This window comes from Streptantibioticus rubrisoli (genome assembly GCF_024436055.1).
Classification (GTDB): Bacteria; Actinomycetota; Actinomycetes; order Streptomycetales; family Streptomycetaceae; genus Streptantibioticus_A; species Streptantibioticus_A rubrisoli.
The window spans coordinates 57,672-173,014 of the sequence record NZ_JANFNH010000003.1 but is presented as its reverse complement, the minus strand read 5'-3'; the positions used below and the strand labels follow the sequence as shown (position 1 = coordinate 173,014).

At 70.5% G+C, this 115,343-nt stretch carries 96 protein-coding genes and 3 pseudogenes (2 of these 99 cut by a window edge); 36 read left to right on the top strand and 63 right to left on the bottom strand.

Annotated features, from left to right (window positions below; genetic code table 11):
* Positions 1–159, top strand: partial view of a hypothetical protein gene (locus tag NON19_RS05695; protein WP_255925517.1) — the 3' portion only. The gene continues 1,173 nt to the left of window position 1, outside the view; only the last 159 of its 1,332 coding nucleotides appear in the window; the start codon falls outside the window, past its left edge; its stop codon occupies positions 157–159.
* A gap of 38 nt (positions 160–197) precedes the next feature.
* On the opposite strand, the gene NON19_RS05690 is transcribed toward NON19_RS05695, so the two are convergent.
* The 10 genes from NON19_RS05690 to NON19_RS05645 form a co-directional block, all read right to left on the bottom strand.
* Entirely contained in the window at positions 198–1,601 is a 1,404-nt protein-coding gene (locus tag NON19_RS05690) for a M14 family zinc carboxypeptidase (protein WP_255925516.1), read from the bottom strand.
* Positions 1,602–1,776: 175 nt separating this feature from the next.
* The gene (locus NON19_RS05685; protein ID WP_255925515.1) at positions 1,777–2,460 is read right to left on the bottom strand and encodes a ScbR family autoregulator-binding transcription factor; all 684 of its coding nucleotides are present in this window, start codon (positions 2,458–2,460) and stop codon (positions 1,777–1,779) included.
* Between the two features lie 171 nt (positions 2,461–2,631).
* Positions 2,632–3,426, bottom strand: coding sequence for a GDSL-type esterase/lipase family protein (locus tag NON19_RS05680; protein WP_255925514.1), 795 nt, complete (start codon positions 3,424–3,426; stop codon positions 2,632–2,634).
* A 1-nt stretch (position 3,427) separates the two neighbouring features.
* Positions 3,428–4,549 (bottom strand): acyltransferase family protein, encoded by a 1,122-nt coding sequence (locus NON19_RS05675; RefSeq protein WP_255925513.1) that lies wholly within the window; start codon positions 4,547–4,549, stop codon positions 3,428–3,430.
* Positions 4,550–4,863: 314 nt separating this feature from the next.
* Positions 4,864–5,268, bottom strand: coding sequence for a hypothetical protein (locus NON19_RS05670; RefSeq protein WP_255925512.1), 405 nt, complete (start codon positions 5,266–5,268; stop codon positions 4,864–4,866).
* 118 nt (positions 5,269–5,386) lie between these two features.
* On the bottom strand, positions 5,387–7,108 hold the full coding sequence (locus tag NON19_RS05665; RefSeq protein ID WP_255925511.1) for an acyl-CoA dehydrogenase family protein: 1,722 nt from the start codon (positions 7,106–7,108) through the stop codon (positions 5,387–5,389).
* Between the two features lie 32 nt (positions 7,109–7,140).
* Positions 7,141–7,701, bottom strand: a complete 561-nt coding sequence (locus NON19_RS05660) for a PadR family transcriptional regulator (protein WP_255925510.1) — start codon at positions 7,699–7,701, stop codon at positions 7,141–7,143.
* Between the two features lie 190 nt (positions 7,702–7,891).
* The gene (locus NON19_RS05655) at positions 7,892–11,359 is read right to left on the bottom strand and encodes a S8 family serine peptidase (protein WP_255925509.1); all 3,468 of its coding nucleotides are present in this window, start codon (positions 11,357–11,359) and stop codon (positions 7,892–7,894) included.
* A 294-nt stretch (positions 11,360–11,653) separates the two neighbouring features.
* Entirely contained in the window at positions 11,654–12,277 is a 624-nt protein-coding gene (locus NON19_RS05650) for a hypothetical protein (RefSeq protein ID WP_255925508.1), read from the bottom strand.
* Positions 12,278–12,282: 5 nt separating this feature from the next.
* Entirely contained in the window at positions 12,283–12,930 is a 648-nt protein-coding gene (locus NON19_RS05645; RefSeq protein WP_255925507.1) for a TetR/AcrR family transcriptional regulator, read from the bottom strand.
* Positions 12,931–13,096: 166 nt separating this feature from the next.
* Here NON19_RS05645 and NON19_RS05640 point away from each other — a divergent pair, with 166 nt between their 5' ends.
* The 9 genes from NON19_RS05640 (at position 13,097) to NON19_RS05600 (ending at position 28,312) form a co-directional block, all read left to right on the top strand.
* Positions 13,097–13,351, top strand: coding sequence for a ferredoxin (locus NON19_RS05640; RefSeq protein WP_255925506.1), 255 nt, complete (start codon positions 13,097–13,099; stop codon positions 13,349–13,351).
* Positions 13,348–14,712, top strand: coding sequence for an NAD(P)/FAD-dependent oxidoreductase (locus tag NON19_RS05635; RefSeq protein WP_255925505.1), 1,365 nt, complete (start codon positions 13,348–13,350; stop codon positions 14,710–14,712). Before NON19_RS05640 ends, NON19_RS05635 begins: the two co-directional genes overlap by 4 nt.
* A gap of 12 nt (positions 14,713–14,724) precedes the next feature.
* The gene (locus NON19_RS05630) at positions 14,725–15,930 is read left to right on the top strand and encodes a cytochrome P450 (RefSeq protein WP_255925504.1); all 1,206 of its coding nucleotides are present in this window, start codon (positions 14,725–14,727) and stop codon (positions 15,928–15,930) included.
* 84 nt (positions 15,931–16,014) lie between these two features.
* Positions 16,015–21,252, top strand: coding sequence for a caspase family protein (locus NON19_RS05625; protein ID WP_255925503.1), 5,238 nt, complete (start codon positions 16,015–16,017; stop codon positions 21,250–21,252).
* A complete protein-coding gene (locus tag NON19_RS05620) occupies positions 21,249–22,097 on the top strand; it encodes a GPI inositol-deacylase (protein WP_255925502.1) in 849 nt (282 codons plus the stop codon). Before NON19_RS05625 ends, NON19_RS05620 begins: the two co-directional genes overlap by 4 nt.
* Before the next feature lie 371 nt (positions 22,098–22,468).
* Entirely contained in the window at positions 22,469–24,043 is a 1,575-nt protein-coding gene (locus NON19_RS05615; protein ID WP_255925501.1) for a SulP family inorganic anion transporter, read from the top strand.
* A gap of 150 nt (positions 24,044–24,193) precedes the next feature.
* A complete protein-coding gene (locus NON19_RS05610) occupies positions 24,194–24,859 on the top strand; it encodes a maltokinase N-terminal cap-like domain-containing protein (protein ID WP_255925500.1) in 666 nt (221 codons plus the stop codon).
* A 396-nt stretch (positions 24,860–25,255) separates the two neighbouring features.
* Entirely contained in the window at positions 25,256–26,404 is a 1,149-nt protein-coding gene (locus tag NON19_RS05605) for an ABC transporter substrate-binding protein (protein WP_255925499.1), read from the top strand.
* A 135-nt stretch (positions 26,405–26,539) separates the two neighbouring features.
* Positions 26,540–28,312: a CDP-glycerol glycerophosphotransferase family protein gene (locus NON19_RS05600; RefSeq protein WP_255925498.1), complete on the top strand. Its 1,773-nt coding sequence runs from the start codon at positions 26,540–26,542 to the stop codon at positions 28,310–28,312.
* Here NON19_RS05600 and NON19_RS05595 read toward each other — a convergent pair.
* The 4 genes from NON19_RS05595 to NON19_RS05580 form a co-directional block, all read right to left on the bottom strand.
* Positions 28,287–30,416 carry a tetratricopeptide repeat protein gene (locus NON19_RS05595; RefSeq protein WP_255925497.1) on the bottom strand — a complete coding sequence of 710 codons (2,130 nt, stop codon included), beginning with the start codon at positions 30,414–30,416 and terminating at the stop codon, positions 28,287–28,289. The genes NON19_RS05600 and NON19_RS05595 overlap by 26 nt on opposite strands.
* Before the next feature lie 126 nt (positions 30,417–30,542).
* Complete coding sequence (locus NON19_RS05590; RefSeq protein ID WP_255925496.1) at positions 30,543–31,793, bottom strand: MFS transporter; 1,251 nt, start codon at positions 31,791–31,793, stop codon at positions 30,543–30,545.
* A gap of 165 nt (positions 31,794–31,958) precedes the next feature.
* Positions 31,959–33,434, bottom strand: coding sequence for a uridine transporter UriT (uriT, locus tag NON19_RS05585; RefSeq protein ID WP_255925495.1), 1,476 nt, complete (start codon positions 33,432–33,434; stop codon positions 31,959–31,961).
* Positions 33,435–33,709: 275 nt separating this feature from the next.
* Entirely contained in the window at positions 33,710–34,114 is a 405-nt protein-coding gene (locus tag NON19_RS05580) for a DUF5997 family protein (RefSeq protein WP_255925494.1), read from the bottom strand.
* 58 nt (positions 34,115–34,172) lie between these two features.
* Here NON19_RS05580 and NON19_RS05575 point away from each other — a divergent pair, with 58 nt between their 5' ends.
* Together NON19_RS05575 and NON19_RS05570 are read left to right on the top strand one after the other, a co-directional pair.
* A complete protein-coding gene (locus NON19_RS05575) occupies positions 34,173–34,931 on the top strand; it encodes a LysR family substrate-binding domain-containing protein (protein ID WP_255925493.1) in 759 nt (252 codons plus the stop codon).
* A 38-nt stretch (positions 34,932–34,969) separates the two neighbouring features.
* Positions 34,970–35,158 (top strand): hypothetical protein, encoded by a 189-nt coding sequence (locus tag NON19_RS05570; RefSeq protein WP_255925492.1) that lies wholly within the window; start codon positions 34,970–34,972, stop codon positions 35,156–35,158.
* 187 nt (positions 35,159–35,345) lie between these two features.
* On the opposite strand, the gene NON19_RS05565 is transcribed toward NON19_RS05570, so the two are convergent.
* The 4 genes from NON19_RS05565 to NON19_RS05550 all read right to left on the bottom strand — a co-directional run bounded on the left by NON19_RS05565 (position 35,346) and on the right by NON19_RS05550 (position 39,326).
* Positions 35,346–35,948: a hypothetical protein gene (locus NON19_RS05565; protein WP_255925491.1), complete on the bottom strand. Its 603-nt coding sequence runs from the start codon at positions 35,946–35,948 to the stop codon at positions 35,346–35,348.
* A gap of 230 nt (positions 35,949–36,178) precedes the next feature.
* The gene (locus NON19_RS05560; RefSeq protein ID WP_255925490.1) at positions 36,179–37,600 is read right to left on the bottom strand and encodes an amidase; all 1,422 of its coding nucleotides are present in this window, start codon (positions 37,598–37,600) and stop codon (positions 36,179–36,181) included.
* Positions 37,572–38,807, bottom strand: coding sequence for an MAB_1171c family putative transporter (locus NON19_RS05555; RefSeq protein ID WP_255925489.1), 1,236 nt, complete (start codon positions 38,805–38,807; stop codon positions 37,572–37,574). Before NON19_RS05555 ends, NON19_RS05560 begins: the two co-directional genes overlap by 29 nt.
* Positions 38,808–38,813: 6 nt before the next feature.
* Entirely contained in the window at positions 38,814–39,326 is a 513-nt protein-coding gene (locus tag NON19_RS05550) for an ImmA/IrrE family metallo-endopeptidase (RefSeq protein ID WP_255925488.1), read from the bottom strand.
* Positions 39,327–39,709: 383 nt separating this feature from the next.
* Here NON19_RS05550 and NON19_RS05545 point away from each other — a divergent pair, with 383 nt between their 5' ends.
* The 3 genes from NON19_RS05545 to NON19_RS05535 are packed head-to-tail and all read left to right on the top strand — an operon-like array spanning position 39,710 to position 42,968.
* The gene (locus NON19_RS05545; protein WP_255925487.1) at positions 39,710–40,573 is read left to right on the top strand and encodes a hypothetical protein; all 864 of its coding nucleotides are present in this window, start codon (positions 39,710–39,712) and stop codon (positions 40,571–40,573) included.
* Between the two features lie 39 nt (positions 40,574–40,612).
* Positions 40,613–41,722: an alpha/beta hydrolase gene (locus tag NON19_RS05540; RefSeq protein ID WP_255925486.1), complete on the top strand. Its 1,110-nt coding sequence runs from the start codon at positions 40,613–40,615 to the stop codon at positions 41,720–41,722.
* Positions 41,723–41,765: 43 nt separating this feature from the next.
* On the top strand, positions 41,766–42,968 hold the full coding sequence (locus NON19_RS05535; protein WP_255925485.1) for a glycoside hydrolase family 183 protein: 1,203 nt from the start codon (positions 41,766–41,768) through the stop codon (positions 42,966–42,968).
* Positions 42,969–43,091: 123 nt separating this feature from the next.
* Here NON19_RS05535 and NON19_RS05530 read toward each other — a convergent pair whose 3' ends face one another.
* From NON19_RS05530 to NON19_RS05480, 11 genes are all read right to left on the bottom strand, one after another.
* Positions 43,092–43,637 carry a hypothetical protein gene (locus NON19_RS05530; RefSeq protein ID WP_255925484.1) on the bottom strand — a complete coding sequence of 182 codons (546 nt, stop codon included), beginning with the start codon at positions 43,635–43,637 and terminating at the stop codon, positions 43,092–43,094.
* A 94-nt stretch (positions 43,638–43,731) separates the two neighbouring features.
* On the bottom strand, positions 43,732–45,204 hold the full coding sequence (locus NON19_RS05525) for an FAD/NAD(P)-binding protein (RefSeq protein WP_255925483.1): 1,473 nt from the start codon (positions 45,202–45,204) through the stop codon (positions 43,732–43,734).
* Between the two features lie 5 nt (positions 45,205–45,209).
* Positions 45,210–45,662 carry a PPC domain-containing DNA-binding protein gene (locus tag NON19_RS05520; protein WP_255925482.1) on the bottom strand — a complete coding sequence of 151 codons (453 nt, stop codon included), beginning with the start codon at positions 45,660–45,662 and terminating at the stop codon, positions 45,210–45,212.
* A 6-nt stretch (positions 45,663–45,668) separates the two neighbouring features.
* Entirely contained in the window at positions 45,669–46,619 is a 951-nt protein-coding gene (locus NON19_RS05515; protein ID WP_255925481.1) for an EamA family transporter, read from the bottom strand.
* Between the two features lie 61 nt (positions 46,620–46,680).
* Complete coding sequence (locus NON19_RS05510; RefSeq protein WP_255925480.1) at positions 46,681–47,397, bottom strand: PIG-L deacetylase family protein; 717 nt, start codon at positions 47,395–47,397, stop codon at positions 46,681–46,683.
* Positions 47,394–48,251: a class I SAM-dependent methyltransferase gene (locus tag NON19_RS05505; RefSeq protein WP_255925479.1), complete on the bottom strand. Its 858-nt coding sequence runs from the start codon at positions 48,249–48,251 to the stop codon at positions 47,394–47,396. The genes NON19_RS05510 and NON19_RS05505 overlap by 4 nt, the downstream gene beginning before the upstream one ends.
* A gap of 56 nt (positions 48,252–48,307) precedes the next feature.
* Positions 48,308–48,751 (bottom strand): MaoC family dehydratase, encoded by a 444-nt coding sequence (locus tag NON19_RS05500; RefSeq protein ID WP_255925478.1) that lies wholly within the window; start codon positions 48,749–48,751, stop codon positions 48,308–48,310.
* A 27-nt stretch (positions 48,752–48,778) separates the two neighbouring features.
* Positions 48,779–49,426 (bottom strand): maleylpyruvate isomerase family mycothiol-dependent enzyme, encoded by a 648-nt coding sequence (locus NON19_RS05495; RefSeq protein ID WP_255925477.1) that lies wholly within the window; start codon positions 49,424–49,426, stop codon positions 48,779–48,781.
* Positions 49,423–49,668: an acyl carrier protein gene (locus NON19_RS05490; RefSeq protein ID WP_255925476.1), complete on the bottom strand. Its 246-nt coding sequence runs from the start codon at positions 49,666–49,668 to the stop codon at positions 49,423–49,425. The genes NON19_RS05495 and NON19_RS05490 overlap by 4 nt, the downstream gene beginning before the upstream one ends.
* Positions 49,665–50,516, bottom strand: coding sequence for a class-II aminoacyl-tRNA synthetase family protein (locus tag NON19_RS05485; RefSeq protein WP_255925475.1), 852 nt, complete (start codon positions 50,514–50,516; stop codon positions 49,665–49,667). Before NON19_RS05485 ends, NON19_RS05490 begins: the two co-directional genes overlap by 4 nt.
* A gap of 18 nt (positions 50,517–50,534) precedes the next feature.
* The gene (locus NON19_RS05480) at positions 50,535–51,410 is read right to left on the bottom strand and encodes a diiron oxygenase (RefSeq protein WP_372513996.1); all 876 of its coding nucleotides are present in this window, start codon (positions 51,408–51,410) and stop codon (positions 50,535–50,537) included.
* Between the two features lie 842 nt (positions 51,411–52,252).
* Here NON19_RS05480 and NON19_RS33315 point away from each other — a divergent pair.
* Positions 52,253–52,945: a transcriptional regulator gene (locus NON19_RS33315; protein WP_255925474.1), complete on the top strand. Its 693-nt coding sequence runs from the start codon at positions 52,253–52,255 to the stop codon at positions 52,943–52,945.
* A gap of 94 nt (positions 52,946–53,039) precedes the next feature.
* Here the strand turns inward: NON19_RS33315 and NON19_RS05470 are convergent, their stop codons facing one another.
* The 11 genes from NON19_RS05470 to NON19_RS05420 form a co-directional block, all read right to left on the bottom strand.
* Entirely contained in the window at positions 53,040–54,287 is a 1,248-nt protein-coding gene (locus NON19_RS05470; RefSeq protein ID WP_255925473.1) for an MAB_1171c family putative transporter, read from the bottom strand.
* Positions 54,280–54,801, bottom strand: a complete 522-nt coding sequence (locus NON19_RS05465; protein ID WP_255925472.1) for a hypothetical protein — start codon at positions 54,799–54,801, stop codon at positions 54,280–54,282. Before NON19_RS05465 ends, NON19_RS05470 begins: the two co-directional genes overlap by 8 nt.
* Positions 54,802–54,948: 147 nt before the next feature.
* Complete coding sequence (locus tag NON19_RS05460; RefSeq protein ID WP_255925470.1) at positions 54,949–55,989, bottom strand: CobW family GTP-binding protein; 1,041 nt, start codon at positions 55,987–55,989, stop codon at positions 54,949–54,951.
* 58 nt (positions 55,990–56,047) lie between these two features.
* Positions 56,048–56,785 carry a DsbA family oxidoreductase gene (locus NON19_RS05455; protein ID WP_255925469.1) on the bottom strand — a complete coding sequence of 246 codons (738 nt, stop codon included), beginning with the start codon at positions 56,783–56,785 and terminating at the stop codon, positions 56,048–56,050.
* A 111-nt stretch (positions 56,786–56,896) separates the two neighbouring features.
* The gene (locus tag NON19_RS05450; protein WP_255925468.1) at positions 56,897–60,709 is read right to left on the bottom strand and encodes a multicopper oxidase domain-containing protein; all 3,813 of its coding nucleotides are present in this window, start codon (positions 60,707–60,709) and stop codon (positions 56,897–56,899) included.
* A 62-nt stretch (positions 60,710–60,771) separates the two neighbouring features.
* The gene (locus NON19_RS05445) at positions 60,772–61,827 is read right to left on the bottom strand and encodes a methyltransferase domain-containing protein (protein ID WP_255925467.1); all 1,056 of its coding nucleotides are present in this window, start codon (positions 61,825–61,827) and stop codon (positions 60,772–60,774) included.
* Complete coding sequence (locus NON19_RS05440) at positions 61,824–62,114, bottom strand: Rieske (2Fe-2S) protein (protein ID WP_255925466.1); 291 nt, start codon at positions 62,112–62,114, stop codon at positions 61,824–61,826. Before NON19_RS05440 ends, NON19_RS05445 begins: the two co-directional genes overlap by 4 nt.
* On the bottom strand, positions 62,111–62,944 hold the full coding sequence (locus NON19_RS05435; RefSeq protein ID WP_255925465.1) for an iron-containing redox enzyme family protein: 834 nt from the start codon (positions 62,942–62,944) through the stop codon (positions 62,111–62,113). Before NON19_RS05435 ends, NON19_RS05440 begins: the two co-directional genes overlap by 4 nt.
* The gene (locus NON19_RS05430; RefSeq protein WP_255925464.1) at positions 62,941–63,738 is read right to left on the bottom strand and encodes a dihydrodipicolinate synthase family protein; all 798 of its coding nucleotides are present in this window, start codon (positions 63,736–63,738) and stop codon (positions 62,941–62,943) included. Before NON19_RS05430 ends, NON19_RS05435 begins: the two co-directional genes overlap by 4 nt.
* A 17-nt stretch (positions 63,739–63,755) precedes the next feature.
* The gene (locus NON19_RS05425) at positions 63,756–64,259 is read right to left on the bottom strand and encodes a DUF6190 family protein (RefSeq protein WP_255925463.1); all 504 of its coding nucleotides are present in this window, start codon (positions 64,257–64,259) and stop codon (positions 63,756–63,758) included.
* Positions 64,249–65,439: a pyridoxal phosphate-dependent aminotransferase gene (locus tag NON19_RS05420; protein WP_255925462.1), complete on the bottom strand. Its 1,191-nt coding sequence runs from the start codon at positions 65,437–65,439 to the stop codon at positions 64,249–64,251. Before NON19_RS05420 ends, NON19_RS05425 begins: the two co-directional genes overlap by 11 nt.
* Positions 65,440–65,886: 447 nt before the next feature.
* Here NON19_RS05420 and NON19_RS05415 point away from each other — a divergent pair, with 447 nt between their 5' ends.
* Positions 65,887–66,552, top strand: coding sequence for a TetR/AcrR family transcriptional regulator (locus NON19_RS05415; RefSeq protein ID WP_255925461.1), 666 nt, complete (start codon positions 65,887–65,889; stop codon positions 66,550–66,552).
* Positions 66,553–66,660: 108 nt separating this feature from the next.
* Here the strand turns inward: NON19_RS05415 and NON19_RS05410 are convergent, their stop codons facing one another.
* Together NON19_RS05410 and NON19_RS05405 are read right to left on the bottom strand one after the other, a co-directional pair.
* Positions 66,661–67,236, bottom strand: coding sequence for a YceI family protein (locus NON19_RS05410; RefSeq protein ID WP_255925460.1), 576 nt, complete (start codon positions 67,234–67,236; stop codon positions 66,661–66,663).
* Positions 67,237–67,254: 18 nt separating this feature from the next.
* Complete coding sequence (locus NON19_RS05405) at positions 67,255–67,593, bottom strand: rhodanese-like domain-containing protein (protein WP_255925459.1); 339 nt, start codon at positions 67,591–67,593, stop codon at positions 67,255–67,257.
* A 107-nt stretch (positions 67,594–67,700) separates the two neighbouring features.
* Between NON19_RS05405 and NON19_RS05400 the strand changes: the two genes are divergently transcribed.
* Positions 67,701–68,159, top strand: coding sequence for a MarR family winged helix-turn-helix transcriptional regulator (locus NON19_RS05400; protein WP_255925458.1), 459 nt, complete (start codon positions 67,701–67,703; stop codon positions 68,157–68,159).
* 78 nt (positions 68,160–68,237) lie between these two features.
* Here the strand turns inward: NON19_RS05400 and NON19_RS05395 are convergent, their stop codons facing one another.
* The gene (locus NON19_RS05395) at positions 68,238–69,050 is read right to left on the bottom strand and encodes a maleylpyruvate isomerase family mycothiol-dependent enzyme (protein WP_255925457.1); all 813 of its coding nucleotides are present in this window, start codon (positions 69,048–69,050) and stop codon (positions 68,238–68,240) included.
* A 43-nt stretch (positions 69,051–69,093) separates the two neighbouring features.
* Positions 69,094–70,980 carry an FUSC family protein gene (locus NON19_RS05390; RefSeq protein WP_255925456.1) on the bottom strand — a complete coding sequence of 629 codons (1,887 nt, stop codon included), beginning with the start codon at positions 70,978–70,980 and terminating at the stop codon, positions 69,094–69,096.
* 647 nt (positions 70,981–71,627) lie between these two features.
* Between NON19_RS05390 and NON19_RS05385 the strand changes: the two genes are divergently transcribed.
* The 9 genes from NON19_RS05385 (at position 71,628) to NON19_RS05345 (ending at position 81,541) form a co-directional block, all read left to right on the top strand.
* A complete protein-coding gene (locus NON19_RS05385; RefSeq protein WP_255925455.1) occupies positions 71,628–73,169 on the top strand; it encodes a sodium:solute symporter family protein in 1,542 nt (513 codons plus the stop codon).
* A 32-nt stretch (positions 73,170–73,201) separates the two neighbouring features.
* Positions 73,202–73,834: an RNA polymerase sigma factor gene (locus tag NON19_RS05380; protein ID WP_255925454.1), complete on the top strand. Its 633-nt coding sequence runs from the start codon at positions 73,202–73,204 to the stop codon at positions 73,832–73,834.
* Positions 73,831–74,046, top strand: a complete 216-nt coding sequence (locus NON19_RS05375; RefSeq protein ID WP_255925453.1) for a hypothetical protein — start codon at positions 73,831–73,833, stop codon at positions 74,044–74,046. Before NON19_RS05380 ends, NON19_RS05375 begins: the two co-directional genes overlap by 4 nt.
* Positions 74,047–74,362: 316 nt before the next feature.
* Positions 74,363–75,499 carry a pyruvate dehydrogenase (acetyl-transferring) E1 component subunit alpha gene (gene pdhA / locus NON19_RS05370; RefSeq protein WP_255925452.1) on the top strand — a complete coding sequence of 379 codons (1,137 nt, stop codon included), beginning with the start codon at positions 74,363–74,365 and terminating at the stop codon, positions 75,497–75,499.
* Positions 75,490–76,485 carry an alpha-ketoacid dehydrogenase subunit beta gene (locus NON19_RS05365; RefSeq protein ID WP_255925451.1) on the top strand — a complete coding sequence of 332 codons (996 nt, stop codon included), beginning with the start codon at positions 75,490–75,492 and terminating at the stop codon, positions 76,483–76,485. Before pdhA ends, NON19_RS05365 begins: the two co-directional genes overlap by 10 nt.
* Positions 76,486–76,494: 9 nt before the next feature.
* The gene (locus tag NON19_RS05360; protein ID WP_255925450.1) at positions 76,495–77,763 is read left to right on the top strand and encodes a dihydrolipoamide acetyltransferase family protein; all 1,269 of its coding nucleotides are present in this window, start codon (positions 76,495–76,497) and stop codon (positions 77,761–77,763) included.
* Positions 77,764–77,995: 232 nt separating this feature from the next.
* On the top strand, positions 77,996–79,012 hold the full coding sequence (locus NON19_RS05355; RefSeq protein WP_255925449.1) for an AfsR/SARP family transcriptional regulator: 1,017 nt from the start codon (positions 77,996–77,998) through the stop codon (positions 79,010–79,012).
* Between the two features lie 117 nt (positions 79,013–79,129).
* The gene (locus NON19_RS05350; protein WP_255925448.1) at positions 79,130–80,596 is read left to right on the top strand and encodes an FAD/NAD(P)-binding protein; all 1,467 of its coding nucleotides are present in this window, start codon (positions 79,130–79,132) and stop codon (positions 80,594–80,596) included.
* Positions 80,597–80,638: 42 nt separating this feature from the next.
* Positions 80,639–81,541, top strand: coding sequence for a LysR family transcriptional regulator (locus NON19_RS05345; RefSeq protein WP_255925447.1), 903 nt, complete (start codon positions 80,639–80,641; stop codon positions 81,539–81,541).
* 90 nt (positions 81,542–81,631) lie between these two features.
* Here the strand turns inward: NON19_RS05345 and NON19_RS33310 are convergent, their stop codons facing one another.
* Both NON19_RS33310 and NON19_RS05335 read right to left on the bottom strand, forming a co-directional pair.
* Positions 81,632–83,155, bottom strand: coding sequence for a CopD family protein (locus NON19_RS33310; RefSeq protein ID WP_255925446.1), 1,524 nt, complete (start codon positions 83,153–83,155; stop codon positions 81,632–81,634).
* A complete protein-coding gene (locus NON19_RS05335; RefSeq protein WP_255925445.1) occupies positions 83,152–83,682 on the bottom strand; it encodes a copper resistance CopC family protein in 531 nt (176 codons plus the stop codon). The genes NON19_RS33310 and NON19_RS05335 overlap by 4 nt, the downstream gene beginning before the upstream one ends.
* Before the next feature lie 223 nt (positions 83,683–83,905).
* Between NON19_RS05335 and NON19_RS05330 the strand changes: the two genes are divergently transcribed.
* Both NON19_RS05330 and NON19_RS05325 read left to right on the top strand, forming a co-directional pair.
* Positions 83,906–84,253: a tyrosinase family oxidase copper chaperone gene (locus tag NON19_RS05330; protein ID WP_255925444.1), complete on the top strand. Its 348-nt coding sequence runs from the start codon at positions 83,906–83,908 to the stop codon at positions 84,251–84,253.
* Between the two features lie 31 nt (positions 84,254–84,284).
* The gene (locus NON19_RS05325; RefSeq protein ID WP_308213652.1) at positions 84,285–85,433 is read left to right on the top strand and encodes a tyrosinase family protein; all 1,149 of its coding nucleotides are present in this window, start codon (positions 84,285–84,287) and stop codon (positions 85,431–85,433) included.
* 285 nt (positions 85,434–85,718) lie between these two features.
* Here NON19_RS05325 and NON19_RS05320 read toward each other — a convergent pair whose 3' ends face one another.
* Entirely contained in the window at positions 85,719–87,059 is a 1,341-nt protein-coding gene (locus tag NON19_RS05320; RefSeq protein ID WP_255925443.1) for an aspartate kinase, read from the bottom strand.
* A 174-nt stretch (positions 87,060–87,233) separates the two neighbouring features.
* Between NON19_RS05320 and NON19_RS05315 the strand changes: the two genes are divergently transcribed.
* Both NON19_RS05315 and NON19_RS05310 read left to right on the top strand, forming a co-directional pair.
* Complete coding sequence (locus tag NON19_RS05315) at positions 87,234–88,058, top strand: 2-amino-3,7-dideoxy-D-threo-hept-6-ulosonate synthase (protein WP_255925442.1); 825 nt, start codon at positions 87,234–87,236, stop codon at positions 88,056–88,058.
* Positions 88,055–89,231, top strand: a pseudogene (locus NON19_RS05310) (3-dehydroquinate synthase II family protein). The gene NON19_RS05315 and the pseudogene NON19_RS05310 overlap by 4 nt, the downstream one beginning before the upstream one ends.
* 202 nt (positions 89,232–89,433) lie before the next feature.
* Here the strand turns inward: NON19_RS05310 and NON19_RS05305 are convergent.
* From NON19_RS05305 to NON19_RS05265, 9 genes are all read right to left on the bottom strand, one after another.
* Entirely contained in the window at positions 89,434–90,768 is a 1,335-nt protein-coding gene (locus NON19_RS05305; protein ID WP_255925440.1) for an alpha/beta hydrolase family protein, read from the bottom strand.
* Positions 90,769–90,941: 173 nt separating this feature from the next.
* Entirely contained in the window at positions 90,942–92,846 is a 1,905-nt protein-coding gene (locus tag NON19_RS05300) for an ArnT family glycosyltransferase (protein ID WP_255925439.1), read from the bottom strand.
* A 54-nt stretch (positions 92,847–92,900) separates the two neighbouring features.
* On the bottom strand, positions 92,901–93,887 hold the full coding sequence (locus NON19_RS05295) for an NlpC/P60 family protein (protein ID WP_255925438.1): 987 nt from the start codon (positions 93,885–93,887) through the stop codon (positions 92,901–92,903).
* Positions 93,888–93,981: 94 nt separating this feature from the next.
* Positions 93,982–94,464 carry a poly-gamma-glutamate biosynthesis protein PgsC/CapC gene (locus NON19_RS05290; protein WP_255925437.1) on the bottom strand — a complete coding sequence of 161 codons (483 nt, stop codon included), beginning with the start codon at positions 94,462–94,464 and terminating at the stop codon, positions 93,982–93,984.
* On the bottom strand, positions 94,465–95,907 hold the full coding sequence (gene pgsB / locus NON19_RS05285) for a poly-gamma-glutamate synthase PgsB (protein WP_255925436.1): 1,443 nt from the start codon (positions 95,905–95,907) through the stop codon (positions 94,465–94,467).
* A 15-nt stretch (positions 95,908–95,922) separates the two neighbouring features.
* The gene (locus tag NON19_RS05280; protein WP_255925435.1) at positions 95,923–98,274 is read right to left on the bottom strand and encodes a HAMP domain-containing protein; all 2,352 of its coding nucleotides are present in this window, start codon (positions 98,272–98,274) and stop codon (positions 95,923–95,925) included.
* Positions 98,275–98,816: 542 nt separating this feature from the next.
* The gene (locus NON19_RS05275) at positions 98,817–99,617 is read right to left on the bottom strand and encodes a class I SAM-dependent methyltransferase (protein ID WP_255925434.1); all 801 of its coding nucleotides are present in this window, start codon (positions 99,615–99,617) and stop codon (positions 98,817–98,819) included.
* Positions 99,618–99,654: 37 nt separating this feature from the next.
* Positions 99,655–99,846 (bottom strand): hypothetical protein, encoded by a 192-nt coding sequence (locus NON19_RS05270; RefSeq protein ID WP_255925433.1) that lies wholly within the window; start codon positions 99,844–99,846, stop codon positions 99,655–99,657.
* A 72-nt stretch (positions 99,847–99,918) separates the two neighbouring features.
* Complete coding sequence (locus tag NON19_RS05265) at positions 99,919–100,752, bottom strand: SDR family NAD(P)-dependent oxidoreductase (RefSeq protein WP_255925432.1); 834 nt, start codon at positions 100,750–100,752, stop codon at positions 99,919–99,921.
* Positions 100,753–100,796: 44 nt separating this feature from the next.
* Here NON19_RS05265 and NON19_RS05260 point away from each other — a divergent pair, with 44 nt between their 5' ends.
* The 4 genes from NON19_RS05260 (at position 100,797) to NON19_RS33305 (ending at position 105,945) form a co-directional block, all read left to right on the top strand.
* Entirely contained in the window at positions 100,797–101,405 is a 609-nt protein-coding gene (locus tag NON19_RS05260) for a TetR/AcrR family transcriptional regulator (RefSeq protein WP_303653361.1), read from the top strand.
* 269 nt (positions 101,406–101,674) lie between these two features.
* Entirely contained in the window at positions 101,675–102,070 is a 396-nt protein-coding gene (locus tag NON19_RS05255) for a hypothetical protein (RefSeq protein WP_255925431.1), read from the top strand.
* Between the two features lie 6 nt (positions 102,071–102,076).
* Entirely contained in the window at positions 102,077–103,018 is a 942-nt protein-coding gene (locus NON19_RS05250; RefSeq protein ID WP_255925430.1) for a hypothetical protein, read from the top strand.
* Positions 103,015–105,945, top strand: a complete 2,931-nt coding sequence (locus NON19_RS33305) for a CHAT domain-containing protein (RefSeq protein ID WP_255925429.1) — start codon at positions 103,015–103,017, stop codon at positions 105,943–105,945. The genes NON19_RS05250 and NON19_RS33305 overlap by 4 nt, the downstream gene beginning before the upstream one ends.
* Before the next feature lie 303 nt (positions 105,946–106,248).
* Here the strand turns inward: NON19_RS33305 and NON19_RS05240 are convergent, their stop codons facing one another.
* The 6 genes and pseudogenes from NON19_RS05240 to NON19_RS05215 all read right to left on the bottom strand — a co-directional run bounded on the left by NON19_RS05240 (position 106,249) and on the right by NON19_RS05215 (position 112,324).
* Positions 106,249–108,087 (bottom strand): chloride channel protein, encoded by a 1,839-nt coding sequence (locus tag NON19_RS05240; RefSeq protein WP_255925428.1) that lies wholly within the window; start codon positions 108,085–108,087, stop codon positions 106,249–106,251.
* Between the two features lie 208 nt (positions 108,088–108,295).
* Positions 108,296–108,790: a DUF488 domain-containing protein gene (locus NON19_RS05235; protein ID WP_255925427.1), complete on the bottom strand. Its 495-nt coding sequence runs from the start codon at positions 108,788–108,790 to the stop codon at positions 108,296–108,298.
* Positions 108,791–108,870: 80 nt separating this feature from the next.
* Positions 108,871–109,062: pseudogene (locus NON19_RS05230) on the bottom strand (respiratory nitrate reductase subunit gamma); the annotation flags it as partial.
* 165 nt (positions 109,063–109,227) lie between these two features.
* Complete coding sequence (locus NON19_RS05225) at positions 109,228–110,280, bottom strand: sulfite oxidase (RefSeq protein WP_255925425.1); 1,053 nt, start codon at positions 110,278–110,280, stop codon at positions 109,228–109,230.
* 80 nt (positions 110,281–110,360) lie between these two features.
* Positions 110,361–111,485: an MFS transporter gene (locus NON19_RS05220; RefSeq protein ID WP_255925664.1), complete on the bottom strand. Its 1,125-nt coding sequence runs from the start codon at positions 111,483–111,485 to the stop codon at positions 110,361–110,363.
* A gap of 389 nt (positions 111,486–111,874) precedes the next feature.
* Positions 111,875–112,324, bottom strand: a complete 450-nt coding sequence (locus NON19_RS05215; RefSeq protein WP_255925424.1) for a hypothetical protein — start codon at positions 112,322–112,324, stop codon at positions 111,875–111,877.
* A 671-nt stretch (positions 112,325–112,995) separates the two neighbouring features.
* Between NON19_RS05215 and NON19_RS05210 the strand changes: the two genes are divergently transcribed.
* Entirely contained in the window at positions 112,996–114,012 is a 1,017-nt protein-coding gene (locus tag NON19_RS05210) for a helix-turn-helix domain-containing protein (RefSeq protein WP_255925423.1), read from the top strand.
* A 139-nt stretch (positions 114,013–114,151) separates the two neighbouring features.
* On the opposite strand, the pseudogene NON19_RS05205 reads toward NON19_RS05210, so the two are convergent.
* Positions 114,152–115,343: pseudogene (locus tag NON19_RS05205) on the bottom strand (purine-cytosine permease family protein) (it continues 347 nt past the right edge of the window).

Below are 115,343 nucleotides of genomic sequence, written 5' to 3'. Positions count from 1 at the left end.
AACGACGGCAGGCCCGGTTGGGCGCTGTACGCGGGTTACGACCTGAGCACCCAACTCACGCTACGGCTGCGGATCTTCGGCGTCGAACTGGTCGATCTGCACACCACGCCGTTCGCCCTGCACGACGAACGGAAGCTGTGCGGCGAGGGCAAGCCGTAGCGGGGTTCCCGGGGTTCGCCCCGGGAACCCCAACGGCGCTACCGCCGGGCCCGCGGCGCCGTCTGGTACGGCGCCGCGGCGTGCTGCGCGGCGTACATCAACGCGGGCTTCATCTTGGGCCAGAAGTAGCTGTCCTGGCAGGAGAACGGCGGGGTGAACCCGTCGCAGCCGCGGTTGTCGACATCGCCGATCTCGATGGTGAAGCTGGCCAGACCGAGCTTGTCGTACGTCCAGTCGTCGGTGCCGCCGGAGGCGTTGTAGAGGATCTCACCGGCCTGGCCCGACTGGTAGCCGGTGATCGACCCCATCTGTCCGGCCAGGGCGCGCAGCGCGGCGTCGTTGCCGGTGTGGACGCTGCTGTCGTACTCCCAGGGGAAGAGCACCATGCTGGCGTCGCTGTGCAGGGTGATCATCATGCCCCGGGTGTCGGCGGGCGACGGGTCCGAGTCGCCGGTGCCGGTGCGCACCGCCGGGTAGAGCTGGCGGAACAGCCCTTCCAGCGCGGTGTTCTCCACCTCCGAGTCGGCGGCCGGGCCGAGGTAGACCTCGTCGCACGGCTGGTCCGAGGTGCCGGTGGTGCCCCAGTGGGTGCCCGCGTTGCGGTTGAGGTCGACGCCGATCTGGCCGCCCTGGCCGCACGAGGAACCGTCTGAGTCATCGGCGTTCTTGCGCTGCAGGACGGGGTTGTCGCCGCCTTGTGCGACCATGTCGACGCCGTCCGGGTTGGCGATCGGCACCACCCACATCTCGGTGGTGTCCATCAGCTTGGTGATGTCCGGGTCCTTGCCGTAGTCGTTGGTCAGCTCGTCGATCCAGCGCCAGGAGACCTCTCCGGTGGTGATCTCCCGGGCGTGGATCTGGCTCATCAGGAAGAACCGCGGCTTGGGCGAGCCGGGGTTGAGCTGGCAGTCGCCCTGCTGCCGCTTGGTGACGCAGATCGCCTTCAGGTCATGGCCGCCCATGCCGTTCTGCTTGAGCCAGGACTGGCCGTAGGTGACGACCGTGGCCAGGTCCGGGTGCTGCGAGGCGACCTGGTCCATGTGCGCGTAGTGGGCGTCCACGGTGTGGTATCCGCCGTCGTACGTGCCACTGGTGTCCGCGGGTACGGCACGGGGGGTCGGGCGCTTCGCCGCCTTGACGACGGTGGGGGCGAAGCCGAGGTGTCTGAGCTGCTCGCCGGTCGTGCGGTCGCCGAGCACGAACAGGTCGTTGCCCTGGCGGCGTTCCATGAGGTCGTATCCGGCACGCATCAACGTCTGGGCGTCCTGCGGACGGTGGGTGCGGACGCGGTAGACGACGGCCGTGTCCTGGGTGGCCGCGTGCGGGGCTTGCGGGGAGTTGGTGCGGGCGATGGCTAACGATGCCTGCGGGAGCGTGGCCGCGGCGACCGCGACCACCGCTCCGGCGGCTATGCCCGCCAGGCGTTTCCGGGACAGGGACATGCGATTGGCCTTCCGTGGGGGGATGGCTGCGCGTGCACGACGGCCTTGCATTGTTGCCGCGTACACGTCAGAACCATGGGCATGATGGCATGCTCACAGCCCACACAGAAGAGGCGAGTTCGAATCCCACCGGTCAGCCCCCGGGTTCGCCGCGGGGCAGCCGCGTCAAATCCGGCTAGGCCCGGGTCGGAAGGCTGCCGTAAGCGCTGCCGACCAAGTCCTCATGGGGTGCCGGATCCGAGGCGCCGCCCTTGCCGCGTACCGGGTCGGCGCTGAGGTAGGGGAGCAACTCGGGGACCGCGAGGGAGGGGAGCAGATACTTCCACAGCATCGAGATCCGGCCCGGCAGCGCCTGCCGCCGCTCGTACACCTGGGACATGATCTGGATTCCGGTGAAAGCACCCACCAGTATTCCGGCGACCTCCTCCACGTTCACTCCGGGCAGCAGTTCGCCGCGGTCCCTGGCTTCCGCCAGCAGATCCTCGACGAGGTTGATGGGCTCCTGGTACGGCGCCCGGTTCGGGTTCTTCCTGGACGCCTGGTCGACGCCGAGCCGAACCGCCGCCCGTAGCACCACATCGGTGCGCAGCCGTTCGGCGAAAAGCAGCGTGAGGTCGATGACGGCCTGCAGCCTGACTTTCCGCACCGGCGGTACGAGCGCCTCGGACTGGGCCGCCATCACCGCTTCGGCGAGCGCTTCCTTGGAGGGGAAGTGGAAATACAGCGCGCCCCTGGTGAAGCCGCCACGGGCGATGATCTCCGTCGTACTGGCGCCCTCGTAACCGAACTCGTCGAAGACCTCGGCCGCGGCCTGGAGAATCATCCGCTTGGTCCGGACCGCCCGCGCCTGCTGCGCCATTTCCGTCTCCCGACTCCCGCGAACTGGCACCGCATCACCCTAACCCAATGCCCGAAGTCCCAAGTCCGGCCGTTCCCGCACTTCATTCGGCGCACCCGTCACGGTCGGCGCCTGCTCCCCCGCCCATCGCCTTCCCCGTCGGACGGGTAACTCGGCGGCGGCACCCGGCAGTTACCGACCGGCGCGGGACCAGATCACGCCCACCGGCACCGCACGGGCCATCGCCCGTTGGCCCGCGTCGTCGGGGTGCAGATGGTCGCCGGAGTCGTAGTCGGGCCGCATCCGGTCGGGCTGGCTCGGGTCCCTGACGACGGCGTCGAAGTCCAGCACGCCGTCGAACAGCCGACTGCGCAGGATGAACGCGTTGACCGCGCGCCGGGTCCGCTCCCCCGCCGGCTGGTAGGCGGGGAATCCGCCGTACGGCGCGATGGTGCCCGCGACGACACGGACATGGTGGGCGTGCGCGCTGGCCACGAACCGGCTCAGACCGGCCTCGATCTTCCGCGGGTCGTACACGTGCGGGGTCTGCTGGATGTCGTTGATCAGGTCGACCAGCACCAGGGTGCGCACGCCGGGCACGGCCAGCGCCGGTCCCTCGCGGTGCAGGGCGCTGGTACAGGGGTGGCCGGGGCTGTCGGTCAGCAGGCGGGCGGCACTGACGCTGTCGTTGACGATCGCCACCGGCACATGGTCGTGTCGCAGCCGGGCGGCGAGCAGGCGCGGCCACGCGGTGCGCTCCCCTCCCGAGGTGTGGTACCCGGCCGCGATCGAGGCGCCGACCACCACCGTGCTGCCCCCGGCCGGAACCCTCGGTGGCGGTGGCACGGCCGGGCAGTGGGCGAAGGCGGCGGCGCGCGCGGCGGTGGGCTGCGCGGTGGGCTGCGCCGCGCCGCCGCTGGCCAGCGGCAGCAGCAGGGCGACGATCGCCGCCGACACCGCACCGGCCCGTACACCCGCTCTACCCACCTCAGACCTCCGCGGCTCCAGCGCGGGCACCGGACGGCGAGGTCAGCGGCCTGAGCAGCAGCCGCCGACACGGGCGCTCCACGCCTTCGTACAGTACCCAGGCCAGCGCGAGCGACACCGCGAACGCCAGGCCCGCGGCGGGCACCGCCTCCACCGCCGGGAGGTGCGGCGAAGCGGCGAACAGCCGGGCACCGGCGTAGAGCACCAGCAGATGGATCATGTAGAAGGCGAACGACAGTTCACCCAGTCGTACCAGCACGCGGTGCCGCCACATCGACGGCTCGCCGTTCATGTCGGCGCGGGCCGCGGCGGGCATCAGCAGCGCGAAGCCGATGATGGTCCCGGCCGCGTGCTCGGTGGCACCGCCGAGCCGGGGCGCCAGGAAGTAGCCGATCAGGGTGACCGCCAGCGACGCCTCCAGCCCGGGGCCGCGCCACCGGCCGAGCAGCAGCAGGCGGGCGCTGGCCGCGCCGAGGATGAACTCCGGCACCCGGGCGAGCGGGAACGAGTAGATGTGCCAGCCCAGCTGGAACTGGGTGTTCGCCCAGGGCAGTGCCATCACGGTGATGACGCTGGCGACCACCAGCAGGGTGAGGCCGCGCACCGACAGTCGGCGCAACGCCCACGCCAGGGCGGGGAACAGCAGGTAGAAGAAGGCCTCGCAGGCCAGCGACCAGCTGACCGGGTCGAGTGTCTGCCACCACGCGTACGTCCAGGAGTGCACCAGCAGCAGGTTCGCGGCGGCCTCCTCGCCGGTCGGCCGCATCGTCGGCGCCACCGTGTACGCCATCACCAGCGCGACCAGCACGGTCACCAGGTGCACCGGGTAGATGCGGGCGAAGCGCCGCCGCCAGAAGCCGACGGCCCGGTCCCGGGGCCGGGCCGACCACATCAGCACGAAGCCGGAGAGCACGAAGAAGAAGGAGACCCCGGTGTCGCCCGCGTCGAACCCCCAGGAGACGAAGCCCTGTCCCTCACCCCCGAAGTAGCCGAAGTTGTGGACGTGCAGCCCGAAGACGAGCAACGCGGCCATCCACCGCATGCCGGTGAGGGACGGCAGGGTGGTCCTCGGGGGGCGCGAGTCGAGCTGTGGGGAGTGGTCGGCGGGGCTCGGCCGCGTCATCACCGCGATCAAAGCCGTACCTGCCGATCCGAGCGAGCGAGAAACATGGCGAAACCAATCGATCTTCTGCGTGGGGGGAGTTCGCGACCGCGACCACCAGAGAACGACGTGGGGTAACGCCAATACCGCGCGTAAGGGTTCCAGGCACAGCTCGGCATGGCGCGTGGCCTTACGGGGGCCGACAAGCGCATGTCATTACCTAGCGTTACGCATCGGGGTCGCTGCCTGGCGCCACCGGTTTCCCAGGTGGCGGCCGGGCATCATGTTGTCAGTTCGAACCGCCCTCGACAACCGACGGTGTTCACCCGCGGTACTCAACCGGTGGCGCGCCCCGGCTCAACATTCGAACTGGGGAGCGGGGAAATCTTGGTCGGCGGGTCGAAGGGGCCACGCGTGGTGGTGGTCGCCGAACTGGCGGAACCGGAGGACCACTGAGCTGCCGGTTCGGTGGGCGCGCTGGAGGCCAGGGCCATCCGGGAGGACGTCGACGTGGTCTCGGTACGGTCCTTCGACGATGTCGTGGAGGTGGTGGTGCGCCGGGCGCTCAGCTTCTGGCTGGCCGCCTCGTCCAGGCTGACCGGGCGCTGGAGCTGGGCGGCCAGCCGGGCCGCCTCACGGCCGAGTGCGGCCACGTCCTCCCAGCGCAGATGGAGTACGACGGGGAGTTCGGCGCCGCCATCGGGGTGGGTGGCGATCGGAAGGCTGTGCTGCTCGCTCATCGGTGGTCCTCCGCGGTGTCCGGCCGGTGCGGGGCGTGCTGCGTGGAAGGTGCGACCTTGCGAACAGTGGTACGGGTGCCGGTGCCACCCGGTTCACCGGGTGGCACCGGCCGCGGCGTTACGGCCGCATCTCGTAGGCGCCGGCCAGCGCCTCGACCCGGGACCAGACACGGGCGGTGCGCTCGGCGTCGGCGACCGGGCGGCGGACCGCGTCCAGCGCCCACCGCTGCTGGGCCTCGGTGGCGGACTCCTTGCCGTGCAGCTCGACCGCGTGCCCGGAGAAGTCACGCACCAGCACGCCGAACAGCTCGTCCAGCACGTCCCGGTCCAGGCCGGTCAACTCGGCCTGCTCCAGGATCAACTGGCCGTGCACCACCAGGGCGAACAACTGGCCGACGGCGAGCAGCAGGTCGAGGTCCTTGCGCTGTGCCTCGTCGGGCGCGGCGGTGGTGACGAACTCGCACAGCGCGTCGGCCTGTTCGCGCAGCCGCGCCACGTTGGGCAGCTCCGCGTACGCGTCGTAGGCGGTGCGCCAGTCGTGGAAGCGGATGGCGCCCAGGCCCCGGGCCGGTCCCTGGCGGAACAGGAAGTCGTCGTCGGCCGGGTCCAGCCGACTGGGCACCGGCGGGTACTCGGCGGGCGCCAGCAGGTAGTTGCCCATGAACTTCAGGATCAGGGCCAGGTTGACGTGGACCGTGCCCTCCAGCTTCGGCAGGCCGCGGATCTCGGTGGCGGCCTGCGCGAAGTAGGTGTCCTTCTCGAAGCCCTTGGCGGCGATCACGTCCCACATCAGGTCGATGACCTTCTCGCCCTCGGTGGTGACCTTCATCTTGGTCATGGGGTTGAACAACAGGTACCTGCGGTCGTCCGGCGCCGCGGTGCGGAAGTAGTCGACGGCGCGGTCGCTGAACAGCTTCATGCCGACGAGCCGTACGTACGCGTCGGTCAACTCCCGCCGCACGTGCGGGAATTCGGTGACCCGGCGGCCGTAGAGGATCCGGTTGTGAGCGTGGGTGACGGCCTCGTACATCGCGTGCTCGCAGATGCCTATCGAGGCGGTGCACAGGTTGAACTTGCCGACGTTGACGGTGTTCAGCGCCGCGTCGAAGGCGGCGCTGCCGGTGTGCAGCACGTCCTCGGGGCGCACCGGGTAGCGCTCCAGGCGGAACTCGCTGACGTACTTCGAGGAGTCCACGACGTTCTTGACCAGGTGGTACGCCGGGTGGCCCGGGTCGGCGGCGAAGAAGACGTAGCCGTCCGGGCCCTCTATGTCGCTGCGGCGGCCGAAGACGGAGACCAGTCCGGCGGCGTTGCCGTTGCCGATGTAGTACTTGGAGCCGGTGGCGTGGAAACCGCCGTCGGCGTTCGGGGTGAGCACCATGTCGGTGGAGTAGATGTCCGCGCCGTGCGCCTTCTCCGACAGGCCGAACGCGAACACCTCGCCCTGGTCGAGCAGTTGGGCGGCGCGGGCGCGGACGGTGGCGTTGTCGCTCTGCCAGACCGGGCCGAGGCCCAGGATGGTGACCTGCCAGGCGTACCAGTAGTCGAGGCCGTAGAAGCCGAAGATCTCGTTGAGGGCGGCGATGCGCGCGGTGTCCCAGCGCTTGTCCTGACTGCCCGCGGCCTCCGCGGCCGGGGTGAGGAAGGTGGCGAACAGCCCTTCCTTGGCGGAGAAGGCCAGGAAGTCGTCCAGCCAGGCACGGCTGCGGTAGTCCTCGATGAGCCTGCGCTTGCCGCGCTCCTCGAACCAGTCGACCGTGGCGCGCAGCAGTCGGCGCGTCTCGGGGTCGAAGTGGACCGGGTCGTAGGTGTGCGGGTTGAACAGCGGGGCGTCGGCCATGGGCTGGGCACCTTTCTGTGCCGAGGGCGTCCTCAGTGCGGGTCGGGGTGCGCGCCGCCGAGGCGGCGCAGGGTGGCGAGCACGTCGTCCAGCCAGTCGAGGGTCATCCGCTCGTAGGCGATGCCGCCGCGCAGTACCACGTGCTGGAGCTGCGCTCCGGCGTCCAGTTCCGCGGATTCCGGGAAGTCCCGTTGCTCTCCGGCGAGATAGCGGGCCAGCCGCTCGGCGTGCACCGCGCGGTGGCGTTCGGTCTCGGCGATCAGCCCGGCGGGGTCACCGAAGGCGGCGCCGCGGACCTTGACCGCCAGGCTGTGCCGGACGCTCTCCGGTTCCACCGGCTCGGCCAGCCAGTCGGACAGCGCGCCGCGGCCGGGCGGGGCCACGGAGTACACCTTCTTGTCCGGTCGGCCGTCCTGGGCCACGTCGCGGACCTCGACCCATCCGTCCCGCTCCATGCGCCGCAGCACGCGGTAGATCTGCTGGTGGGTGGCGGTCCAGAAGTACCCGATGGAACGGTCGAAGCGCCGGGCCAGCTCATAGCCCGACCCGGGCTGTTCCAGCAGGGAGACGAGGATGGCGTGCTCAAGTGCCATGCGCCGCATCCTGCTATGCAACTCGTTGCATAGGCAAGGGCGCCCGCCCCCGGTGAGACACGGCTCACCCCCGTACCGCTACCGGCGGCACCCCGCCGGGCTGATTCACCGCGCTGACCGTGCGACCCTGAACAGCAGCCGAGGCCGCCCCACGATGGAGCGGCCTCGGCCTGGGTCTGACCGACGGGTGTCAGTCGACGGTGTAGCTGTACGGGATCGCCGCCAGAACCGAACCGGTGGTGCCGATCTGGTTGTTGGCGGTGGCCACACCGCCCGGAGCGGTCACCAGGTACAGCACGCCGTGCACGGTGCTGCCCTGCGTGCCGCGCGGGGTGATGGTGACGTCCAGCGAGCCGGTGGCGCCGGGCTTGACGGCGACCGGGTTGACGGCCGGGGCCGAGGCGTTCACCGCGAGCGCGAACGGGTCGTTGGTGCTGGAGGTCACCGCCGGGTCGAACGCCTGGGTGTGGGCGCTGGCGGTGATGGTCGACGTACCGGTCGGCGCACCGGCGGCCGGGAACGGGCCGATCTGCTGGACGTAGCTGCTCCAGAAGCCCGGAACCACCGGCTGCTTGGCGCTGCCGAAGTCCTTGACGACCGAGACGGTCGAACCGTCCTGCGCCTGCTTGAGGTCACCGAAGGAGTCCGGCGAACCGGCGGTGGCGCTCAACTCCAGTTGCGCGGGCGTCGAGGAGGCCGCGACGGAGGTCAACCGGTCGGTGCCCGGGGGCACCAGGAAGCCCGGGGTCGTCGAGGTCGGGTGCAGCGGCAGCGCGACGGTGGCCGAGGTGCCCTGCGGCACCAGCGGGACGTCCACCATCGTGGTCAGCCGACCGTCGGCCTGGATCATCTGGGTGGCCGCGGTGTTGTTGGTGTACGTCACGTGCACCGTGGTGGACTTGTTCGCCGCCAGCTTGGCGCTGACGTTGTCCGGCAGGCCGGTGGCGGTCGCCTGGTCCTGGTCAAGGCCGACGGTGCCATGGAACGGCTCGTTCAGCTCGGCGCCGCTGACCGGGTTGACGACGGTCAGCACGAACCGCCAGCGACCGGCCGCCGGGTTGACCGCGGTGGCCGACACGCCGCGCGCGGTACCGGTCAGCGCGCCGGAGGCGTTGAGCAGCGCGTTGCTCTCGATGTCAACGGGCGTGCCGTTCGGGCTGATCAGCGAGCCCTGCACCAGCACGTCGGGGTCGCTCAGCGTCACACCGGCGCGGATGTCGCGGTGGCCGGAGGGGACGTCGAAGGCGTAGCTGAAGGACTGCGCGGGCGAGTAGTCACGGGCGTTGCCGCCGGTGATCGTGCCGGTGAAGTCGCCGCCCTTGCCGGAGATCGGGATCAGGCTGCGCAGGATCACCGGGACGCTGGTGGTGTGGCCGTCCGACCCGGCGACGGTGATCGACTCGGCGCTGTCACCGCTGGTCGTCGGGGTGGTGAGGTGGACGCGCAAGGTGGTGCTCTGCCCCGGCGCGAGCCTGGTCACCTCCGGGCTGACCGAACCGTCCGGCACCGCGCGCTGGGTTGCGGTGTCCAGCAGCACCGGACCGGTGAAGCCGTTACTGCCCGCGGGGGTGTAGAAGATCGCCGTCCACTGGCCCGCGACCGGCTGCGGTACGTCAACGATGCCGAAGTTGGCCGATACCGGGCCGCCCTGCGGACGGGTGTTGGTCTCCAACCTGCCCGAGGGGTCCAGCAGCGTCATCCGGACCACCGGGGTCACGGTGTTGGCGCCCGACTTCTGCGGCTTGCCCTGCCAGGCGATCGACGCGGCGAGCCGGTCGGCACCCGGCGGCACGGTGAACTTCACCTCGTGGTGCACCCAGCTCGCGCCGTTGGTGGCGTAGGCGAACTTCGGGTCGGTGGAGGAGTTCAGCCGCACGGTCTGCCGGGAGTTCGCCAGCGGCGCGAAGGTACGGGTGGCGCCGGTCACCGTCTGGGTGGTGTGGCCGGTGTTGACGACGGTGACGTTGGCGGTGTGGCTGGAGCCCGGAGTGCCGGTGATGTCCTGCTGGCCGGTGGTGACGGCGAGGGTGTCGCTCTGCTTGGCGCCCGAGGGGCTGTGGTAGCCGCGGGCGGCCTCCACCGCGCCGCGTACGTTCAGCAGACCGGCGCCCTGCTCCTGGGCGGGCAGGCCGAGGTCGCTGGCGGTGCCGGTGAGGAGCTGCTTGACCAGCGCGGGAGTCGGCGACTGGCCGTGGTGGCTGTCCCGGTAGGCCTGGATCACCAGGGCGGCCGCACCCGCGGTCAGCGGGGCGGACTGGCTGGTGCCGCCGAACGGCTGGATCGCGCTGCCGGTGCCGTTGAAGTTGGTGCACTCGGTGTACTCGCTGATCTTCGGCGAGCACAGCGCCCAGTCCGCCTCACCCGGCGCGACCAGGTCCACGGTGCGTCCGGCCTGGGTGAAGCCACCGGAGGACAGCGCGGAGATGCGGTTGTCGGCCCAGGTGCCGTTGGAGAACTGGGCGGCGGCGTAACCGGTTTGCAGATACGTCTGGTTGTCCGTCGAGGCACCCGTGGAGATCACGTGCGGGTCGGTGGACGGGGTGCCGATGGTGCTGTTGATTCCGGCGTCGCCGCTGGAGACGGTCACCGTCACACCGGCGGCCACCGCCGCGTCGTTGAACAGCGAGATGGTGTCGTGCGCACCGCTGTCCGGGGTGACGTTGCTGCCGAACGACTCGTTGAGCACGTCGACGTGGGCGACCGAGACGGCGTAGTCGATGGACTGCAGGATCGCCGAGTTGGGGAACGTGGAGCCACCGGCCTTGAGGGCCACCAGTGACGCGTCGGGCGCGAAACCTTCGATACGGATGTTGCATCCGGCGGGCAGCGGGTGGGTGGGGTTGACGAACTTCGACAGGTCGTAGCTCTCCCGGCCCTGCGCGATCATCGCGGAGGCGTCGCCGAACGCCTCCGCGGCGCCGCTCGGCGCGTCCCAGCCGTCGCCCGAGAAGTCCTGGTGGTCGACGACCGCGTGCGTGCCGTCGGGGCGTATGAAGTCCGGGGCGTCGGGGTCGAGGCCGTCCGCGATGTAGGCGACCTTGACGCCCTTGCCGGTGGCGATCTGGTGGGCGCCGGGCGAGCCGGGGGTGCCCTCGACATGCGTCGAGTACAGCGCCTCGGGCTCCAGCAGCGGCTTGGACGGGTCGCTGGGGCAGATGGCGTACGGGTTCTTCCCGTTGCCGTTCGCCCTGGCGTTGGGGGTGACGGCCGTCGGCCCCTTCGCGCCGCCCTGGGGTCCCGGTGCGGCGGCGCTCGGCGGGGTCACCTTCACCGTCTCGTCCGGGACGACCGAGGCGACGGCGGGGTCGGCCGCCAGGGCGGCGCGCAGCGCCGGGCTGACGGCCGCCGAGAAGGCGTTGCCGACCACGAAGGTCTTGATGTGCGTGCCGCCGTTCGCCTTGACCTTCGCCAGCAGCGGGGCCTGGGCGGCGGCCGCCTCCTTGGCCCGGGTCTTCAAGTGCCCTGAGTCGGCGGGGGCGTTGGGGATCTGGTCCTTGAGGATAACGATCACAGGTGTGGGCGCTCTGTTGTCCGAGAGCGCCTGTGCGTTCGGTGCAGAAGTCAACGGAGCGCCGTTCGCGGTGGTCCCGAAGGTGAGGACCATGGACGCGGCGGCCAAGGTGACGCCTGCCAGCTGCGGTTTCCGCCAGCCGAACATCGACATCCTTTCGTCTGGAAAGACGTCAGGGGGTGTGCCAGGCCCACGCGTTCGGTTGTCGGACGCGTGCGTGCTGCTGGAACACCCGTCCCGACAAGCTCACGCATTCCAGCGCATCGGCGCCTTCCCGACAAGGGGTAATCGCGCAGATGTGCCCGACCAGTTCCACCACGCGGCTCAGGTCCAACTCGGCGTCGGCCGACGGGACTTGCGATGAGTGGCTGGCGGCCGACTGGCCGTCCCACCGCCAACGTCCTCACCCGGCAGGAGCGTTGCGGCGCACGTGGTTCGCGGTCAGGCGGCGGACTGCGCCGGTCGCCGGTCCCTGGCGGTCCGGTCGACCAGCAGGTGGGCGTGGACCCGTGGGCCGAGCGCGGTCACCACGACGGCTATCGCCACCGCGACGACGGCGTCGGGAGACGGGACGTACGGGCTGAGCAGCAACTGGGCGAGGAGGGCGGCGATGACCAGGGTCAGTTTCGCGGCGATCAGGCGTGCGGCCGAGAAGGCGGGCCGGGTCGCCGGGTGCGCCGCGCCCGCTCGTCCCCGGTAGGCGTTTCGGACCTGCAACGGGATCGCCGCGACGGCGAGCGAAACCGCCACCCCCGGAATGACGAGCGAGTGGCTGGCCCGAGGATCCAGCACGGCCCCCAGAAGGTGGCTCACCCCGAAGGCGGCGACCAGCACCAGGAGCCTGGCGGCGATCAGTTGGGCCACGAACCGGCCGGGGTGCTCGCACTCGTAGATCTTCGAGGCGAGGCGGCGCTGGGCGCGCAGCAGCAACGGCGGGACCATCAGCAGCATGACGCCCGTGCGCAGGGCGTGTTCCCACGCTGGCTCACTGCCCTCGCTCAGCCAGACGACGGCCATGCACATGCCCATGGCGGCGTAGCGGGCCCGCGTTCGGTCCAGTGCCACGGCGCTCAGCCTTCGTCCGAGGCCGCGTTGATGCCCGTGAACAGCCAGTTGAGGGCCTGGCCGAAGAGTTCCTCCGACACACAGTCGGGGTCGATGCGCCGCTGGCGGACCAGCCCGATGAACAGCGCAGCCACCACCGTGGACACCTCCTCGACGCAGACCCCGTCGGGCGCGCCGCGCCGGGCCATGGCCGCGCCGACCAGGCCCTCCAGCGCCTGGTGCGACTCGCGCACCGAGGCCGCCAAGGCGTCCATCACCCGCGGGTTGCGGATCGCGTAGAGCCAGAACTCGGCCTGGAGCGCGGCGAATTCGATGTCCTTGTCGGCGACGTCGACCAGCAGCCGCCCCAGTTCCGCGACCGCCTCCCCGGTGCCCGCTCCATGGGCGTCCAGGGCCTGGGCGGCCGCCGCCAGACGGTCCCGCCTGCGGTCCGAGAGCAGCTCCAGGAACAGCGCTTCCTTGCTGCTGAAGTTCGAGTACAGCGCGCCCGTGGAGAAGCCCGCGGCCTCGGCGATCTCCTCCACCGAGGCACCGGTGAAGCCCTTGCGGGCGAAGGTGCGCGCCGCCGCGTCCAGCAGTAGTGCGCGAGTCCGTGCCTTGGTCTCGGCCCTGGTCAGCCGCCGCCGCACCGGTTCCTCAGGCTGTGCATCCATGTCATGGAGGCTATTCAGATAGTGACCGCTATGTCAAAGCCTCGATAGCGTGTACAGTCCGAATAGCGACCACTATTTGAGTTGCGCCCGCGATGCCGAGCCCGGGCACGACCGGGCCGCAGGCCCTGGTCAGCGGGCGGACGCCGCCCCGCGGAAAGGGAGAGAGATGACCAAGCAGTCCCCACCGGACACGCTCCGGCTTGTGGTGGACCTGAACCGTTGCCAGAACTACGGCCAGTGCGTCTACGCCGCACCGACGGTCTTCCGGTTCCACGGCGAGGAGTCGCTGGAGTACGACTACGCGCCCGGCGAGGCCGCACGTCGCGAGGTCGAGCGGGCCGCCGCCGCGTGCCCGGTACAGGCCATAGCGCTGGGCGCGGCCAACGAGCCGTCGCCGCTGAGCGCGGGGAGTGACCGATGAGGGCCGACCGCACCGTGGTGGTCGGTGCCTCGCTGGCCGGGCTGCGCGCCGCGGAGGCGCTGCGGGACGAGGGGTTCACCGGCGAGCTGACCCTGATCGGCGACGAGCCGCATGAGCCGTACGACCGTCCCCCGCTGTCGAAGGCGGTGCTGTCCGGCTGGCTGCCCGCCGACCACACCACGCTGCCCCGGCTGCGCGACATCGACGCCCACTGGCTGCTGGGCACCGCCGCGACCGGCCTTGACGTGCCCGGCCGCCAGGTGGTGCTGGCCGACGGGCGCCGGATCCGGTACGACCGGCTGCTGATCGCCACCGGAACCCGCGCCCGCCCATGGCCCGAGCAGGCCGGAGGCGGCCTGCGGGGCGTCCACGTACTGCGCGGCCGGGAGGACGCCGAGCGGCTGCGCGCGGCGCTGCTCGCCGGTCCGCACCGGGTGCTGGTGATCGGCGCGGGCTTCACCGGCGGCGAGGTCGCCTCGTCCTGCCGGGACCTCGGCCTCGCGGTGACGGTGACCCAGCGCGGCGCGGCCCCGCTGGCGAGCGCGCTGGGCGGGGTGGTCGGCCGGGCCGCCGCCGACTGGTACCGCGACGCCGGAGTCGACCTGCGGCTGAACACCACGGTCCGCACCCTGGAGGGCGACTCGCACGGCCGGTTGCGGCGCGCGGTGCTGTCCGACGGCAGCACGGTGGAGGCCGAGGTGGCCGTCGTGGCGACCGGCGCGGTCGCCAACACCGGCTGGCTGGCCGGATCCGGCCTGGCCGTCGACGACCACGGCGTGACCTGCGACGCCACCTGCCGGGTGCTGACTCCCGACGGCGCCGTCGTACCGGAGGTCTTCGCCGCGGGCGACATCGCCCGCTGGCCGCACCCCCGCTACCCCGGGCAGTTGCTGCGGCTCGACCACTGGGACAACGCCGTCCGCCAGGCCCGCACCGCGGCGCACAACATGGCCCACGGCGGCCACCGGGTCCACCAGCCGCTACCGGCCTTCTGGTCCAACCAGTTCGGGGTCAACTGCAAGTCCGTGGGCCTGCCCGCCATCGCCGACCAGGTGGTCATCACCCAGGGCACCCTGGCCCAGCGCCGCTTCGTCGCCGCATACGGGCGCGACGGGCGGCTGGTGGCCGCCGTGGCCGTCAACTCCCCCCGGGTACTGGGCGGTTACGCCGCCCTCATCGAGGCCGGGGCACCCTTCCCACCCGTGCTCAACGCCCCCGACGGCCCACCCCAACCCACCGCCGTGGACGCCGAGTTCCCGCGCCGATCAACAGCCGCGACAGCCGCAGCAACCGCAGCAACCGCAGCAACCGCAGCAACCGCGACAGCCCAACGCCGACCCGTCATGACCGCACACCCGTAAGGGAGCACGTTGATGACCACCACACAACTTTCGCCCACCGACCTGTTCGCCCAGGTCATGCGGTACGACAACCGCGCCGACCCGTACCCGTGCTACGCGCTGATGCGCGAGCGGCCGGTGGCGCGCATGGAGAACGGGACCTGGCTGGTCAGCGGCTACCACGAGATCGCCCAGCTACTGCACGATCCGCGGATCAGCGCCGACCGGCTCAACCCGCAGGCCCCCGAGCCCGCCCTCCGCAGTCTGCTGGTCCAGGACCCGCCGCGGCACGACCGGCTGCGCCGCCTGGTCACCGGGGAGTTCATCCCCCGGATCATGGGCATGCGCGACCACATAGCCGAACTGGTGGACCAACTCCTCGACGCCCACACCGGTTCGGGGCCGGGCCAGCTCGACGTGGTGACCGACCTCGCCTATCCGCTGCCGGTCACCGTGATCTGCGAACTGCTCGGCGTACCGCGCGAGGACGAGCCGGTCTTCGGCGCCCTCTCACGTCGGCTCACCCTCGCCCTGGACCCCGTCGACTCGCCGACCGAGGAGCAGATCCGCGACGCCCAGCAGGCCCGCGACCAACTGCTCCAGTACCTGGAGGGTCTCATCCAGCAGCGCCGGGCCGAGCCCGGTGACGACCTGCTGTCCGCCCTGATGGCCAGCGGCGACGACGAGGGCCCGATGGGCCCGGTGGACCTGCGCGTCACCCTCGTGCTGCTGCTCATCGCCGGTCACGAGACCACCGTCAACCTGATCGCCAACGGCACCCTCGCGCTGCTGCGCGACCCGAACGTGCTCGCCCGGCTGCGCAGCGACCCCGACCTGGCCACCCCGCTGGTGGAGGAGGTGCTGCGCTACGACCCTCCGGTGCAGATGTCCGGCCGCAGCACGCTCGCCGACATCGACATCGCGGGCACCACCATCCCCAAGGGCTCAAGGCTGCGCATCATGCTCGCCGCGGGCAACCGCGACCCGCGCCGCTTCCCCGACCCGGACCGCTTCGTCCCCGACCGCGCGGACAACGCCCACCTCGGCTTCGGCGGCGGCATCCACTACTGCGTGGGCGCCGCACTGGCCCGCGCCGAAGCCCAGTTGGCACTCACCGCCCTGGCCAACCGCCTGACCGCCCCCCGCCTGGTCGCCGACCCACCCCCCTACCGGCGAAACGCCGCCCTGCGCGGCCCGGAACACCTTTTGGTCGCCTACGACCGGCTGACCAACCGGTAAGGCCCACAGGGCAGTTGACCGGCTGACCGGTACCGCCCGCCGCCGTCCCGCTACAGTTTCCGGTGAGGCTGTGGGGAGACGGCGGTGGGGCAACAGGTGGGGCGTCGGTTCTTTGTCGCGTTGGGCAGCGGTCGCTACTGCCACCTGCCGGAGGAAGAACAACTGCGCCACGTTCCCGCCGACATCCGCGCGATGGCCGAGTTGTTCACCGGCTTCGGATACCAGCCGGTGCTCCCCGGACTCGGTGAGTACGACAGTGCGGAACAGGTCCGGCAGAAGCTGCGCCACTGGTCCGACGACGCCGACCTCACGCCGGACGACGTGGTGGTGACGTACTTCGCCGGGCACGGCGTCGTGGCGGACCGCGACCGGCACTACCTGATGTGCTGGGACTCGCACGACGAGGACCCGGCGACCACCGCGCTGGCCACCGAGGACCTGGTGCGCATCCTGTGCCGTGGCCGACTGCGCAACCTCCTGCTCATACTCGACACGTGTTCAGGCGGCGCGGGCGGTGCGGAGGCCGCCTCGCTCGCACTGCACACGATCGCCTACCGGTACGGCTCCGGGGACTCCACCGGCCTGTGGTTCCTGGCCTCCGCCCGTCGCAAGGACGTCGCCGAGGACGGTGTCTTCGTCTCCGCCCTCGCCGACGCGGTGCGGACCACCACCAGCCGTACCGGGCAGCGCCAGCGGTACCTGGACCTCACCGAACTGGTGAAGGCGGTCAACGAACGCTGGGAGGCGGAACGGCGCGGTCAGCGCGCCGAGTTGGCCAGCGGCCTGGTCACGGGGCTGGCACCGTTCCTGCCCAACTCCGGCTACCGGGAGGAACTCCCGCCCATCGGGACCGACCTCGAAGTGCAGCGCCGGGTCGCCGAGCAGGACCTGGCCGAGCACTTCGGCCCGCGGTCGCGCGGGGTGGAGTTCGAGTCCGAGCAGGGGCTGTACTTCAGCGGACGCGTCCGCGTGCTGTCCGAGCTGGTGAGCTGGCTGACCGCCGACAACGGTGACGGCAAGGGCAGGGTGGTCACCGGCAGTCCCGGCTGCGGCAAGTCGGCGGTACTGGGCAGGATCGTCGCGCTCTCCGCCAGCCAGTACCGGACCAGGATCGATCTGACGGACGTCGATCCGGCGACCGTCGTGCCCGAGGGATGTGTGACGGCCGCCGTCCACGCCCGGCACAAGCGCCTGGAGGACGTGGTCGACCGGATCGCCTGCGCACTGGGCGTCGCGGCGGAGGGCACGGCCTCCCTGCTACAGGAACTCACCCGGCGCGGACGCCAGTCACCACCATTGGTCATCGTCGTGGACGCGGTGGACGAGGCCGGGTCCGACACCGCGGCCGACGCCGGAGGCCACGGCGAACCACGGCGCATCACCCGGGAGTTGCTGCGCCCGATGTCGGAGATCCGGGGCGTACGGCTGCTGGTAGGCACCCGGCACGAGCTGGTGACCCCGCTGGGACCGACGTTCGTCTGCCTCGACCTGGACCAGCCGGGCTACCGCGCCAACACCAGCGATGTCACCGGTTACGTCACCAGGGTGCTGCTCGCCCCGGACGAGCCCGAGGTCCCCACTCCGTACCGCGGCCGACCGGAGCTGGCCACAACGGTCGCCCAGAGCGTGGCCGCGAAGGCCGCGGGCGTCTACCTCTACGCCAGGACCACCGCCCGGACCCTGCGCTCGGACCGGGCCGTGGTCGACGTCTCCCGCCCCGGTTGGCACGAGGAGTTGCCGAGCGAGGTCGGGGAGGCGTTCGACGACTACCTCGCCCGCTTCGGTCCCGATGAGCCCCGGGTGCGCAGGATGCTGCTCGCCCTCGCCTTCTCCGAGGGCAAGGGGCTGCCGCGCGGCCGGGTGTGGACGACGCTGAGCACGGTCATCTCCGGGGTGCCGTGCACAGAAGAGGACGTCTCCTGGGCGCTGGACGTGGCGGAGGCGTACATCGCCGAGGTCATCGACGACGACCACCGCTCCGTCTACCGGCTCTACCACAAGGCCCTGGCCGAGCACCTGCGGGCGACCACCGACCGGCCGCCGGAGGAGGTCCAGCACCTCGTCGTCCAGGCGCTGCTCTCCCTCGTTCCGGCGACGGCCGACGGCAGGCGGGACTGGTTCGCGGCCGCTCCCTACGTACGTCAGCACCTGGCCACCCACGCGAGCGCGGGCGGCAGGCTCAGCGAGCTCATAACGGACCCCGGATTCCTGCTCGCCTGCGAACCGCTCGCCCTGCTGACGGCGTTCGCCTCCGTGGACGGCGACGCCGCGCGGCGGATCCGCAGCTCCTACGAGCAGATCGCCCACCGGCTCACCCCGGACCGGCCGCTGGGCGGCCGGGCCGCCGATCTGCAACTGTCCGCACGTCGCTGCGAGGCGAACGAGCTCGCCGACCGCGTGGATGACCTCGGCATCTGCCTTCCGTGGAGCGCGCGTTGGGCCTGGTGGTCGGCGAGCGGGGTGCACCGGTTGTTGAGCGGGCACACCAAGCCGATCAGATGTGTGGCCGTTGGGAAGCTGGACGGACGGCCCATCGCCGTGACCGGCTCCATGGACACCACCGCAAGGATCTGGGACCTGACCACACAGCGGCAGATCGGTGAACCGCTGCGGGTCGGCGTCTCGGTGCGGGCCGTGGCCATCGGTGAACTGGGCCACTACACCGTGGCGTTGACCGGTGGGGTGGACGGCACGGTCCGGGTCTGGGACCTGTCGGCGGGGCAGGAGTACGGCTCGCCGCTGACCGGACACACCAACAGTATCGAGTCCATCGTCATCGGCTCGCTCGCCGATCAGCCCGTGGCGCTCACCACGAGCAGCGACGGCACGGCCCGGATCTGGGACCTCACGAGCAGAAGACAGCTCGGCTGTGATCTGGCCGCGCACCGACGCACGGTGCGCAGCGCCGCACTCGGTGAGCTGGACGGGTTGCCCCTCGCGGCCACCGGAGGGGACGACAAGGCCGTCCACGTCTGGAACTTCGGCCCGCTGTCCACCGGAGCTGACCCGCTCCTCCACGGCGCTCCCCTCATCGGAGCGGCGGAGGCGGTCACCGCGGTGTCGGTGGGATCGATGGACGCGCGAACCGTGGCACTGGTCGGCGACAAGGCGGGCATGCTGAGCCTGTGGGACCTGGCCCAAGGCCGCCAGATCGGCGAACCGGTAAGGGCGCACGTCTACTTCACGCGCAGCGGGGTCGCCTCTGTGGAGATCGGAGAGTTCGACGGCCGTCCCGTCGCCCTCACCAGCGGAAGACTCGAAGCCCGGCTGTGGGACCTGCGTTCGCTGCGGCAGATAGGGCAACCACTGCGCGGGCACGTGGACGACATCAACGCCGCCGCCTTCGCCGACGGCGTCTCCCTCGCGGTCACCGTCAGCGACGACCGCACCGCGCGGATCTGGGACCTGGCGACAGACCAACCCGCCGAAGGCCATGCCGGTGCGGTGACGTCCGTCGCGTACTGCGATGCCCAGGGGCACCCCTTGGCCGTCACCGGTGGCGAGGACGGCACCGCCCGGGTGTGGGACCTGCGCACCCGCAAGCAGGCCGGTCCTCCTTTGGAAGGCCACTCGGGACAGGTACTGGCCGTGGCCGTCGCGCAGTTCGGTGGGCGGATGGTGGCCGTGACGGGCGGCTCCGACACCATGGTGCGGACGTGGGGCGTACTCCACGGCACTCCGGTGAGCCGGTCCCTGGAGGGGCACACCAACGCCGTGCGGTGCGTGGCGCTCGGGACGTTGGAGGGCGCGCCGGTCGTCATCAGCGGCAGCGAGGACGGAACCGTCCGTGTCTGGGACATGTTCACCGGGGAGCTCGTCGTCCCGCCGCTGACGGGACACATCGGTGGGATCCGGCACCTGGCCGTCCGGGCGACCGGCCAGGCGCTGGAAATCGTCATCGCCACATCGCTGGCCCACACATACGCATGGCGGTTGAGCGGGCGTGGGCTGCTGCCCCCCACCCATCCGTACGCGCACTTCAATGTCGAGGACCTCGCGCTCACCGCCAGTTCGCTGGCGGTCGCGTTCGAAGCGGACCGGCCGGTGGTGCTGGTCACCCGTGAGGGCAACGGCGTCTATGTGTACGACATCGTGACGCGCTCCGCCGTGGGCCAGCCCATGCTTGGTCACACCTCGCGCGTTGTGGTCGGCAGCCTCGGCCGCCTCGGCGGGAGGACCGTGGTCGCATCCGTGTCCTTCGACAGCACCGTGCGCCTCTGGGACTTGGAGACGGGCAGAGCCATGGGTCCTCCACTGGAGGGCGACACCGCCGTCGGATTGCTGGAGTACCACCCCGCGCCGGTACTGGGGGAGGTGGACGGGGTGCCAGTGGTGGTGGTCCGGTACTCGTACGAGGTGCGGGTCTGCGACCTTGACTCCATGCGTCCCGTCGGCGAGCCGTTGTGCGGTGCGGAACAACGCCTGATCTCGGCGAGCATCATCCGTACCACTGACGGCAGTACGGCCGTCGTCACCGGCGGCCTGAACGGAACGGTACGGACCCACGATCTGGACGACGGGCGGCAGATCGCGGCTCACATCATCTCAGCCAATCAGGCCGCCTACGAAGTGTCGGCCACCGAAATGAACGGGGCCGTTCTGCTGCTGCGCACCACGGTGTTGGGGGCCGAAGTCTGGGACCTCGGTAGCCGAAAGCGGCTGGGCAGGCGCTCAGGCGTGACCTTCGCAGGCTGCCTGTGCTCCCTCGACAACCGTCCCGTCGCCGTGTCGGTGGCACGGGACTACACCCTGCACGCCTGGGACGTCCACACCCAGGCACCGGTGTGTCGTCCCATGGCCGGACACACCTCGGACGTCCTGGCCGTGCGTGCCGCGACAGTCAACGGTACGCCCGTGGTCGCCAGCGCCGCCTTCGACGGGACGGTACGGCTGTGGGACCTGAGCACCGGCCAGCCGTTCCGGCCTCCACTCGGCCACCACGACAGGGGCGCCTACTGCGTTGACTTCGCCCATCTCGACCGGGAGCTGGTCGTCTCCGGTGCGGGTGACGGGCGGGTGCGCGTCTGGGACGTGGCCGACGGGACCGACGTCAGCCCGGACCTGAAGCCGTTCGCCTCCGCGATACGGGCCGTCCGCGTGGCACGACTGCAGGGCACCCCAACGGTGATCGCAGCCGACCAATACGGCCAACTGCGGGTCTGGGACATGAAGTCCCCCACCTGGACCGCCGAACTCGACATCGGCAGCGGCATCAACGACATCGCTTCCGACGACACCGGCCGCATCTGTGTCGCCACCGACATGGGCGCGGTCGCCCTGCGCCTCAACCTCACGCCGCCTCCCGCGAAGGGATTTGCATGAGCCGGATCGTCCTCGTCCACGGCATCGCGCAGCAGGTCAAGGGAGCGGAATCACTGCTGACCGACTGGTTTCCAGCACTGTCGGACGGCCTTGCCCTCGCCGGTGGGCAGGTGGACCGCGACGATGTCGCCATGGCGTTCTACGGGGACCTGTTCCGCCCCGCGGGCCATCGTGGCCTGGCGGTACCGGAGTTGGACGCCTCCGATGTCGAGGACGGTATCGAACGCGAACTGCTCCTGCTCTGGTGGGAGTCGGCCGCCCGCCAGGAAACGGCGGTCACCGGTCCGGAGGCCGCCGTACGGCTGCGCGCCCCCAACGTCGTGCAGCGGGCGCTGGACGCGCTCAGCCACTCGTCGTTCTTCGCCGGGTTGAGCGAACGCCTGATGATCTCCAGCGCACGGCAGGTCCGCCGCTACTTCACCGAGCCGGAAACACGGGCACGGGTAAAGGAACGCCTGGTGCGGGAGGTGACCTACGAGACCCGGGTGATCGTCGCCCACTCACTGGGCAGCGTGGTCGCGTACGAGGCGCTGTGCGCCCATCCCGAGTGGCCTGACCTCACGTTGGTCACGTTGGGCTCACCACTCGGCGTGTCCAACGTCGTCTTCGACCGTCTGACACCGGCACCGGCCAACGGACGCGCCCGCTGGCCGGTGCCGGTCAAGCGCTGGACCAACGTGGCCGACCAGGGCGACGCGGTCGCCCTGGTGAAGGCCCTCGCGCCCGCGTTCGGCGAGCGGGTCACCGATCTCCTCGTCCACAACGGTGCCAAGGCGCACGATGTGCGGCCGTACCTCACGGCGGTGGAGACGGGACGGGCGGTCACCGCCGGACTGGGTGCGTGATCTCGCCGCCGACCACCGTGAACGCCGGGGCGCTTCGAGCAGTTTCGCCGGTGAGCAGGTCCGCCACCGTCCCGTCGTTCCCCAGCCCTCCGATTCACCGGAAAATCCGAGTATTCCGGACTTTATTGCAGCGGCCATGTAGCCCGTGCCATCGTCGAATACACCACGCCGTTGGATTCGCACGATGTTGTCAAAGTGGGCTGGCTCCTATTCCGCCGCCCGAAATCCCCTTTTCCCCTTGCCGGTTGTCTTCCTGACGCGACGCACCACCAGTTAGGAGGGAATGTGTTCCAGTGATCACCGGCAGCGACAGGGGAAGCGCCCGGACTCGGTTGCGCGGTCTACTGCCCAGCCGGGACGACCTCGTTGCCATGCGACGCTGCCCGCGCAAGGACGTGCTGGCCGGGCTCATGGTCGCCGTCACCGCGCTTCCGCTCGCCCTCGGACTGGGTGCCGCGTCGGGCCTCGGCCCGCAGGCGGGGTTGGCCAGTGCGGTGGTGGCCGGTGGTCTGGCCGCGCTGTTGGGCGGTTCCGACCTTCAGGTGTCCGGTCCCACAGGGGTGTTGACGGTGGTGATCGCACCCGTCGCTCACCGCTTCGGTGTCCGTGGTGCGCTGACCGTCGGGCTGATGGCCGGGTTGCTGACCATGGCTTTGGCGCTGCTGCGGGTGAGCGGATGCCTTCGCTACCTTCCGGCGCCCGTGGTCAGGGGATTCACCATCGGCAGCGCCGCCGTGATCGCCCTTCAGCAGATCCCGCCCGGCGTGGGAACCGCCGTACGTCCGCGCGGCACCGTCATCGAGGCCGCGATCAGGTCCGCCGCCCACCCCAACTGGGTCGCGCTGGCGCTGTGTTCAGCGGTGGTGTTCGCCCAGCTGGCCGGTGGCCGACTGCTGCCGAACCTGCCGTCGGCCCTGGTAGCCGTGGTCGGCGCCACCGCCGTGGTACGGGTGTCGCGGCTGCCGTTGCCGTCCATCGGGCATGTGCCGTCCAGTCTTCCGCGTCCGTCGCTGGGCTTCGTGGAACCGCGCTGTGTGCCGATGCTACTGCCGTCGGCGGTGACCGTCGCGGCGGTGGTGGCACTGGAGGCGCTGATCACGGCCGCGGCGGCGGACGCGATGAGCGGCGGTGAACCACACGACGGGGACCGGGAGTTGTTCGGGCAGGGCGTGGCCAACCTGGCCGCGTCGCTGTTCGGCGGACTGGCGGCGACCGGGACCGTGGTCCGTACCGCCAACAACGTGCGGCAGGGGGCGTGTTCACGGCTGGCCGCCCTGGTGCACGCGGTGGCGTTGGCGGCGCTGTCGTTCGCCGCCGCGCCGCTGGTGGCGACGGTGCCGCTGTGCGCGCTGGCCGGGGTGCTGATCGCCACCGCGGTACGGATGGTGGACGTCCGCTCGCTGCGGGCGCTGGTGAGGGCGGACCGGGGGCAACTGGTGGTGGTCGCGGTGACGGCGACGGTCACGTTGGGGTGCGGTCTGGTCGCCGCAGTGGGCGCCGGGGTTGTGCTGGCCGCGGGCCTGGCGCTGCGCGCGGTGGCGCGTTCCGCCTGTGTGCGACGGGAGGCCGATGGCCAGCCGCTCGCCGTCTACCGGATCGAGGGGCCGCTGCTGTTCGCCTCGGCCGCGCGACTGCTGCGGCCGGTGCTGCGGTGCCGGGCGTCCGTCGTCGTGCTGCGCCTGTCGCGGGTCACCGCGGTCGACACGACCGGGATCCTGGCACTTCGGGACGCGGTCGCCGCGTTGGCCGGACGCGGAACCCTGGTGCTGGTGTGCGGCGTCCGCGACGAGCATCTGCGGCCCATGGAGGCGCTCGGCGCCCTGGCCGGACTGCGCGCCACCGGGCGGCTGTTCGCCACCGACGCGGAAGCCGACGCCTACGCACGGGCGAAGCTGGGCCTGCCGCGCGGCGTCATGCCCAGCCAGGCCGAACCCCGCTACCGGTGATGCGACGGCGGGATGGTGTCGAGGCCCGGTGCCGGTTCCGGCAAGGCGAGCAGCACGGGACACGGCGCGTGGTCGGCCAACCCCGCAACTCCCCTTCCGGGTAACGGGAATGGCAGGATGGCCGCTACCAACGGGAGGGGTTTTCGAGGCATGTCCATCATCCACCGCACCACGTTGACGCCGAGCAAGCTGGAGCTGCTCTCGGCATGGCTGCCCGCGCAGCCCTGGCACCTCGGCGCCGCCGGGCGCACGCCGGAGCTGAGCAAGGTGGGCGGTTTCCGACTCGACGATCCGCGGGGCGAGGTCGGGATCGAGTTCATGGCGGCCACCGACGGGTCCGGTGACTCGCCGGTCACGTACCACGCGCCGCTCACCTACCGCGGGGCTCCGCTCGACAAGGCCGAGCACGCGCTCCTCGGCACCACGGAGCACGGGGTGCTGGGGCGCCGGTGGGTCTACGACGGCGTCCACGACCCGGTGCTCGTCACCCAACTGCTCGCCCTGATCGCGGGCCGGGCCGAGCCGCAGGCGCAGAGCGTGCACGACACCCCCGACCCGACCGTCACCAGCCACTTCGCCGAGAGCGGCCGGCTGGCGCCGGACGCGTCCTGGACCGTGGCCGACGGGCCGCACGGCACCGACCTCCTGGTACGCACCGGTGATCGGCAGCTGCGAGTCAGGGTGAATCGGGTACTCCGTCCCGAACAGGGCGAACCCCAGTCGCTATTGGGGCATGTCACCGCGAACTGGCGGCTAGCAGACGGCAGCCAGGCGCGCGGACTGTTCGCCGCCGTCCACGAGGCGTCGACCGAGTAACCGGCCGCCACCCCGCACCACGGATCGTCCGCGCGCCCATTTGGGGCTGTGCGACCGATCCGTACCCATCACCAGCGATCCGCTCCGGATCCCCCACTCTCCACCAACTCGCGGTCACACATCCCTTTCGCATCGCTTCCACACCACTACTCACGAGTACCACACCGCCTTCACCGATGCGGCGACGCTCCGAACGCGCGATCGGGTATCAAACGCGCCGCAATCTGGCAAAGATCCGTCACACAGTGCCTACCCCCTCTCGACGTTCTGCTTCTTTCCGATTACCGTCAGCGCTTCTCAGCCACTTGTTCACTTTTCAGCCACGAAACTGCTACGTACTGAGCCGGTCATGTTGCACCACAGGCTGGCCCCCTCAGACCCCCGCAAGGAGTACCCGTGAACGTGCCCCGTAATCGGGCGATCGGCGCCACCGGCGTCCTGGCCGCGGCGGCGCTCACCCTGAGCGCCTGTGGTTCCACGCCCGCCGCGAGCACCACGGCGAACGACAAGAACGCTTCAACCGCCACCTCGGCGGCCGACCTCGGCGGTATGGACGCCCTGGTGGCCGCCGCCAAGAAGGAGGGCACACTCAACGTCATCGCCCTGCCCCGCGACTGGGCCAACTACGGCGCGATCATCGACGGCTTCAGCAAGAAGTACGGCATCAAGGTGCAGGACGACAACCCGACGGGTTCCAGCCAGGACGAGATAACCGCCGTCACGTCCCGCAAGGGCCAGTCGAACGCGCCCGACGTGCTGGACCTGGGTTCGCAGTTCGCGCTCAGCGGCACCCAGCAGGGCCTGTTCGCCCCCTACAAGGTGGCCAACTTCGACCAGATACCCGCCGCCCAGAAGGACAGCAACGCCGACTGGTACAACGACTACGGCGGCTACATCTCGATCGGCTGCGACGCCAAGCGCGTCAAGGAGTGCCCGAAGACCTTCGCCGACCTGGTCAAGCCCGAGTACCGGGGCCAGGTCTCGCTCAACGGCGACCCCACCAAGTCCGGCGCGGCGTTCGGCGCGGTGTACGCGGCGTCCATGGCGAACGGCGGGTCGTTCGTGCAGATCCAGCCCGGCCTTGACTTCTTCGCCAAGCTCAAGCGCCTCGGCAACTACAACCCGGCGTTCGCCACCCCGGCCTCGATCGTGAAGGGCCAGACGCCGATCACCATCGACTGGGACTACCTGAACGTCGCCTACGCGGACACCTTCAAGAACAAGGGCGTCAACTGGCAGGTGAACGTCCCCACCGACGGCGTCTACGCCCAGTACTACTCGCAGGCGATCAACGCCAACGCCCCGCACCCGGCCGCCGCCCGGCTGTGGGAGGAGTACCTGTACAGCAACGACGGCCAGAACCTGTTCCTCAAGGGGTACGCCCGCCCGGCGATGATGGACGCCATGGAGGTCAACGGCAGCCTCGACCCCGTCGCCGCGGGCAAGCTCCCCGCGGTCTCCGGCTCGCCTGCCTTCCCCACCGAGGACCAGCTGACGACCGCCAAGCAGACTGTCGCCCAGAAGTGGGCGCAGACCATCTCATAGCAGGCGATCGACACGACCTCTCCGGGCGCCGGTCCAACAGGACCGGCGCCCGGGGTACTGTCCGGGGTGACGACACGGAAGTGGCGCGAGTGCCACGAGGGAGGCCCCCACGGGTGACGGACGCGCCACGGGCAGATGAAGGAGATCGGGTTGACCGAGGTCGGGGCGGGATGGATACGCGTACCGGTCGGTCCCGACTCGGCGCGCTGGGCCACCCGGGGGCGGTGCCACAAGGTCCTCCTCGTCATCCACAACGTGACGTCGGCGACCCGGCTGCTCGATGTGCTGCCCTTGTTCCGCGATGACTTGCGGGTGCAACTGCTGGCGACGTGTACGGGATCGTCGCCGTTCCAGGCTGGGGTGGCCGAGTTGTTGTCAACGCTCGGCATACCGGTACTGCCCTGGGAGCAGGCACTGGCGACACCGGTGGACCTGGCGGTCTCGGCGAGCTTCGGAGGTGAACTGCGGTCTCTGCAAGGGAAGTTGGCGGTCCTGTCGCATGGCGTTGGATACAATAAGAAACTCGCCACGCCGAACGCCGAACGCCGAACGCCGAACGCCGAACGCCGAACGCCGAACGCCGAACTGCCTGCGCCTGTCTTCGGGCTTTCCCCCGAGTGGCTGTTGGCCGACGGCGTTCCCGTCGCGGACGCACTCGTCCTGTCCCACCACGAACAGGCGGACCGGCTACGCGCCGCCTGCCCGGAAGCGGCGCCGACCGCCGTACTCGCCGGAGACCCCTGCTTCGACCGGATGCTGGCCGCCCGGCCCTACCGGGAACGCTTCCGCAGGGCGCTGGGTGTGCGGCGCGGACAGCGCCTCGTACTGCTGAACTCGACGTGGAATCCCGACTCCCTGTTCGGCGACGGCGGCGACGATGACCTACTGCCGTTCCTGCTGCCGAGGTTGACCGCGGAGCTGCCCGCCGACGAATACCGTATCGCCGCGGTGCTGCATCCCAACATCTGGTACGGCCACGGCCCCGGGCAGCTACGGAGCTGGCTCGACAGGGCACGTCGTTCGGGGCTCACCCTCGTTGATCCGGTGGAGGGTTGGCGCCAGGCGTTGATCGCGGCCGACGCGGTGCTGGGTGACTTCGGTTCCGTTTCCTACTACGCCGCCGCCCTGGGCACGCCCGTCCTGCTCGGCGCGGCATCGCTGGCGTCGCTCGGCGCGGACACCCCGGTCGCCGACTTCGTACGGAAGGCACCGCGGCTGTGCCCGTACTCTCCGCTTGGGCCGCAGTTGGCGGGGCTGATGGCCGAACACCATCCGCTGCCCGGCCCCGGGGAGCTGACGACCTCCGTTCCCGGTGCGGCGGCGGCTTTGCTGCGCCGTACCTTCTACCAACTGATGTCGGTCCCGGAGCCCGCGACACCCGCACTGCTCGATCCGCTGCCGCTGCCGCCCTACGAACCACCGTCGCGCACCGCCCCGTTGCGAGTGCTGACGCGCCTGCTGGGTACCGCGGAGGTGGCCGTCACCCGCTTCGCCGACCCCCGGTACGAGCCGGACGGCGAAGGGGAGGCACACACCGCGGTGCACGAGGACACCCTGGATCCGGGCCTGTTGTCGTGCGCGGACGTGATCTTCCGGTACGGCGCCGCGGACGATCCACGGCTCGGCCCGCCGGAGCACTGGGCCATGGACGTACTGGAGCGCCATCGGTTCTGTGCCGTGGCGGCGTATGTCACGGACGCCGGGAGCTGCACGGTGCGCACCCGGGCAGGCGAGACGTTCCGTCTTGTCGCCGACCCGCGCTCCGCGGACCCGGCGGCCTACGCCTCGGCCCTGCACGCATGGCTGGCCGCTGGCAAGGAACCGGCCGACCTGGCAGGCGGGTTGACGGTGTGGACCGGCGGGACCGCCCACCAGGTCTCGGTCATGGCGACCGGTTCGGCTCGCTGACGCAGCTTTCGCGCAGCGCGCGCAGATGGGCCACGTGGTAGTGGGCGTTCTCGTTCACCAGCGCGTCGATCGCCTCGTCGATCAGCGGCAACGCGTCCGGTCGGCGTCCGGCGAGCACGTACGTCTCGGCGAGGTCGGTGAGCGTACGGGCGGTGTTGTATGGCTCCTGGGTCTCCCGGAAGAAGCCCAGGGCCGCCGTCAACTCCTCCTCGGACTCCGCCCAGTTGTCCAGTCCGCGCAGCGCACGGCCCCGGTGCCGCCGCAGCAGCGCACGGGCGCGGGGAACGTCGGCGAAGCCGAGGTCGTCCTCGCCGATGCCGTCCAGGATGCGGTCCGCCTCGGTGAACAGCTCGTAGGCGTCGTGGAAACGCCACTGCGCCAGCCGTACCAGCCCCAGGGTTTCGGTCGCGGTCGCCGCACCGCGTAGGTGGTCGGCCTGCCGTTCGGCCTCGGCGGCGGCCCGCGCCGCGGTTTCGGCCTCGGCGAACCGGCGGGACGGGATCAACGCCATGGCGAGCAGCGTGTGCATGCGCCCCGCCATCAGGCCGCCGGGAGGCAGCTGCCCGGCCACGTCCACCGCCGCCCGCAGGGCGGGCAGCACCTCTTCGTGCCGTCCGTCCTTGAGCTGCGCCGCCCACAGCGCCTCGCACAGCTGACACGCGGTGTCGCCCAGTTCGAACTCCTTGGCGGCGAGGACCGCCTGAACGAGGTTGTCCAGCTCGCCCACGAGGGCGGCGAGCGCCTCGCCCGGCGACGGGTAGTCGCCCGGCGCCAGTTCGTTGGCGGCCCGGCCGACGCGCCAGCTCTGCCGCAGCGCGGCGCGGCCAGCCCGTACCGCGAAGTCGAGATACCACTCCACGGTGCGCCGCACGGCCTTCCGGCAGTCCGCGATGCCGTCCTCGCGCGCGGCCGTCTCTTCGGCGTGGCGGCGCACGGCCGGGCGGTAGCGGAAGCGGCCGGAGCCGACTGGCTCCAACAGCCGTAGGGCCTCCAGTTCTTCGAGCAGCCCGGCGGCCGCCGACTCCGTGACTTCGGCCGCCGCCGCGGCTGCCGCGGGGCTCAGGGCGGGCCACGGCCACAGCGCCGCCCGCCGGTACACCAGGGCCGCGTCCGGTGAAAGCCGTGAGTAGACGTCCTCGGCGTGGGTACGGACGGGGTCGTGCACGGCCATGGTGGAGCCTGCTTCCTCGTGGGGCGGCGCGGTCAGTCGCGGTGCGACCGCCCACAGGGCGTACGGTGAACCAGCGCAGCGGGCCAGCACGGACGGCAACGTGCCGCGGGCGCGGTCGACCGCCTTGCGGCCCGCGATGTCCGTGAGCAGTTGCACGGCGTACTTCCTGGACAGCGGCTCCACTTCGATCGGTACGGCGTCCAGACCAGGCAGGCGGCGGTGGGCGACGACGATGGTGAAGACGCCGGGCTCGGAGGCGAGCAGCGGTCCGACCTGCGCGGCGGAATGCGCGTGGTCCAGCACGACGAGCAGCCGTAGGTCCGTCACGAGGTCGCGGAAGAGGTTGGTGCGGTCCTCCAGTCCGGGCGGAACCTCCTCGTCGGACAAGCCCAGTTCACTCAGCGCCCGGTGCACGGCCACGGCCGCGTCCAGCGCACGGCCGCCGAGGTCGACGTACAACTGCCCGTCCGGAAAGCGCCGCAGCTCACGCCAGCCCCACTGCACGGCCAGCGCACTGCTGCCGATGCCCTCGGGACCGTGCAACAGCACTCTTCGCGGTCGGCCGTCGAACTTCCGGGAGGCCTCACGGTCGAGCTGCCGCATCGGCTCCTGGCGGTCGCTGAACAAGGTGACGGCACCGGGGAGTTGCGGCTGACGGCGAACCGCGGGATGGCTCAGCGTGCCGTGCACCAGGGCCGCCAACTCGGCCAGTGCGCGGGCGTGCTGGTCGTCGCCCCGCGCCCCCTCGAACAACTGCCGTGCGAGCCCCTCACGTTCCGACACCGTCTGCGGCGCGGTGACTTCCCGCCCTACGATCCGCCGAGCGAGACCGCCGATCAACTGCGTCGCCCGCTTGCCCGCCTCGTTGCCCATCCCGGCGTACGCGGCGCCGAGCATCGCCGAAACGGCCCCCAGCGATACGGGTTCCACCATGCCGCCACTCCCCCTGGCTCCACGCCCACCGGCTCCAACCTCAAGGCCAACGGTAGCGGGAGCCCGCGGGGACGGGCACAGCCCGCACCGAAGCGCCAACTGCGAACCCCGCGCGGGGTGCAACGATCAGTCGGGGCTGGCCGGTTGAGGCTCCGCGTTGGGGAACCGGCGCAGCCCCGGTGTGTTGACCCCGATCAGTAGGACCGCCACGACGCACATCAGACCCCCGCTGACCAGGGCGGTCACCCCCGAGGTCGCACTGGCGACCAAACCGCCGCGCAGGTTGCCGAGGTCGGGGCCCGCCTGCCCGACCATCTGCTCGGCCGCGCTGACCCGCCCGAGCAGATCACCGGGCGTGTACGTCTGCACGATCGTGCTGCGGGACACCACGGCCACGGTGTCAGCGGCACCGGCAACCACCAGCAACGCCAACCCGGCCCACGGGTCGGGCGCCAGGCCGAACAGCGCGAGGGCCGCTCCCCACGCCGCCGATCCGCCGAGCATCACCACACCGGGACGCGGCAGCCGGGTGAAGGTCCCGGAAAAGACGGACGCCATGACCCCGCCAACGGCGACGGCGGACAGGAACAGTCCGAGGGTGCGCGGGTCGTCGCCGAACCGCTCGGCGTTGACCAGCGGAAACAGGCTCATCGGCATCGACAGTACGGTGGCCGCCAGATCCGTGAGCAACGCCCCGCGCACCAGGGGCGCACGCATCAGGAACGCCAGGCCGTCCAGCACACCGCGCAGTCCCGGCCGGGAGGGTTCCCCGCACGGTCGCATCGGCGGCAGCCCGAACGCACCGTAGAACGCCATCGTGAACGTGATCGCGTCGACGGCATAACAGCCTGCGACGCCCCACCAGCCCAGCACCACCCCGCCCAACGCGGGTCCCAGCAGCATCGCCGCCTGCCCTGCGATCCGGTTGAGCGCCAGTCCAGGGGCGAGTTGGTCCTTCGGCAGCAGGGAGGGGAGGAAGGTGCGGGACGCCGGGCCACCACCAGCGACGAAGCAGGACTGCCCCGCGACCAGCGCCAACACCCCCATCACCGGCAGGTTCCCGAGGAAGCCCTGGGCGGCCAGCAGGAGCGAGCAGACGGCCTGACCGGTGGTGGTCACCAGGTAGAACCCGCGTCGATCGACACGATCGACGACCGAGCCCGCGAACAGTCCGAACGCCAGCAGCGGTACCGCCTGGGCCAGGCCAACCGCCCCGCTCCAGGCGGTACTTCCGGTCATCCGCCAGACCTGGAACATCACGGCGACCGCCGTCATCCGACCGCCGAACGCGGAGAGCGTCTGCCCGATCCACAACCGACGGAACCGCGGTGAGGAACGCAGCGGGGTGGTGTCGATCAGCGCATGTCCCACGCCCACTCGACACTCCCCCGCCGGTTTCCCGCGATCCGGTCACGAAGGCTCGACCTTACCGACCGCGGCCGGGCGCGCGGACCACCACGGTGGGCGCCAACTCCCGGACAGCGACACACGGCAGGGCCCCGGTCCGCTGACCGGGGCCCTGCCGGGTGGGTGCCGCACCGCTCAGGCGCCCGCCTCCGCGGAGACCGGCTTGGGGATCAGGAACGATGTCGCGATGGCCGCGGCCAGGATGGTGACACCGGCGATCATGCTGGCCGTGTAACCGGCGGATGACGTCGCGTCAGTGGGCAGCGCCGCCGTGTTCACCGCGTACAGCACCGCGAAGCTGAGCCCCGCGCCGAGGTTGAACGCGCCCGCGTTGAGGCCGGGCAGGAAGCCGGGGTTCTCGCTCGGGGAGAGCACGATGCCCAGTCCGTTGAGCACGATGTTCGCCACACCGGCGTAGGTGATGCCCACCAGGATCGACCCGGCCAGCAGCATGAGTTGCGAGTGCGCGGGGAGCGTGACGATCATCAAGGCGATCGACGCCACGGCCCCGACCAGCCCCAGCCGCAGTACGCGCCCGTACCCGAAGGTCGCGGCGAGCCGACCGGCGAGCGGCCCCATGGCCAGACCGGCCAGCGCGTACGGAGTGAGCGTCCACCACGCCGACTGCTCGGCGGACATCCCCAGGCCCGCCTTCGCGTCCTGCGCGAAGGCGGGAATCAGCCCGTTCATGACGGCGAACACACCGGTCATGGTGAGCACGGTGGTCAGCAGGATCGCCCAGGTGGACCGCACCTTTAGGTGCCGGGTCGCCACCAGCGGATGCGAACTGCGGCCCTCGGTGCGCCAGAACAGCCCGAAGGCGATGGCGGCGACGACCGTGAGCCCGGCCACAAGGGGCCAGTTGGCCGCGGCCAGTTTCCCTGCCTCGTTCAACGCGATGAGCAGTGAACCGACCGACACCACGAGCAGTCCGACACCCGGCCAGTCCATCCGCTTCGCGTCGGCGACCTTGCTCTCCGGCGTCATGGTGGCCGCCATGACCGTGGCGATCGCCGCCACCGCGGCCATCGCCCAGAAGACCGCCTGGAAGCCGTGCTTGTCCGCCAGGAACCCACCACCGACGGAGTCGACACCGGCGACGCCACCGTTGACCGCGGTGATCACGCCGAGCAGGGTCCCGTACCGCTTCGGCTCGGTGACCTCGACCCGCAGCATGATCAGGCAGAGCGGTACGGCGGGCCCGGACGCGCCCTGCAGGATCCGGCCCACGAACAGCATCGGGACGCTCGTCGCCAGCGCGGCCACCACACACCCGACGGCCATCAGGGCCAGCATCCCCACCAGCACCTTGCGGCGGCCGATCACATCACCGAGCCGCGGCAGGAACAGCGAGAACAGCGCCGCCGAGGTGAAGAAGGCGGTCTGGGTGAGCCCCACCTCGGCGGCTGTGGCGTGCAGGCTGTCCTGGATGTTCTTCAGCGCTGGGCTGAGCATGCTCGCGTTGAGCTGGAAGGCGATACACGCCGTGAGCAGCGCGGTGACGAGGACGCCGATGCGAACGGTCCGGTTGCCGGACGCGTCGGCGCCCCGGGCTGTGTCGAGGCCGTCGGCACGGTCGAGGGTGATGTTTTCGGCCAAGGAGGGTCCCATGCTCAGCTGATCGGTGGTGCGGTGATCCCCGGGAGCGCGGCACAGCGCGGTGCCTTCAGGGTGCGCGCGGGTGAGTCTCCGGCGAGGCGAATGCCGTTCCCGGCACGCCAGTAGTCCGTCGACAAAGGTACCTTCTGGTGTCAAATCGCCGGATCCAGGCGTATCGGTGCCCACACCGTCCGTATACGGACACCGGGCACCGCATCACGCGGCGACGGCGCGCGGGGCGCAGGTCACAGCCGCCCGTGGCGGCCCGGCCGCCGCCTGCGTGAGCGTCAGGAACGCGGACGCCGGGGCTCGGCGCTCTTCGCCGCCTGCTGCTCCTTGAGGCGCGCCGTCTCCTTGCGGACCTCGGCCTGGGTGGCGCGCTCCTTTTGCAGCCACTCGGGCAGGTCCCGCTTCAGTGCGTCGATCTGCTCGGTGGTGAGCGGCTCGGTGACGCCGCCGCGGGCGAGGCCCGAGATGGAGACGCCCAGCTTCGCCGCGACGACCGGCCGGGGGTGCGGGCCGTTGCGCCGCAGCTCGCGCAGCCACTCCGGCGGGTCAGCCTGCAGGGCGTTGAGCTCGTCGCGCGTGACGACACCCTCCCGGAACTGCGCGGGGGTGGCTTCGAGGTACACACCCAGCTTCTTCGCCGCCGTGGCGGGCTTCATGGTCTGGGTGCTGTTGCGCGACGTCATGCCGTCAAGGATATCGAGCGCGTGCACCCGCTTTGACCACGCCCGGTAACCTGGCCATGTGACAGGCTCGGAAGTACCCCCCTCGTTCCGGCTGGCGTACGTACCGGGCGTGATCCCCGCCAAGTGGGTTCGGATCTGGCACGAGCGGCTGCCCGACATCCCACTTGAGCTCATCCAGGTGCCCGCCGCCGAGGCGCCCGACGTGCTACGTCGCCGTGACGCCGACGCGGGCTTCGTGCGGTTGCCGTTCGACCGGACGGACCTGAGCGCCATCCCGCTCTACACCGAGACGACGGTGGTCGTGGTCCCGAAGGACCACATCGTGGCCGCGGTGGACGAGGTGTCCGCCGAGGAGCTGGCCGACGAGGTGGTGTTCCATCCGCTGGACGAGACGCTGGAGTGGGAACGTCGGCCGGGCCAGCCCGCGATCGAGCGCCCGGCCACCACGGCGGACGCCGTCGAACTGGTGGCGGCGGGGGTGGGACTGCTCGTCGTCCCGCAGTCCCTCGCCCGGCTGCACCACCGTAGGGACCTCACCTACCGGCCGGTGACGGACGCCCCGCGGTCCCGGGTGGCGCTGTCCTGGCGCGAGGACGCCACCACCGACATGGTGGACGACTTCATCGGGATCGTCCGCGGCCGGACGGTCAACAGCACCCGGGGGCGCCGCCCGGCGCCCGGGCAGCCGCAGCAGAACAAGCGCACCGAAACCGGCGGCGGCGCGCGGCACAAGCCCGCGCCCGGCAAGTCAACCGGCCGGAACCCGCGCCGGGGTTCGAGCGGCGCCAAGCGCGGAAAACCCCGCCGCCGGTCGTAGCCGCGGCCACGCTCCGCGCCGCGAAGGAGGACGGGACAGTGGCACCACGCTTCGGGACCCTGATCGTCCCGGTCCCCGGCCTGTCCGGCACCACCTATCCGCCCGGCACCAAGGTCGCCATCCGCGGCCGTGGAGCGACGGTCGACGCTTTCGTCCACGGCGACTGGCTGCCGCTCGCCTGGTGGGAGTTCACCGAGGGGATCACCGAGGACGCGGCGGAGGACTGAGCCCCACTCGTGACGTGACGCCCCGAAGCGCATACGGTCCGCGACCGGCGGGCGATCACATCTGGTGGCTTCGGCGCGCTGGTAGCGGATGACCAGGAGACGATCCGGAACGCCTGGGCGGAGGACGGCACAAGCGGTAGGGCCCGCACGCCTCGCGGGGGTGCGGGCCCTACCCATGGCCGTCGCGTCAGCGGGTGTGCCGCGCCGGGGCGGTGATCTGCAGCTTGTAGGTGGCGGCGGTGATCGCCGTGCACTTGTGCTGCGCGTCCTGGTAGAAACCGGCGCCGAGGGTCATCGCCTTGCCCACCGGGGCGCTCTTCTTGACGTTGATGCGCATCGGCACGTTGATGTGGGTGTGCGGGCCGAGCCAACCCTGGCCGAAGTAGCCGTCAGTGTGTCCCGCGGTGTCGGTGACGTCCTCCCACCGCTTGGTCTTGGGGAAGTACGCCTGCAGCGAGACCTGGCTGGTCGGGAACGCCTTGAAGCCGACGTAGGTCGAGCTGACGCCCGCGAACAGACGGATGTTGGAGAACCGGGACTGCGAGGGGTTGTCGATGGTCAGCGTGAAGTTGTGCCAACCACTGCCTGCGGCGATCTTGTTGGGCAGGCCCTTGAGAGCGGTGTGCAGAACAGGCCGGTACGACGGTTTGCCGGTCATGCACAGACCGGACGCGGCGGACGGGGCCGAGGGCGCGGCGCTGGCGGCGAAGGCCGAGGGGGCGGCCATCAGCGCGGCGGGGGCGATGGCCGCGGTCGTGGCGACCGTGACCAGGGCGCGGCGGAACTTCATGGAGACCTCTTTCTGGGTCGGAAAAGCAGAATGAGAGGCCGTCGCGGTGGTGGGGGGAGGCTCGCGGTGCGGCAAGCCAAGATCGTAAAGGCAAAGTGAAGACGGTGTGACGGGTTTTTCCGTCGCGCCCGATCCGGGCCGCCCGGGCGGAAAGACGGCAAACCCGGGCGGTTGCCCACATCTCACTGACTGCCGGTGATCAAGGTCACAGGCGGGCGGGCGTCATGCCATCAACGTCCCTCGGTCAGCAGACTCGCCATGTGAAGGACGGTGCGGTCTGCCAGGTGGGGACCGATGAGTTGGACACTCAGCGGCAGGCCTTCGGCCGTGTGTCCCAACGGGACGGTCGCGGCCGGGAGATGGACGAGGCTGGCCAGGTTGAGCCAGGTGGTCTGCTGCCAGTACGGACGGCGCTCGCCGTCCACGGTGATGTGGCGCTCGGGGACCGGTACGCCGGTCTGGTCGGGCACCGCGGCCGTCGGGGCGGCGGGGGTGATGAGGATGTCGATGTCGTCGAAGTAGGCCGCCCACCGCTTGCGCAGCCGTTGGCGTTCCTCGTTCGCCAGGAGCCAGTCCCGGTGCCGCATGGTGCGGGCTCGTGGGTAGAGCGTCCGCGCGGACCGGTCTTCGGGAGCCAGTGTGTCGGCGAGTTGGACTTCGGCCGCGAACGCCTCCGGAGTGGCACTGGCGGAGGAGCCCGCGAACATCAGGGACTGGAAGAGGCGGTCGGAGTCGGCCATGCTGACGGGCCGTGTGGTGTCGTCCGTGTAGGTGCCCGCGTCGAGCAGTTCCTTGGCGAGCCGCTCAAGGAGGGCTCCGGTCTCCGCGTCCACAGCGCAGTACGGGTCGTCGGCCCAGATGCCGATGCGGTGTTCGGGTAGCCGTTCGTGCCGCGGGGCGGGCAACTCCAGCCGCCATGCCGGGCTGTCGTCAGGTGCGGGGCCGGCCAGCACGCTCAGGGCGAGTTCGAGGTCGGCCGCACTGCGTGCGAGGGGGCCGATGGTGAGCATGTCCGATGTCGAAAGCCAGCCGGGCGGGCGGGGAAGGTGGCCTCGGGTCGGAACGATGCCGTAGCTGGGGCGCAGGCCGTGAACCCCGCAGTAGTGTGCGGGCAGCCGCAGCGATCCCGCGAGGTCGCTGCCGATGTCCAAGGGGCTCAGACGGCTTGCCACCGCGACGGCCGGGCCGCCGGATGAACCTCCGGCCGTGCGCTGCGGATCGTGTGGGTTGGGTGTGCCGCCGAACAGCGGGTTGCTGGTTTGGATGTCCTGGCACAGCGGCGGGGTGTTGGTCTTGCCGAGGACGACCGCGCCCGCGGCGCGCAACCGCGCAACCGCGTCGGCGTCCCGCTCCGGTACGTGCCCGGCCAACTCCTGCGCGCCGCAGGTGGTACGCAGTCCTTCGGTCTCCAGCGAGTCCTTGATGGTGACCGGCAGCCCGAGCAGTGCTCCACCGGCCTGGCCACTGGCGCGCCGCTGGTCCGAGGCGTCCGCCGCCGCCAGCGCGCGGTCACCGTCGACGGTGACGACCGCGTTGTGTTCCGGGTGCCGGGCGATGCGCTCCAGATGCGCGGTGGTCAGTTCGCGGCTGGAGACTTCTCCTCGCTCCAGGGCGCGCAGTTGCTCACGGGCGGACAGACGCGTCAGATCCATGCGTCGCGGACTCCTGTTCTGTGGCCGGGGTTTGGAAGTGCGCCGCGACAAGGAGCAGCGCGCGGATGTCGTCCTGTGGCGTACGCACGTCCTCGCGGGTACCGGCGTCCGCGTATTCGGCCGGGGTCTCGGGGGTCTCCCCGCGACGATGGGCGATGAGCGCGGCCCGCAGCTGTTCAGCGGTTACGGCCGCGGCCAGTTCGGTTCCGGTGAGACCGGCGGCACGGTGGCGCCGCTCGGCCGCGGTTCGTACCGACTCCTCAAGGTGGGGTCCCAGGGCGCACTGCCCGTCGCGGATCTCCACGGCGCGACGGTACAGATGCCAACCGGGGTTCCACAGGCGTATGCGGTTGGTGACGGTGGTACGGGCGGGCTGGAGCGCGACGGTGGGCACGGCGCGGTGCAGTGCCTCCCACAGTGGCGCCAGGTTCCGGTAGTCGTTGTTCGCCCGCACCCAGGTGCGGATGCGGGGGATGGCGTGCACGGCCATGGTCGGTACGAAGAAACCGGCCAGGGTCAGGGTGGTGCCGCCATCCGCACACAGCCAGGCGAGGTTCTCGACCGCCGCGGACGGCGGGCTCACGTCGGCCAGCGCGGCGCCGACATCGGCGAGCCGGACGGCGCTGTAGCCCAGGGTCAGCAGCGCCCCAATCCCGACTACGCGCAGTCCACGGGCGATCCACACCTGGTCCGTGCGCCTGGCGGCCTGCCAACAACCCAGCGCCAGAACGGCTTCACCGACGGCGTAGACGACGACATAGACGGTCAGATACGTCTGGTACGCGGCGGTGTGGATGTAGTTGGCGGTGAAGCCCTGTGGGGTGGTCCGGCCGGCAGGGGTGAGTTGGAAGAACAGCAGCGTCAGGGCCAGGACGACCAGCACTCCGGCAGTGGTGCACAGGCGGGCCCGCTTGCGGGCCTCGTCCGGCGGAAGCGCCCAGTGGGCGAGGACGACCGGTTGCAGGGCCAGCAGGGTCACCACGGAGCAGAACGCCACCAGGATGCCGGTGGACGGACGACCGGTGACGTCGTCCAGCAGTCTCCAGACCGGTTCCAGGGACACCAGGAACGACAGCGCCGAGCACCCGTAGATCCCGGCGAGCGCGGCCAGCGCGCGGTCCTGGCGCAGGTGTCCCGGGGGCCACAGCAGCAGGAGGAATCCTGCGACGGCCAGGGTCAGGCAGAGCGGGTGAAGGAGCTGCTGCACGGCTTCCTACCTTCCGATCCGCAGCAACGTCTCGGCCACACGATCACCGTCACCGGCATGACGGCGGGGCCGGTGAACGTGACGCTGGAGGTAGGAGCCGATCAGCTCGGCCTCCCGCTCGTCCTGGTACTCGTAGTCGCTGCGGCCCAGCATCATCTTGACGGCCGCTGGTTCGAGGGTGGAGATCAGCCGACTGCCCACCGGCTTCGCGGGTGAAAGGGCCGAACCGCCTTGGTGGTTGCGCAGGATGTGCGCCAACTCGTGCGCGATGATGTGGTCCTGGTGGGCGCGGCTGGTCTTCTCGTGGACGAATATGTAGTCAACGCCGTCCGTCGTCCGTATCCACATTCCGCACAGGCCCAACTTGCCGCCCAGCGCGGGGGCGGGCGCGATGTGGATCGCATGCCCCGTCCGTTGCTCCACCGCGGGCAGCAGCTCCCGGATGTTGCCGACCGGCGGCAGGCCCAGCTCCCGCACGAAGCGGCGACTGTCACGCCGCGTGGTGTCCCAGCGCCTCACGACGGATTGCCTCGGCTCACACCGGTCGGGCCGGATGGCGACCCTGCTCGCCTGTTCGGACGTTCGCCGAACGCGTCCACTGGCAGGACCTCCCTGGCGGTCTGATCGAACTGTGGTGACGCTGCTACCGAGAGTGTGTCAAAGGCACCGCCCGCGGGGCCAGCCGAGATCACCGCGGGCTCGACGGAGGCTGGCCGCCGCCCGGTGCGCTGGAGCTGACCGCGGTTTTGGCCCCTGGTGTGTTGGAGGACGCGCGCGGGTCCCTCCCCCCGGGGTGAGGTGGCCGTACCCGGCGTCGCGGATTTCATTTCTCTTTCATTCCTCCCTGCGACGGTCTGGCCATGTCTGCCCCCAACCCTCCAAGCCGTTGGAAGGAAACGCGCGTGCGCAAACGACGAGTTGTCGGCGTCCTCGCCGGAGTCCTGGGCGTTCTGCTGGCCATGATCGGCGTCACGGGCGCGTCCGCCGCCCAGGCCGGGTCCGGGAAGCGGGTCTTCAACGCCATGCAGATCGTGTTCAGCCCGAACACGCCGAACGCCTTCTGCACGATCGGTGCGGTCGGCGACGACAGATACGGACGCAGGATCGCCATATCGGCGGGACACTGCCTGCTCCCCCACAAGAGGTACTCCGACCGTGACATCCCCGAGGACATCCAGCCCGTCTACGATCGAAGCGACACCGCGTTCGGACCCATCGGGTACGTGCGGTATTTCAAGGACCCCGAGGGCTCCACGGTCGGGCACCCCACCAAGGACTACATGATCATCGAGCTGGTGCCGACGGTGACGCTCTCCTCGCAGGGCCCGTACCTTAAGGAGACGGGTGAGGTGGAGGTCGCCGACGGGAAGCCCAGCCCCAACGCCCTCACTCCGCCGCTGAACGACGAACGCCTGCTCGGCGCGGGCTTGTTGGACGACAACGAGCTGGTGGTCTCCGGTCAGCTCGGCGTCTTCTACGGGCGCATCACCAACAACTCGGGCGGGGTCTACCAGTCCTGGGCCGCACACAAGGCTGGCGACTCGGGAGGTCCGGCGATCTGGCACGTGCCCGGCAGCGCCTACCCCTCGGCCCAGAACGGCTTCCAGGCTGCCGGACCGTGGGCCGGTATCACCAAGGCCGTCGTCGCCGGAGTGCCGCCCTTCGTCTACACCAGCTCGGCGAACATCCTCGCCGACCTGCGCGCCCGGGACACCGCCCAACCCGGCGTGTACGGCGCGGGCTTCCACGTCACCGACAACCCGTAACCACCAGACACCACACCCGACTTGGCAGGAGACCGTCTCATGAGACCACCGTCGTCCGCCGCGCGAAGCCGCGCCACGGTACGCGCCAAGGTGGCCGCGGCCGCCACCGCGGCGACTGCCGCGCTGACCGTGTTCGCCGGTCCCGCCGCACCCGCCGCCACCCCCGCGATCCCCGGGTTCACCGACGGCTACGGCCTTACCCGGGTCGACGGCGCCACCGAGGTGCACTCCGACACCGACTTCACCATCACCGTGACCACCAAACAACTCTCCGGCCAGCACAAGATCCGCGTCTTCCTGCCCCGTGACTACGCGGCCGACCCCGGCAGGCGGTGGCCGGTGGTGTACTTCCTGCACGGCGGTGGCGGCACGGTGGACGACGCCGCGGCGGCCCCCGCCCTGCACTCCGACTCGGCCATCACCGTGGTGCCGGACGGCGGGCTGAAGGGCTGGTATGCCGACTGGCTGATGCAGAACACCGCTGAGGGCGCGGCGAACTGGGAGACGTTCCACATCGACCAGGTCGTCCCGTTCATCGACGCCAACCTGCGCACGATTCCCGACCGGGCCCACCGGGCCGTGGTCGGTGTGTCGATGGGTGGCTACGGCGCACTGCACTACGCCGAGTTCCACTCCGACCTGTTCGGGCACGTCGCCTCGCTGTCCGGCGGTGTCGACTTCGGCATGGCCGCGGTGCGCGGCGCGGTTCTGGCCACCGAACTCAACGCCACCGGCGCGTGGTGTGCCGTCAGCACCTCCAGCGCCTCCGGCTCCGGCCGGTGCACCGGTTACGGCCCATACGTCGACAGCGATGCCATCTTCGGCTCCCCGTACCCGGTGTTCAACGCGGATCGCGTCTGGAACGAAGTCAACCCGGCCGCGGCGGGCAACCTGGCCAGGCTCGCCGGAGTCGATGTGACGCTCTACACCGGCAACCGGGGTCCCATCGACCACTTCACCGAGATCGCCAGCAAGAACGTCAAGTCCGGCCTGGACAAGCTCGGTTACCCCAGCCGCCTGGTCGACTACGGCGACGGCTCGACGCTCGCCTCCTCCTGCGACGGCGGCCACAACTACGGGTGCTGGGCTCCGGCCGTCGCCGACTACATGACCCATCTGCGCACCGCGTTCGGCACCACCAGCAGCTGACCCCGGCAACGGCAGGCAGCCCGCACATCTGGAGGATCGATCGATGACCAACACCTCGCGGCCGGACCGCCCATCGGCCAGCCGCCGATCGCTGCTCAAAGCCGGGGCGGGCGTTGCGCTGGGCGCGAGCGTGCTCGGCACCGCGCCCGCCGCCGCGGCCTCTCGCGCGCGCGTGGCGCCGCTGGCGCAAGGCGGTACACCGCTGTGCGACCGGCCAGGTGACTCGGCGAGCGGCCAGGGGCTCGGCTCGGGTGACCTGGCCATTCCGTACTACCGCGAGCACGATGGCAGTTGGGGCTATGTCTTCGGTGACTCCTGGACGGGATCCGGGCAGAGCGGTGAGTACCTCGGGTCACCGGTGATGCTGTGCCAGGACCGCTTCGACTCCTCCGGCGGGGCACCGATCTCGTTCACCTGGGCCATGCCCACCGGCGGCGGTGCGCGTCAGTTGTTCGACTACCGGCACAACGCGGACAACGGGTACGGCTTCGAGGTCAGCCGGATTCCGAACGACTGCATCGAGTTCGGCGGCCGCACCTACATCCAGTACACGTCCGTGGCCGTCTGGGGGCCGCCCGCCGGCTACGACGGTTCGCTGATGTCCGGTGTGGCCTACTCCGACGACTACGGCGTGACCTGGAACGACTACCCCTACCACTGGGCCGGTGACACTCAGGGGGTGAACCAGTCCATGTACGGCATGTGGTCGTTCGCGGGCATCGACCCCGACGGCTGGCTGTACGTCTTCTCCAAGCGGTGGAACGGAAGTCACCGGAACACGGCCGACGGCGGGGCGATCCAACTGTTCCGCATCCAGCCGGACGAGTTCCGCGACGGCAACTTCGGCGCCCAGCAGAACTGGGCCTATGTGAACGGCTCCTGGCAGTGGACCACCTCGGCCGCGCCATCGCCGATCCTGACGGGGAACACCATCGGCGAGTTCTCCGTCAAGCGCATCGGTGACACCTACTGCATGAGCTACTTCGACGTGACCGACTACTCGATCCGCACCCGCACCGCACCGCGCCCCGACGCCGTGTGGACCGCGCCCAAGGTGCAGATCACCGGCAACAACACCTGGCCCGCGACCCACTGGGGCAAGCCCCAACTCCCCTACCTCTACGGCGGTTACATCCACCCGGGCAGCGCCAGCGCCACATCGCTGACCCTGATCGTCTCCCAGTGGAACGGCCAGCAGGGCCAGTCGCCGTACCGGGTGCTCCAGTACGACGGCATCAACCCGTAGCGTTCTGACCGCAACGGTTCGGGCACCGCAACCCTGCCAGCACCGCCGGGTTCGACTCGCGGTAGTACGGCAACGCGATCAGCGCCTGGGAGATCGTCCTGGCCCAGCCGCGCCGGTGACTTGTCACGGCTCGCCTTCGAGTGCGTGGCGCGCGGCGGCGACGAAGTCGCCACTGGTGGTGAAGCGAACGCGGAGCGCCTGCGGTCTGGCCGAGGGGTCGAGTTCGGCGGCGCAGTCCGCAGCCTGCGGGTGAGCAGCCACGATCCGCGCGTGCGAGCGGAACTCTTCCCCTATCCCCCGCACCACCCGGGCCCCCTGTTCCGCGACATCCTCCGGACCCACCAGCCGCACCCGAACGTAGGCCTCATCGAGCGCCCGACGTGCGGCAAACCCCGCCTCCCAGCGTGGCGACTCGGCGAACGGTCGCGCGAACCACCCCTCGTCCAGCACCCGGTAGGCCGCGTCAGCCTGACTCAGAAAGCGCTCATAGGCCTCACGGCGCAGCTGCCTGAACGCTGTCGCACGCTGCTCGGCGCGCTCCTCGCGAGCCAGTCGGGCCTGGTGCGACAGTTGCCGTCTGGTGGTCCAGGCCGCGACCGAACCTGCCAAGCCCGCGGCGGACAGCGTGGACAAAGAGGTGATCAGGGCGACCGCGACCGTGTCGTTCACGGCCGCCATTGTTTCGCAGCGCAGTGGCGGGTGGGCCGGTACGAAGTGAACGACCTTGCCGCGAAGTCGCATTGGGCGCGGGGCCCGACCTGGTTCACTCGTCGTGCGAGGCGGAGTCGGCCAGTGCTCGGCTGATCACATCTGCCCGGACGTTGATCATGTACATGCTTCCGGCGTAGAACAGGTCGCCGGAGGTGATGTCGCCGAGGGCGTAGCAGCGGGTGACTTCGCCCGGAACCGGCGAGTGGAGCGCGTTGGTGGCCGTGTCGACGCGCAGGCCGCCGTACGGATTGCGCATCGCCAGGCCCGAGTTGACCAGGGATTCCAGCAGCGGCTCGGCCTTGGTGCCCGTGGTGGCCAGCCCGGACCGGGTCGCGTCCACCACCCCGTCCACCCTTCGGCGCCCACGCCCGCTGTCCAGCCAGAACCCGCCGCCGGTCGCTGGGACCACTGCCGTCAGGTCCGAGCGGACCTCCAACTGTCCGCTGTCCATGGCGGCGAGCAGGGCGCGCGCCGTCGACGGCGGCATCGGGTTGAACAGCGGTTTGGCATACGGGTGGACGCGCCGCAGAAAGCGCCGACGGTCGGCGTCACCGAAGCCGGACCACACGCTTTCGCGCACCTGGTGCAGCGCGCTGGTGGCGATCGTCTGGTACGGGTTGTCGTCCAGCCGCGCGAGGTCCGCGCGTAGCCACTCGTGCGCCGCGCGGCGTGCGGTCGCCTCGGCGATGTCCGCCCCGGCCTCGGTGAGTTCCGCGCGCAGCAGGTCGAGGAAGTCCCGTAACCGCAGCGAGCCGTGCTCCGCCACCCGTCGACCCACGGTCCGCGGGGTCAACCGCCGTAACTGGTAGGCGCGTTGCACGGCCCGCACGCCGGGCAGCACGCCGTGCCGGGAGGCCATGGTGACCGGTCCGCGGTGACCGGTGCGTAGCAGGCCGAGGGCGACGTCGACCCCCGAAAGGCCGGTGCCGAGCACCAGTACCCGGGCGTCCTGTCCGATCCGGGGCAGCACCGTGCGCAGCGGGTACGGGTCGGGGTGGAAGCCCGGCGCGCCCACCAGGCGGTACGGGTCGGCGGGGGAGCCCGCGCCCAGGCAGAGGACGAGGCGGTCGGCGTAGCGGACGCCATCGGCGGTGCGGATCAGGATCTCCGAGTCGGACGCCTTCGCCTCCAAGGCGAACTCACGGACCACCGACACCGTCCAGCCGCGCCGCTCCGCCTCGCCACGGCACCTGGCGAGCTGACTGACCAGGTACTCGCCGTAGATCCGCCGCGGCACGAAGGCGTCGACCGGCAGTGCGGCGTGCTGGGTGTGCCGGTAGCGCGGCTCGGCACGCAGCCAGCGAAGGAAGTGGTCGCGTTCGTGGCAGCGTATGGACATGTACCCGGCCTCGCGGTTCACCAGGGCGCAGTCGAGGTCCGGTCGGTAGGCGCGGCCGGTCGCGAGGTCGGGCGCCCCCTCGTACAAGGTGATGTCCCACCGCGTCCGCCCGTCATCCACGGTGCGCAGCATGCTGTCCAGCAGGCTGACGGCCGCGGCCCCGCCACCGATCACCGCCACGCGCATACCGGCTACGCCTCCGTCTCCGGCACGATGACCGGAAGGCCGAGGGTGGCGTCGAGCCGCCTGGTCAACGTGGCGGGAAAGGCGGTGACCATCACCTCCAGAGTGGGGCGGACAACCGCCCCCTGGACGTGTCCGCCGATCGTCGTACCGTCCCGGCGGCCCAGCACGGCGTGCATATGGACCGAGGGGCGCCCGTCCCGCAGCGCGATGTTCCCGGTCAGGGCCAGTACCTCGGTGTGCTCGGTGACCGGGATCGGCACATGGCTCTTGCCGTCCGGGTCGAACAGCGACAACGAGGCCGAAGCGAACGCGCCGATCCCGGTGAACGACGCGGCGGTCACCTTGTGCTCCTCGGCGAACCTCTCCAGCGCGGGGAGCACCTCCTCGCCCACCTCCAGCACGACGGCGAACCGCCGCGGCGCCGTACTGTTCTCGTCATGCAGGGCCTGGTAACGCATGGCAGGTCAGCTCCCTTTCACTGGGCTCGGGGCCGGTCCGGTATCTGACACCTCGTCTGGGATGGGTATGGCCTTGCGCCGCGCCCACCTGGCCTGGAGTCTGCCCAGGGGGTCGAACTGGTTGACCCCAAGCCCCAGGAGCACCAGCACGATCGCCGCCACCTTCAGCGCCCCCAGCCGCTCGCCGAGCAGCAGCACGGAGCTGGCCATGCCGAAGATCGGTACCAGCAGGGTGAGCGGAGCCACCCGCGAGGTGCGGTAGTTGCGCAGCAGGTAGCCCCAGAGCGAGAAGCCGAAGAGCATGCTCGGGTAGACCATGAACGCCAGGGATCCGACAGCCCCCCATGTCATGCCGGTGAACGACTGCACCACGGTGTGCCAGCCACCCATGCCGAGGGAGATGAGGAAAAGCGGTACCGGCGGGATGAGGCTGGCCCACACCGTGAAGGCGAGGGCGTCACCGGGCTGTGCCTTCTTGATGACGATGTTGGCCAGCGCCCACGAGATGGACGCGCCGACCACCAGCACCGTGCCGATCGCCGTGACCGAGCCGTCCTTGACCCCCGCGACCAGCGCGACGCCGACCGCGGCCACCGCGACACCGAGTAGCTGACGCGGAATGATCCGCTCGCCCAGCATCGCCGCCGCGAAGCCGATCGTCCAGAACGCCTGAAGCTGCATCACCGTCGAGGCCAGACCGGCGGAGAAGCCCAAGTGCATACCGGCGAAGAGCAGACCGAACTGGCCGACGCCGAAGAAGAGGCCATACAGCACGATGTACCGCCACGGCACCTGCGGGCGTTTGAAGACGAAGGCCCAGGGCAGAGCGGCGAGCACGAACCGCAGCGAGGCCAGCAGATACGGATCGAACGATTTCAACCCGATGTCAGTGGTGGCGAAGTTGACTCCCCAGATCGCCATCACCAGGACGCCGCCGAGCAGTTTTAACGGTGGCAATGGGTCCTCCTCAGCGGACGGTGCGAAACGGGGCCGTGGACGGCCACCGCTTGGGAGCGGGTCAGATCACCTGGAACGCCTCGGCCAGCCTGCCCTCCCCCAGTCCGCCCGTGGCTGCCTGCTGGGCGAGTTGGGAGCGGACCTCGTCAGCCAGGCGGCTCCGGTGGGCCGTCTGGGAGACGTGCGCGCGCAGAGCGGCCAGTTTGCGGTCGAAGGTGCCGGTCACGTCGATGTACGTGTTGGGTCGGGGCCCAGCCACCACCCATATCTCCGAGACGGTCCACGGCCGCAGGCCTTCGTCGAGCATCAGCTCGGGGAAGGCCCGTGGGTTGCGGGCATCAGGATAGAGAGCGGCCAGCGCCGCCTCACCGGCGGCGCGGTGATCGGGATGCAGGTCCGGCAGGAACCCCCAGTTGATTTCCGGGCTCTGGATGACCGCGCGGTGCGGGCGGACCTGTCTGATCACCCGCGTGATGTCCCGCCGCAACGCTTCGTCGACGCTCAACTGCCCGTCCAGGCGCCCGAGGAAGTGCACGTCCCGCACGCCGAGGGCCGCCGCGGCGGCCCGCTGTTCCCGCTGCCGTACGGCGGCGAGCCGCTCGCGCGGCGCCGCCGGATCCTCCCCGCCCGCCGAGCCGTCGGTCAGCACCAGGTAGCTGACCTGGGCGCCCGCGCCGGTCCACAACGCGATGGTGCCGCCCGCCTTGAAGTCCGCGTCGTCGGGGTGAGCGACGATGGCCAGGACGCGTGTTCCCGGACCGGTCGCCTCGTCGCTCACCCCGGCACCACCTCGGCGGTGAACAGGAAGGAGCGCGGCACGTTGGGCACGGAACGCGGCTGCACCGGATGCGGCCAGCGCCCGAAGTCGGCACCGTCCTCGCCCGGTTGCTTCAGATCGTTGACCGCCCACCCGCAGGAGGACAGGAACTCCTCGGGTCCGTCGGTGCCGAAGAGCCAGGGGTTCCCGTCGTCCTCCAGCACCCGCAGGAAGCCGCGGGCCAGCGGGTTGGTCAAGGTGGCCCGGCTCGTCATGTCGCCGATCAGCACGGAGCCGGGAGCGGACAACTCCCGCAGGCCGGTCAGCAGGCGGCGCACCACGTCCTCGGGCAGGAAGAAGAAGAGCCCCTCGGCCACCCACAGGGTCGGCTGACCGGGCACGAACCCTTCCGCCAGTAGCTGGTCCTGCCACCCGGCGGCCAGGTCCACCGGCACGGTACGGCGGTCGCAGTGGCCGACGGCGGTTGGTGCCGACGGGTGGTCGGCGAGCAGTGCGGCTTTGGCGTCCAGCAGCGCGGGGCGGTCCATCTCGTAAAGCGTGACACCCGGCGGCCAGGAAAGCCGCACGGCGCGCATGTCCATTCCGGCCGCCACCAGTACCACTTGCCGGATGCCGCGCTCCCGCACGGTGGCGGTCACGGCGTCGTCCATGTACCGGGTGCGCACGAGGACGAACGGCACCACCGCGGAGCCGCGGTAGCGTTCCAGGAGATCGAACCCGGTGTCCCCGGCGACCGTCCGCGCGTACGGGTCGTCGAATATCCGGTCCGCCCGCTCGGACTCCAGTGCGCGGGCAGCCGCCGTCCACTGCGCGGTCCTGGAGACCGGTTCCATTGTCTGCCGCACTGATTCCATGCGCGGCCGCTCCTTCCTCTGGTCTGTGGATTCGCCGAACTGCCTTGACTCAGCGCTCAACTGGCGCGGCGCCGGAACACGCTGTGCAGGACCATGCTGAAGACGACGGCTCCTGAGCCGTCCACGAGCTCGCACCTGGGCCGGACCAGCCCGGATCCCGGGCGGCCCAGCATCGGGGCCACGCCCAGTACGGTCAGCCGGGCTTGTAGGACGTCCCCGGGCCGAACAGGCCGGTGGAACCTCATCTCGTCCACGCCAGGCGAGCCCTCTCCGGCCGAGCGGTTGAGGATCTCCTCGACGTAGCGCCGCATGAACAGCGAGGCGGTGTGCCATCCGCTGGCCACCAGGCCGCCGAACGACGACTCCTTGGCCCGTTCCAGGTCGGTGTGGAACACCTGCGGGTCGTAGGCGCGTCCAAAGCTGATGATCTCGTCCTCGGTGACCTTGACCTCACCCAGTTCGAAGACATCGCCGACGTGAAAGTCCTCCAGGTACAGCATGTTTTCCCCCGTTACGAGTCGGTTGCCCTACCATTCCGCGCTGACCAGTTCGGCTGGCCGGGCACCGATCAGGCGGTAGCTGTCGGCAGCCACCGGCCGACCGGTGTACAGCCGCACCAGCGCGGCGACATCGGCGGTCAGCCGGGCCGGCGGCCGGTCGGCGACGGGGCTGCCGAGCACCAGCGTCCGGTCCGGAAGCGTGGCGTGCACCTGTGGGGTACGGACCACCCGCTCGCACCGGGCGAGCAGTTCGACCGCGTCGTCGGCGCCTTCACTGCGGTAGGCGCCCTCCCAGCCCAGTGCCGCCCGCACGTCCCCGCCGTGCACCCAGGTGCCGAGCGCGGCCAGGTCCTTGGCGCCGCCCGCGGCGCGGATGGCCGGCGCCGCCTCGGTCAGGCCGCGCTCGAACTCGTCGAGCACGTCGCGTACCGGCCAGCCGCGGCGCTCCTCCACGTCGAGGCGGTTCTGCTCGTGGGTCGCCCGGTACGCCGGACCGGCCGTCAGCCCCATCAGGGCCGCTCCGCAGTGGGCGATCACGTCCCGCACCGACCAGCCCGTGCAGACGGTGGGCCGGTCCAACTCGCCTTCCGGCAGCGCCCGCAGCGGCACCAGCAGCGATGTGCGCTCGGCCAGCAGCAGCCGTTCGGCGTGGGTCAGGTCGCGTACCGTGCTCACAACACCCCTGCCCGGAAGTACCGTTCCTCGATCCGGTGCAGGGTGCGGAAGTCGTCGATGTCGATGTCCTCCATGTCGATGTCCTCACCGCTGAGGCGGGAGACCAGGAGCATGAACTCGACGAAGGCGAGCGAATCGATGAGCCGGTTCTCCAGCAGGTCGAAGTCCGGCTCGATGTCGGGCACTTCGGGGTGCCGGTCGAGGATCCACTTCTTGAGCTGTTCGGGAGCGGAGCCACTCATGCTGACGTCCTTTCAACAGTCTTGTCGATGGCCTGCTCGGCGGCGTCGATGGCGTCCATCGCCGCCTCCCAGGTGCGGTGGCGGTCGTGCAGTACGGAAAGCCATCGTTCGAGGCCGAAGGCGGCACAACTGGTGAAAACAGGTTCGTCGGTGTCCGCGTACCGGATCGCGCACCGCTCCCCGAAGAAGTTGCGGTGCCTGTTCACCGACCCGATGGCGAGGTCTCCCGACAGGAACTCGTACTTGACCGGCGAGAGCGTCTGGAACAGCGCCCGCGGGCCTTCCCCGTCGTAGAAGGGGTCCGAGGCGACCTCCTTGCGCAGCGGCAGGTCCAGTGCCTCGGCGAAGGCGAGAACTCGACCGGAGTAGCGGTCGATGTGTTCCTCGACGAACTCCCGTGAGCCGAGGGCGACGACCTCCCGCATATGGAAGCCGAGCAGTCGGCGCAGCCCGGAGTACCGCGTCTCCTTCCGGAAGCACCGGCCGACCAGGGTCACCAGTGTGTTCCCCGCGATGGCCGTCCCCTCAAGTCCGAGGTAGACCGCGTAGCAGGCCGCGGACGGCAGCGCCACATCGGCTTCCGCCAGCCGCTCGGGCGGAAAGGCCCCGATGGTGGTGGTGTCCTCCCCTTCGGGGCGGCGCTCCAGGTCGAGCGGGGTGGCCAGCAGCGCCTGGTGCGGGAAGTTCTGGTAGTAGTCGAGCTTCGCCAGGGCGGCCACCGGCAGCAGCGGGGGACCGATGACCGGCTCGGCGCCGTCGCCGAGACCCCATCCTTCGAAGACCCGGTCGAGTCGGGCGAGGGTGCCTGCCTCACCGGAGCGCAGGAAGGCAAGTCCGTTGGATTGCACGCGAAGCACTCCCGGCGGTCAGGCGGTGGGCAACAGGTCGTCGGCGAAGATTCCAGCCTTCAACATGAAGGCCATGGGCTTGCGCACCGACTTGCGCTCCGCGTCGCGGCGGGCCGGATCGGCCAGCAGCCGCTCCCGGAAGCCGAGCGGATCGTTGATTCCGGCGTCCCGGTAGACCTGCGGATTGTAGAAGGACCGCAGGCTGAAGACGATGTAGCGCTTCAGGTACTCCTCGATATCCCGGCGCTGTTCGGCGCTCGCGTCGACGGCGAGTTGGGAGTACAGCAGCCCGACGAGTTCCCGGCCGAACGCTATGTGCCGGGACTCGTCCTCGTGATGGACCCGGTTCACCTTGCGGATCGTTTCGTGCAGCGTGTCGTCCGCGGCCATCCGCATGTTGTAGTAGTCGACGATCTCCTCGAACAGGAGGATCTTCGAGAACACCAGGAAGTTCTCCACCCGGGGGTCCTTATGACCGATGGAGTTCAACTTCGGTCCGCTGTAGATCTTCCCACCGTAGCGGAGGCAGAACTCGGCGAAGAACCACATGTGTTCGTTCTCTTCGCCGATGAAGTGGTGGAAGAAGTCGGACGGTACCTCGAACCCACGGGAGTGTATCCGCCGCATCACCTCGATGATGAGTTCGCGGATTCCCTCCACGTTCATGCTGTAGAAGTTGATGCTCTCCCAGCGGGACAGTCGACATCGCTCCGCCGGGCTTAACTCCGCCTCCACCTCGGTTCCATAGGTCGAGGTCAAATCCTCGCTCATCCACATACGGTCGTCCGGCAACGAGTCCGGCCAGGTGAACTCACGGTATGGGTTGTAGTAGCCATCGACTGACTTGTCGACCAGTCGTTGGAGAATTTCCACGAAACGCTTGTCCTGCTCCAAGCCAGGCATGCTGAGCACAGGCTCGAACCCCCTTCTACCGGTCGGACTTTGGGTGCGGAACGCAAGACCGCCGCCGGTGGTTGACCGTAGATCATCCAACGGATCCCTGGCCATTGTTTCCGTCGGCCACATCTGGAGCAAAATCCTCCGGTTTCACGGAGAGTGCACGTCGCCGCAGGGACGGACCGCAGCACAGTCCGAAGGATTGCAGAAATATTGCGGCTACATTAAGTGAGCTGACGGCATCAAACGTGAGATAAAACTCGGCAGTTGGTGAACCGGCCAGTTCGGCGGGTCGCGTTACCGCAGGTCACTGGCCAGACCGCGCACTGGAACGCAGATCAACGCGGGTTCGGACGACCGGCAAGGTTGGCGTGATTCCACCGAAAGACCGCTCGCGGGGTTCACCGGGCGGGGACGGCCTCCTCGGCCGTCGCGGCCGCGGCCCGCGCCAGCTCGTTCGGGCCGCTCAACGGAAAAGGGATCCGGCGCCCACCACCCCCGTGGGCCGGCGCCGGATCCCTTGAGCCCCTGGTGTCCGGCGTCCGGGTGGACGCCGCGCTCGGCGGGGCATGTGCCGTAACAGCTTGCGCCACCGTCTCGCGGGACGAACGGTGACCGGGTTCTGATCCTGGCGATCACGCCAGCGGATGTCAACTATTGTTCTGCTTCGAAGCCCCGGGAAGGGCAGAGCCCCGAGGGCAGGGCAGACTTGGGCCACGGATGAGCCGAACGATAGTTGGCACTTGGGGCTGTGATGCGTAGACTCCTGGCGGAGTTCGGCAAGACGGTTTCCGTGGCGTGCCCCGGCGCGGAGACCACTCCGGGAGAGAGGCATCCGAGTGAGCGGCAGTGCTGAGGCTGCGGAGTTCCTGGATGCGGAGGACCTGGCCGCGCGGGTGGCGCACCGTCTCAACGCCCTGTTCCAATGGATCCAGCACCCGGACGCCCGTCGTCCCTGGCTGGACGGCGAGGTCGCCGAGGCGACGGGTGTCCCCCGGGACAGCATCGAGGGCTTCCGTACGGGCAGGCCACTGGAACCGATCCACCAGGACCCGCCGAAGGAAACGCTGCTGGCGCGCCTGACGAACCGTTTGACTTTCTACGTCGACCGTGACGGCAGGACCAAGAGAGCCATCGCTCTGGCGGCCGGGATCACTCCCGAGTACCTCTCCAAGCTTCTGAAGGGCCAATGCCTGCCCACCGTGGGCAAGTTGGAGGACCTCGCGGCGACACTGGGCGTCGAGCCCTCGGAGTTGGCCACTGACTCACTGGGCGCACTGGCCCGGCACTTCGAGCAGAGCAGCACCTGCCAGATCCCGCGCCGGTACCTGACGTACGCGGACGACCACCCGGATGTCCAGCGAGTGAGCCTTCACCTGGCGGATGTGGAGGCCTACCAGCGGTTGGAGAGGAATCTCATCGGAGTCAACTTCCGTAGCACCAGCCGCCTGGGCCCTGGTGCGCTGGCCGAGATCGCGGCGATCGTGGAACGCCGAGTCAAGATGCTGCCCCAGGACGGCTCCGCCGAGTGAGGAAGCACGAGGTGTGCTTGGCAGCCAACTGGGCGTGCGGTATGTGCCGTCGGGTGCGGACCATCGTGGACGCGACAGGGGGAGCGGGCGCTGGTCAGCGAGTGGCAGGGCGCCCCGGCGCCGTACGACCGCGCGGCTGCGGAGGGTGCGCGGACGCGGACCGCAGCACCGGGGCGTCCAGCGCTCGGGCCATGCGCACCAAGCGCTCGCGCTCCATGGTGGGGGCCACGTGCGGCAGCGGCGGCTGCGCGGCGGCGGCCTGCTGGGCGGGCTCGGCGCGCCGTTTGCGGTGGACGGCGTCCACCACCACGGCCACCGCCGCCGCGGCTTCCGTCTCGTCCTCGGTCAGCCCTCGGCGCGCGGCGGCCGCGCGGACACGCTCGGCGGGCGCGGCGTCCATCCACGGGCGGAGAAGGACGAGGGCGTCCGAAATCTCGATGACACGTCGGAACAGATGGAAGCGCACCCCCACCCCGAAGGTCTCGGCGAACACACCCGGCCGCGCCAGGTGAACCGCGTTCTCGGGCACGACCAGGTTCCACAACGGGCGCAGCGCCCGCAGGTCCCGGCGTTCGCGCAGCCAGGCGCTGATGGCGGGGCCCAGGTATCCGGCCTGGTTGAACAGCGCTCCGAAGCTGCCGATCAGCGGACTCGTGGTGTCAAGGGCGTCCAGCTCGCGGTGTCCTGCCGCGGCGGCCAGGAATCCGATGGCCTTGGGCACGAAGGACAGCCAGATGAACACGGTGCCGATGCTCAACCACCGCAGGCCGCGGATGGTTTCCACGCTCTGCGAGCCGTTGTCCAGGAGATGGTCCGCGCACTTCGCGCACTCACGCGCCGCGTTCCACAACGCGAAGAGGCAACCGCCCGCGTAGAGGCAGAGGAACGCGAGGATTCCCGGGTCGTGGGCGAGGTCGACGTCGAACGACCAGGGTCTGGCGGGGCCGGTGTGCGCCGTCAGGAAGCACACCGTCATGCCGCTGGCGATCAGCGCGTAGCCGACTCCGAGCACCCGGGTCTTGCGGGACAGTCGCGAGGCGGTGATCGCGCCGCTGTCCCGGCCCCACATGAGCACCAGGATGTGGTGGAAGGCGGCGTAGCCGAAGATGCTCAGGTAGGCGGTGAAGCTGCCCAGCGCCGGAACGCCCGACAGCCTGCCCAACGGGTGCCATACGACCGGTGACATCGACAGGAAGGCGGTCACGCCCATGTACGAGGAAATGGTGATGACCAGCAGGTAGTCCCTGAACCCCCGCAGCAGCTCCCGGAGTTTGCTGCACCCGATCACCGCGGAGATGAACGCGATCGGGACGTATACCAGGTTGAGGGTTGCCTCAGACACCCGTTCTCCGGTGGGCCAGTGACGAGGTGATGCGGGTGACCGCGCGGTCCTGGGGCGACAGCATGAGCAGGTCGGCGAGGTAGGTGGCGGCGATCTCCGCCTCGCGTTCCTGCCGGTCGGCGTAGTGGTCGTCATGAAGGCTCCGCTTCATGACTATTGCTCGAACGGGGTCATCGGCCTGCGGGAACAGCGACCGGGCGGTACGCCTGTCGAGCAGGCCCTCCTCGGACGGCCGGTGGTCGAGCCACAGGTGGGCGACCTCGTGACAGCCGATCAGTACCTTCAGCAGATCCGGCGCGCTGTCGTCGATGACGATCAAGTCGGCGCTCGCGCCCTGCACGCAGACGCAGATTCCGGTACAGCCGGGCGGCAGGGGCTCGTAGGCGATGACGATCTGCCTACGCCGCCGGGCGGCCACCGCGTCGACCAGGTCCTGCAGGGTGGGGAGCTCAGGCAGCCGCAGCTCACCGCGGATACGGCGCACGATCTCGCGACGCTCCCGTCCGATCCCCACGACGTCCCCTTCTCACGTTGGCCACCGGTCGGTTCCTCGGGTCAAGGATGCCGTGGGCGTCGCGATGACACTAGCGCATGCCCTTACCTACCGGAACGACGGATTCATACCCGCGGCCTCTCCGGCGCCTGGCACCGCGCGGCGCCGTCAGGCCTCGACGTAACGCAGCACGGGCATCATCCGCAGGTCGTCCGCGGTGGAGGGCGTACCGGTCTCGACACAGCGGTTGAGCTCCTCGGTGAGCGACCGCGCGTCCAGCCCTGCGCCGATGACGACGAGCCGGGTGCCACGCGGCTCGCCGTCCGCCCAGCGCCCCCGGCGGAAACGCAGGTATCTGCCGACGGTGTGCACGGCGTACTTCTGCCTGGCTCCAGGTTCCCCGAAGTCGACGAAGCCCTTGATGCGGTAGACACCGGCCGGGCCGCCGTCCAGGAAGTCCATCATCCGGCGCGGATCCATCGGCCGCTCGGAGACGAAGGTGACGGTCTGGTAGGCGGAATGCAGGTGTTCGCAACCGCCGGTGTGGTCGTGGTCGTCGGTGCGCAGGTCGTCGAAGGTCAACTGCCGCACCCGGGACTCGCGTTCGGCCCGTGCGCTCCGGTCGAACAGCAGCTCCGGATCGATCCGTCCGTAGGCCGTCGGTACGACCGGGGTTCCGGGGGTGATGCGGGCGACGCGGGCCAGCAGTTCGTCGCGTCGCGGCTCGCTGAGGCGGTCGCTCTTGTTGAGCACGATCAAGTCGGCGCACCTGAGGTGGAGTTCGACATGTGGATGCCGGGCGAGGGTCTGTTCAAACTCCACGCCGTCGACCACTTCCACCAGGCCCCCGTAGCTGATCCGCTGGTTGTCACTGGCCAGGACCATGCGGATCACCTCCTGGGGTTCGGCGAGCCCGCTCGCCTCGATGACGATGACGTCGATGCCCGCGCTCGGCCGGGTGAGCCGGTGGAGCATCTCGTCCATGTCACTGGTGTCGACCGCGCAGCACAGACAGCCGTTGCCCAGCGAGATCATCGAATCGACCTGACCGGCGACGCTGAGGGCGTCCACGTTGATGCTGCCGAAGTCATTGACGACCACCCCGATGCGCGCCCCCGCGCTGTTGCGCAGCAGGTGGTTGAGCAACGTGGTCTTACCCGACCCCAGGAACCCCGCGAGGATGACGACGGGAATCCGGTGCTTCGACAACGTGGGTCCTCTTCACAACGGCGGCGCGGCGCCCTTGAGGCTACTACCCGAGGTGAGGTCAGAGCAGCCCGGCCGCGTGGGTGAGGAGTTCCTCGTACACGTCGGGACGGTCGGTGTCGATCACCGGGTAGCCGGTGCCGAAGCCCCCGTTGATCCAGTGGGCGCTGATGCCCGGATTGGCGCTGTCAGTGCCGTCCTTGAGGAAGATGTGCGGGCTGCAGTTGACGCGGCCGTCGCACGCGGCCCGGTACTGCGCCATCACGGCGGGGCGGGCGGAGCCGGTGTCCAGTGCGTCGGCCAGCTGCGGCACGTCCACCGCACCGGTCGCCTCGGCCACCTCAAGGATCACGTGCCGCATGGAGATGCACCGCCCCTCGGCCCAAAAGGCCCGGCGCAGCGCCCGGTCCAGCTGTTCGCTGGCCCGCCAGCTCTGCGACTTGGCCGCGTGCACCGCCTCCAGGGCGGGCAGGGTGGTGACCGGATAGGTCCAGTCCGGCCCCTGCCAAAGGCGCCAGCCCGCGTCGGGTTCGAGGGAGCCGAGCACCGAGATCTCGGAGTCCACACCGGGGCGGGCGTTGACCTCGCGGTTGAACAACTCCAGGGGGAAGGCCCGGAAGTCGAACCAGAGCACGCCGTCAAGGCCCAGCCGCCGCCGGGTCTCATGCAGCCGGTGCACCGCGACATGAGCGAAGGAGCAGTTCAGGTCGGTGAACACGGCGATGGTGTCGGGGGTGAGCGGAAGCCGCGGATCGGTTTCGACGGCCACCGGCTCGGCGGTGCTCGGCTCGACGGACATGGTGGTTCCCCTTCCTCGGGCGGCCCGGAGCGGGCACTCGGCCCGCTCCGGGCACTACTGCCGGTTGCGGTCAAACCGTCGCACGGCCGCCGCGCCCGGCGGCCGTGTCGGTCACGAGCGTTCGTCCACTCGGATCAGCCCCCACCAGCCCTCGCTGACGCCCCAGTGCAGATTCCCCGTGCGATACACGTAGTCACCCGGGAAGTTGGCCCGGAACCGGATGCTGCGGGTGGATCCGGCGGCCAGTGCTCCGATGGTGGACAGCCACGGTCCCTCGCCGACCCCCGAGGAGTCCCACACCTGGCCGTGCACGGTGAACATCTGGTTGCGGCTGCGCGCGCCGCCGATCACCAGGTGGACGGCGACCTGGTCGCCCGCCCGGCAGTGCAGCAGCGGGGTGGGCGGTTGCGGGTCGGCGAGCACCGGGTGCAGCGGATGCAGCGCCGCGGTGCGGTAGTTGTACGCCTTCTGACCGTTGTCGTCCCGGCTGTCCGAGAACAGGTCGGTGACCGGCTGGGTCAGGTCGCCGTCGTGGTAGAGCCGCAGTCCGTCCTGCGGGACGAGCACCAGTTCGTGCACCGGTTCGGCGTCGAGCCTGCGCACCACGGCCTGCTCGCCGACCCACCGCTCCCGCCCGCTGTCCGGGTCGTACGGCGTGGCGTCGGCCTCCTCCACCACCAGCGCGCCGACCAGGCCGCGCCGCATGTGGGTGACCACGTCGGCCTGGTCCCGCAGCAGCGCCACGCCTGGCTCCCCGGCGTACCAGGAGTAGGTGTAGCTGCCACCGGGCTTGACCGTGCTGTCGGCGTTCTGCCCGACACAGGCGCCGTCGTCGGCCCGTACGTCGTAGCTCAGCCGGTTGGGGTGGAGGGACACCCGGCCGGAGATCGTCCGCGAACCCGGGTCGTCCTTGGCGAGCAGCGTCGGGTCCAGCGGGCTGGCCGGAGGCGGTCCGTCCAACTCGTTCACCAGGGTGACCTCGACCCACTCCCCGGCGCGGCAGCGCAGCACCAGCGGCCCGTCGACCGGCTCGCCGTCCACCTCGTACACCAGGCCGTACGGGTCGATCCGGGAGGCGCTGTAGTCGATCTCGCGCGCGCGGGCGTACACCGTGTAGCGGCGCACCCGCTCCCTGGGCGGCAGCGGCTGCAGGCCGGGTACGGCGGAGGGCAGCGGCGGCAGGTCGGGGCGGATCCGGTCGTGCAGCCGGACCAGGCCCCAGGCGCCGAGCCACAGGTCGTCGGTGGCGCCGAACGACCACAGGTAGTCGCCCGCGCCCCGGGCCGGGTCGAGTTCAAGGTCGGCGGCGTTGGAGATGCCGAAGGTCCGCTGGTACTGCCAGGGGGCGCCGCTGCCGGCGCCCTGGTCGCGCCAGCGCAGACCGTTGATGTTGAAGCTGTGCTGCAGATCGTGCGATCCCTGGACGATGTGCAACCGGATCCGCTCGCCCGGGTAGGCGCGCAGCAGCGGAGTGCCGGGGTCGCCGTGGACCGTGCTGGAGAACCAGTCCGCCGGGTCGCCGCCCCGGCTGACCAGCGGCTCACAGCGGTAGTTGACGCCGAACACGCCCTGGTCGTCCGGACCGCCGGGCACCGGCGGCGGATTGATCGGCGCTCCGGGCTGGCCGCCCATGTGCTCGACCAGCGGGACGAAGTCGGCGACGGTCAGCACGAACTCGCGCAGCCGCTCGCCGTCCGGCAGCCGCAGCACCGCCTCACTGCCGCGCCGCAGTTCGGTCGTCCCGTCGGCGGGCGACAGCCACTCGGTGCCCTCCGCCTCGGCCACCATCACGCCGAACAGGCCATGTCGCTGGCGGTAGTTGGCCAGCAGGTGGTCGTGGAACAGGATCGTGCCCAGCTCCTCGTCCAGGTACCAGCGGTAGGTCCACGAGTTGTACTGGTCGTAGGCCTGCTCGCCCTGGTCGGCGGTGGTGGTGCCGGAGATGTAGTTCCAGCCGATGGCGGAGCCGTCCGAGATCAGCGGATCGTACTTGACCAGATGGGTGTGGAGGCTGCATTCGGGCTGGAACGGCAGCGCCGGGTCGAAGGCCGTCTGCGCCTGTTTGCCGGTCGGCAGCATGTTGGTGAGGGTGAGCTCCAGCACCTCGCCCCGGTGGCCGCGGATGACCAGCGGTTCGAGGCGGCGCTCCCCCGCCTCCAACTGCCGCTGGAATTCCGGCAGTCCACCGGCCTGTTCGATCTCCTCGGCCAGCGCGAAGAAGTGGCCGCGGTGGTCGTGCCAGGTCATCGCCTGCTCGTCGGCCGGGTCACCGTGGTAGTAGACCGTGCCCTCGGCGACCACCAGGTGGTACCGGCGCACCGGTGCGTCGCGCGGGCCGATCCGGGTGAACGCCTCGCCGGGGCGCGGGTCGTCGATGAACGCGGCCGCCTCAAGCGGCGTGGGCTCGCGGCCCATGCCGAGCGGCTGCTGCGGGGTGCGCGGCGGACGGGGGTTCTTCTGCGGGTACTTGGCCGTGTCCCGCAGGAAGGCCGGGAAGCCGGGACGCTCGGGTGTCGGCAGTGCGGGAAGCGGCCGGTGCGGCAGCGGGCGCAGCGCGGCGATGGGCGTGCCGTCGGGATAGGTGCCGGAGCCATCCTGCAGGGTGTCGAAGATCCGGAACATGCCCCACATGCCCATGTGGAAGTGGACGTACATGTGGCAGTGCCACAGCGAGTCGCCGACCGCGCCCTGTACCGAGCCCAGGCCGCCGATCAGTTCCAGGGTCATGCCCTCCTGCGGGCTGATGCTGACCGAGTCCACGATCCTGGAGCCGCCGTCGCCGGTGTCCACCCGCCACTGGTGCAGATGAGTGTGGAAGACATGGGTGTCGCGCATGCCGCCGTGGACGAGGCGGATCACCGTGGGGTCGTTCTGGTAGCCGCGCAGTACCGGCGTGTACGGGTCGCCGAACATCCAGGAGCTGTGGTGCAGTTCCTCGCCGGTCTGCGCGTCCCGCACCGGGTCGAGCACCCCGTCGCGCATCATCCGCATGTACTCGTACATGCGCCATTCCATCGGCTCGATGCGGAGGTTGACCGGAAGCATGGCGTTGTTGGGCGGGGTGAGGTCGGCAAGCGTGTCGGCGGCGTCGGGCGCCCGGCCCGCGGCGGCGACCGCCTCCGAAGCCCCGTCGGGGAGCGCGGCGGCCCGCCCGGCGGTGGGCAGCGCGGACGGCGCGGCGGCCATGGGCATGGCGCCCATGTCGCCCATCCCGCCGGTGCCCCCCGTCCCGCCTGTGCCACTCATGCCGCCCATGCCACCCGCGGCGAGGGCGCCGGCGATGTCGGCCGGGTTGTCGTTGCTCGGGTACTCCATCATGAAGATGACGAACTCGCGGAAGCTGCGGTCGGGCAGATGGACGTCCGCGTACAGTCCGGAGGCGAGGTCGGAGCCGGTCTCCGGCTCGGTCCAGGTCGCCTCGGGCGGCTCGACCACCAGTGCCCCGATCAGGCCGTGGCTCTGCGCGCCCTCACCGCGGGCGTCCGCCATGTCGCCGAAGTGGAAGACGCCCTCGTGCTCGCACACCCACTCGTACTCGCGGGTCCCGCCCGGGGCGACCGAGGTGTCGGGGTTGGCACCGGCGGCCAGGCCGTCCTGGGTGCGGGCGTCGTACTGGACGCCCTGCATGGTCATACCGGTCGGCCGGGACAGCTCGTTGGTCAGCCGGACCCGCAGCCGCTCGCCCCTGCGTACCCGCAGTACCAGCGGGCGGGCGAGCGGATGCGGCTTGGGAACCAGGTCGGGGTCCTTGAGGTAGTCCGGGAAGGGCGAGGGCCAGCGCTCGGCCACCTCCCGCAGCACTTCCGCGTCCTGGGCCAGCGTGTACAGCGCGCCGTGGACGTCGTGGTCGCCGAACCCGTTGTAGGCGATCGGTACGTTGAGCGCGACGACCTCGTACGTTCTGGTCGGCCGTTCCCCGGGCATGACAGGTTGATCCATTGAGCTGTATCCCCCGTTTTGTGGTGTAGGACAGTGAAGGACGTTGACTACGCGGTGCGTTGGGCGAAGCGGGCCACCGTCTGGTTGCCGGAGATCACCTGCCCCTCCCATCGGTAGCCCTGGCGGAAGGTGTGGTTGGCGTCGTCCGGGGCGACCCGGCTGAACGTGACCGCGATCCGGTCGCCCTGGCGGACGTCGATGGGGTGCTCGATCGGCAGGTAGCAGTGCTTCCAGCTGTCCGAGGTGGTCCGCTCGGCGATCCGGTCCCCGGAGATGTCGAGCGCCACCGTCTTGGAGAGCGTGGCGACGAAATACCCCTTGAGGCCCGTCAACCGCCCCGCGCGGTGCGCGGTGAAGACCAGCGGAACCTGGTAACTGGCGCCGACCGAGGCGCAGTCGTGCTCCAGGTCGAAACTGCGCACGATCCGGGGAGCCGCCAGGTGGCCGGAGATCGGCACGATGGTGTCGTAGTACAGGTCGAACGCCGAGCGGGCACCCCGGCCCCGCAGCAGTTCGGCGAACTCCTCGGGGCCGCCGCCCTGTTGGGGCTCACCGCGGCTGATCTCGGCGTGTGCCCGCTCGGCCGCCACCGGCACCAGATAGCTCTCCACCCGCTGGGGCAGCATGGTGCCGCCGGGGCGCAGGAAGCGTCGGCGTGCGTCGTCCAGGATCACCGGGGCGTTCTCGTTGTCGGCGAGGTTCCCGAGGATCTCGGAGACGATCACGTCGACCCGCTCGGGCAGTCGCAGGTCGAAGGAGAGCCCGAGCAGCGGATGGAACCGGTCGGCGAAACCGGCCGCGGCCAGCCGTTCGGTCGCGGTGGCCAGTACGGTCTCGTTGAGGTCGATCCCGTACACCCGGGCCGCACCGGACTCCAGCGCCCATCGGGCCAGGATGCCGGTGCCGGTGCCCAGGTCGAGGACGGTGTCGCCGGGGCGTACCGTCTCGGTGATGGCCGCGTGGTAGGCGGTCATCCGCAACTCGTCGCCGAGCATGAGGTCGTGGAAGTCGCCTTGCCACTGCAGGAGTTGCTCGGATGCGGGCAGCCAGACCTGCTCCGGTTCGTAGTCGGGAGCGGGTGTGGTGGCCGGAGAGCGGCTCATCCGCCGGTCACCTCCGCTCGGCGGGAACCGGCCGGGCCGGTCCGGTGGACGGTCAGTGGATCGGTGCCGGGCCCGGCCACCGGGCAGCCGGTGGCCAGGTCGAAGGTGGTGCGGTGCAGCGGGCAGGTGATCCGCAGGGTCCGGGGGTTGACGTAGCCGTGCACCAGCCTGCCCAGCCGGTGCGGGCAGGCCGCGTCGATGACGAACTCCTGCCCGGCCACCGTGACGCGGACCGAGTCGCCGTCGATCTCCTCCAGTACCGGTTCGTCAGCCCTCGGCCCGCTCATCGCACCTCCTCGCGCGCCCGCCGCACCGCCGCCTCGAAGGCCGCGCCGATCAGCTCCGACAGCAGCAGCGCGCCCACCCACACCTTCGCCGGATCCAGGCCGCGGGCCGCCTCCAGCTCGCGGATGGCGACCTGCATCTCCTGCCGGTGGAAGGTGTCGATGTGCAGGTGCTCGGTGTAGTACCGGCCGTTGGCCAGACCCAGCCGTTCGCAGGCGCGGGCCTGCACGGTGAAGGCGTCCGGGATGCTGGCCTCCAGGTAGGCCAGTGCACCGAGGAAGTACTCGATGTCGGGGGCGCGTTGGGTCATCCAGTAGAAGGAGTTCAAGAACGCGAAGTTCTCTTCGCTGGTGGTGTCGAAGTAGCTGTCGAGGTCCTGCGGCAGGTCGAGTTCGGCCAGCAGGTTGAGGTAGAGCTGGGAGTGCGCCTGGCGCAGGTTGCCGCAGCCGAACTCGTCGATGAGCACCCGCATCACGGCCATCTGCGACCTGATCGGCAGCCGTGGGATGGCCGGGAAGAAGTTCTGCGCCTCGGTCAGACCGTCCAGGGCGAACTCCCGCACGACGAGGCGGAACTCCTCCCGGTCGGCCTTCTCGGCCACGTACTCCCCGGCCGGTGTGCCGGACCGCTCCTCGGCCAGCAGGCCGTCGAGCGCCTCGACCCACTGCGCCCGCGAGGTGACGGGTGCGGCCCGCTCGGCGAGCCCCGCCACCTTGGGCACGATCCACTGCCGTTCCAGTTCGAGGATCTCGGTCAGCACGGGGACGTCGGGCAGTGAGCGGTTGAGGATGAACAGCCGCTTCATGCCGCTGTCCGACGCGGTGGTCCTCATACCCGATCACCGCCGTCCGCCACGGTCCGGTCGGTGGTCAGCACACCGCGGCGGCGCAGTTCCACCTTCAGCGCCCGGTACCAGTCGTCGCGGTCCAACCCGTAGCGGTCGCAGTGGGCGGCCAGTTCGTCGGCCCTGGCGGGCGCCGGGTCGGCGAACAGCCGGGCGCAGAAGGCGGGTTCGACATTGGCCAGCGACACCACGTAGCCGTCGACCGGGCCGGAGTCCAGCAGCAGGCGCTCCATGCCCTGGAAGACCGGCACACCGGGATCGGCGGCGATCAGCCGCTTGATGGACTCCACACTGTTCGAGGAGTCCTTGATCCCCACGATGCCCGGCACCCGGCAGACGCGCAGCAGGGTGTCGAGCTCGATGGTGTTGCCGGACAGCGCACTCTCGTTGTATACGATCACCGCCAGCCCGGATTCAGCGACCAGCCGCTCGTAGTGCCGGAACATCTCCTGCTGGCCGACCCGCGGCCCGTACGGGGTGGTCGCCACCACCGCTGTCGCGCCCAACTCCTTTGCCTGCCGGGCGCGTTCGAGCACCAGGTCGGTCGTCGGCACCTCGATGCCGGCGAGCACGGGCAGACCACCGGCGTGGCGGACGGTGGCGGCCACCATGGCCCGCCACTGCCGGTCGGTCAGCGCCCATCCCTCACCGGTGCTCAAGGCGGGCAACAGCGCGTCCACATGGTCGCGCACCGAGGCGACCAGCCGCGCCACGTCCGCCTCGGCCACCTCTCCGGAGTCGGTCAGCGGCGTCACCAGGGCCGCCGTCACTCCACGGAACACTTCTGAATCGCCGCCCTTCATAGCTCGTTGACCGGAAGCCGGAGCCGTAGCGACTGCTGGTACAGCCGCTCCAGCGGTTCGGGGAACGCCAACTCCGGTCCCTCCTCGGGCGCCCGTACCGGCAGCCCTGGCCGGTCCAGCAGCCGGGAGCTGACCGAGCGCAGCGTTCCGCCGCGGTTGAGCACCATGCCCAGCAGCAACCGCTCATGGGTCGGCAGTCCGCCCGGCGGTTCCGCGGCGGGCGCGCTGCGCAGGTCCGCGTCGTCGTAGCCGATCCGGTCGATCGACATGATGGTGTGCAGGTTGTCCATGAACGGGTAGTAGGCGTCCTGTACCTCGCGCGGGAACTGCCACACCAGGTCGTCGCACCGGCCCACCTGCTCCAGGCTCATCACCACCCGGTCGGCGAGCCGGGCGGCGAAGTAGGACTTGCAGGCGATGCGGACGCTCTCCTGGGCGCAGTTCATGCCGAGGAAGAGCGTCGCGTCCACATACTCCTCGGTACCCGCGTCAGCGAGCATGACGGTCGAGCACCCTTCGGGTGAGCGCCATCGCGTCGGCGAACATCTCCGGTTCGCGGGCCAGCGCGATCCGTATGTAGGACTCGCCCTTGCCCGGCTCGCTCCAGTAGAAGTAGCGGCCCGGCAGCACGTAGACGCCCTCCGCGTAGAGCAGGCGCTGCAGTTCGGTGGCGGTCAGCTCGGGGTGGTCGATCCTGGCCCAGGCCACGCTGACCTTGGCCACCGGCTCCTGGTACTCGAGGATGGTGCCGTCGAGCGTTTTGCGGACCAGTTCGCGGTTGCGGGTCAACAGGTCGCGCACCGAGGCGAGTTGGTCCTCGGCGGAGTCCTCCAGGTACTGCGTCAGCATGTTCAGGGTGAACGGCGAGACGTTCAGCAGCACACTGGTGTGGATGTTGTAGACGGTCTCCCGGATGTCGTCGCTCGCCGTGATCATCGCGCACTTGGCGTCCTGCACCGGCCAGGTCTTGCCGGTGTCCTCGATCGCCAGGTACGTGACACCCGAGCTCTCCAGCAGCTCGTATACGTCGAACCGGGTGACCTCCGGGTCGAAGAGCGTGAAGGAGGCGAAGCAGAAGTCGATGACCAGCAGCTTGTTGTGATCCTTGCAGTACCGCACGACCTCCTCGAAGCCGCGTCGGCCGTACTGCAGCAGCGTGAAACCGGTGGGGTTGTTGGGGTCGACCAGGAACAGGGCGTCCGTGCGTACCCGGCGGCGCAGTTCCTCATAGATCCGGTCCGGGTCGTGCAGCGCCTCCTCGTCGATCGGGTGCGCGGCCACGCCCATGTTGGCCAGCACGTCGTGGAGGTTGTCGAAGCACGGCTCGATCAACGTCACGGCCATCCGCTGCTGCTTGAGGAACATGCCGGCCACCATGGTCGATATGGAAGCGGCATAGGACAGTAGCGTCTTGTTGGCGGCCAGCGCGGTCGGCTGCCGGTGAAGGCGAAAGAAAGCCTCGGTGAACCGCTGTTCGTAGGTGGCCTGCAGGCCCTCCTCCGCTTCGTACCAGAGCTCGGGAAGCCGGGAGACGATCTTTTGCTGACGGTCCGACTGCCGCTGGTGGGTGTGGGCGTCGGCGAGGTTGAACCTTGTGCGTAGCGCCTCGATCTCATGCTGTGTGAGGTCGAGCAACGACGTTGTCTGCGGTGGTACTTCACGACTGAGGTGCTGGCTCATTGAGGCCTCCAGACACTCGAGAGAGTGGTGGTGAGCTACCAGATATGCGCGCGCCAGGGAGCGGGTCCGAGGCGCGGATTTGCCGGGACTTCAGGCACGGACCAGCGTGATCCGGCGGGGACCTCACCAGGTCAGGGTGGATCCGCCTCCGGGTATTGGAATGTCAGCTACCGCTGAGAACAGGACAGTTGATGATGAAACGCTGCGGCGAACAGTCGAAGTGGCGTTACTGTCGGCGGCGCATCGGCGTACTCAGCCGAGAATCGCAGCATCGAGCCTCCCCCGTAACCGGACCACGGTCCGATAGAGCGCACTATAGCCACACCCGAGGACGGGAAACAAGGATGTAATTCCGGAGGCATATGAAGCTCTTGCGCATGGCGTAAGATCGCCGCGGCCCGGTGCTTCCACGGGCTGTACGGCAAGTAAGCGAAACGGGGCGGGCGGGTGAACGATCACGACCGCGACAGCCTGATCAAGATAGGCTCACGGCCGCCCGCGGGGCGGATCAGGGAGCGCTCCGACGCCGCCCGCAACCGGAGCCGGATCCTCAGCGTCGCCGCCCGCCTGTTCGCCGAGCACGGGGTGGGCGAGGTCTCGCTGGACGCCATCGCGGGTGCGGCGGGAGTCGGCAAGGGCACGTTGTTCCGCAGGTTCGGCAGCAAGGCCGGGCTGGCCGCCGCGCTGCTCGACGCCCAGGACAGCGCGCTGCAGGAACGGATCATGTTCGGGCCGCCACCACTCGGCCCCGGCGCCGCCGCCTCGGGCCGGATCACCGCCTTCTTCGACGCCTACCTAGAACTGCTCGAAGACAACCTGGAGTTGATCCGGCTCTCGGAGACCGCCGCTCCCGGCGCCCGGTACCGGGTCGGCTCCTACCAGTTCTGGCGACGCCATCTGGCGGTGCTGCTGGCCGAGGCCTGTCCCGAACTCGACGCGGAGGTCACCGCCCATCTGCTATTGGCACCGGTGACCGCCGACCTCCACCACGCGCTGCGCGCGGCCGAGTTCACCCCGCAGCGGATCAGGGCGAGCGTCACCGCGTTGATCCACCGTTTCGTCGGCGCCACCGACTCACCGGGCGCGCTCGGCGGGAGCGGCACCCGGACGTGACCGGTGGGTCCGCCGTCTAGGACAACGGACCCACCGGTCAGGGATCACCGCGCTGTTCGGCCATGTCTTCGGCGGCCGGTGTCGCGCGGCTCCCGGCCCCCAGCCCCCTCAGGCCTGCCGGATGGCTTCGAACTCCAGCACCAGCTCTATCTCCTTGGAGACCATCAGGCCTCCCGACTCCAGGACCATGTTCCAGGTCAGCCCCCACTCCTCGCGGTTGACCTTGCCCTTGGCGGAGAACACGATCCGGTCGTTGTCCCAGGGGTCCCTGGCGTATCCGAGGTAGTCGATCTGCAGGGTGACCGGCCGGGTCACGTCCTTGATCGTCAGATCGCCGACCGCCGACCCGCTGGTGCCCTGCCAGGTCACCGAGGTCGAGGTGAACGTCGCCTTGGGGAACTTCTCCACGTCGAAGAAGTCGGCGGACTTCAGGTGGTCGTCACGGGACTTGTCGCCGGTGTCCAGGGAGGCGATGTCGATGACCGCGGTCACCTTGCTGTCCTCGGGGCGCTCCCCCACCAGGATGGTCGAGTCGACACCGTGGAACCGCCCACGGACCTTGGTCATCATGAAGTGCCGCCCGACGAAGCCCACTTCGGCGTGGCCGGGGTCGAGCTTCCACTCACCGGCGGCGGGCAGCTCCACCCCGCCGAGCGTACGGGTGGCCGCGCTTGCACTGCTCATCGCAGTCGATTCCCTTCGTCAGGCCTTGGCAGCCGGGCCGGACTCGGTCGGCAGTCCGGCCGCGATCCAGTCCGACTTGCCCGCGGCGTACTTGTGAACGTTGGTGTAACCGAGCTCCTCCAGCCGCGTGGCCGCGATCCCGGAGTTGTTGCACGTGGTGTCGGTGCAGTACACGACGATCTCCGCGGACTTGTCCTGCAGCAGCTCGCCGGCGAGCTTGTCCACGTCGTCCAGCGGGAAGTTGAGCGCACCGGGCAGGTGCTTGTCCTCGTAGTACGAGGCCGGCAGCGCCTCCAGCACGGTGGCACCGGCCTCGATCTTCTTCTGGACCTCATCGCGTCCGATGTTCTTGGGCATGGCTGATCCCCCTTTGGATCGGCTCTCTCACGGCTTGGAATCCGTGCGGGCGCACACACTCTAACAAGTGCGTGCGCTCGCACACAAGTGCCGATAGACTGGGTCCCGTGAGTAATGGCGATGTGCGACTAGAGGCCTGGCGGGCGCTGCTGCTCGCGCACAACACGGCTGTGCGAGCCATCGAGGCCGATGTACAGCGAGCCGGTACCGTGCCCCTCACCTGGTACGACGTGCTCCTGGAACTACGGGCCGCCGGGACCGGCGGGCTGCGCATGCAGGAGCTGTCCGACCGGGTGGTGCTCAGCCGCACCCGGGTCAGCCGCCTGGTCGACGAGATGGCCAAGAGCGGTCTGGTCCGCAAATGCCAGGACGCCACCGACAAACGCGTGGTCTGGGCCACCATCACCGAGGCTGGCCAGGACGCGCTGCGCGAGACCGCTCCCGCGTATCTGCGCGGCATCCACCGCCACTTCTCCGCCTACCTCACCGAGGAGGAGACGCACGTCCTCGCCTCCGCACTGCTGAAGGTGGCCCAGGGCGACCGCGCGGAGATCCGCTGGAGCTGAAACGATCGTTCCCTGAGGGCCAGCAACTCACCGCGCCGGGTGGGACGTTGTGCGCAGGCGGTGTCGCCGTCGCCGCGTTCAGAAGGCCGTGTGGGTGAACCAGTGGTCGAGCACCGTCAGGTCGCCCGAGATGCCGAAGGCGGTCTCCTTGTACGACCGCCGTCCGTAGAGCAGTAGCAGGAGGTCCGCCGCCTGCCCGCGTACCACTGCCTGTGCCTCGGTCGGCCCCTCGTCGGGTCCCGCTGGCGGCAGCAGGTGGAAACCGGTCGGCTCCAGCCGCATCCGCCACTCCTCGCTGACGCTGCCCGCGGGGTCCGCGCAGCGGAAGGCGATGGTCTCGCCGGTACCGCGCAGTTGCGCCACGGCGGGGGCGAACAGGCCCGCGTAGCGCAGGTTGACGAGGAACTCGTCCACGCCGTCCGCCGCCAGCACCGGGTCGATGTCCGACTCCCGGCCGACGGCACGTTCGGCGTCCACCCGGTGCACCAGCGTCTCGAACAGCATCCTGCGGGCCCAGAACCGCGCGTACTGGTCCTCACCCCAGGCCCACATCGCCGCATGGGGATCCGTTGCCCGCAGCACGGCGACCACCCCCGGAACGCCCGCGGCCACCCAGTCGGCGTACTCCTCCACACGTTCCGGCAGCCCCAGATCCACATCGCGGCTGCGCGGCGGCTCCTGCACCAGTTGGGTCAGCAGCGTGCAGAACCAGCGCTGCAGCGCTCCAACATGCCGGGTGAGATCGGCCAGCGTCCAGTCCGGGCACGAGGGCACGACGGTCGCGGGGTCGGCTGCTCCAACCACCTCGGCGAAGCGCAGCGTCTCCCGTTCGACGGCCTCCCGGTAGGTGTCGTACGGCAGGGGGTGCCCTGCCCGGCTCGTCGTCTCCATCAGCTGTCGCCTTTCTGGCCCCCGGCACGGATGCTGTCCGGGATCAGTGTGGAGGTTGGAGTCCACTCGAAGGCAAATCCGCGGCCGCCGACACCTGGCGCTCTTCCGTTGGTGTAGCGGTTTGCCTGGGATGGCCCGTGACCATGACGGGCAGGTCGGCCGTCGAGCCCGCGTCGGTGGTGGCCACGACCGATTCCGTCGGGGTAGGGCGGGACAGGTGAATGCGGTGGCGGGCGAGTGCCGCCAGGGTCAGATGGCCCTCGTATTCGGCGTCCGCCACGTGTCGGCGCGACAGATGCGGTTGCCACCACTCGCCCCCCGCGGCGTCCGCGGCTTGGCGCAGGTCCATCAGCGCTCCCACCAGACGGTGGCGGGCGCGGCCGAGTTCATGATGGGTGGCGGTGCGGTGGTCCGGTGGTGCGCAGCCGCGCCGGGTGGTGTCGGTTTCCAGCAGCCGCAGTGCCTCGGTGGTCGCTTCGGCCACCTTGGCAATGGCCGAGTGCACCCGATGGGTCGCCCGGCGGTTGGTGATCAGCAGACAGCACAGCACGCCGATCACGGCGCCGATGCAGGTGTCCTCCCACCGGTCGATGGCCAGTTCACGCGCGGGCTGCACCTTGGCGAGCTGCGCGACGATCAGTGCCAGCGGGGTGATGAAGGTGGTACCCAGCCAGTAGCTCCGGGCGATCGTCGCTTCCATACCGAGAAGACAGACGAGCGCGGCGGCCACCATGGCGGGGTGCCCCATCTCGACCACCGGAATCAACGCGGTGAAGAGCAGCACACCGAGGAAGGTGCCGAGGACGCGGTTGACCGCGCGGTGCCAGGACAGCGCGGCGTTCGCCTGGAACAACGACGCGGCGGTGACCACCGCCCAGTACGGTCGTCCCACGCCGATCGCCATGGACAGCCAGCCGCCCACGGCGCAGCCGACGAGGGTGCGCAGCCCCACGGGAAGCAGCGGTGAGCCGGGTTTGAGCGCGCCCAGCAGAGCGCGCCACGCCGGTCGTATGTGGGGCGTGGGGTGCGGCTGGCCACTGCTTGTCGCGGCGCTCGGGAGCTCGTCGGGGAGCGGCCGGTTCTGCCGCAACTTGCGTGCCCAGGAGGTGAGTCTGCGGGGTGCCGGACCGTCGGTCGGCATCGCCTCGGCCTGCAGCAGGGCGTGTTCCAGCTGGTGGCGGATGCGTGCGGCGGATGATCTCCGGTTGGACATCCGGGCCAGGGTGCGCCACGCGGCGTCCAGCATGGCCGTCGCCTCGTGCCGGGTGCGGGCCGGTGGGTCCTGGCCCGCCAGGGCCAGCCGGGCGGCCGCCTCCAGTGCACGCGCGCTGGCGATGCGTTCCGGCCCGTGCGGGCGGACCACGGCGGGGGCCATGCAGACCAGCCAGCCGAGGGTGGCGCCAAGGCAGGCGAGGCCCAAGTGGAAGGGAATGTCGGCGAGTTGCTGCGGGGCGAAGGAGAGGGCCGCGGTGAGGAAGGTGGGCACGATGTTGCCGGGCGGCCCGATGTGCGAGGCGTCGCAGGCGACCTTCTGCACCGCGGCCAGGACCGAGGCGACGGCCACCCGCACGGCGATCGAGTGGGTGAGCGCCGAGGTGGCCATGGCGACCCCCGCTCCGGCGATCATTCCGACCGCCAGGCCGAGGATGGTGCGGGCGCGCGCCGGGTAGGGCAGGCCATGGCCGTACAGGGCGCAGAAGGCGCCCGCGAGGCAGTAGACGGCCAGGTCCAGGCGGCCCAGTGCGAGGAGGGTCACCAGTACCGTGCCGATGGTGACCACGGCGCTCACCGCCGCCTTGTACCAGATGTCGGGCGCGTGCCCGATCCGGAAGAGGCCGCGCAGCGGGAGCCGCTGGATCGGGCTGCTGGGAGCGGACTTGGCGGCGTGCGCGGCGGGCACGCCATGGCGGGCGGCCGAGCTCTCAGCCATGCGTCGGACCGCTTCGCTCCGGGTGGCGTATGGCTGCTGCCCGTGCCGCACTGGTGCGTTCCGCGGGTATCCGCGGTCCGCGTGGTCTACGTGACGTTTCCATCGAACCCCCCCGCCGGGCAGCGGAGGTTGGTCGTCCGTCCGCTGCGCGGTTGATGTGGTGTCTGCGCTGTGTCTTCGTGCTGTGTCTTCGGGCTGTGTGTGTTCGGATCTGTCTTCGTGCTGTGTCTTCGTGCTGACTGTTGTGTGTTGCCTGCTGTGCGCTGGCTGCTTGTTGCTTGCTCGGTCGCTGTTGGGTGTTGGTTGCGTTGGCTGTTGCGTGTTGGCTGCTCGTGCGGATGCGGCGGCGGCCCTGCCCGGCCGCCGTGCCCCTCGATCCCATCACCAGGCCCGTGCCGGAGGGAAAGACCATCCGAGTCTGGTGCGATACCCGAGAGGTATCGCCGAAGCCGTGTTGAGGGCAGGTTGCCCAATGAGCCCAAAACCACCAAACGGCGCGCAACGACCGAGGATATGACGTTACGCAAAGGCAGTTGCATGCCACGGACCGGCGGTTTACGGTCCGCTGGCCGCCACTTCCGGGCGCGCAGAGGACTGGACCTACCCCCGAGGCCCCAAGCCGATGGAGCTGAGCACTGTCTGCCCCAGTGTTAGTTGTGTCGTTCGCCCTGCCGGTGGCCGTGGCCTGCGCGGTCGCGGTGTTCGCCGCCTGGTACCCGCGCGACGCTGGTGGATTGCCCAGCTCGTCGAGTTGGGCACTCGCCGACCGCTCGCTCGGGCCTTCGGCTACGTGCCTGCTCTTAACGGGGGTCGTCTACACCGCGTACACCTATCTCGCCATTCCCGGACTGGCCTCCACGGAAGGCGGCATGGCGTGCTACGCCATCGACTACACGGCGCTGCTGGGGCCGCTGGCCCTGACGATCCTGCCGCGGCTGCGCTCCTTGGCCGCTCGTCACTCGCTGGTGACCAGCGCCGATCTGGTCCGCGCCCGGTACGGCTCGCCGCTTCTGGCCACCGCGGCGGCGGCCACCGGACTGCTCGCCTCCATGCCCTATCTGGCGTTGCAGATGGTGGGGTCGCGCGCGCTGCTGGCCGCCGCGGGCCTGGGCCGACGGGGTGCCGCTGAGATCCTGTTCCTCGGGGCTCTGTGTCTGCTCTCGTCGATCGGCTCGCACCGGGCGGGCCTGCGGGCGCTCGCGAAGGTGGCCCCGGTCAAGGTCGTCTTCGTCGGTGTGGCACTGCTGCTCATCGTGGTCCTGGTGGCCACCAGGGAACACGGCGCCGCACGTCTGTTCCAGGGTGCCGCCGTCCAACTCGCCGGGCACGGCGGCAGTCTCGTGCCGTCCCCGCGGCACGCCAGCGCGTATGCGACGCTCGCCCTCGGTTCGGCTCTGGCGCTGCCGATGTATCCACAGGTGTTCACGGTGGTGCTGGCCGCCAGGGACTCCCGTGCACTCCGTGTGACCAGTGTCTTCCTTCCGTTGTGGGCCCTGTGGCTGGGGCTGTTCGCGATGGTGGGCCTGGCAGCCGTCGCCGAGGGGATTCACGTCACCCGGCTCAATGACGTGATGGCCGTCCCGCTCCTGATACGGCGGTTGGCGCCGGACTGGCTCGCCGGGCTGATCTTCGGGTCGCTCGCGGTGGGCGCCCTGCTTCCGGCCGCCGCGATGGCGATCGGCATGTCCCAACTGTTCGTGCGCAACGTCTACACCGAGTTCATCAACCCCGCCGCCACCCCCAAACACGAGGTCAAGGTCGCGCGTTGGACCGCTCTGGCGCTCAAGGTCGGTGCCGTGGCCTTCGCGCTGCTGGTCCGGCCGCAGGCCGCGGTGGACATGCACCTCCTCGGCGGGGTCTGGATCCTGCAGACCTTTCCGATGGTGATCGCCTCGTTGTTCACCGCCTGGTTCCATCCCGTGGCGCTGCTCGCCGGATGGGCCGCGGGGATGGGCGTCGGTACCGTGGCCTCCGACTTGCACGGCTTCCACTCCATCATCGTCCTCCACATATGGACGATTCGCCTCCCCTTGTATACGGCGTTACTGGGATTCATAGTCAATGTCGGCATCGCGCTGTCGCTCACCCCGATCCTGCGGTGGGCGGGGGTTCCCCGCGGCGCGGACGCCATAGCGGGCGGGGCCGTCGTTCCACGGCGGGAGCGTTTCCGGTTCATGCGCGTCACCTGACACCCACTCCGTTTCGAAGGGCGCACCACAGCATGGGAATCTTCGCTCCACGACCTGCCCACCAGGCCGGGCACGCCGCGCCCCGGATGCTGTACGGCGTCGCCACCGGCGAACGGGCCACCCCCGATGTCCGCGGGGGCAGAGCGTCGTCGGAGCCCGGTCGGTTACCGCGTGTCGACGAGCGCGAAGCGGCGCTCGCCGTCCTGTTCGAGCAGCACTACGAACGGCTTCTGCGGCTCGCCGTGCTCCTCGGAGCCGAGGGTGACGCGGAGGACATGGTCGCGGAGGCGTTCTGTGAACTCCACCGGCGGTGGTCCAAACTGCGCACCCCGGACGCGGCCGGAGGCTACCTGCGGACCACCGTGGTGAACCTGACCCGGATGCGCATCCGCCGCCGCCAGATCATGCGGCGCCATCTGGAGCCGCCGGACGAGGTCCAGTCGGCGGAACACTCGGTGCTGTTGCGGGACGACCAGCAAGCCGTCGTCAAGGCACTGAAGAAGTTACCGGTGCGGCAACGGGAAGCACTGGTTCTGCGATACTGGCTCGATCTCAAAGAGGCGGAGATCGCCACGGCGATGGGAATCTCCGCCGGTGCGGTCAAGTCGCACACCTCACGGGGGATGGCAGCACTGAAGAACGTCCTGAGAGGTGACAGCTCGTGAGCACGGACGAGGAAGTACGACTGCGTGACGCCCTGACGGGACTGGCCGACACTGTCCGCCCCGCCCCCGACGCCTTCCAGTTGGTCGAAGCACGGTGGCGGTGGCGGGAGTTGCGGCGCCGAGTGGTGCTCTCGGCGGTGGTGATCCTGATGGTCGCCGCCGTCACCCTGGCTGGTTTGTGGGCGCTCTCCCGTGGTGGTCAGGGCATCTGACCGGGAGTCGTCCGTCGAAGGCTGTGTGTTCCAACCCTTTCGTTTGACACGTTTCCGGCCACGCCCTTCACGCGTGTGCCAGAATGAGGACCACGTACGACGGTGACCGCGCTGCGGATCGTCCCGATCCAGCGAGCGCGCACGGCGCTTGAGCCACTGCCCTGGCCGCGCCCCTTCATCATCTGCTTCGCCGTCGTCGTCAGGGTTCGCGCGTGCGGCGCGCCCGTCCAAGGAGACATTCACCACCTCAACTCCCCGGTGGAAACCGCCCATAGGCCCCCACCGCCGCGCTGAGGTACGCACGAAAGGCACAGCCATGGCCGAAAGCCCCGTGCCCGGAACAACGGCCGAAGCCGAACCCGGACCGATCCCGGACCTTCCCCGCAAACGACGTCCCCGCTCCAGGAAGCCGAAGGCCATCGACGGGACGGAGCCGGAGCAACTGCTGGAGTACCTGCGCCTGATGCTGCTCATCCGTCGGTTCGAGGAGCGCGCGGCCCAGGCGTACACCCAGGCGAGGATCGGCGGTTACTGCCATCTCAACCTCGGTGAGGAGGCCACCGTCGTCGGTGTCACCCAGGCCATGGAGCCCACCGACTACCTCTTCACCAACTACCGTGAGCACGGCTACGCCCTCGGCCGCGGCATCGACCCGGGCCGTGCGATGGCCGAGCTCTACGGCCGCACCACCGGGGTCTCCAAAGGGTGGGGCGGTTCCATGCACATGTTCGACGCCCAGGCGCGGCTGATGGGCGGATACGGCATCGTCGGGGGGCAACTGCCGCTCGCCGTCGGCGCCGCGCTCGCCGTCTCCTACCGCGGATCCGCGGAGGCCGTGGTCTGCCACATGGGCGACGGCACGACCAACATCGGGGCGTTCCACGAGTCGCTCAACCTGGCCTCGCTGTGGGACCTGCCCGTGGTGTTCGTGGTCGTCAACAACCAGCTGGGGATGGGCACTTCGGTCGAGCAGTCCTGCGCCGAGCCCGAACTGCACCGGCGGGCCGCCGCGTACCGGATGGCCGGTGTGCGGGTCGACGGGACCGATGTGCTGGCGGTGCGCGACGCCGTACGGGAGGCGCTGTGCGTGGCCCGGCGGGAGCAGCGGCCGACGCTCGTGGAGGCGGTGAGCAGTCGGCTGCGCGGCCATTCGGTGGTGGACCCGGCGCGGTACCGCACCCCGCAGGAGGCCGACGCGGCACAGCGCGAGGACCCGCTACCGCGCTTCCAGCACCGGCTGCGGGAGGCCGGAGTGCTCGACGACCGCACGCTCGCCGATCTGCAGTCCGCCGTCGCCGCGGAGGTGACCCGGGCCGCGGCGTTCGCCGAGGAGAGCCCGCACCCCCAGGTGGCATCGCTGTTCGACCATACCTATGCCACCGCGGTGGCGAACGAGTCCCGTCGGCTGCCCGCCGACGCCCTCTTCGACGTGGAGGCACCGGCATGCCAGTGATGACCTACCGCCAGGCGCTGCGCGAGACGCTCCGCGAGGAGCTCCAGCGGGACCCGGACGTCCTGCTGATCGGCGAGGAGATCGGGGCCTTCGAGGGCTCCTACAAGATCACCGAGGGGCTGCTGAAGGAGTTCGGTCCGCGCCGGGTGCGGGACACTCCCATCGCCGAGGAGGGGTTCGTGGGTGCCGCGATCGGCGCCGCCATGTTGGGCCTGCGCCCCATCGTGGAGATCATGACGATCAACTTCTCGTTGCTCGCGCTCGACCAGATCGTCAACCACGCGGCCAAGATCTACGGCATGTTCGGCGGACAGACCAGCGTGCCCCTGGTCATCAGGACGCCGGGCGGCGGCGGCCAGCAGTTGGGGGCCACGCACTCGCAGAACATCGAGCTGTACTACTCCTTCGTCCCGGGTCTGAAGGTGCTGGCCCCCAGCACCCCGGCGGAGGCGGCGGCCATGCTCCGGGCCGCGGTGCGGGACGACGATCCGGTACTGCTGCTGGAGAACCTCGGGCTGTACAACTCCCGTGGCCAGGTCCCGGACACCGCGGAGGTCGCCGAGATCGGCCGGGCGGCCGTGGTCCGTCCGGGGCGCGACCTGACCCTGATCGGCTACTCCCGGATGGTCTCGGTGGCGCTGCAGGTCGCCGAGCGGTTCGCCGAGTCGGGTGTGGAGATCGAGGTGGTCGACCTGCGCAGCCTGCGTCCGCTGGACCGGGCGACGCTGGTGGAGTCGGTGCGTCGCACCGGCTGTGCCGTGGTGGCCGAGGACGACTGGCTCACCTACGGCATCGGTGCGGAGATCGCCGCGACGATCCAGGAGGGCGCCTTCGACCACCTGGACGCGCCGGTGCGCCGGGTGGCCATGGCCGAGGTCCCGCTGCCGTACGCCAAGCCGCTTGAGCTCGCCGCCCTCCCCAACGTCACCGACCTGGCCACCGTCGTCGAGCAGACCCTGCGCGCCACCCGGCGCGTAGGCGCGTAGGAGCCCGCCATGACCGAGATTCTGATGCCGCGTCTGTCCGACACCATGGAGGAGGGCGTGATCGCCACCTGGCACAAGCGGCCAGGTGACGAAGTGGCCGTCGGTGACGTCCTGGTGGACATCGAGACCGACAAGGCGCTGATGGAGCACACCTCCTACGAGGCCGGGACCCTGGTCAGGATCCTCGCCGAGGAGGGGGCCACCGTGTCGATCGGCGCGCCGATCGGCATCCTGCGTACCGGGGACGACGGTGACGACGCCTCAGGCGAGCCGACGGCCGACGCGGCCACGGCTGCCGACGCGCCCGAGCCCGCTGCTGTGGCGCCCGAGCCCGCGCCCGCCCCTGTGACGGCGCCTGAGCCCGTGCCGGTTGGGATCCGCAGTTCGCCGCTGGCCCGCCGACTGGCTCGGGAACACGGGCTCGACATCGCGGCCGTCTCCGGTACCGGACCCGGTGGGCGGGTCGTCCGAGCCGACATCGAGCGGGCGATCAAGACGGCGGCCGCTGCCGCGCGGGCCGCCGAGCCGACCGTGCCGTCGGCCCCGCCCGCCGCGACGCCGCCGACCGCGCCCGCCCCGCAGGACGTACGCCGGCCGCGGGAGGTGGAGTTGGGGCGGCTGCGCAAGGTCGCGGCGGCGCGGCTGGTGCAGAGCAAACAACAGGCCCCCCACTTCTATCTGCGGCGCTCCGTCGACGCCGAGTCCCTGCTGGCCTTCCGCGCGGACGCCAATTGCGCACTGCGGCAGGCGGGGGTCAAGGTCAGCGTCAACGACCTGGTCATCAAGGCCTGCGCCACGGCACTGCGACGCCACCCCGAGGTCAACGCCTCCTACGCCGACGACCGGTTGTGGTGGCACGACGCCGTGCACATCGGGTTCGCCGCGGCGACCGACCGGGGCCTGCTGGTGCCCGTCATCCATGACGCGGACCGGATGAGCGTCTCCAGCGTCGCGACGGCCAGCCGCGCCCTCGCCGAAGCCGCCCGCGCGGGGACGGTGAGCGCCGACCAGTTGAGCGGCGGAACGTTCACCGTGAGCAATCTCGGTATGTACGGTGTCGACGAGTTCGCCGCCGTGGTCAATCCCCCGCAGGCCGCGATCCTGGCGGTCGGCGCGCTCAGGGAACGTGCCGTGGTCCGCGACGGGGCACTGGCGGTGCGGAACACGGTGGAGCTCTGCCTCTCCATCGACCACAGGGTCTGCGACGGGGCGACGGGCGCGGCCTTCCTCTCCACGCTGGCCGAGTTGTTGGAGAACCCGCTGATGCTGGCGGTCTGACCGCCCCGGAAGCGCCCGGGCAGCGAATATCGCGACCCCGCCGCCCGGGCGAATTCCGGCCTTTTCCCACGCACAAATAAATTCGATCGCACCCCTCCAGTTGCTCTGCCCTCCGTTTCCGTTTACACGCGTTTCGCGTGATCTGAATCACATGGCCATTAAGGGGCTGTGCCGGGTAGCTTCCCAGGCATTGCGATGATGTCCGAAGTCGCGGAGTTGGGGGAATCCTTTGATGGCGGGCAATCAGATCAGAATCCTGGGCTCACTCGAAGTCGAATTCGCCGGGGAGGTCTTCGCCGTCTCCGGCGCCCGGCAGCAGACCCTGCTGACCATGCTGGTGCTCCACGCGAACGAGGTGGTCCCCGTACCGCGCCTGGTGGAGGCGATGTGGGACGACGCACCGCCCTCCTCGGCCATGACCCAGGTGCGCATCTGCGTGTCGCGCCTGCGGCGCCTGTTCGCCAGGAAGGGCATGGCCCACGCGATCCGCACCCGTCCGTCCGGCTACCTGTTGCGGATCGACGACGACGGGTCGGACCTCGCCAGGTTCGAGCGGCTGATGGCACGCAGCCGTGCCGAGGCCCGCGCCGGACGGGTCGACGAGGCGGCCGGGTTGGTGCGCGCCGCCCTGGCGCTGTGGCGCGGCCCCGCCGCCGGTGACCTGGAAAGCCCACTGGTGCAGGCGACCGCGGCCCGCGTCAACGAGGAGCGCCTCACCGCGCTTGAGGAGTACTTCGACCTGGAGTTGGGGCGCGGTCGGCACCGGGCGATCATCGGGGAGCTGTTCACGCAGGTGGCCGCCCACCCGTTCCGCGAGCACCTCACCGCCCAACTGATGCTCGCGCTCTACCGCTCGGGCCGCCAGGCGGAGGCACTCGACGCGTACCAGGGGCTGCGCCGCCGACTGGACCGCGAACTCGGCATCGAACCCGGTACCGCGCTGCGCGGCCTACAGGACTCGATCCTCGCCCAGGACTCGGCACTGGCCGCGGCGCCGGACGCGCCCCGGCCACCGCGGCACCCGGCCGAGACGGTGCCCGCGCAGCGCTCCAAGCCGCTTATGACCCGGCGGCCGTCGTGGGACCGATACGGCGCCCGGCTGCAGCAGTTGGAGCGGGAGAACGCCATGCTGCGGGCGGAGAGCGCGGCCTACCGGCGAATCCTCGATGTCTCCGCCGACGTCCACCGGACCACCGACCCCCGCGGTCGCACCGCCGCCGCGTGCGGGCGGCACGCTGACGCCTCCTGAACGACGCGGCGCCCCGCGGGCCGCGCGTTGACGCCCGCCGCACCATCCGGCTGCCGCGCGGCAGCCTCCATCTTCCCTCCGGCGATACCGATAAGCCGATACCGATACGGAGAACCCATGGAACTCGCAATCGTCGGTGCCGGTGCCGCGGCGGCATGCCTGCTGGACACCCTGTCCAGGCAGCGGACCGCCCCCGACCGGCTGCTCGTGCTCGACCCCGGCCCGTACCGCTGGCGCGGACGGCCCTACCAGAAGGACCTGGACGAGGTCAGGGTGAACCTGCCGCCGCAGCAGATGTCCGCCCGGCACGGCGACGACACCCACTTCGCGAAGTGGCTGGAATCCGGCCCGCACGGCGGGGACCGGTACCTCGACGAACTCCTCGGCCGCCCCCTGCCGCCGCGCTGGGTCTACGGCGAATACCTGGCGGAGACGGCGGAAGCGGCGCTGGCGACGCTGCGGAGCCGGGGCTGCGTGGTCGAGTTGGTGCGCGCTCGGGTCACCGAGGTGACCCCCGCCGGTCGGCTACAGCTGCGTACCGCCGACGGCGACGAGTACCAGGTCGACCGCGCCGCCCTGTGCGTGGGTTCCGGCAGCCCCCGCGACCTGTACGGCCTCACCGAGGCGCCGGGGTTCGTCCTCGACCCGTACCCGCTGGCCGAGACGGTGCGCTCGGTCGGCGCCGATGACGATGTCGCGGTCATCGGCAGCGGTCTGACCGCGGTCGACGTGGTCGTCGCCCTGGCCGCCCGCGGGCACCGCGGGCGCGTCCGGCTGCTCTCCCGGCGCGGTGTGCTTCCCTTCGTCCAGCAGCGCGGATTCCCTTTCCAGCCACGCCACTTGACGCGGGACCGGCTGCTGGCGCTCGCCGAGGAGCGCGGACCGCTGGGCCTGGACCACCTGATGCCGTTGTTCCGCGCCGAGTTGGCCGGACTCGGTGAGGAACTCCAGCCGCTGGCCGCCGAGATCGCCGCCACCGAAACCGAGCCGCCGGTGGACCGGCTGCGCCGCCAGTTGGCCGAGGTCGACTCCGAGCAGCGGGCCCGCCGGGTGCTGGTGCGGCTGATCCGCGCACTCGGACCGCTGGCGCTGCGACTGCTCGCCGAACGGGACCGCAAGGAGCTGCAGGAGGTGCACTTCCGGACCGTGTCCAGCCTCTGCTCCCCCATGGTGCCGGTCAACGCCTCGGTCCTGCTTGGGCTTTGCGACCGCGGGCGGTTGGAGCTGGTGCAGGGGGTGCGAAGGATCGTGCCGCGGGCGGACCGCGGGTTCAGCGTCGACGTCGGCGACATGGAGTTCGGCGCCGACGTGGTGGTCAACGCGGTCAACTCACCGCCCTACGCCGCGCCGGAGTCGGCCACCGCGGTGCTGCGGTCGCTGGTCGGTGCGGGCGCCGCGGAGTTCCATCAGGACGGCGGTCTGCACACCGAGCCGGGTACCGGCCGTCTCGTCGTCGGCGGCCGCCCCGACCACCGGCTGTACGCCCTCGGCGACATCGCGGGCGCCAACTTGTTCATCACCTCCAGCATCGCCGGTCTGGTCGCCCAGACGGCGGGCATCGCCGCGGCGGTGATGGCCTCGTGACCGACCGTCCGAGCGCTGATCCACCGACCGTAGACTGCGAGCATGTCTGACGGGGTCGAGCTGCGTGAGCTGCGGTATTTCCGCGCGGTTGCTGAGGAGTTGAACTTCACCCGCGCCGCCGAACGGCTCGGCATCGCCCAGCCGCCGCTCTCCCGGACGATCCGGGCGATGGAGCGGCGGCTGGGCGTCCGGCTGCTGGACCGCAGCAGCCACGGCACGGAGTTGACGGCGGCCGGGGCCGTGCTCCTGGAACAGGCGCGGCTGGTGCTCACCGCCGCGGACGCCGCGGTGCAGCGCACGGTACGGGCGGGCCGGGTCGAACCTCGGCTGGTGATCGCCGCCCAGCCCTCCGGTCACGGCGGCCTGCTGCAACGGCTGGTCGACCAGTACCACAGCTCCGGTGTCTGGCCTTCGGCCGAGGTGGCACTGGGCGGTTGGGGCGCGCCGACCGCGATGCTGCGCGAGGGGCGCGCGGATGTCGCCCTGCTGCGCGACCCGTTCGATCCGCAGGGACTCGACTTCGAGGTGGTCGCGACCGAACCACGGGTGGCTGTACTCCCGCACACGCACCGGCTAATTGCCGCGAAGCTGCTGTGCCGTCAGGACCTGGCGGGAGAGCCGGTTCCCCGCTGGCGGTCGGAAGGGCACCGGGAGGCCGCGTACCGGGCGGCCGTGGACCACCTGCCGCCCGAGCACCCGCTGCCGCCGGGGCCGGAGGTCAACAACCTGATGGAGCTGCTGGAGATGGTGGCGCTCGGACAGGGCGTCGCCTTCCTGTCCGAGTCCACGGCCGCGCAGCACCGGCGCGCCGACCTGGTGCACGTACCGGTGAGCGACATCAGTCCGAGCCGGATCTACGTGGCCTGGCCGCAGGGCTCCCGCTCTCCGGCGGTCGCGGCCTTCGTGCGGTGCTGCCTGCAGGAGGAGGAGTGGCCCACCGACTGAGCGGAGCCGGTCATCCGCCGTCGGCGGAGTGCGGCGGCACCGAACCAGCCGTCAGCCGCGGGCTGCGATATGGAGATCCGACGGAAGGGCTTAACGCACCTGCTGCCACACCGCGGTGGCCCAGAAGCACACCATCGGCGCCGTGCCCATGGCGGCCGCCAGCCGCCCTCGGGCGGCCGTGAACCGCCAACTCGCGGCCCACCACAAGCCGATCGGCAGCGACACCGTCGTCATGACCGACAACTCCAGTGGCGTGACCGCCAGTTGGCCGTGCGGCGTGGTGAGGCTCCGCAGCCGCAGCACGGCGAACCAGCCCCCGGTGACGAGGGCGGGAGACCACAGCCACCGGGGCAGCCGCCCGGCCCATCCCAGCAGCCGCCCGGGACACCCCAGCAGGAGCAGCGACGGGGCGACGCAGCACAGCACAACGGTCTGTAGCGCCCGGGCACGCGGGTCCAGCGGCGCGTACTCGGCGATCCCGCTCATGGTAGCCAGCGCCACCAGGGCCGTTCCTCCGTACCAGCAGCAGGCACGCCCGAGGGATCCGTGTCCGGCGCGGACCGCCAGCGCGACCAGGCAGGCGCAGATCAGCGCGGCCGGAGCGTCCAGGTGCCAGCGGCTGGCCAGTTGGCCCACCGTCATCGGCGGCGGCACCGTTCCCGTCGCGGCCGCGGCAGGCGGCGCCGTACGGGCGAGCACATCGGCCGCCGCCAGCGCGACGGCCATCAGCCCCACCTCCGTCGCCGCCCAGCGCAGGAAGCCGAGGGGCGCACGGCGCTCCAGCAGGGGCAGGGTGCGCCGCCGATGGTGGTGACCGCACCAGCCGAGCGCCACGAACAGCGCTCCCTTGACCAGGAGTAGCCGCCCGTACCAGGTCGTGGCCAGCTGCCCGCTGGAGCTGATCCAGCAGAGCGCGGCCAGCGCTCCGCCGACTCCCGCGGCCAGGTAACACCACGCGGCGAGCTGCCCGAAGCGCCGGGCAGCACCGGCAAGGTCCGGACCGCCGCGCATGCCGTACCCGAGCAGGGCCAGCAGGCCGCCGACCCACGGCACCACCGCGAACAGGTGGGCCGTCAGCAGGAGTTGGGAGACCAGGGGCCGTGTGGTGGTGTTGGCGTGCCCGGCGAGCGCGGGTGCCGCGAGCACGATCAGGACCGGTGCGCACAGGGCGGTGGCGCCTCGCCGGGCACAGCGCGGCGCGAGGACCGCCACCAGGCAGGCGGTCACGGCCTCCAGCAGCACCGCCTGGGTGCGCGGCTGGGATGACAGCGTGCCGGTGGACAGGGCGAGTGGCACGGCCCGCCACCAGGCCACGCCCAGCAGTTCCGCGGCGGTGCCCACCAGGACCAGCGCGCTCGACGCGGCCCACACAACGGCCGCTCGCGAGGCCGTACGCACCCCGATCCGCCACCCCACCGCCGCAACATCGGCGGGGAGCAGCACCGCCGTCAGCAGCAGTCCGCCGAACGCGGTGGCGCCGGAGAGCTGCGCGCACAGCGTCGCGCCCACCGACAACCGTGCGCCGGTGCTACCCGGGAGCCCGGCGGCAGCCAGCACCGCCACGGCGAGCCCGCCGGACAGCGCGGTCAGCGCGCGGCGGCGGGACCGGCTCACCGCCGCCGCACCCGCCGCGCCGTCCCCCACGCGAGGCCGCCGACCACCACGACGGCGGCCGCCCCCAGCACACCGGGCAGACCGGCTGCCGCGTGCGACTCCCGCCGCGCGGTGGGCCGTCCGCAACTCCGGGAGGGCGCGGCCGTGCCGTGGGCGCTCGCGGCCACGGTGAAGGGGATCGCCGAGTGGACCACATGCCCGTCGTCGGAGACCACCCGGTAGTCGATCCGGTACGCCCCCGCTGGCAGGCCGGGGCCGACCGCCTGGGTCACCGTGCCCCCGCGCACCCGTGGCCTGCCGGCCTGGCACCGGTCCGATCGTTCGTCAAGGAGGCTCACCTGGACCAGCGCCGGGTCAAGGCTCTCATCGAAGACGAGGGTGACAGCGGTGGGCGGTGCCACGGTCGCGCCAGCGGCGGGGACGCTGCCCAGCAGCGCGGTGTGGGCCGAGGCCGGGGTGCTGGAGAGCATCGACGCGACCGCGGCCGCCGCGATCGCGGCGGGCCATCGGTATCGGCGGGCGTCCATGGTGTGTCCCCTTTCCACAGCCCTCGTCCTTCTTTGGCGAGCGGGGCTTCCCGCGGCCCCCGGCCGAGGCTAGGCAACGGCCGTATCGCCGCCGTATCCATGCCGTTCGGTGCCGACGACACCGCGATACGGCACGGATACGGCGTTGATATCCGGCGGGCGGCAAGGTGATCGCCGCGGGTGCGTGCCGCTCGGCCCGCTGACGAGACAAGGGAGGCTGTCGATGAAGCGACGCGATGCCGTGAAGCTCGCTATCGGCTCGACCGCCGCCGCGGCGCTCAGCGCGGTCGGTGTCGCGGCGGGCGAGGAGTTCGGCTTCGGCGGCGCCGACCGGGACGAGTACGTGGAGGAGTACCGGGGACGCAGGATCCAGATCGTCCGCGCCGGGGAACTCCCCGAGGTCTATATCGACGGGCGGCAGTTGCACCTGATGCGTCTGGACGAAGGGCGCTATCTGAGCGCCATGTGCCACTACGAGTTCTGCCCGACCCCGCTGGCCGCGGCCCGCAAGGCGGTTGAGGAGCTGCGCGGGGCGAATCTCATCCCCCTCGGCCATTCCGCGCACACCTGACGACCGCCCTGGACCGCACTGGAGGAGCAGGATGGGATCCGCACGCAAGAAGCACGATCTGGACCCCCTACCGCAGACCCCGCCGCTGCCCGGGGAGCCCGTGCCGCTGCCCCGGGGCGGCCGGGCGGCCAGGCTGGCGCGGCTGGCGCGGATCCCCGGGGCCGCGGTGGCGGGCGAAGCCCTGATCAGCGCCCATGAGTTGTGGCGGTCCCGCCGGTCGTCGAACGACGACGGCGCCGCCACGGCGCCACGGCGGCGCGAACCGGCCGGTTCGGTGCGCAAGAACCATCTCGCGATGACCGCGCAGGAGCGCCGCCGCTTCATCCAGGCGGTGCTGGAGATCAAACGGCGGGGCAGCTACGACGAGTTGGTGGCGCTCCATGTGGCGATGAACGCCACCGACTTCCGCAACAAGGAGTCGGGGGTCCGGATCGGCCACATCAGCCCTGGGTTCCTGCCGTGGCACCGTCAGTTCCTGCTGGAGTTCGAGCGGGAGTTGCAGAGCGTCGATCCCACCGTGTCCGTGCCGTACTGGGACTGGACCACCGACCAGGCCCTCGACTCACCGCTGTGGGCGGACGACTTCATGGGCGGCAACGGCCGCAAGGGCGACCGCATGGTGGTCACCGGGCCGTTCGCCCACGCCAACGGCTGGCGGATCAACACCAGTGTGGTACCGCAGGGCGTTCCCGCCCTCAACGGGCACTACTCGGTGGACGACCGCCGCTTCCTCACCCGGGACCTGGGCGCCAACATCGACCGGCTGCCCACCGCCCGTGAGTTGGAGGACACCCTGGCGTTGAAGGTGTACGACTCGGAGCCGTTCAACCATCTGGCGGGCGGCGAGGCCCCGTTCCACAGCTTCCGCAACCATCTGGAGGGTTATGTCACCTTCCCGTGGGAGCCGAGGACCGCCAAGCTGCACAGCCGCGGTCATCGTTGGTCCGGCGGCCACATGGGATACATCGCCTCCCCCAACGACCCGCTGTTCTTCCTCCACCACTGCTTCATCGACCGATGCTGGGCGGTGTGGCAGCAGCGCCACCCGCACGTTCCGCACTACCTTCCGGTCGAGGAGACCGACGAGGTACCGGGGTTGCACACCCCGATGGAGCCCTGGCGGACGATGACCCCGGCGGACGTGGTGGACCACACCGCCTTCTACACCTACGACTCCTGAGCCGCTTCACCACTGAGGTGTCAGGGCTGCCGGTGGCCAGGTGAACGCCGGTCGCCCCGGGCGTCCCGCTGCCTTTCGGGCAGCGGGACGTCGTCGTTCGAAGCGGATCGGGATCTTCGACGAAGCGCTGATCAGCCGCTGCCGCGGTCAACCCCGCAGCCGTGCTCGCCCGCGAACGTCGGTCCCGCCTGCCCGGTGGGCGGGTGAGGACCGACGCCGCGCCCGAGATGCCCGGCGGTGCCGAGGGGTGTCGGCACCAACTGGCCGGGGCTGCCTCGTGGTTGATCAGCGGCCGGAGCCCGCATAGACGACGGCTTCGCCGCTGTCGCTGTCGAGTCCGAAGGCGGTGTGCAGCGCGAGGACCGCCTTGGCGATGTCATCCTCGCGGGTGAGCGCGGTGATCCGGACCTGGGCGGTGGACGCCATGAACACCTCGGCCCCCGCGGTGTCCAGGGCCTCGAAGAACAGGGCCGTCACCCGGGGATCGGCTGCTATCCCCGCGCCCACCAGGGAGACCTTGCCGACCGCGGTGTCATGGCGCACGTCGCGGAACCCGATGTCGTCCCGCATCCGCCGCAGCGCGGCAACGGCTGCCCTGCCGTGCGCCTCGGGGACGGTGAACGAGAGCGTCGAGGTGTGGCGCGCCCACAGGTCGAGGTGGATTCCGGCATCGGCGACGGCCCGCAGGATCCGCATCGCGTTGCCTGCCCCTTCGGGGACGTCGAGCACGGTGATCCGGGCCACCGAAGTGTCGTGGGCCACACCGGAGATGATCGCGTCTTCCATCTCTTCCGTTTCTCCTTCTCGTGGTTCCCGTGGTTCCGAGGGTTCGGGCGATCGTTGGCGGTCACGGACCCAGGTGCCGTCGCGTCCCGAGAAGGACGAGCGGACGTGGAGGGGCACGCGGTGGCGGCGCGCGTACTCCACACAGCGCGCCAGCAGCACCCTGGAGCCGGCAGAGGCCAGCTCCAGCATGTCTACGGCACTGATCTCGTCGATCTTCCGAGCCTTGCCTGCCACCCGCGGGTCGGCGGTGAAGACACCGTCCACATCGGTGTAGATCTCGCAGACCCGGGCGCCGAGCGCGGCGGCCAGGGCCACCGCCGTGGTGTCCGAGCCACCCCGGCCCAAGGTGGTGACGGTGTCGGTCTCCCGCGCGACGCCCTGGAATCCGGCCACGATCGGGACGCTGCCCGCGTCGAGGGCGGCGAGGATCCGGTCGGGTGCCATCTCGACGATACGGGCTCCGTTGTGCACCGGCTCCGTGATGACTCCCGCCTGGCGGCCGGTGAACGACCGGGCCTCATGGCCGAGTGCCGTGATCGCCATGGCCAGCAGGGCCATGGAGATCCGTTCTCCCGCGCTGAGCAACATGTCGAACTCGCGCCCACCTGGGTCGGGTGAGACCTGCGCGGCCAGCTCCACCAGCTCGTCGGTGGTGTCGCCCATCGCGGAGACCACGACCACCACCTCGTCCCCCGCGCGCCGGGTCGCCACGACGCGGCGGGCCACCCGCATGATGCCTTCGGCATCGGCCACGGACGAGCCGCCGTACTTCTGCACGACCAGTGAGCCGCGCCGGGCGGGCGGGACGGTGGCCGCGGGGATGGAACGGATATCGGGCATCGTGAACTGAGGCGTTGTCACGTACGGGGGTTGCCGTGCCCACCGGAAACGTTTACCGGAATCGCCAAGGAATTTCCGCGACTTGGGTTCTCCGAATGATACCGAGGTGAAACGCGGGTGATAACCGGATACCGGCAGCCTGATTGCCGAGAACCCGGACCGAAAGGAGGGAAAGTGCCGTCCCACGATTCGTTTGCCCGCCGGATACGCCTGCGGCGACTCCATCACCACGACCCGGAACGGCTGTTCATCGTCCCGCTCGACCATTCCGTGACGGACGGCCCGATCGCCGGACGAAAGGAGCTCGACCGGCTCGTCGGCACACTGGCCGCCAGCAACGTCGACGCGGTGGTCGTCCACAAAGGAGTGCTCCGCTACATCGACTCCGCGTGGTTCGACCACACCTCACTGATCGTCCACCTCAGCGCGAGCACCGTGCACGCCCCCGATCCCAACGCCAAGTACCTGGTGGCGACGGTCGAGGAGGCGCTGCGGCTGGGCGCCGACGCGGTGAGCGTCCACGTCAACGTCGGCTCGGACGCGGAAGCGCAACAGGTCGGCGATCTGGCGCGGGTCGCCGACGCCTGCGACCGGTGGAACATGCCGTTGCTGGCGATGATGTACCCGCGCGGCCCGAAGATCACCAATCCGCAGGACCCCGGCCTGGTGGCACACGCCGCCCAACTCGCCGCGGACCTCGGGGCGGACCTGGTCAAGGTCCCCTACGTGGGTTCGGTGGCCGCGATGACCGACGTCTCCCGGTCCTGTCCGGTCCCCCTGGTGGTGGTCGGCGGACCGCGCCGGGAGGCGGGCGACGCGGTCGTGGCCTACGTCCAGGACGCGCTGCGCGGCGGCGCGGTCGGCGTCGCCATGGGCCGCAACGTCTTCCAGGCGCCCGACCCCGGCGCCATGGCCCGCCGGGTGGCAGCCGTGATCCACCAGGAGGTGGCTCTCGCCCCGGCCGGGGTGCTCGCGGCCGAAGTCGCCGCACTCAACTGAGCCCTCGGCCCGTTCGCACCCCACCCCGCTCACTCCGCTCCACCGCACCCTCATCACAAGGAGTCATCCGTGAAGCTGTCCTGGCTGGACATCCGCGCCGCCAAGAGCGCGAAGAAGGCAATCATCGAGGAGGCCGTGCACCAGCGCGTCGACGGGATCGTCGCGTCCAACCTCGCGGACCTCAAGGGCCTTCCGCCCACCGTGAAGAAGGTCTTCCTGCCGCAGGGCAAGGAGTTGCCCGCGGAACTGGCCCCCGCGGACGTGGTCATCCTGAGCCCCGGCCAGGGCAACCGCGCCGAACTCGCCAAGGCGCACCCGACCATCGAGTTCGGCCGCTTCGTCGAGATCATCGACGCGGAAACGCTGGAGGACGCCTGCGAGTCGGCGCGGACCGAGCAGTGGAGCCTGCTGCTCTTCCGCGACCCCACCAAGATCCCGCTGGAGATCGTCATCGCGGCCGCCGCGCAGTCCACCGGCAACATCATCACCGTCGCCAAGGACGTGGAGGAGGCGGAGATCATCTTCGGCGTGCTGGAGCACGGCTCGGAGGGCGTGATGATGGCCCCGACCGCGGTGGGCGACGCGACCGCGCTCAAGATGGCCGCCGAGGCCCAGCCGGGCGAGCTGAACCTGGTGGAGCTGGAGGTGGTCCGCACCGAGCACATCGGCATGGGAGAGCGGGCCTGCGTCGACACCTGCTCGCACTTCCGCGAGGACGAGGGCATTCTCGTCGGCTCGCACTCCAAGGGCATGATCCTGTGTGTCAGCGAGACCCACCCGCTGCCCTACATGCCGACCCGCCCGTTCCGGGTGAACGCGGGTGCGATCCACTCCTACACGGTCTCGGGCGAGAACAGCCGGACCAACTACCTCAGCGAGCTCAAGGCGGGCAGCAAGCTGCTGGCGGTGGACGTCAAGGGCCAGACCCGGGTGGTCACCGTGGGCCGGGTGAAGATCGAGTCGCGTCCGCTGATCTCGATCGACGCGGTGGCGCCGGGCGGGCAGAAGGTCAACCTGATCCTGCAGGACGACTGGCACGTGCGGGTCCTCGGCCCGGGCGGCGCGGTGCTCAACAGCACCGAACTCAAGCCTGGCGACAAGGTCCTGGGCTATCTGCCCACCGCGGACCGGCATGTGGGTTACCCGATCAACGAGTTCTGCCTGGAGAAGTAGACCGCACGGCCACCGGTACGGCGGCATTCCCCCGCACCCCCGCATGGGTACCGCGCACCGCACGGCGCGGTACCCATGCGCGCGCCGTGAGCGGCTGGTGTGGGAGGGCCCGGGTCGGCCGGTGGGCAACCGGCCGCCGGGGCCATCGTCACGCCCGGAAGCGGATCGGGACGCCGGGGGCGGCACCTTCGCGGTGCGGGGATCAACGGACGAAGTTGATCTCGGAGTACTGCTTGTTGGGACCGTTGAGGAGCGTGCTGTGCTTGTGGAGCAGCTCCTGGTCGAAGAAGGCGGCGAGGTAGACGCGCTGGATCTCGATCGCGCGGTTCGGGTCGATCGTGCCGTACGCCTGCTGGAGCTGGTCCTGCGAGATCCCGAGCAGGCCCGCCTCCTGCGGCGCCAACGCCTCGTTGTCGCTGAACGACAGGTGCGCCGAGCCCTGGAGTTGGATGTCGACCCGGTACCCGGTCAGGTGCGACCACAGCGTGCGCCACGACCCGTCGTCGTTGCGGTTGTGGGTGCCGGAGCTGAAGAGCATGAAGGGGCGGTCCAGGTCCTTGCGCGGTGCCGAGCCGAAGAACTGGCCGTCCAGGTCGGCGCCCGCGGCGATGCGGTGGTCGAGCTGCATGGCGGTGTCGACCGCCCCGCCGCCCAGCGACCAGCCGAACATCCCGATGCGGGACATGTCCACCGCCTGCGACAGCCCGGCGGGCAGCCTGGCGTGGTCGACGTCCGGGTTGCCGCCCTTGGCGAGCGTGGCGAGCTGGTTGATGACGAAGTGGATGTCAGCGGCGCGCACGTCGAGGAAGTCCGCGTCGGGCGGCATGGTCGCGACCTCAAGCCGCCCGCCGGGGAACTCCACCTCGTTGGCGTCGTGGGTGTGGTCGACGGTGACGACGAGGTAGCCACGGCTGGCGAGGTCCTCGGCGAGCGCGGTACCCATCGCGCGGTCCGAGTGCAGCCCGGTGGAGTAGAGCAGGACGGGCAGCTTGCCGAGCTTGGTGTCGACCGGGGCGAGGACATGCCCAGCGGTTGTCGGCAGGGCCACCTCCTGCGGCGTCAGTCCCTGGGAGGCGAGGAAGTGGGCACCGGAGACCGACGGCATCCACGGCGCCTGGTAGTGCCCGGAGGTGGCGGCGGCCGGGTACCAGAGCGTCGTCATCACCTCGCGCGGCTGGTCGCCGAGCGCGTACGGGTCCCTACGGGACTTGTCGACGAGGTGGAGGCTGACCGTCCCCACCCGGTAACGCCCGGTCGGCGCGGGGAGGTTGAGCTGGAGCGCGGCATCCTTGCGGCCGTCGGTGACGGCTGGGTGGACGCGCCCGTGCGGCAGCGGTGCCGCATCGTGGACGGGCGCCCAGGGCACGTCCTCGTCGGGCGAGACCCCCGTGGCGGTGGGCGTGGTCTTGCCGGGCGCCTTCGCGGCGGCCGACGCGGGCGCTATCCCCGCGCCCAGGACGACGGCCAGCGCTCCTGCCGTGCCCACGGCTCTGGAGAGCACGCTGCCGCGGCGGCGCGGACGGCGGTGTAGCGACATGGAGAAACCCCCTTGGTGGTCCGCGATCGCAACGACCGGCGATCGACTGCCGCACACCGTACCGTCACACCGCTCACACATGTTCGTCAGCCCCGCGACGGCGCTCCAACCGCCTTGTACGTCGCGGGCTTTCCGATGGTTCAAGCGCGCCCGCTCCTCTTGGCTGAACGGGCTCACCCGATGGGTCGGCAGTCGTAGAGGGTGAAACTTCCGTTGGTGGTACGGCCGTAGGCGGTGGGGGGAACCCGGCTGCAGTTGGCCTTGACCCAGGTGCTGGCGGGGGTGGTGGAGCGCTGGGTGGTGAGCATCGCGTAGCGCAGCTGGTGAGTGGCGACCAGTTCGCCGAACTGCTGGGCGGTGGGGAAGGGGGTGCGCCCGGTGAATCCGCCCATGACGAGCATGGGTTGGGACGTGGCGCGCAGCAGCGGTTCGGCGGTGTACGCGGCCTGCGTGGCGAGCAGGTACTTCTCGCCCTGGCGGTGCGCGGTGAGGTAGTCGAGCACCGCTCGGTCGCGGGCGGACGGCCGGTCGAGCCCGATGGTGCTGACCTTGGCGCGGTGGCGGACCAGGTCGGCGTAGGCGGTGCCGACCGGACCGGCCACCGGCGAGGTGGAGGCGCCGGCGTAGCGCGGGTCGAGGCTGCAGACGGCCCACCCGGCCGGTACGACCAGCGTGGCCGCCACACCGCACGCCAGCGCACCGTGCACCAGCCGCCGGGAGGTGCACGCCCCCCGTATCCACAGACCCAACGCGCCGCACAGCGCGAGCATCACGGCGACCGGCAGCGACCGGGAGACGAACCCGCTCGGCCAGTCGAGCACCAGGGCCCACACCACCGTCAGCACGATCGCGCCGGGCAGCACCGGTCGCCGGGCTCCGCCGCTGTCGTACTCCGTCCAGAAGACGGCGAGCCCGGCACCGGCGAGCGCGGCGAGCGCCGGTGCGATGACGGCGGTGTAGTAGGCGTGGTTGCCGTTGGAGACGCTGAACACCACGGCGTGGACCACCAACCAGCCGCCCCACAGCACGAACCCCGCGCGCAGCAGGTCGGTGCGCGGCAGACGCGCGCGCCACACCAAGCCCAGCACCAGGGAGAGCACGGCGAGCGGCAGGAACCAGGCGACCTGCGGGCCGATGGTGTGGTTGACCAGCATTCCCCAGCCGGTGTTGCCGGTGGTCCGGCTGGCGGCGGTGCCCGGGACGGCCCCGAACGCGGTGGGGTTGCTACCGAAGCGGCTCAGGCCGTTGTAGCCGAAGACCAGGCTGAACGGGTTGTTGTTGGACGTCCCGTCAAGGTACGGGCGGTCGGCGGTCGGCGTCGCCCAGGCGATCAGCATCCAGAAGCAGGAGACGGCCAGGGCCGTCATGCCGCCCAGCAGGACGCGCACCGCCCGCTTCAACGGCGCGCCAGGGGCGGCGAGTTGGTATACGGCGCCGAAGACCGGCAGCACCAGCCAGGCCTGCAGCATCTTCGTCTGGAAGGCCAGCCCGACCCAGATCCCGCAAGTGATCAGCGGCAGCAACCGCCCGGTGCGCACGGCCTTCTGCAGCGCGCCGGCGGCCGCGACCAGCAGCAGGGTGAGCGCGGTGTCCGGGATGGTGGCCCGGTTGAGGACCACGGTGACCGGGGTGAGGGTGAGCACCAGTGCGGCGATCAGCGCGGCGAGCGGCCCCGCCCAGGCGCGCACGACGCGGTGCAGCAGATAGACGGTGAGCACGCCTTCGACGACCTGCGGGAGCGCGGCCGCCCAACTGTGCGGGCCGAAGAGCCAGACGGCGACGGCGTCGGGCCAGAAGGCGCCGGGAAGCTTGTCGATGGTGATCGAACCGCTGGGGTCGAGCCCGCCGAAGAGGAAGGCACGCCAACTGGTGGCCATCGACCGTATGGCGGCGCTGTAGTAGGGGTGGATCGCGGCGTGCCCGATGCCCCAGGCGTACAGCACCGCGGCGAGGGCGAGCACCGCCGCCAGGGCCGGGCGCTCCCAGCGCAGGACGGCTTCCCGCCGACGGAAGCGGCGGGGCGCGGCCCGGTGGCGGCGGTGCGCGCCGGTGGGCTTGGCTGCGGGGATGGTGGCCATGGCGGGTCCCTCTAAGGTACGGGTCGGGTCAGCGGGGGCGGAGGTGAAGGGCCGTCACAGGCGGCGGGCGGTACGGAAGCCGCGGGCGTAGAAGTCGGTGCCGTCCAGCAGCGCGTGGCCGGACTTGTCGCCCATGGTCGGGCCGTTGGCGGCGGAGCGGCTGGAGTAGAAGCGGTGGCGGCCCCGGTCGTCCAGTCCCAGATACATGCCGCAGTGGTCGATCAGCTTCGGATTGGACTTGATGATGGCGAAGAAGACCAGGTCCCCGGGTTGCAGGACGCTGAGGTCGGTCGGCTGCCGCCCGGTGTCGGGGATCAGCAGGCAGCCGGGACCGTAGGCGGCGATGGCGAAGGCGCGGCGCGGCAGGCCCGCACCCGCGGCGTTGGTGTTGTGCAGGGGCAGGCCCATTCGGTAGCCCCACACCAGGCGTTGGAAACCGGAGCAGTCGACGTCGCCGTAGCGGGCCTGCCGCGGGTCGGCTCGGGTGCCGTCCGGAAAGGTCCAGGGAATGCCCAGGTAGTCGTAGAAGTCGGACTGTTCGTCGTGGTAGGCGAAGTCCATCGGGTTGCTGACGTTGGTGTTGCGCGGGCCGAAGTGCGCGGTTCCCGCGTAGCGCACGCCGGAGGCGTTGTACTTGTCGGGGGCCCCGGCGCTGCTGTACTGGAACGCCACCGCGAAGACATCGGGACTGGTGTCGCCGAGCGCCTTGGCGAACCAGCCCCGGAACCAGGCGGACTTCTCCATGCCCTGCCGCCACTCGTGGGGCAGCACCCTCACCCAGGCGTCGGTGGTCACCACGGCCGCGGTGGTCCGCGGCTCGGTGAAACGGCGGGAGGGCCCGGTGAGCACGGCGGTACGCGCGCCGTCGGTGAAGGTGGCGAGCGTGGCGCCGTCGGCGGCCCGTACCACGGTGCGGTCCGGGGCGGACAGCCGCTCGAAGCCGTAGCCGCCGGTGGGGTGCGCACCACCGCCCGTCCCGCTGTCGTTCCCGCCGCCGAGGCGGTCCCAGGCGTATCCGCCCGCCGCGGCGGTGGCGGCCACGCCTGCGATGGTCCCGAGAACCGCACGGCGGCTCACCCGCCGTGGGCTGTGTCCGGGGTCGTGGTGCATGGCATGTCTTCCTGGGTAGTGCGGGTCAGCCGGTCGGCAAGGCGCCGAGCAGCAGTCCGCCGACCAGTACCACGTAGGTTGCCAGCGTCACCGCCGTCGTGGAGATGAGGGTGGCCGCCAGCGGCTGGCGGACCAGTTGGTAGGAGATGAGACCCGGCACGATGAAGCCCAGCGTCTGCGAGGTGTAGAGCAGCGGGAACTCGTGGTTGAGCGCGAGCATCACCGTGGTCTGGGCCAGCACCGCGCACAGCACCACGGCGGCGAACAGCCGCTTGCCGTACAGGATCACGTTGCGCTGCAGCAGCTTGGTGGCGAAGAACGTCAGCACGGCGACGGCCACCATCAGCGCGGCCATCTGCACGTCGGTGATGAGGGTGAGGGCGACCCAGCCCGGGGTGATCATCCCGCCGGGCGAGAGGTTGGTGGTCAGGTAGCAGATCAGCGAGAAGACCAGCCCGAGGGCGATCCCGAGCGCGGCGGTCTGTGCGGTGAGGTGGGCGGGGATCACTTACGGGTTCCTCGTCGGCTGGTACGGATCGTGGGGGTGGTACGGGGCGGCCTCTCCGTCGCCGCCGCGCTGGGCCGGGTGGCCGTGGCGGTCGGCGAACCGGCGGGCCAACTCACGCTGTCCGGGGACGTGCAGGCCGTAGGCCGGGGTCTCCAGTGGCGCCACCCAGCTGTACGGTTCCGGCTCCGGCGGCCGGGACACCGCGATCTGCACGGTGTCCTGGTCCAGGCCGTCGGGCGCGAGGGCGAGTGGCTCGTCGGAGTCGTCGAGCGGCAGTTCGGCGAGGCACTCCAGGAACAGCTCGCCCTGGCCGTGGATGTTGCCGATCGCCACCAGCGAGGAGTTCGGGGAGAGTTCGGCGAGCATCGCGGCGGTCAGCTCCTGCGGGTCGCGGCGGTCGCCGCCGAGGTCGACCACCCGGCCGGTGAAGCCCGTGGGAATCGCGTCACGGGCGCTCTTGGTCGGGTGCCCGATCAGGAACACCACTTCGGCACCGAGGTCGGAGACGATCGCGCCCATCTGGCCGTTGCGCTCCACCCGGTCCGGGCGGCAGTTGATGACCACGTTCAACGGCCGCCGAATGGCGCCGAGATCCTCCAGCTGCTTCACGTTCATCAGCGTGGACTCGGGGTCGTTGGCGGCGAAGACGTTGGCGAACCGCAGCCGCTTGCCCTCCGGTGTGACGTAGCGCTCCACCGACAGCACGCCCGGGTCCGGCGGAGCGTCCCACATGCCCTGCAGCGCGGTCTGCCGTTCCACGCCGAGCAGTTGGGCCACCGCGAGGGCGATCGCCACGTTCTCCTTGAAGGTGAACCAGGAGAAGCCGCGCAGCTCCGCGTCGCTCACCGTCTCCGGATCGACCGCGACCAACCGGCAGTTCCGCTTGTCGGCCTCCTCCTGGAGGATGTGCAGCCGCTCCTTCTCCGCGGTGACGCAGATCCCGCCGACCGGCATGGAGCGGGAGAGCGAGCGGGCGACATCGTCGAGGGTCGGTCCCATCTCCTCAAGGTGGTCCTCACGGACGTTGCACAGCACGCCGATGGTGGAGCGGATCAGCTTCTCCTGGTTGACCTCCTGCAACGCGGGCATCACCGCCATGCACTCGATCACCAGCGCGTCCGGCCGGTACGCCGCCGCCCGCCGCACGATGCCGATCTGCTCGACGATGTTGGACAACCCGAACTTGCGGTACACCGGCTCCTCGGTGGCGTCCGGGTGGATGAACCGGGCGGCCGTACCGGTGGTCTTGGCGACGGTGACCAGCCCGCCGCCGCGCAACGCGCCCGCGCACAACCGGGTGATGGAGCTCTTGCCGCGGATGCCGTTGACCAGCACCCGCGTCGGTATCTGCTCCAACGAGGCGAAGTGCCGCTTTTGCTCCAGCACTCCGGCTACCAGCAGCCCGATGCAGCACAAGAGCAGGACGAGATACAGGAAGAGCACGTCGGTTCCGTCCTTCTACCGCGGAGGTGCGCTGGTGTGCCGGGAGTGGGCGGGGGCGCCGGGTGGGGCGGCGGCCGCATGACCGGATCTGCTCGCCCGGCCCCGTTCCGCCAGGGCCTGCCGGATCAGTTCCAGGCTGCGGGTGACCGAGCCCGCCTCGTCGTGGTTGACCGGGTACAGCACGGTGCGCCGATCGCCACCGGCGAGCCGCTCGGCGAGCACGGCCATGGTGCGCAGCGGGCGGATCACCACGATGTGCAGCCAGCCCAGGCAGGCCACGCCGACGGTCAGGCCGAGGATTCCGGCGAGCATGGTGCGCTGCTCGGCCTGGAACGCGGGGAGTTGGAGGGCGACCGCCGGTTCGGCGGTCACCACCCGCCAGCCGAGCCCGGCGGTGGGGCCGCTCTGGGCGAGCGGCGCGGCGGCGGCGACGGACGGGCCGGAGGAGGAGCTGAGCACGGCCGAGGTGGCGGTGCCCGCGGTCCCCGGGGCGCTCTGGGTGGAGGTGGCCAGCCGGGTCAGGCCCGAGCCGGGCAGCGGCTCGAAGGCCTGGTATCCGACGCTCGCCGCCAGCACCTTGTACTTCGCGTCGGTCACCCAGACGCCGCCCAGCTTCGGCCTGGGCAACTGGGAGTTGAGCGCGTTCACGTCGATCTCTCCGAAGAGCACCACCCCGCCGTCCTTGGCCGCCGGGATCTGGGCGTAGCCCGCGATCGCCGGTATCCGGCCCGAGGTGTTCACGGTGGTGATCCCGCTGCCTTCGGGGACGTGGACCAGGGTGCGCAGCGGCGTCTTGCCGACTCGCAGCACGATGTCGCCGGTGCGGCCGATCAAGTACAGCGAGCGGTACTGGTGGTGGTCGGCGAGGGTGCGCTTGAGGACCTCGGTCTGGGCGGCCGTCGTCCGGCCGGACAGGTCCTTCGCCACGTCCGTCAGGTCGGTGTACGACCCGTCGAGGGACTGCCTGATGCGGTTCGCCGCGATCTCGGTGCGCGCCTGCTGGTCGGCGACGACGGGCGACGGCACCGCGGACGCGGTATCGGCCCGGTTCAGCAGGAAGATGAGGGGCACCGCCCAAACCGCCACCAGCAGCAGCGCGACGGCGGCCAGCACCCTGCAGCCCGGGCCGCGCCGCACCGGCGCCTCCTGCGGACCGCTCTCGCCCAGCAGTTGGCGGCGCAGCGACTCCAACGCCCGCCCGATCCTGGCCAGTTCGCCGAAGCCGTGCACCGGCACCGGCCGGGCCAGCTCCTCCATGGCCCGCGGCCCGCCGCTCTCGCCCGCTCCCCTGGCCACCCGGTCGGCGGACAGGTACAGCCGCAGCAGCGGCCGCTGCACGGTGAGCCTCAGGAGCAGCCCGACCAGCAGCGCGATGGCGGCCAGCGCCCCGGCGGCGATCATCGCGAACCGCGAGTAGTCGACCGACGCTCCCGTGACGGGAACCGGGCGGGACGTCAGCACGACCAGCCCGAGGCCGTTGGCGTCACCGCTGCCGGAGGACGAGGCGACCGACGCCCATCCGGCCACCGTCCGCCGACCGCCCGAAGTGGCGCCCAGCAGGCTTCCGGAGGCGTCGGGACCGTGCCCTGACGCCGCCGCGCCAGCCTGCGCGGGGAGCCCGCCATCGGGTCCGTCCAGCGGCTGCGCCGTACCGCGGGCCGCGGTGGCGAGCACGTTGCCCCTGGCGTCCAGCACTTGGGCGGTGCGCCCGTCGCCGTACGAGGTGAGGGTGGGCAGCGCCTCGGAGACCACCAGCAGCCACTGCCTGCGCTGTGGCAGGGCGGCGTCCGGGTTCTGGTCCTGGTTGGCGTCCATGGCCTGCGCGGGCAGGGTGACCTTGGCGAAGTACAGCACCCGTTGTCCGGTGCCCGAGGTCACCAACCGCGGCGGGGTCGTGCCGTGGTCACCGGTCGGCGCCTTAGCGTCCACTCCGTTCAGCGGCACCGGCTCACCGCTGGTCGCCAGGGTCCGGCCGGACTGCGTGTCCAGCAGCGCGCCGCCGAGCACCGCCTTGCGCGTGGCGGCAACCGACTTGAGCACCGCCGCCGGGGTGGCGGCCCTGCCCGTCACCGTGTACGAGTCCCCGGTGCGGCGAACGGTGGCCGCCTCGGCGTCGATCGCCGTGCGCTCCGAGACCGCGAGGTCCGCGGCGATCTGCTGCTCGCCGCCCAGCACGGCGACCGGCACCTGTTCGCCGTGGATGCTGCCGAGGCCGACCACGGTGAGGGCGGCGACCACCAGCAACAGGACGATAAGGGAGGCGATGGGCGGACGGACTCCGCCGAGCAGCGGCATGTCGGCGCGGCGGCGTGTACGGTGCCGACGCGGCGCCCGGGAGACCGTGGGCAGGGCAGGCCGTCCTCTCACGATGGGCGCGTAGCGCCCGAATGTTTGACCAGCCCACACTTTAGCCGCAGCCGATTACACAACAATCACACTTTCGCTCCATGTGATGCAGAGTCATCGGCTCGCGGGCAGCCCTCTTGCGCCGCTCGACCTGGATGTCCACAGGCGGAACGCCACCTGCGGGGCGTCAGCGTGCGAACCGGCGGTCCCCGGCTAGTAAGACCACCGAGGCCTTCCACGACCTGAGGGCGGGCGGCACACCCGGCCAGGATGGCCGCCGGACTCATCGGCGAGGGAGCCGGGGGGAGACGGCCCGGAGCGCCCGTTGCCGAAACCGGCCGCCCGTTGCTGTGAACTTCCTGGGAATTTGGCGGAATCTGAACGCAAGTCCGACCGGGTCCGTGCATCGCATCGCGGTGATGGCAACTGGCGGCAGGCCCGACGGACCCCTCATGCGCAGCGCGACGCCCGCTGTGCGGGAAGGCGTTGGCTCCCATGCGGCCGGAACGGGCTCGCGAGGGTATGCCTCCCGATGCGGCTGCCGCTTCCGGGTCGCGTCCGTGTCACCGGCGGCCCGCCGTGATCAGGTAGTAGTCGAGGATCCGCTGCTCGTAGGCGCGCAGGAAGTTGCGCGGCCATGTCCCCGTGGCCCACTGCCGACCCAGCCAGAGGTCCCAGCCGGGCCAGACGTGCTGCCCGATCGGCTCGGCACGCACCCCCGTGAGCCCGGCCGCCGTGAATGCCTCCGTGAGCGCGGTCACCGGCCGCGCGATGTCCAGGCCGTTGGCGTACGTCTTGAGCAGCCCCGCCAGTTGTCCAGGGCGGCCCGGCGCGTCGTCCACCGTGAAGAAGCTGGCCACGGCCACCCGTCCGCCCGGCCGCAGCACCCGCGCCGTCTCGGCCGCGAACGCGGCGAGATCCGGGAAGTGCTGTGCGGCCTCCACACTGACGACCGCGCCGAACTCACCGTCCGGCAACGGCATCCGTTCCGCGGCCCCCTGGACGAACCGCAGCCGCCCCGGCTGCCGCCGCAACAGACCGGCGTGCGCGCTGTGCGCCCGCCGCAACTGCTGCGGATGGATGTCCATACCGGTGACGGCAGCCGGTTCGCACTCACGCAGGGCCAGCGCGCACCCCATCCCCAGCCCGCATCCCACCTCCAGGACCCGTACACCCGCCAACGGGCCGACGGAGCCCAGGACGTGCCGGTAGAGGTCTTCCTGGCTGCGGATCCGTTCCGCCTCGGTGAGCGGCGCGTCCAGGTCGATGGCGCGCCAGTAACCGAAGTTGATGAACCCCCCGGCGAAGATCGCCTCGCCGCTCAGATCGGCGGGACCATACGTCTCCTGCACCACGGGACGCATGGCGGGACAGGGATGCTGAGCACCGTCCACCACGAAGTCACACCTCCTGGAACCGCACGCCGTCATGCCGATGCACCATGGTGATGTCTCCCCACGCCGAGAGCCGGAATTCGTCCTCTCGGCCGCCGTACCCGTTCCCCGCCCAGGCGCCCCGCACACCGCCCGCCTCGCAGGAACCGCTGGCGGTGGCGCCCCAAGGGGGCGCGGGGAACTGCGCGACCAGCCACATTGTTGCTGCAGACGATCGACGGCAGATCGCCGCACCGGTCAGACGGCATCGGCCGCGCCCCCAGCGGAGCGCCTAGCACTGCGGGTAGTCGGTAACCGCGGCCGTCGGCTCCAGAGCGTCGAGTTCGGACAGCCGCGCCGCGTAGTGGGCGCGGAGCACGGTGAAGGCGTCGGGGCCGAGTGGTAGCCGCCGCGGGGGCCGCGGCGAGAGGACGGCGTCCAGGATCGCCTGCGCGGCTCGCTCGGGGTTGCCCCGTTGGGTGCCGTGGTTGGCGACGAACGCGTCACGTGACGGCCCGACGATTGGCTGATACGCGGGCAGCGGACTGGTCAGGCGCAGCGACCGCCCACCGAAGTCCGTGCGAAACGCGCCGGGCTCAACGACCGTGACATGGACGCCGAATGACGCGACTTCACCGGCGATCGAGTCGGACACTGCCTCCAGGGCGGCCTTGGGGCCCGCGTACCCGGCCCCACCCAGCCCGGAGGTGACGCCGATGATCGATGACATCTGCACGATGCGACCCCATCTCCGCTCGCGCATACCGGGCAGGAGAGCGCGGGTCAGTTCAAGACCACCGAACAGATTGACCTCGAAGGCCTCGCGCAGTTGCTCATCGGTCGCCTCCTCGAAGGCACCCATGAGCCCGTAGCCAGCGTTGTTGACCAGGACATCGACATCGGCCCGCGCGATTTCCGCGACCTTCGCCCGGGTTCCGGCCCGATCGGACAGATCAAGCCCGATCGCACGCACCCGGCCGGGCGCTCGGCTGACCAGAGGGTCCAGCCGGGCCGTGTCACGGGCGGTTGCCATGACCTCGTCCCCACGCGCGAGCGCGGCTTCGGCGACGGCAGCGCCCAGGCCCGAACTGGCACCTGTCACCAGCCAACGCAACGGTCCCTCCATGGCTCCCCCTTCAAGATTCTTACCATGATGGTAAGTTTTCTATCATGGTAGGTCTCCGTGAGCGCAAGCGGGCAGAGACGCGGCAGCGGATCTCCGACCGCGCGACCCGACTGTTCGAGCAGCGAGGTTTCGAGTCGGTGACGCTTGCTGACGTCGCCGCGGCCGCTGACGTGTCGGTCAAGACGGTCGTCAACTACTTCGGTGCGAAAGAGGATCTGTTCTTCGATGCCGAGCCAGCGGTTCTGGACGGGCTGGTGGCAACGGTCGCCAATCGGGAGAACGCCACTGCCACCGCCGCGATCCGTCCCCTGGTGGTGAACGGCCCCATCCTCGCTGGCCCTTGCTCATGGCGAGCGGTCGACGAGACGATGTGGGCCGCCATGCGTGCCTTCGCGCGGTGCGAACGCGACTCACCGACGCTGACCGCCCGACGGGCTTCGATCCTCCAGTCATGGCTCACACCACTGGCCGAGGCAAGCGGATCGGCGGCGTGGGCCGCGGCGGCGACCGGTGTACTCATTCTGCGGCACTCGATCGTCCAGGACGGCCTCCTCGCGGGACGCTCACCGCTCAGTGTCCGGCGACGACTCAACTCCACCGTGGGCGTCGCGCTGGACGCGCTCGAACGGGGCTTCTCGGACGGCCAGGCCTGACGTCACTGTGGAGCGGAACAACGGCGGCCGAAGTCATCGAGCTGTCGTACCGCCCCGCCAACGGACGCGCTGGCACATCGGCGAGCGAGGCCGTCGACGCCGGGAAACAACTCGCCAGGAAATCCGCACATCTGAAACCGCCTGTCGCCGCGACCGCGTCCCCGCCACCATGTTCGACCGGATTGGCTAGTATCCACTCGAACGAGCCTTAGGCCACAGCTTAGTTGAGTGTACGTCAGCTGACTGGGTTTCTCGGGGGGTTGGTGTGGATGCGTGACGAGGAGATAGTCGCGGCGGCCCGTGCCATACGTGCGGAGTTGCCCGAGTTGTGGGTGGGCGACGGTGCCGCGCGGGCGGCGGAGGTGGACGCGCTGCTGCGGTGTGCGGCGAACGGGCAGCGCGTCGGTGACCGGATTCTCGCGCTGCTGACATCTGATTCCGCGACGCGCCGCGAACTACGCCGCCGCCTGCCGCGGGAGGAGGACACCTACCGTCAGGCGCCGCCCTTGGGAAGCTACTCCGCCCTGGCAGGTCACGGTGACCCGTCGAAGGGGGTCGTGTATCGCTGCTCGGTGTGCGACTACTCGTATCCCCTCTTCGAAGTCGGCGAGCCGGTGCCTGAAGGGTGCCCGGACGGGCACGGCCCCCTCGTGCGGGTCGTGTGACCCGTCGTGCTCACGGCGCTGTGGTCGGGGTTGGGTGGCAAGACGGCGGATCGGTGGGCGTCGCTGCTGACCTCCCCCGCGATGGTGTTCTGGCTCGGTGGGGCGTTCGCCTGGGCCTGGTCGCATTCCCACACCACGCGGCCCGGTGCCGACTGGCAGGCGTTGGGGCACGGCTGGAGCCGGGGCTTCGGCGGCATGCCGACCGTTGTGCAAGCCGTGAGCGTCCTTCTTGCCTTGCTGCTGGTGGTCGGATCGGCCCGACTGGTCGACGCGCTGACGTTCGCGGTGTTGCGGCTCCTGGAGGGCTACTGGCCCGGCTGGGCGTGGCCGGTTCGAGCCGCCCTCACCAGCGTCCGGGGACGAGCCATCGAGCGCCGTGCCGTGAGATGGCGGCAACTGGCCGGGCGGCGCGCGGAGTTGACGGATGCCGAGTACGCCGAGTTCGCGGCACTGAACGCGGCGCGGGCGGCCGTACCTCCCGCGCCGCGGGACCGGATGCCGACCAGGCTGGGCGACGTGCTCAAGGCGGCCGAGTCCCGGCCGCGGCACCGGTACGGCCTGGACGCCGTGGTGTGCTGGCCCCACCTCTGGCTGACCATGCCAGAGCAGACGCGCGCCGAGGTCTGCGCCGCCCGCGCCCGGCTGGACGAGGGCGCCCGGCTGTGGTTGTGGAGCTTGCTCTTCTGCCTCTGGACGGTGTTCACCTGGTGGGCCCTCGGCATCGCCTTGCTGGGCATGGCCGTCGGCTACCGGTTGGCCCTGTCCGCGGCGACGCAGTACGGCACGCTGGTGCAGGCGTGCTTCGACCTGTACCGCGGGAGCCTCTACGAACAGCTGGGATGGGATCTCCCGGCCGATTCCGGTCTGGAGTGGGAGACGGGCCAGCGCCTGACGGCCCATCTCGAACGCGGGCCGCTCATGGAGCGGACAGCGGGGAGGCCGGAGTGAACGCACAACGGGCCCGAGCGGCCGAGGAGTGGCTTGGCTGGCCACCGATTCCGCGTCCGCCACTTCGCTTTCACGCCCGCCTGGCGGCGGTCGGCAGGGCGCTCGCCGACTACGTGGACGGTGATGCCTCAGCCCGGCGCCGCATCGCCGCCACCCTCGACAAGGTGCTGGCCGACCCGCACTTCGGTGCCTGCGCCCCCGAGTTCCGGCTCGCCGTCGTCACCCGAGCGGGAGTGGCCCACAACTGGTGCGGCGTGGCGGAGACGAACCAGGCGGAACTGCACCGGGCCCGGGAACTCCTCACGGACGGCCTCAGGATCGCCTCCGCGCACAGCCCGGACGCGGCGCGGCTCCATTACACCCTCGCCAGCACCGTGCACGTTCTGTACCAGTTCACCAGCGACCCGAACCTGCTCACCGAGGCGCTCAGTCACGCCCGGCGCGGCGTGGCGTGCGCCGGGGACGACCCGAGACTGGCCGCGCAGTGCCGGGCCGGGCTCGCGTCCGTACTGCAGACCAGCTTTCGCGTGTGCGGCAGTGCCACGGTGCTGGCCGAAGCGGTGGAGCACGCGCAGTGGTCGGTCGAGGTGGGAGGGCGGACCACGCTCGGCCATCGGTTCAGATACGTCCTGGCCGATGTGCTCACGCACCGGTACGACGCCTACGGGAGTCTGGACGACCTCAACCGTGCCATCGCGTTGTTGCGGAAGGCCGCCGAGAGCCGCGACTACGTCATGGCGCCGACGACCGGCAACGCGTTCCATGGAGCCCTCGGCGGCCTGCTGCGCCGCCTGTACCTGCGGATCCGTGATCGTGCGGTACTCGACGAGGCGGTCGAGTTGGCCGCGGACGCTGTCGGAGACGACGACTCGCGCGCCGATCCCGTCGCTCTGACCAACCTCGGCAACGTGCTGCTGGCGCGCTACCACGACTACCGTGACCCGGACGATCTGCTCCGCGCCGTCGATCTGCAGTTGAAGACGATCAACGCTCGGCAGGCCGGTGACTGGCAACTGGCCTCCGGGCACAACAACGCGGGCAACGCGCTGACTGAGGCATGGCGGGTGTCGGGGGACGACCGGCTCGCGGACCTGGCGGTCACGCACTACCGCACGGCGCTGGAGCTCACCGCGGACAACGCCCCCGAACTCGCCTCCCGCGCCTACAACCTGGGTACCGTCCTGCAGGCCAGAAGCGCGGGCGTCGACCGCGAGTTGCTCGTGGAAGCCGCGGCCGCCTACGGGGACGCCGTCCGCCATGGTCTCGACACCTCGCTGGAGTGGGCACTCGCGGCGGCCGTCCGGTGGGGCGACTCGGCTGTGGGACGCGGCAGTTGGGAGGAGGCCTGCGAGGCCTACACCGGCGGGCTCAAGGCGACGGAGCGGTTGTTCCGCATCCAACTGCTGCGGGAGGACAAGGAGACATGGCTCGCGGATTCCCAGGGCCTGCCCACGGAGGCCGCTTACGCGCTGTTCCGCGCCGGACGGCGGGAGGATGCCGTCCTGGCCCTGGAGACCGGTCGAAGCCTGCTGCTGTCGGAAGCACTGGAAGAGGAACGGGCCGACCTCGGTCGGCTCGACACCGGGCATGCCGACCTGGTGGACGCATACCGCCGGGCCGTCACGGCCCTGGACCAGGCGATGCACGGCGGCACCGAGCCCTCGGGCCTGCGACGCTGCCGCGAAGCGGTCGACGAGGCGATCACCAACATCCGGGCGGTAACCGGATACGAACGCTTCCTGGCACGACCGGACATCGCCGAAGTCCACAAGGCCGTACCGCCCGGCGCCGTCGTCGTCTACATCGCGGCGGCCGGACCGGCGGGCGTGGCACTCGCGGTGGACGGCGGCGGCCAGATCAGCGCGGCGGAACTCCCCGCGGCGACCTCATCAGCGGTGCGGCGCCGAGCCGACGCACTGCTCGATGCGCGCCGGAGCCTCCACACGGGGTCGGGTACCTGGAAGGGGGTCCTCGACGCTGTCACCCGTTGGGCCTGGTCGGCCGTCGTCGCTCCCGTGCTACCGATCATCGGTGACGCGGAAGAAGTCATCATCGTGCCGTCGGGAACCCTCGCGATGCTCCCGCTGCACGCGGCCTGGCGACCGGGACGGGACGGCTCCGGCACGCGACACTATCTGCTCGACGAGCGGACCGTGCGTTACGTCCCCAACGCCCGGGCGCTGGAGGTCACTCGGCGGCTGGCGGCCCGGACGGCCGACGACCGTCTCGTCGTCGTCGCCGATCCCCAGCCGACCTCCTGGCAACCGATCGGGTACGCCCGCGCGGAGGCCGCCTGGGCTCAACGGTGGTTCGCCGCCAGCCAGTTGCTGCACGGAACGGACGCCGATCGAGAGGCCGTCGTCTCGGCCCTCTCGGGAGCACAGGTCCACCACTTCATCTGCCACGGCCGCGCCCAGACCGACCAGCCCCTGAACAGCGCGCTGATACTCGCCGACGACCAGGAACTGACGCTACGCGAGATCCTGACGCTACGACCGTCGCACCCCGGCACCGGCGCGAGGGCGCGGCTGACCGTACTTTCCGCATGCGACACCGATCGCCCCGGAACCTCCTTGCCCGACGAGGTCATATCCCTGCCGAGCGGCCTGATCCAGGCCGGTGTCGCGGGGGTGGTGGCGAGTCAGTGGGCGGTGCGCAGCGAGGCGGTCAGCCTGCTGATGGCCCGCTTCTACCAGCTGTGGCGGAGCACGGATACGGAACCCGCCGCGGCCCTACGGGCGGCGCAACGCTGGCTGAGGGACACCACCAATCGGGAGAAGGTCCAGGACCTGGCCCCCGCCCTGGATCCGCCCACCGAGGACGGGAGTCTCGAAGGACTCGTGCGGGGTCTGCAACTCCGCGATCCCGACGCGCGACCGTACCTGCACCCCAGTGACTGGGCCGCACTGAGCTACCACGGCTCCTGACCCGCGCGGTTCGCGAACTCGCCGCCGCACGGCGCGGCGCCGTTCCACACGTTTCACCGAGTATACCATTGCAGTCCGCAATAATGCAGATAGAGCTACAAATGCGTGCCATCCGGACATTCGACTTCGGATGATGGAACGGGGCCAGGGGGCAGCAAGTTCCGGCCGAGCAGCGCGACGGTCTCGTCCAAGCGCTCCGGGCCCTCGTCGCGGCCGCCGACGAACCGGCCCTCGACCTCGGATCCCGCGGTGCTCGCCTCCCCGTGACCTCGCTGGCCACGGGGAGGCGAGGCAGGCCCGCGGTCAGCGATCGGCGTTGATCTTCAGCCGGTCAGGGGCAGGCTCAGTCCCGCCATCGCCGTCGGAGGCGGGTGCTTGCCGGGGCAGCAGCCGCTGCCTGTGGTGCTCCTCGGTGAGGTCGTGCAACCGCGCGTGCAGCAGGTGCGGCAGCGTGACCATGCCGACGATCCCCCGCTCCACACTGACGACCGGTGCCTCGGTGATGCCGTGCTCGGCGAAGAGGTACGCGGCCCGGCGCAGGGTGTCGTCCGGGCGCAGGACGACGGGTACGGGTGCGGCGATGTCGGCGACGGTCGCGGGCGCGCCGTTGTTCACGGCCCGGGAGGTGGCGTCCAGCAGGGCGCGTCGGCTGACCACGGCGTACGGGGGGCCGCCGCCGTCCGTGACGGGGAACAGCCGCTGTCCGTCGTCAGGTTGCTCGCCCGCGCGCAAGGTCCTCATCAGGGCCTCGTCGAGGGTGTCGGCGCGATCGAGGATGTCGGGGTCGCGATCCATCACCTCTTCGACGAAGAAGGTCTCCAGCGGATCGGTGGAGTACTCCCGGGTCAGGTGCAGGCCGCGGCGGGCGATCTTCTCGGTGAGGACCGAGCGCTTCAGCAGCAGTACCGACAGCGCGTAGGCGGCGGTGGAGGAGATCAGCAGCGGCAGCCCGGCCGCCCAGGCGTGGGTGAGCTCCAGCGTGAAGACCACTCCGGTCAGCGGCGAACGCATCACGCCGCCGACCACGGCGGCCAGCCCCATCATCGCCCAGAACCCGGGCATCACCTGGGGGAAGACCAGCCCTTCCGCGGCACCGACCGCTCCGCCGATCATGAAGACCGGAGCCAGCACACCACCGGATGTGCCGGAGCCGAGCGACAGCGACCAGATCAAGGTCTTGACCACCAGGATGCCGACGATCAGTGAGACCGTGGCGCGGCCGGTGAGCAGTTGGTCGATGACGTCGTAGCCCACGCCCAGCGCGCGCGGCTCGATCAGGCCGCCGAGGCCAATGACCGCGCCACCGATGGCAGGCCACCACATCCAGTGGAACGGCAGCCGGGCGAAGCCGTCCTCGGCCCGGTAGACCAGCCACGTCGCCGCCACCGCCAGCGTGCCGCCGATGACACCCGCCAGCACGCACAGCGCGTCCACGGCCCCGCCGGTGTGCAGCCCGGCCGCGGAGACCGGGAAGATCGGCCCGGTCCCCAGCAGCAGACCACGGCACACCGTGCTGACCGCGACCGCGCCCACCACGGGCACGAAGCTGCGCGGCCGCCACTCGAACAGCAGCAGTTCCACGGCCAACAGCACGGACGCCAAAGGAGAGTTGAAGGTGGCCGCCATACCGGCCGCCGCCCCCGACACCAGGAGCGTCTTGCGCTCATCGGCGGTCAGCCGCAGCGCCTGGGCGAGGATAGAACCGATCGCCCCGCCGGTCATGATGATCGGCCCCTCGGCGCCGAACGGCCCACCGGTACCGATGCTGATCGCGGCCGAGATCGGCTTGAGCACCGCCACCCGCGGGGCCACCCGGCTGCCCCCGGTCAAGATCGCCTCGATCGCCTCGGGCATGCCGTGCCCGCGGATCTTCTCCGAGCCGTACCGGGCCATCAGCCCGATCACCAGCCCACCCGTCACCGGCGCACCGAGCACCAGCCACCACGGATGGTGCAGTCCCGGAGCGACCAACGAGACGCGCCACCGCTGGTAGAACACCAGGTTGGTGACCAGGCCGATCAGCCGCAGCAGCGCCAGCGCCGCCACCGCCCCGGCCCCGCCGACCAGCAACGCCCCCCCGGTGATCAACAGCATGCGCGGCCGGACGGTGAAGTCACCCAGATGCGCGGCCCTGTGCCGCATACCGCCGCTCACGCCGACACCAGCCCGTGTCGAGACACCACACGCGGGCGCTTCGCCATTCCGTCCGGATCACACGCAGGGACCTTCGACTGGTCCGTCCATATCGCTACCACGAGTTAAAGTATTGCATATTGCAATACTTTAATCGATGTAAGCACCCGATTGCTGGCCAAGCCATTACGTGCGCTTGGGGCTGGCATGTGCCGGTTCATCCGGCCGTCACGGCCTGACACGACCAGCAGGTGACAGCCGTCGAGGCGTCGGGGATCCGACCGCACTCCGGACAGACCAGGCCCGCCCAGCAGGCGGGATCCCCACCCTCGGGCTCGGGCGGCCGGGCGGCACGGACCGGACGGCGCAGGCGGCACGCCAGAACCGCCGCATGAGTCAGGTGCGCCGGGGACGCGCTGACCAGCAGGACGACCGGCCCATCGGCCGCGAGGTCCCGCAGGAGCTGGTACTGCGCCTGGCGGCCGGGCTCGTCGAGTTCGGCGGCGTAGCGGTCGGCGAACTCCCCGAACGCCCACTCGGTGGCGGGATACCGCTGACGCAGCGACGCGGAGGGCGCCAACGCCGGGAACCACACATCGGGACGCACCGGAGCCCTCGCCCATGTCACCGGCAGGCTGCGCTCGACCAGCACACGCACCCCGCGGGTCGGCCGCGGGCGTTCACCTATGGAGTGCACGCGGACATCGGACATCGCGACCCCCACCCTCCCGACGAACCCAAGAGCCCAAATGAAGCACCGAGCAAAGTATTGCACAACGCAATAGTTAGCCTCTATCGATGCTGTAGCGGTGTGCTGGCGAGAGGGCGACGGCGTGTGGCGCGGGTGCGGGTCCGGTAGACGACGTAGGGACGGGCCAGGTAGCCCAGCGGTGCGGTGAAGGCGTGCACGAGGCGGCTGAAGGGCCACAGGGCGAGCAGGAGAAGACCAAGCAGGGTGTGCAGTTGGTAGGCCAGCGGGGCGTGTGTTCAGGCGCGAGGTGAAGTCCACCCGGTTCGGGTCGAACTGCCTGCCGTTGACGTAGAAGACGGTGCCCGCGGTGTGGGACAGGCAGCCGATCCCCGAAAGTCAGACGGCTCCGACGACCGTGCGGTCCCCTGCGCGCTGGGCTGTTGTGCCGAAGCGTCCGGTCAGGGACGGCATGTGACGTGCAGGTGCGCCGCGGCGTTGTTGGCGTAACCCCTGAGGTTCCAGACGGTCGCCGGGGATTCGGGCTGCACGGCCGCGGTGGAGTCCCAGGCGCGTGCGATGAGTTCGACCTCGCCCGCGGGGAGGGTGAGCGTGGCGTGCCAGTGCTGCCAGGTCCAGGGATTCGCCGGGGGGTCGAGGTCAGCGCGGGTCCAGGGGCTGCCGTGGTCGGCGCGGACCTCCACACGCGCCACGGTTCGGTCTTCGCCCGCGAAGGCGAATCCGCTGATCTTGGTCGGTCCACAGGCCAGGTGGGCGTTCCTGGCGGGCCGAAGGATGGCGCAGTGGATGGAGATCGGTCCCAGGGTGATGCCGTCGCCCGGTGTCCCGGGCTCGGCTTCGGGGAGCAGGACGCTGTATTCGGTCTGGAAGTGGTTGTCGCTCGGTTCGGCCTGTGCGCTGATGCGCTGCAGCCATTTGACGCTGCGGGCGCCGATCCAGCCGGGGACGACCACGCGCACGGGAGCGCCGTGCACGGCGGGCAGTTGCTGGCCGTTCATGGCCCAGGCCAGCAGCACCTCGCTGGAGGTCGCCTTGGCCACCGGTACGGAGCCGCCGAAGGGTTGCGGGGGGTCCGTCTGTTGTGACACGTCGGCGCCGGTGAAGGCGATGTGGGCGGCTTCCGGCCGCACTCCGGCCTCGTCCAGCACATCCGCCAGGCTCACCCCGCTCCATCTCGCGGTGGAGGTGGCTCCGGGGCCCCAAGGGACCTGGTGGGGGATGTCGCGGACCTCGATGAGGTCGGCGCGACGGTTGCCCGCACACTGCAGCGTCGCCACCACCGTGCGCTCCGGGAAGCGGCGGCGCAGATCGTCCATCGACAGCTCCAGGGGACGATCCACCAGGCCTTCCACGCGCAGGCGCCAGCTCGCGGAGTCGATGTGCGGGATCGGCGCGTGGTTGCGGCCGTAGAAGGAGTCCAGGGAAGTGATCTGAGCTGCCAGGGCGTCAGGAGGTGTTTCGGCGTTGTAGGGCTCGTCCTGATGCACAAGCATGTCGTGACGTTTGCCCCCTATGCCCATGGGGCTACTGTTCATCGCCTCTGCTGACGCCGTCAAGGCCGCCCAACCACAGCTCAGCCCGTACCCAGGGGGCGACGCACGAGGAACACTCCCACCCCCGTCGAGAGCAGAACCACGCAACCCCCGAAGACCAGACCCGCGCCGCGCAGTCCCAAAGCCAGGGTGAGGGCCCCGACCCCGACCACGGGCAAGGAGATCCCAACGTACGCGACGACGAAGAAGGCTGAGATCGTCGCGCCCCGGTGCTCCTGTGGAGCCACCGCGCTCACGGTGGTCAATCCGGCGCGGAACGCCAGACCTTGGCCGAGGCCACCCACCACCGCGCCGGCGACCAGCACCGGCAGGGACACCGTCAGCAGGGAGGTGGCGACCAGGGCCATGCCGAGGGTCAGCACCAGGCAACCCAGGGGCAGTGCGCGCCGCACGCCCACCCGCCCCATCAGGGACTGGCCGACCGTGGAGGCACAGAACGCCGAGAAGACAACCGCGCCGGAAACGGCCAGATTGCGCACGCCCAGGGTTTGGGCGACGAAGCTCGGTGTCACCGCGGTGAACAGTCCGAGCAGGGAGAAGCCCGCGAGCGCGGCCAGCCCGGCGGGCACGAACGCTCCACGCGTCTGTTGCGGTACGACCATGCCCTGAGGGCGCAGCGGCGGTCGAGGAGTGCGGCGCGCCACCGTCTCCGGCAGCGCGCCCGCGACCGCGAAGGCCGCCACGAGCAGTGCGATGTCCACCAGGAAGGGCAGCCGCAGCGGCCACGGCGCGTACTGCGCCAGCGCTCCCGACAGCACCGGACCGCAGCCCAGGCCGCCCATGTTGGCGGCCGTGGCGGCGAATCCGGCCCGTCCCTCTTGCCCCGCGGGCGCCAGTTCCAGCACGGCGGCCGTCGCCGACCCGCTGAAGAGTCCCGCGGCGAATCCCGAAAGCACCCGTCCCACCAACAGCAGCGGCAGCCCGCCCTCGAACAGGAAGCACACCGCGCTCAGGACCGACAACCCGACGGCAACCAGCAGCACCGGGCGTCGGCCCAGAACGTCGGAGAAGTCACCGGCGACCAGCAACGCGGCGATCACACCCAGCGCGTAGACCGCGAAGACCACCGTCACTATCAGCTCGGAGAAGCCGATCTGCTGGCGGTACAGCCCGTACAGCGGCGTCGGCAGCGTGGTCCCCGCCATGCCGACCGCGAACACCGCGGCGGCCGCGAGGTACCAGGGCCTGGCACGGCGGTCCCCCGCGTGCTCGACGCTCGGCGTCCGCGACGCGGCCGGACGGCGCACCTAGTTCCCCGCGTCGCGGCCGACCGCGTCCCGGGTGAGCTGGACTTTCGCCCGTACACACGTCTGCGGCGCGTCCGCGCCGCGCCCGTACGACGCGGCCGTATCCGTTGGTCGCCGCCACCGGGAGGCCAGCCGCACGAGATCGCATGACACGTCGTACCGCTGCGTCCGTGGTAGTCCGACACCCAGTCCTAGCGCCATAGGCCGATCCTCCCCCGACAGCCCACTGAGCGCAGCCCGGTGCACCCGTGTGGACCGACCCACCGTCCGGACGTGGACGGCGCCGCTCAGCCGTAGTGGTAACGGCTGGGCGGGAAGTAGTACCACCGAGGCGCACTGTCGAAGTACTTCACCAGCAGCGCCGGATGAGGCCTGAAGAACCCGATGATCCGCAGTTCCAGCCCATCGGTGGTGTCCGTGGGGTAGTTGACGTCCAAGAACGCGTCCACCTTGTTGTCCGAAGTCAGGATGACCGCGACCGGCCCACGGCGGCAGTTGCTCAACACTGCCGTCCGGTCGCTGGAGAGGGCCACCTTGATGGAGGGGCAGCCTGGGAAGCCGCCGCCCCCGAGCCGGTTGCGGCGCGCAGGGTGCCCCCCGGCGGTCGGGTGGACCGTGGCGGCGGTGGCGGCGTGCCGCGCGGGGACGGCCGCGGTGCCGGCGTGGGCCGCCGTGGGGGCGGCGAGGGCGATGACCGCTCCTACCAGCGGGGCGACGGCCCAGGTACGGGCGCTCATGGCGATGACCTCCTCGGACGGCGGACGCAGGCGCGTACCTGCCGAGCGCGGGAAGATCCGCGCCCTAGGCACGAGCTAAACGGAGTCCGCGCCACATCGCAGCTTGAGGCCGCCCTCCGAGCGGCCCCCGAGTCACCCGACCAGCGCAACCCCGGCCCGTTCACGCGGGCTACCGGGGCTGTCAACGGCACGTCAACGTCGCGTCAACGGCACGGTAGCGACCATCGGCCGCACCGCCCGCCCGAAGCAGGCCGATGATGGTCCGGCGCCAGCGGAGTCGTGCCGCCGCTGACGCTCGGCACGCCCGCAACGAAAGCTACGAGGATTTTCGGCCAACCTCCAACTCATTGGCGTGTAGCCCCAGTTGGAAGGGGTCGAAGAGGCGGCACGCGGAAATCGCGTTGGAGACCGTCCTGGCGCAGTTGCCCGGCATGGACTTCGCTCTCCCGACGGCACAACTCGTCTGGCGCACGGGGTTCATGAAGCCCATCCCCGAGTCTTTTCCGATCCGGCGGAACCCGGAGAACCAGAAGACACCGATCATCCGCTGTGCCACAGTACGAACAAACAATCGCAACTCTCGGACAAGGCCGTACCGGGCCGAAGCAGGGAAGAGAGCCACGGGAGTGGGACGCAGACAACGCCCCCTGGACCCGTCCAGAGGACCGGTGGTGGAGTTCGCGGCGGAGTTACGGGCGTTGCGCGAGGCGGCGGGGAACCCCACCTTCGCCGCCATGAGCCGCCGGGCCCACCGCTCCGCGTCGGTGCTGTCCGAGGCGGCCGGTGGAGTGGAGTTCCCGACCTGGGCGACCGTGGAGGCCTTCGTCCAGGCGTGCGGGCAGCACGAGACCGGCCCGTGGCGGGACCGCTGGGAGCGGACCCGGGACGCGCTCGCGGTGACCGCCCGAGACACCGCGGACGGCGACGCGCGACCGACGGCACCGCTGGGCGGCGAAGCCGGGCACGCGCCGCTCGTCGCCCAGCGCGGCCTCCCGGCTTCGGCCGATCAGCGGGTTCCGCCCACCGACGGCCGCTTACCGGACGTGCCCTGCACCCCGGTCCTCAGCCATCCCGTCACCCCGCACGGCGCCCTCCGCCTCACCCTGCCGGGGCCGCGTCGCAGGCGGGCGCCCGTACGCCTGAGAACCGTGGCGGCGTGGGCGCTGGGAGTGCTGACCGGCCTGGCGATCGGAGCGGCCCTGCGCGGGGCGCACGGTTCGGCTCCGGCCTCGATCCTGACCGCCACCCCGACTCCCGCACCGTCGCTCGTCATCGTGCCTCCGCCGTCGCCGCGCCCCTGGCCGTCAACCGGCTCCGGCTGCGCGGCCAGGACCCACTGGGTCTACCAGTTTCCGCAGGCGTACGCGGGCCAGGTCTACGTCCTGCTCGCCACCTCGTCCGGGCAGAGCGCCACCACGGGGGCCACCATCACCTGGGGCGCGTGGGCCTGGCACCGTTCCGTCGCCGTCGCTCCCGGCGCTCCGGCGCAGGGCGTCGGCGGAACGCTCCTGCTCTTCAACAAGCTCGACACGAGTCTGCGCGACCCCCTGGTCACCGTGGACACGGTGACTCCGGCCTGTGCGGTGTTCGGGACCGCCGGGGGCACGTCGGTCGCCCCGCTCACCACCGTCGACGCCAACCAGGGCTGGACCAGCGCCAGTTCGGCACCGCCCGTCACCCGGCGGTGAGCTGCTCTCCATGCCTCAACCCTCACAAGTCGAAGAGAGAGTTCGCGCTGCTGATCCCCGCTCGCCGCGTCCTCACCAGCCGCCAGCCTGGAGCCGCGCGCCGAACGCACCAACCGGGCGGCGGCGGTGCGTGCGAGCCTCATGCCCCCGACGCCTCGGACGTGGTCCGCGGGCGGGGCGCCGGGGCGGTCGGGGGTGTCGTCTCCTGGGTCCGGATCCGCGAGCGGTGCAGTACGAAGGTGGCCAGGAAGCCCAGTAGCAGGGCGAGCAGTACGCCGAGGTTCGCACCCGCCCAGCGGCCCGTGGTGTCGCCCAGTCCGAGTGGGCCGAGCAGGTATCCCTGCCAACTGAGCCAGTTGGCGGCGGAGTTGGTGACCAGTCCCCAGCCGAGGGCGGTAGCGGCCGCGATCGTCGCGAGCGGCAGCTAGGACACGTCACCGTAGCGGCCGGACGGACGGTACAGGTCCGCTTCCGCGTAGTCCCGGCGGCGCAGCGCGATGTCGGCGAGCATGATGCCGCACCAGGCGGCTATGGGCACGCCGAGGGTGGTCAGGAACCCCTCGAACTGCCCCAGGAAGTCGCCGGAGACGAAGACCAGATAGCAGGTGCCGAGCACCACGATCACCCCGTCGATCAGCGCGGCGACCGGACGCGGTACCCGCAGCCCGCCGGAGAGCAGAGCCAGGCCGGAGGAGTAGATGTTGAGCACCGCCCCGCCGACCAGTCCCAGCACGGCGACGACGGCGAACGGCACCAGGAACCACGTGGGCAGCAGCGTGGTCAGCGCGCCGATCGGATCGTCGGCGATGGACTTGTTGAGGTCCGGCGCGGAACCGGCCAGCAGCAGCCCGAAGACCAGCAGCACCAGTGGGGCCAGCGACGAACCGAAGGTGGTCCAGCCGACCACCGCCCGGCCGGAGGACGAGCGGGGCAGATAACGCGAGTAGTCCGCCGCCGCGTTGACCCAGCCCAGGCCGAACCCGGTCATCAGGAACACCAGCGCGCCGATGACCTGCTGCGCCGAGCCGGACGGCAGGTCGGACACCGCTTCCCAGTGGATGCGATCGGCGACCAGCACCACGTAGGCGACGGTGAGCACGGCGGTCACCACGGTGATCACCGTCTGGGTCCGCATGATCAGGTCGAATCCGCCGATCCCGGCGCCGACGGTGAGCACCGCCACCACGACCAGCGCGACCACCTTGGTGGTTTCGCCGCCGCCCCAGCCGAGCCGGGTGAAGACGGTCGCGGTGGCCAGCGTGGCGAGCGTGGTCAGCACCGTCTCCCAGCCGACGCTGAGCATCCAGGACAGCACGGACGGCACGCGGTTG

Coding starts and splice junctions, on each gene's coding strand:
- NON19_RS05690 (WP_255925516.1), bottom strand. CDS start 1,601: ATGTCCCTGTCCCGGAAACGCCTGGCGGGCATAGCCGCCGGAGCGGTG.
- NON19_RS05685 (WP_255925515.1), bottom strand. CDS start 2,460: ATGGCGCAGCAGGCGCGGGCGGTCCGGACCAAGCGGATGATTCTCCAG.
- NON19_RS05675 (WP_255925513.1), bottom strand. CDS start 4,549: ATGACGCGGCCGAGCCCCGCCGACCACTCCCCACAGCTCGACTCGCGC.
- NON19_RS05670 (WP_255925512.1), bottom strand. CDS start 5,268: ATGAGCGAGCAGCACAGCCTTCCGATCGCCACCCACCCCGATGGCGGC.
- NON19_RS05665 (WP_255925511.1), bottom strand. CDS start 7,108: ATGGCCGACGCCCCGCTGTTCAACCCGCACACCTACGACCCGGTCCAC.
- NON19_RS05660 (WP_255925510.1), bottom strand. CDS start 7,701: ATGGCACTTGAGCACGCCATCCTCGTCTCCCTGCTGGAACAGCCCGGG.
- NON19_RS05655 (WP_255925509.1), bottom strand. CDS start 11,359: ATGTTCGGCTGGCGGAAACCGCAGCTGGCAGGCGTCACCTTGGCCGCC.
- NON19_RS05645 (WP_255925507.1), bottom strand. CDS start 12,930: ATGGATGCACAGCCTGAGGAACCGGTGCGGCGGCGGCTGACCAGGGCC.
- NON19_RS05640 (WP_255925506.1), top strand. CDS start 13,097: ATGACCAAGCAGTCCCCACCGGACACGCTCCGGCTTGTGGTGGACCTG.
- NON19_RS05635 (WP_255925505.1), top strand. CDS start 13,348: ATGAGGGCCGACCGCACCGTGGTGGTCGGTGCCTCGCTGGCCGGGCTG.
- NON19_RS05630 (WP_255925504.1), top strand. CDS start 14,725: ATGACCACCACACAACTTTCGCCCACCGACCTGTTCGCCCAGGTCATG.
- NON19_RS05620 (WP_255925502.1), top strand. CDS start 21,249: ATGAGCCGGATCGTCCTCGTCCACGGCATCGCGCAGCAGGTCAAGGGA.
- NON19_RS05615 (WP_255925501.1), top strand. CDS start 22,469: ATGCGACGCTGCCCGCGCAAGGACGTGCTGGCCGGGCTCATGGTCGCC.
- NON19_RS05610 (WP_255925500.1), top strand. CDS start 24,194: ATGTCCATCATCCACCGCACCACGTTGACGCCGAGCAAGCTGGAGCTG.
- NON19_RS05600 (WP_255925498.1), top strand. CDS start 26,540: ATGAAGGAGATCGGGTTGACCGAGGTCGGGGCGGGATGGATACGCGTA.
- NON19_RS05595 (WP_255925497.1), bottom strand. CDS start 30,416: ATGGTGGAACCCGTATCGCTGGGGGCCGTTTCGGCGATGCTCGGCGCC.
- uriT (WP_255925495.1), bottom strand. CDS start 33,434: ATGGGACCCTCCTTGGCCGAAAACATCACCCTCGACCGTGCCGACGGC.
- NON19_RS05580 (WP_255925494.1), bottom strand. CDS start 34,114: ATGACGTCGCGCAACAGCACCCAGACCATGAAGCCCGCCACGGCGGCG.
- NON19_RS05565 (WP_255925491.1), bottom strand. CDS start 35,948: ATGAAGTTCCGCCGCGCCCTGGTCACGGTCGCCACGACCGCGGCCATC.
- NON19_RS05560 (WP_255925490.1), bottom strand. CDS start 37,600: ATGGATCTGACGCGTCTGTCCGCCCGTGAGCAACTGCGCGCCCTGGAG.
- NON19_RS05540 (WP_255925486.1), top strand. CDS start 40,613: ATGAGACCACCGTCGTCCGCCGCGCGAAGCCGCGCCACGGTACGCGCC.
- NON19_RS05535 (WP_255925485.1), top strand. CDS start 41,766: ATGACCAACACCTCGCGGCCGGACCGCCCATCGGCCAGCCGCCGATCG.
- NON19_RS05525 (WP_255925483.1), bottom strand. CDS start 45,204: ATGCGCGTGGCGGTGATCGGTGGCGGGGCCGCGGCCGTCAGCCTGCTG.
- NON19_RS05520 (WP_255925482.1), bottom strand. CDS start 45,662: ATGCGTTACCAGGCCCTGCATGACGAGAACAGTACGGCGCCGCGGCGG.
- NON19_RS05505 (WP_255925479.1), bottom strand. CDS start 48,251: ATGGAATCAGTGCGGCAGACAATGGAACCGGTCTCCAGGACCGCGCAG.
- NON19_RS05500 (WP_255925478.1), bottom strand. CDS start 48,751: ATGCTGTACCTGGAGGACTTTCACGTCGGCGATGTCTTCGAACTGGGT.
- NON19_RS05490 (WP_255925476.1), bottom strand. CDS start 49,668: ATGAGTGGCTCCGCTCCCGAACAGCTCAAGAAGTGGATCCTCGACCGG.
- NON19_RS05455 (WP_255925469.1), bottom strand. CDS start 56,785: ATGTCCGTCGAGCCGAGCACCGCCGAGCCGGTGGCCGTCGAAACCGAT.
- NON19_RS05450 (WP_255925468.1), bottom strand. CDS start 60,709: ATGCCCGGGGAACGGCCGACCAGAACGTACGAGGTCGTCGCGCTCAAC.
- NON19_RS05445 (WP_255925467.1), bottom strand. CDS start 61,827: ATGAGCCGCTCTCCGGCCACCACACCCGCTCCCGACTACGAACCGGAG.
- NON19_RS05440 (WP_255925466.1), bottom strand. CDS start 62,114: ATGAGCGGGCCGAGGGCTGACGAACCGGTACTGGAGGAGATCGACGGC.
- NON19_RS05435 (WP_255925465.1), bottom strand. CDS start 62,944: ATGAGGACCACCGCGTCGGACAGCGGCATGAAGCGGCTGTTCATCCTC.
- NON19_RS05425 (WP_255925463.1), bottom strand. CDS start 64,259: ATGCTCGCTGACGCGGGTACCGAGGAGTATGTGGACGCGACGCTCTTC.
- NON19_RS05420 (WP_255925462.1), bottom strand. CDS start 65,439: ATGAGCCAGCACCTCAGTCGTGAAGTACCACCGCAGACAACGTCGTTG.
- NON19_RS05410 (WP_255925460.1), bottom strand. CDS start 67,236: ATGAGCAGTGCAAGCGCGGCCACCCGTACGCTCGGCGGGGTGGAGCTG.
- NON19_RS05405 (WP_255925459.1), bottom strand. CDS start 67,593: ATGCCCAAGAACATCGGACGCGATGAGGTCCAGAAGAAGATCGAGGCC.
- NON19_RS05395 (WP_255925457.1), bottom strand. CDS start 69,050: ATGGAGACGACGAGCCGGGCAGGGCACCCCCTGCCGTACGACACCTAC.
- NON19_RS05390 (WP_255925456.1), bottom strand. CDS start 70,980: ATGGCTGAGAGCTCGGCCGCCCGCCATGGCGTGCCCGCCGCGCACGCC.
- NON19_RS05380 (WP_255925454.1), top strand. CDS start 73,202: ATGGGAATCTTCGCTCCACGACCTGCCCACCAGGCCGGGCACGCCGCG.
- pdhA (WP_255925452.1), top strand. CDS start 74,363: ATGGCCGAAAGCCCCGTGCCCGGAACAACGGCCGAAGCCGAACCCGGA.
- NON19_RS05365 (WP_255925451.1), top strand. CDS start 75,490: ATGCCAGTGATGACCTACCGCCAGGCGCTGCGCGAGACGCTCCGCGAG.
- NON19_RS05360 (WP_255925450.1), top strand. CDS start 76,495: ATGACCGAGATTCTGATGCCGCGTCTGTCCGACACCATGGAGGAGGGC.
- NON19_RS05355 (WP_255925449.1), top strand. CDS start 77,996: ATGGCGGGCAATCAGATCAGAATCCTGGGCTCACTCGAAGTCGAATTC.
- NON19_RS05350 (WP_255925448.1), top strand. CDS start 79,130: ATGGAACTCGCAATCGTCGGTGCCGGTGCCGCGGCGGCATGCCTGCTG.
- NON19_RS05345 (WP_255925447.1), top strand. CDS start 80,639: ATGTCTGACGGGGTCGAGCTGCGTGAGCTGCGGTATTTCCGCGCGGTT.
- NON19_RS05335 (WP_255925445.1), bottom strand. CDS start 83,682: ATGGACGCCCGCCGATACCGATGGCCCGCCGCGATCGCGGCGGCCGCG.
- NON19_RS05330 (WP_255925444.1), top strand. CDS start 83,906: ATGAAGCGACGCGATGCCGTGAAGCTCGCTATCGGCTCGACCGCCGCC.
- NON19_RS05325 (WP_308213652.1), top strand. CDS start 84,285: ATGGGATCCGCACGCAAGAAGCACGATCTGGACCCCCTACCGCAGACC.
- NON19_RS05320 (WP_255925443.1), bottom strand. CDS start 87,059: ATGCCCGATATCCGTTCCATCCCCGCGGCCACCGTCCCGCCCGCCCGG.
- NON19_RS05305 (WP_255925440.1), bottom strand. CDS start 90,768: ATGTCGCTACACCGCCGTCCGCGCCGCCGCGGCAGCGTGCTCTCCAGA.
- NON19_RS05300 (WP_255925439.1), bottom strand. CDS start 92,846: ATGGCCACCATCCCCGCAGCCAAGCCCACCGGCGCGCACCGCCGCCAC.
- NON19_RS05275 (WP_255925434.1), bottom strand. CDS start 99,617: ATGCGTCCCGTGGTGCAGGAGACGTATGGTCCCGCCGATCTGAGCGGC.
- NON19_RS05270 (WP_255925433.1), bottom strand. CDS start 99,846: ATGTGGCTGGTCGCGCAGTTCCCCGCGCCCCCTTGGGGCGCCACCGCC.
- NON19_RS05265 (WP_255925432.1), bottom strand. CDS start 100,752: ATGGAGGGACCGTTGCGTTGGCTGGTGACAGGTGCCAGTTCGGGCCTG.
- NON19_RS05260 (WP_303653361.1), top strand. CDS start 100,797: ATGGTAGGTCTCCGTGAGCGCAAGCGGGCAGAGACGCGGCAGCGGATC.
- NON19_RS05255 (WP_255925431.1), top strand. CDS start 101,675: ATGCGTGACGAGGAGATAGTCGCGGCGGCCCGTGCCATACGTGCGGAG.
- NON19_RS05240 (WP_255925428.1), bottom strand. CDS start 108,087: ATGCGGCACAGGGCCGCGCATCTGGGTGACTTCACCGTCCGGCCGCGC.
- NON19_RS05235 (WP_255925427.1), bottom strand. CDS start 108,790: ATGTCCGATGTCCGCGTGCACTCCATAGGTGAACGCCCGCGGCCGACC.
- NON19_RS05225 (WP_255925425.1), bottom strand. CDS start 110,280: ATGCTTGTGCATCAGGACGAGCCCTACAACGCCGAAACACCTCCTGAC.
- NON19_RS05220 (WP_255925664.1), bottom strand. CDS start 111,485: ATGGCGGGGACCACGCTGCCGACGCCGCTGTACGGGCTGTACCGCCAG.
- NON19_RS05215 (WP_255925424.1), bottom strand. CDS start 112,324: ATGAGCGCCCGTACCTGGGCCGTCGCCCCGCTGGTAGGAGCGGTCATC.